The organism is Proteus sp. G3927, from assembly GCF_963894685.1.
Taxonomy (GTDB): Bacteria; Pseudomonadota; Gammaproteobacteria; order Enterobacterales; family Enterobacteriaceae; genus Proteus; species Proteus mirabilis.
Window position 1 is genome coordinate 115343 of sequence record NZ_CAWQGX010000013.1, and the last position, 115343, is coordinate 230685.

General features: G+C 38.6%; 97 protein-coding genes, 1 tRNA gene and 1 pseudogene (2 of these 99 running past the window's edge). 55 read left to right on the plus strand and 44 right to left on the minus strand.

The window, feature by feature from the left end; translation table 11 throughout:
* On the minus strand, positions 1-1166 hold the beginning of the coding sequence (locus AACV00_RS04960; RefSeq protein WP_161679924.1) for a molybdopterin-containing oxidoreductase family protein. The gene continues 1171 nt to the left of window position 1, outside the view; only the first 1166 of its 2337 coding nucleotides appear in the window; its start codon is at positions 1164-1166; its stop codon lies off the left edge, out of view.
* 230 nt (positions 1167-1396) lie between these two features.
* Here AACV00_RS04960 and AACV00_RS04965 point away from each other — a divergent pair, with 230 nt between their 5' ends.
* Positions 1397-2086: a helix-turn-helix domain-containing protein gene (locus AACV00_RS04965; protein ID WP_004245028.1), complete on the plus strand. Its 690-nt coding sequence runs from the start codon at positions 1397-1399 to the stop codon at positions 2084-2086.
* Positions 2087-2150: 64 nt separating this feature from the next.
* On the opposite strand, the gene efeB is transcribed toward AACV00_RS04965, so the two are convergent.
* From efeB to AACV00_RS04995, 6 genes are all read right to left on the minus strand, one after another.
* Positions 2151-3419 carry an iron uptake transporter deferrochelatase/peroxidase subunit gene (gene efeB, locus AACV00_RS04970; protein ID WP_036932362.1) on the minus strand — a complete coding sequence of 423 codons (1269 nt, stop codon included), beginning with the start codon at positions 3417-3419 and terminating at the stop codon, positions 2151-2153.
* Positions 3406-4329 (minus strand): EfeM/EfeO family lipoprotein, encoded by a 924-nt coding sequence (locus tag AACV00_RS04975; protein WP_004245026.1) that lies wholly within the window; start codon positions 4327-4329, stop codon positions 3406-3408. The genes efeB and AACV00_RS04975 overlap by 14 nt, the downstream gene beginning before the upstream one ends.
* On the minus strand, positions 4319-5155 hold the full coding sequence (locus tag AACV00_RS04980; RefSeq protein WP_036908341.1) for an FTR1 family iron permease: 837 nt from the start codon (positions 5153-5155) through the stop codon (positions 4319-4321). Before AACV00_RS04980 ends, AACV00_RS04975 begins: the two co-directional genes overlap by 11 nt.
* Positions 5156-5157: 2 nt before the next feature.
* The gene (locus AACV00_RS04985) at positions 5158-5505 is read right to left on the minus strand and encodes a cupredoxin domain-containing protein (RefSeq protein WP_004245024.1); all 348 of its coding nucleotides are present in this window, start codon (positions 5503-5505) and stop codon (positions 5158-5160) included.
* A gap of 65 nt (positions 5506-5570) precedes the next feature.
* Positions 5571-6128, minus strand: coding sequence for an iron transporter (locus tag AACV00_RS04990; protein WP_004245023.1), 558 nt, complete (start codon positions 6126-6128; stop codon positions 5571-5573).
* A gap of 305 nt (positions 6129-6433) precedes the next feature.
* Positions 6434-6730, minus strand: coding sequence for a helix-turn-helix domain-containing protein (locus AACV00_RS04995; RefSeq protein ID WP_004245017.1), 297 nt, complete (start codon positions 6728-6730; stop codon positions 6434-6436).
* A gap of 590 nt (positions 6731-7320) precedes the next feature.
* Here AACV00_RS04995 and gss point away from each other — a divergent pair.
* Positions 7321-9198 carry a bifunctional glutathionylspermidine amidase/synthase gene (gss, locus tag AACV00_RS05000; RefSeq protein ID WP_012367498.1) on the plus strand — a complete coding sequence of 626 codons (1878 nt, stop codon included), beginning with the start codon at positions 7321-7323 and terminating at the stop codon, positions 9196-9198.
* 71 nt (positions 9199-9269) lie between these two features.
* Here the strand turns inward: gss and dsdC are convergent, their stop codons facing one another.
* Positions 9270-10214: a DNA-binding transcriptional regulator DsdC gene (dsdC, locus tag AACV00_RS05005; RefSeq protein WP_004247275.1), complete on the minus strand. Its 945-nt coding sequence runs from the start codon at positions 10212-10214 to the stop codon at positions 9270-9272.
* Positions 10215-10435: 221 nt separating this feature from the next.
* Between dsdC and dsdX the strand changes: the two genes are divergently transcribed.
* Together dsdX and AACV00_RS05015 are read left to right on the plus strand one after the other, a co-directional pair.
* Positions 10436-11773 carry a D-serine transporter DsdX gene (gene dsdX, locus AACV00_RS05010; RefSeq protein WP_004245014.1) on the plus strand — a complete coding sequence of 446 codons (1338 nt, stop codon included), beginning with the start codon at positions 10436-10438 and terminating at the stop codon, positions 11771-11773.
* 12 nt (positions 11774-11785) lie between these two features.
* Positions 11786-13114, plus strand: a complete 1329-nt coding sequence (locus AACV00_RS05015) for a D-serine ammonia-lyase (protein WP_202608906.1) — start codon at positions 11786-11788, stop codon at positions 13112-13114.
* Positions 13115-13293: 179 nt separating this feature from the next.
* On the opposite strand, the gene fbpC is transcribed toward AACV00_RS05015, so the two are convergent.
* The 14 genes from fbpC to sfsA form a co-directional block, all read right to left on the minus strand.
* Positions 13294-14334, minus strand: coding sequence for a ferric ABC transporter ATP-binding protein (gene fbpC, locus AACV00_RS05020; protein ID WP_004245012.1), 1041 nt, complete (start codon positions 14332-14334; stop codon positions 13294-13296).
* Between the two features lie 15 nt (positions 14335-14349).
* A complete protein-coding gene (locus tag AACV00_RS05025; RefSeq protein ID WP_161679922.1) occupies positions 14350-16428 on the minus strand; it encodes an ABC transporter permease in 2079 nt (692 codons plus the stop codon).
* Between the two features lie 74 nt (positions 16429-16502).
* Positions 16503-17534 (minus strand): ABC transporter substrate-binding protein, encoded by a 1032-nt coding sequence (locus tag AACV00_RS05030; RefSeq protein ID WP_161679920.1) that lies wholly within the window; start codon positions 17532-17534, stop codon positions 16503-16505.
* 2 nt (positions 17535-17536) lie between these two features.
* Positions 17537-18874, minus strand: a complete 1338-nt coding sequence (gene uhpC / locus AACV00_RS05035) for an MFS transporter family glucose-6-phosphate receptor UhpC (RefSeq protein ID WP_004247280.1) — start codon at positions 18872-18874, stop codon at positions 17537-17539.
* 82 nt (positions 18875-18956) lie between these two features.
* On the minus strand, positions 18957-20504 hold the full coding sequence (locus tag AACV00_RS05040; protein ID WP_004245007.1) for an MASE1 domain-containing sensor histidine kinase: 1548 nt from the start codon (positions 20502-20504) through the stop codon (positions 18957-18959).
* A 1-nt stretch (position 20505) separates the two neighbouring features.
* Positions 20506-21138 carry a response regulator transcription factor gene (locus AACV00_RS05045; protein WP_004245006.1) on the minus strand — a complete coding sequence of 211 codons (633 nt, stop codon included), beginning with the start codon at positions 21136-21138 and terminating at the stop codon, positions 20506-20508.
* A gap of 201 nt (positions 21139-21339) precedes the next feature.
* A complete protein-coding gene (gene panD, locus AACV00_RS05050) occupies positions 21340-21720 on the minus strand; it encodes an aspartate 1-decarboxylase (RefSeq protein WP_004247282.1) in 381 nt (126 codons plus the stop codon).
* Positions 21721-21748: 28 nt separating this feature from the next.
* Positions 21749-22600, minus strand: a complete 852-nt coding sequence (gene panC, locus AACV00_RS05055; protein ID WP_004245004.1) for a pantoate--beta-alanine ligase — start codon at positions 22598-22600, stop codon at positions 21749-21751.
* A 43-nt stretch (positions 22601-22643) separates the two neighbouring features.
* On the minus strand, positions 22644-23435 hold the full coding sequence (panB, locus tag AACV00_RS05060) for a 3-methyl-2-oxobutanoate hydroxymethyltransferase (RefSeq protein WP_004252505.1): 792 nt from the start codon (positions 23433-23435) through the stop codon (positions 22644-22646).
* Between the two features lie 357 nt (positions 23436-23792).
* A complete protein-coding gene (gene folK / locus AACV00_RS05065) occupies positions 23793-24290 on the minus strand; it encodes a 2-amino-4-hydroxy-6-hydroxymethyldihydropteridine diphosphokinase (RefSeq protein WP_161679918.1) in 498 nt (165 codons plus the stop codon).
* A complete protein-coding gene (gene pcnB, locus AACV00_RS05070; RefSeq protein ID WP_370685673.1) occupies positions 24283-25839 on the minus strand; it encodes a polynucleotide adenylyltransferase PcnB in 1557 nt (518 codons plus the stop codon). The genes folK and pcnB overlap by 8 nt, the downstream gene beginning before the upstream one ends.
* Before the next feature lie 114 nt (positions 25840-25953).
* On the minus strand, positions 25954-26259 hold the full coding sequence (locus tag AACV00_RS05075) for a hypothetical protein (protein ID WP_223302910.1): 306 nt from the start codon (positions 26257-26259) through the stop codon (positions 25954-25956).
* 85 nt (positions 26260-26344) lie between these two features.
* A complete protein-coding gene (gene dksA, locus AACV00_RS05080; protein ID WP_004244998.1) occupies positions 26345-26800 on the minus strand; it encodes an RNA polymerase-binding protein DksA in 456 nt (151 codons plus the stop codon).
* Positions 26801-26996: 196 nt separating this feature from the next.
* Complete coding sequence (gene sfsA / locus AACV00_RS05085) at positions 26997-27707, minus strand: DNA/RNA nuclease SfsA (protein ID WP_004244997.1); 711 nt, start codon at positions 27705-27707, stop codon at positions 26997-26999.
* Positions 27708-27792: 85 nt separating this feature from the next.
* Here sfsA and hrpB point away from each other — a divergent pair, with 85 nt between their 5' ends.
* A complete protein-coding gene (gene hrpB, locus AACV00_RS05090; protein WP_110706744.1) occupies positions 27793-30222 on the plus strand; it encodes an ATP-dependent helicase HrpB in 2430 nt (809 codons plus the stop codon).
* Positions 30223-30338: 116 nt separating this feature from the next.
* Positions 30339-32663, plus strand: a pseudogene (mrcB, locus tag AACV00_RS05095) (bifunctional glycosyl transferase/transpeptidase); the annotation flags it as partial.
* A gap of 102 nt (positions 32664-32765) precedes the next feature.
* Here mrcB and hemL read toward each other — a convergent pair.
* Entirely contained in the window at positions 32766-34052 is a 1287-nt protein-coding gene (gene hemL, locus AACV00_RS05100; RefSeq protein WP_012367503.1) for a glutamate-1-semialdehyde 2,1-aminomutase, read from the minus strand.
* Between the two features lie 277 nt (positions 34053-34329).
* Here hemL and erpA point away from each other — a divergent pair, with 277 nt between their 5' ends.
* Positions 34330-34674 carry an iron-sulfur cluster insertion protein ErpA gene (gene erpA, locus AACV00_RS05105; RefSeq protein WP_004244992.1) on the plus strand — a complete coding sequence of 115 codons (345 nt, stop codon included), beginning with the start codon at positions 34330-34332 and terminating at the stop codon, positions 34672-34674.
* Between the two features lie 174 nt (positions 34675-34848).
* Here erpA and btuF read toward each other — a convergent pair whose 3' ends face one another.
* Positions 34849-35679: a vitamin B12 ABC transporter substrate-binding protein BtuF gene (btuF, locus tag AACV00_RS05110; RefSeq protein ID WP_036919835.1), complete on the minus strand. Its 831-nt coding sequence runs from the start codon at positions 35677-35679 to the stop codon at positions 34849-34851.
* Positions 35680-35779: 100 nt separating this feature from the next.
* Positions 35780-36487: a 5'-methylthioadenosine/S-adenosylhomocysteine nucleosidase gene (gene mtnN / locus AACV00_RS05115; RefSeq protein ID WP_004244989.1), complete on the minus strand. Its 708-nt coding sequence runs from the start codon at positions 36485-36487 to the stop codon at positions 35780-35782.
* A gap of 119 nt (positions 36488-36606) precedes the next feature.
* Here mtnN and dgt point away from each other — a divergent pair, with 119 nt between their 5' ends.
* From dgt to AACV00_RS05155, 8 genes are all read left to right on the plus strand, one after another.
* Complete coding sequence (dgt, locus tag AACV00_RS05120; protein ID WP_004244988.1) at positions 36607-38115, plus strand: dGTPase; 1509 nt, start codon at positions 36607-36609, stop codon at positions 38113-38115.
* 387 nt (positions 38116-38502) lie between these two features.
* Positions 38503-39828 carry a 23S rRNA (uracil(1939)-C(5))-methyltransferase RlmD gene (rlmD, locus tag AACV00_RS05125; protein ID WP_036919837.1) on the plus strand — a complete coding sequence of 442 codons (1326 nt, stop codon included), beginning with the start codon at positions 38503-38505 and terminating at the stop codon, positions 39826-39828.
* A gap of 55 nt (positions 39829-39883) precedes the next feature.
* Complete coding sequence (relA, locus tag AACV00_RS05130) at positions 39884-42124, plus strand: GTP diphosphokinase (RefSeq protein WP_004244986.1); 2241 nt, start codon at positions 39884-39886, stop codon at positions 42122-42124.
* 110 nt (positions 42125-42234) lie between these two features.
* Positions 42235-43032 (plus strand): nucleoside triphosphate pyrophosphohydrolase, encoded by a 798-nt coding sequence (mazG, locus tag AACV00_RS05135; protein ID WP_004244985.1) that lies wholly within the window; start codon positions 42235-42237, stop codon positions 43030-43032.
* Between the two features lie 511 nt (positions 43033-43543).
* Positions 43544-45181, plus strand: a complete 1638-nt coding sequence (pyrG, locus tag AACV00_RS05140) for a glutamine hydrolyzing CTP synthase (protein WP_004244983.1) — start codon at positions 43544-43546, stop codon at positions 45179-45181.
* A gap of 64 nt (positions 45182-45245) precedes the next feature.
* Positions 45246-46547 (plus strand): phosphopyruvate hydratase, encoded by a 1302-nt coding sequence (gene eno / locus AACV00_RS05145; protein WP_004244982.1) that lies wholly within the window; start codon positions 45246-45248, stop codon positions 46545-46547.
* A gap of 320 nt (positions 46548-46867) precedes the next feature.
* Entirely contained in the window at positions 46868-48250 is a 1383-nt protein-coding gene (locus AACV00_RS05150) for an SLC13 family permease (RefSeq protein ID WP_004247295.1), read from the plus strand.
* Positions 48251-48434: 184 nt separating this feature from the next.
* Complete coding sequence (locus AACV00_RS05155; RefSeq protein WP_004252481.1) at positions 48435-50072, plus strand: alpha-keto acid decarboxylase family protein; 1638 nt, start codon at positions 48435-48437, stop codon at positions 50070-50072.
* 88 nt (positions 50073-50160) lie between these two features.
* On the opposite strand, the gene mltD is transcribed toward AACV00_RS05155, so the two are convergent.
* Positions 50161-51495 (minus strand): murein transglycosylase D, encoded by a 1335-nt coding sequence (gene mltD / locus AACV00_RS05160; protein ID WP_004247297.1) that lies wholly within the window; start codon positions 51493-51495, stop codon positions 50161-50163.
* Positions 51496-51568: 73 nt separating this feature from the next.
* Entirely contained in the window at positions 51569-52324 is a 756-nt protein-coding gene (gloB, locus tag AACV00_RS05165; RefSeq protein WP_004252479.1) for a hydroxyacylglutathione hydrolase, read from the minus strand.
* Positions 52325-52361: 37 nt separating this feature from the next.
* Here gloB and AACV00_RS05170 point away from each other — a divergent pair, with 37 nt between their 5' ends.
* Positions 52362-53075, plus strand: a complete 714-nt coding sequence (locus AACV00_RS05170; RefSeq protein WP_004244976.1) for a class I SAM-dependent methyltransferase — start codon at positions 52362-52364, stop codon at positions 53073-53075.
* 24 nt (positions 53076-53099) lie between these two features.
* On the opposite strand, the gene rnhA is transcribed toward AACV00_RS05170, so the two are convergent.
* The gene (gene rnhA, locus AACV00_RS05175; protein WP_004244975.1) at positions 53100-53579 is read right to left on the minus strand and encodes a ribonuclease HI; all 480 of its coding nucleotides are present in this window, start codon (positions 53577-53579) and stop codon (positions 53100-53102) included.
* A 65-nt stretch (positions 53580-53644) separates the two neighbouring features.
* On the opposite strand from rnhA, the gene dnaQ reads away from it, so the two are divergent.
* Together dnaQ and AACV00_RS05185 are read left to right on the plus strand one after the other, a co-directional pair.
* Entirely contained in the window at positions 53645-54403 is a 759-nt protein-coding gene (dnaQ, locus tag AACV00_RS05180; protein ID WP_004247299.1) for a DNA polymerase III subunit epsilon, read from the plus strand.
* A 122-nt stretch (positions 54404-54525) separates the two neighbouring features.
* Positions 54526-54602 (plus strand) — tRNA-Asp (locus AACV00_RS05185).
* A 122-nt stretch (positions 54603-54724) separates the two neighbouring features.
* On the opposite strand, the gene AACV00_RS05190 is transcribed toward AACV00_RS05185, so the two are convergent.
* The 5 genes from AACV00_RS05190 to AACV00_RS05210 all read right to left on the minus strand — a co-directional run bounded on the left by AACV00_RS05190 (position 54725) and on the right by AACV00_RS05210 (position 60337).
* Complete coding sequence (locus AACV00_RS05190) at positions 54725-55981, minus strand: hypothetical protein (protein ID WP_161679916.1); 1257 nt, start codon at positions 55979-55981, stop codon at positions 54725-54727.
* Entirely contained in the window at positions 55981-58392 is a 2412-nt protein-coding gene (locus AACV00_RS05195) for a TcfC E-set like domain-containing protein (protein WP_036919843.1), read from the minus strand. Before AACV00_RS05195 ends, AACV00_RS05190 begins: the two co-directional genes overlap by 1 nt.
* 151 nt (positions 58393-58543) lie before the next feature.
* Complete coding sequence (locus AACV00_RS05200) at positions 58544-59065, minus strand: CS1 type fimbrial major subunit (protein ID WP_004247302.1); 522 nt, start codon at positions 59063-59065, stop codon at positions 58544-58546.
* Positions 59066-59163: 98 nt separating this feature from the next.
* Positions 59164-59919, minus strand: a complete 756-nt coding sequence (locus AACV00_RS05205) for a hypothetical protein (RefSeq protein WP_161679914.1) — start codon at positions 59917-59919, stop codon at positions 59164-59166.
* Positions 59920-60034: 115 nt separating this feature from the next.
* Positions 60035-60337, minus strand: a complete 303-nt coding sequence (locus AACV00_RS05210; protein ID WP_036919846.1) for a helix-turn-helix domain-containing protein — start codon at positions 60335-60337, stop codon at positions 60035-60037.
* Positions 60338-61040: 703 nt separating this feature from the next.
* On the opposite strand from AACV00_RS05210, the gene AACV00_RS05215 reads away from it, so the two are divergent.
* Together AACV00_RS05215 and AACV00_RS05220 are read left to right on the plus strand one after the other, a co-directional pair.
* Positions 61041-62021 (plus strand): FecCD family ABC transporter permease, encoded by a 981-nt coding sequence (locus AACV00_RS05215; RefSeq protein WP_223232014.1) that lies wholly within the window; start codon positions 61041-61043, stop codon positions 62019-62021.
* Positions 62021-62815: an ABC transporter ATP-binding protein gene (locus tag AACV00_RS05220; RefSeq protein WP_036919849.1), complete on the plus strand. Its 795-nt coding sequence runs from the start codon at positions 62021-62023 to the stop codon at positions 62813-62815. The genes AACV00_RS05215 and AACV00_RS05220 overlap by 1 nt, the downstream gene beginning before the upstream one ends.
* 70 nt (positions 62816-62885) lie before the next feature.
* Here AACV00_RS05220 and AACV00_RS05225 read toward each other — a convergent pair whose 3' ends face one another.
* Positions 62886-63722, minus strand: coding sequence for an HpcH/HpaI aldolase/citrate lyase family protein (locus tag AACV00_RS05225; RefSeq protein WP_036919852.1), 837 nt, complete (start codon positions 63720-63722; stop codon positions 62886-62888).
* Between the two features lie 212 nt (positions 63723-63934).
* On the opposite strand from AACV00_RS05225, the gene AACV00_RS05230 reads away from it, so the two are divergent.
* From AACV00_RS05230 to fbaA, 12 genes are all read left to right on the plus strand, one after another.
* Positions 63935-65818, plus strand: coding sequence for an IucA/IucC family protein (locus tag AACV00_RS05230; RefSeq protein ID WP_036919854.1), 1884 nt, complete (start codon positions 63935-63937; stop codon positions 65816-65818).
* A 10-nt stretch (positions 65819-65828) separates the two neighbouring features.
* Positions 65829-67940: a TonB-dependent receptor gene (locus tag AACV00_RS05235; protein ID WP_036919855.1), complete on the plus strand. Its 2112-nt coding sequence runs from the start codon at positions 65829-65831 to the stop codon at positions 67938-67940.
* Positions 67941-67951: 11 nt separating this feature from the next.
* Positions 67952-69355 carry a Y4yA family PLP-dependent enzyme gene (locus AACV00_RS05240; RefSeq protein ID WP_036919857.1) on the plus strand — a complete coding sequence of 468 codons (1404 nt, stop codon included), beginning with the start codon at positions 67952-67954 and terminating at the stop codon, positions 69353-69355.
* 11 nt (positions 69356-69366) lie between these two features.
* On the plus strand, positions 69367-70383 hold the full coding sequence (locus tag AACV00_RS05245; RefSeq protein WP_004244961.1) for a PLP-dependent cysteine synthase family protein: 1017 nt from the start codon (positions 69367-69369) through the stop codon (positions 70381-70383).
* On the plus strand, positions 70380-71537 hold the full coding sequence (locus AACV00_RS05250) for an NAD/NADP-dependent octopine/nopaline dehydrogenase family protein (RefSeq protein ID WP_036919859.1): 1158 nt from the start codon (positions 70380-70382) through the stop codon (positions 71535-71537). Before AACV00_RS05245 ends, AACV00_RS05250 begins: the two co-directional genes overlap by 4 nt.
* Position 71538: 1 nt before the next feature.
* Positions 71539-72750: an MFS transporter gene (locus AACV00_RS05255; RefSeq protein WP_004252461.1), complete on the plus strand. Its 1212-nt coding sequence runs from the start codon at positions 71539-71541 to the stop codon at positions 72748-72750.
* 10 nt (positions 72751-72760) lie between these two features.
* Positions 72761-73888 carry an ABC transporter substrate-binding protein gene (locus tag AACV00_RS05260; RefSeq protein ID WP_070487123.1) on the plus strand — a complete coding sequence of 376 codons (1128 nt, stop codon included), beginning with the start codon at positions 72761-72763 and terminating at the stop codon, positions 73886-73888.
* Between the two features lie 2 nt (positions 73889-73890).
* A complete protein-coding gene (locus tag AACV00_RS05265) occupies positions 73891-74337 on the plus strand; it encodes a ParB N-terminal domain-containing protein (RefSeq protein ID WP_004244957.1) in 447 nt (148 codons plus the stop codon).
* A 336-nt stretch (positions 74338-74673) separates the two neighbouring features.
* Positions 74674-76668 carry a transketolase gene (gene tkt / locus AACV00_RS05270; RefSeq protein WP_004244955.1) on the plus strand — a complete coding sequence of 665 codons (1995 nt, stop codon included), beginning with the start codon at positions 74674-74676 and terminating at the stop codon, positions 76666-76668.
* Between the two features lie 258 nt (positions 76669-76926).
* A complete protein-coding gene (gene epd, locus AACV00_RS05275) occupies positions 76927-77946 on the plus strand; it encodes an erythrose-4-phosphate dehydrogenase (RefSeq protein ID WP_004244954.1) in 1020 nt (339 codons plus the stop codon).
* 102 nt (positions 77947-78048) lie between these two features.
* Positions 78049-79212: a phosphoglycerate kinase gene (gene pgk / locus AACV00_RS05280; RefSeq protein WP_004247314.1), complete on the plus strand. Its 1164-nt coding sequence runs from the start codon at positions 78049-78051 to the stop codon at positions 79210-79212.
* Positions 79213-79276: 64 nt separating this feature from the next.
* Entirely contained in the window at positions 79277-80356 is a 1080-nt protein-coding gene (gene fbaA / locus AACV00_RS05285) for a class II fructose-bisphosphate aldolase (protein ID WP_004244952.1), read from the plus strand.
* A gap of 90 nt (positions 80357-80446) precedes the next feature.
* Here the strand turns inward: fbaA and AACV00_RS05290 are convergent, their stop codons facing one another.
* The 3 genes from AACV00_RS05290 to hpaC form a co-directional block, all read right to left on the minus strand.
* Complete coding sequence (locus AACV00_RS05290; protein ID WP_004244951.1) at positions 80447-80659, minus strand: TM2 domain-containing protein; 213 nt, start codon at positions 80657-80659, stop codon at positions 80447-80449.
* Between the two features lie 262 nt (positions 80660-80921).
* Positions 80922-82400 carry a dipeptide/tripeptide permease DtpB gene (gene dtpB / locus AACV00_RS05295; RefSeq protein WP_004244950.1) on the minus strand — a complete coding sequence of 493 codons (1479 nt, stop codon included), beginning with the start codon at positions 82398-82400 and terminating at the stop codon, positions 80922-80924.
* A 623-nt stretch (positions 82401-83023) separates the two neighbouring features.
* On the minus strand, positions 83024-83542 hold the full coding sequence (hpaC, locus tag AACV00_RS05300) for a 4-hydroxyphenylacetate 3-monooxygenase, reductase component (protein ID WP_004247315.1): 519 nt from the start codon (positions 83540-83542) through the stop codon (positions 83024-83026).
* A gap of 107 nt (positions 83543-83649) precedes the next feature.
* Between hpaC and AACV00_RS05305 the strand changes: the two genes are divergently transcribed.
* Positions 83650-83841, plus strand: a complete 192-nt coding sequence (locus tag AACV00_RS05305) for a hypothetical protein (protein WP_004244948.1) — start codon at positions 83650-83652, stop codon at positions 83839-83841.
* Between the two features lie 276 nt (positions 83842-84117).
* Positions 84118-84555: a homoprotocatechuate degradation operon regulator HpaR gene (hpaR, locus tag AACV00_RS05310; protein WP_004244947.1), complete on the plus strand. Its 438-nt coding sequence runs from the start codon at positions 84118-84120 to the stop codon at positions 84553-84555.
* Positions 84556-84625: 70 nt separating this feature from the next.
* Here hpaR and betT read toward each other — a convergent pair whose 3' ends face one another.
* Both betT and AACV00_RS05320 read right to left on the minus strand, forming a co-directional pair.
* A complete protein-coding gene (betT, locus tag AACV00_RS05315) occupies positions 84626-86629 on the minus strand; it encodes a choline BCCT transporter BetT (protein WP_004244946.1) in 2004 nt (667 codons plus the stop codon).
* 368 nt (positions 86630-86997) lie between these two features.
* Positions 86998-87633, minus strand: a complete 636-nt coding sequence (locus AACV00_RS05320; RefSeq protein WP_020945264.1) for a lipoprotein — start codon at positions 87631-87633, stop codon at positions 86998-87000.
* Positions 87634-87912: 279 nt separating this feature from the next.
* On the opposite strand from AACV00_RS05320, the gene AACV00_RS05325 reads away from it, so the two are divergent.
* A complete protein-coding gene (locus tag AACV00_RS05325; protein ID WP_161679912.1) occupies positions 87913-88587 on the plus strand; it encodes a DUF421 domain-containing protein in 675 nt (224 codons plus the stop codon).
* Between the two features lie 82 nt (positions 88588-88669).
* On the opposite strand, the gene rnz is transcribed toward AACV00_RS05325, so the two are convergent.
* Positions 88670-89587: a ribonuclease Z gene (rnz, locus tag AACV00_RS05330; RefSeq protein ID WP_023843513.1), complete on the minus strand. Its 918-nt coding sequence runs from the start codon at positions 89585-89587 to the stop codon at positions 88670-88672.
* A gap of 1247 nt (positions 89588-90834) precedes the next feature.
* On the opposite strand from rnz, the gene AACV00_RS05335 reads away from it, so the two are divergent.
* From AACV00_RS05335 to AACV00_RS05370, 8 genes are all read left to right on the plus strand, one after another.
* Complete coding sequence (locus tag AACV00_RS05335) at positions 90835-91362, plus strand: fimbrial protein (RefSeq protein ID WP_004244940.1); 528 nt, start codon at positions 90835-90837, stop codon at positions 91360-91362.
* Positions 91363-91601: 239 nt separating this feature from the next.
* The gene (locus AACV00_RS05340; RefSeq protein WP_108717094.1) at positions 91602-94229 is read left to right on the plus strand and encodes an outer membrane usher protein; all 2628 of its coding nucleotides are present in this window, start codon (positions 91602-91604) and stop codon (positions 94227-94229) included.
* Positions 94230-94277: 48 nt separating this feature from the next.
* The gene (locus tag AACV00_RS05345; protein WP_080726887.1) at positions 94278-95036 is read left to right on the plus strand and encodes a fimbria/pilus periplasmic chaperone; all 759 of its coding nucleotides are present in this window, start codon (positions 94278-94280) and stop codon (positions 95034-95036) included.
* An 11-nt stretch (positions 95037-95047) separates the two neighbouring features.
* Entirely contained in the window at positions 95048-95602 is a 555-nt protein-coding gene (locus AACV00_RS05350) for a fimbrial protein (protein ID WP_087740896.1), read from the plus strand.
* Between the two features lie 13 nt (positions 95603-95615).
* The gene (locus AACV00_RS05355; protein ID WP_004244936.1) at positions 95616-96134 is read left to right on the plus strand and encodes a fimbrial protein; all 519 of its coding nucleotides are present in this window, start codon (positions 95616-95618) and stop codon (positions 96132-96134) included.
* 10 nt (positions 96135-96144) lie between these two features.
* Positions 96145-96681 (plus strand): fimbrial protein, encoded by a 537-nt coding sequence (locus AACV00_RS05360; RefSeq protein ID WP_004247321.1) that lies wholly within the window; start codon positions 96145-96147, stop codon positions 96679-96681.
* An 18-nt stretch (positions 96682-96699) separates the two neighbouring features.
* Positions 96700-97548, plus strand: a complete 849-nt coding sequence (locus AACV00_RS05365) for an MrpH family fimbial adhesin (protein WP_004247322.1) — start codon at positions 96700-96702, stop codon at positions 97546-97548.
* Positions 97549-97568: 20 nt separating this feature from the next.
* Entirely contained in the window at positions 97569-97889 is a 321-nt protein-coding gene (locus tag AACV00_RS05370) for a helix-turn-helix domain-containing protein (RefSeq protein WP_004244929.1), read from the plus strand.
* 564 nt (positions 97890-98453) lie between these two features.
* Here the strand turns inward: AACV00_RS05370 and mrpI are convergent.
* Positions 98454-99020 (minus strand): phase variation DNA invertase MrpI, encoded by a 567-nt coding sequence (mrpI, locus tag AACV00_RS05375; protein WP_004247323.1) that lies wholly within the window; start codon positions 99018-99020, stop codon positions 98454-98456.
* A gap of 678 nt (positions 99021-99698) precedes the next feature.
* Between mrpI and mrpA the strand changes: the two genes are divergently transcribed.
* The 10 genes from mrpA to AACV00_RS05425 all read left to right on the plus strand — a co-directional run bounded on the left by mrpA (position 99699) and on the right by AACV00_RS05425 (position 109345).
* Entirely contained in the window at positions 99699-100226 is a 528-nt protein-coding gene (mrpA, locus tag AACV00_RS05380) for an MR/P fimbria major subunit MrpA (RefSeq protein WP_004247325.1), read from the plus strand.
* A 96-nt stretch (positions 100227-100322) separates the two neighbouring features.
* Entirely contained in the window at positions 100323-100871 is a 549-nt protein-coding gene (gene mrpB, locus AACV00_RS05385) for an MR/P fimbria assembly terminator MrpB (protein WP_023843516.1), read from the plus strand.
* Between the two features lie 22 nt (positions 100872-100893).
* Complete coding sequence (mrpC, locus tag AACV00_RS05390; protein WP_004247328.1) at positions 100894-103509, plus strand: MR/P fimbria usher protein MrpC; 2616 nt, start codon at positions 100894-100896, stop codon at positions 103507-103509.
* 55 nt (positions 103510-103564) lie between these two features.
* A complete protein-coding gene (gene mrpD / locus AACV00_RS05395) occupies positions 103565-104323 on the plus strand; it encodes an MR/P fimbria assembly chaperone MrpD (protein ID WP_004244924.1) in 759 nt (252 codons plus the stop codon).
* Between the two features lie 13 nt (positions 104324-104336).
* Entirely contained in the window at positions 104337-104882 is a 546-nt protein-coding gene (locus AACV00_RS05400) for a fimbrial protein (protein WP_004244923.1), read from the plus strand.
* Between the two features lie 12 nt (positions 104883-104894).
* The gene (locus AACV00_RS05405) at positions 104895-105380 is read left to right on the plus strand and encodes a fimbrial protein (RefSeq protein ID WP_004244922.1); all 486 of its coding nucleotides are present in this window, start codon (positions 104895-104897) and stop codon (positions 105378-105380) included.
* 10 nt (positions 105381-105390) lie between these two features.
* A complete protein-coding gene (locus AACV00_RS05410; RefSeq protein ID WP_004244920.1) occupies positions 105391-105939 on the plus strand; it encodes a fimbrial protein in 549 nt (182 codons plus the stop codon).
* Positions 105940-105960: 21 nt separating this feature from the next.
* Complete coding sequence (mrpH, locus tag AACV00_RS05415) at positions 105961-106788, plus strand: MR/P fimbria adhesin subunit MrpH (protein WP_004244918.1); 828 nt, start codon at positions 105961-105963, stop codon at positions 106786-106788.
* 21 nt (positions 106789-106809) lie between these two features.
* Positions 106810-107133, plus strand: a complete 324-nt coding sequence (mrpJ, locus tag AACV00_RS05420) for a transcriptional regulator MrpJ (RefSeq protein ID WP_004244917.1) — start codon at positions 106810-106812, stop codon at positions 107131-107133.
* Between the two features lie 637 nt (positions 107134-107770).
* Complete coding sequence (locus AACV00_RS05425) at positions 107771-109345, plus strand: AbgT family transporter (protein ID WP_004244916.1); 1575 nt, start codon at positions 107771-107773, stop codon at positions 109343-109345.
* A gap of 39 nt (positions 109346-109384) precedes the next feature.
* On the opposite strand, the gene AACV00_RS05430 is transcribed toward AACV00_RS05425, so the two are convergent.
* Positions 109385-109768, minus strand: coding sequence for a DnaJ family domain-containing protein (locus tag AACV00_RS05430; protein ID WP_126656489.1), 384 nt, complete (start codon positions 109766-109768; stop codon positions 109385-109387).
* A gap of 130 nt (positions 109769-109898) precedes the next feature.
* Between AACV00_RS05430 and AACV00_RS05435 the strand changes: the two genes are divergently transcribed.
* Both AACV00_RS05435 and arnT read left to right on the plus strand, forming a co-directional pair.
* Complete coding sequence (locus AACV00_RS05435; RefSeq protein WP_049197755.1) at positions 109899-110237, plus strand: carboxymuconolactone decarboxylase family protein; 339 nt, start codon at positions 109899-109901, stop codon at positions 110235-110237.
* A 353-nt stretch (positions 110238-110590) separates the two neighbouring features.
* The gene (arnT, locus tag AACV00_RS05440) at positions 110591-112237 is read left to right on the plus strand and encodes a lipid IV(A) 4-amino-4-deoxy-L-arabinosyltransferase (RefSeq protein ID WP_161680019.1); all 1647 of its coding nucleotides are present in this window, start codon (positions 110591-110593) and stop codon (positions 112235-112237) included.
* Between the two features lie 488 nt (positions 112238-112725).
* Here arnT and AACV00_RS05445 read toward each other — a convergent pair whose 3' ends face one another.
* Positions 112726-114078, minus strand: a complete 1353-nt coding sequence (locus AACV00_RS05445) for a TolC family outer membrane protein (RefSeq protein ID WP_049221090.1) — start codon at positions 114076-114078, stop codon at positions 112726-112728.
* Positions 114078-115343, minus strand: partial view of an HlyD family type I secretion periplasmic adaptor subunit gene (locus tag AACV00_RS05450; RefSeq protein ID WP_161680021.1) — the 3' portion only. 60 nt of this gene lie beyond the right edge of the window; the window shows 1266 of its 1326 coding nt (coding positions 61-1326); its start codon lies beyond the right edge, outside the window; it ends in the stop codon at positions 114078-114080. Before AACV00_RS05450 ends, AACV00_RS05445 begins: the two co-directional genes overlap by 1 nt.

Below are 115343 nucleotides of genomic sequence, written 5' to 3' on the forward strand. Positions count from 1 at the left end.
ATTGTCGCGTAGTCTCGAGCTAAACGAATAATAGTCTCTTGTGGAATATCTGTTTCTTTACTGGTTTTTTCGATAGTCCAGGGTTTAGCTTGCAAATAGATTTGTTCAAAAACGGTGGTGTAATTTATTTTATTTGGCAGTTCATCATGAGTTAACGCCGGTACAATATTGGGGGTATCATGGCGAACAATTTGCTGAGTTAGGGTATCAAAGACTAAATAGCTATCTTTATCATTAGCTGAATCACGTAGTAGTTTTTGTTGTTCATCGACTAAATACACCGCTCCGGTATGGGCACGCAAAAAAGGTTTATCTGTAAGATTTTCTTCAATGATTAATTTGATCATTCCTAATGCAAGGGCGGTATCGGTACCCGGAATAATGGGGATCCACTCATCAGCTTTGGCTGCGGTTTCATTAAAACGCGGATCAATGACTACCATTCTGGCGCCATTACGGCGAGCCTGATTATAATTTTTAAAGTAGGCGTGCATAGTTACTGCTGGGTTATTGCCCCAACATAGAATATAACGGCTATCTTTTACCGTATCACGCGTATCTGCATAGCGTAGGCCAACCATAGGGATCATAGCTGCAGTAACCGCAGAGCAACATAAAGAGCCGGCTTGTTTTGTAGAACCGCCTAAATAGTCGAAAAAGGCTTTACCCATATCGTTTTTGATGGAATCCATATTTCCAGCGTGAGTAGAAATAAAAAGCCCTTCGTTGCCATATTTATCGATAGTTTCTCGAATATTTTTTTCGATAAGATCTAAAGCGTCATTCCAGCTAATAGGTTTAAACTCAGCCTTACCTTTTTCGCCAACACGTAGCAAAGGTGTAGTGAGTCTATCCTTATGATATACCCATTTAGTTCGGCTAATTCCTCGTAAACAACATTTGACATTAAAGCCTTCTGTAGCTTCAATTTTGATTAGTTTTCCCTGATGAGTAAAAGCGGTTAGGTTACAATGGAGACATTCCATTGCACAGGTGGATTGAAAAGTTTGATATTCAGATAATTTTATCCGAGTTTTCTGGTTAAATATGGGTTTATTTTCATTAGCTAGGCTAAACGCATTAGGGGAAAGAGCTGCCAAACCAATAGCTCCCATTCCTTTTAATAGCGTTCTTCTATCTAATTCCCACTGTTTATTTTTATACATAGGACATTCTCACACATAACAATGTTAACTATATATAAACTCAGTTCATTAATAATAAACTTGAGTTAGATCATTCAAGGATAAATAAAGAAGATAATCAACAGAAAATGATTTATATTCTTATTTTTCATAAAATTTTTAGTGTGAATAACTATAAAAATGAATAAAAAAAGAACAAACAATTATCGTCATAAATAAAGATAAATAACGGCTTAGGCGTGGAGAAATAAATGCAGAATTCTCAAGGGGTTAACTCTGTTGATATCGCAGTGACTATTTTAGAGTTTTTAGCATCTCAAGGAGGTGCTGCACGCTCTTCTGAGATAGCTAAGGCATGCTCACTATCAAAAAGTCGTCTACATAAATATTTAGTGTCTCTTTGCCGTAGTGACATGCTCTATCAAGAGAGTGAAGGAGGGCAGTATTGTTTAGGTAGCAAAATTATAATGCTAGCTGAGGCAACACACACAAACCTCTCTTTAGTTGATGAAATTAATCAAAGGCTTTGTGAATTTAGAGATGAGCATAATATGTCAACAGGACTTGTTATTGCTCAAGGTAAGAAGCTCTATTTAGTGAGATATAATCGTAGTTTTAAACATGTCGATATTGATTTTCTGCCAAATACACCCGTTCCACATAAATTGAGTGCGGCAGGCGCGACTTATGCAGTCTTTAGTCATTTAGAAATTGATGCTGATTTATCAATACAGCAAAAAAACAGTATACATCAACAAGGTTTTGCTATTCGCCAACAACCCGCTGAAGGTATTCCTGGGGCTCAATCTATTGCATGTCCTGTATTTAATAGGAAAGGTGAAATGGTCGCAGCCGCATTGACCATGGGATTTATTAAACCTGAAAACCAAATAGAATTAGGTAATGCATTAAAAGCAAAAATTCGCCATGTTTTATCTTAATATTGCGAATATTTTTATCAAATACGTTTACTGGAAAAGTAAACGTATTTGAAAATAGCAAAAATTAAGTAAATAGTCCTTTAGCTAATATATCGCTTGCTTGTGTGACGCCGGGTAATACGAAGTAATAACCCCCACCAAAAGGTTTTATATAGCGCTCTAACGGTTCACCATTTAAACGCTTTTGCGTATCAATAAAGCCTTTTTTAAGGTTATTCTGAAATGAGACAAAGACAAGCCCCATATCTAATTGCCCTGACGGTGTTAGCCCTAATGAGTAGCTATAACTGCGACGACGCAGTTTGGCGCTATAACGTTCGGGGGTTCTGGGTTCAGCTCGTCTCATATGGGAATCAAAGAGTATCCTGTCGCCATGAGGATCTTGTGCAAATTCAGGTGAGTCCATTTCTTGCTTCATTCCTATCGGCGCGCCTGTTGCACGATGACGACCAAAGTTATTCTCCTGATCTTCAAGAGGTGTTCTATCCCAAAATTCCAAGGCAAAACGAATAAGTCTCACTGCTTGATAGCTACCTCCTAAGCACCACTGCGGTTCATTTTGTTTATCGGTGATCCACACTAAATCATCCATTAAATGAGTGTCAGTGGCAGGGGCATTACCTGTGCCATCTTTAAAACCAAATAAATTAATTGGCGTTTGTTGATTATCAATATCACGAGCAGGTAGAAAACCATCTATTTTCCATCGTGCATGCACTTGCCCAGAAAGATATTTTAAAATATCTCTTAATGCATAAATGATACTTTCTTGACTATTGGCACAAAGCTGAAGTAACAGATCACCGCCACACCATTTAGGATCTAAGCGATCGTTGGGGAAGGGTTTCATTGCTTCAAGGCGTTTGGGTTTATGAGCTTGAAAACCAAACCGATTATCAAAAAAACTATCCCCTAACGCCACTGTGATGGTTAATTCATCAGGGTATAATTGGCTACCTAGAATACCGGATCCTGCGGGGGGAAGGTGAGGATTATGACTTTCTTTAAGTTCACGAGATTGTGTTAAAAAAGCAATCCGCTGTGTTAAGGTTCGGAAAATTTTTTCTACTTCCTCAGGGGTTGTTACTGTTAAATCAAGTGCAATAAATGAAGCATGCTTTTGTTCTGGCGTGATAACCCCAGCTTGATGTTTTCCTAAGTAGTTAATAGCACGTTGATAACGAAGTGTTGGTGAACACTTGTTTTTTTCGATGGCATTTGCGCCCATACTGGCAAGCAGTAAACTACCGCCTAACCATTTTAACGTTGTACGTTTATGGTGGTTAACGGGGATTGTGAGAAGTGATTTAAACAGAGTTTTATTTTTCACCATATGCTTCTTTATAGTAATAATAGACATCAATATTGAGCACGTTACGTAATTGTGCAACTTGCTCCGCTAATTGTGTTATTTGTGCAAAGAGCACTGCTTTCTCACTATCAGAAAGCGTATCTAAAGGCTGGAATAGTTCTTCATCTCGCTGATATTTTAAAAATAGTTTGCTAATAGTGTCATACTGTTTGCGTAGTGATTGATATTCCTGAAGTGGAATATGGTTAGATAGCGACTCAATGATTAGGCGTGAACCGTATAAATTGGCATACCCATCACCCAGATCACTTTTTGCATATTGATTTTCAATGCCGGCTAATTTGTCGGTTAAAATCAGCTCTAAACTATCACCTGCAGATTGCACTAATTTAGCAATGGGAATATCTTCAATCGCTAAGCGTTTTTTTAGATCACTAATGCCTCTTAACAGTGCTTTGGCTGACTCGGCTGACGATTGCATATCCTCTAATTTAAAGAGTTGATATTCAACCAAATGAAATCCACTAAAACGGGGCGAGTTTTCTCTTTCAAGAAAGAAATCAGCCCGATTATTTAATAGGCGTTCAGTAGCGCCAAACAATGCAATAATCGGTCGGATCACCTCATAGTGATAATGCGCTTGTTGATAGGCGAGTTGGGCATCAGTCAGTTGATTTTTTTCACTGTTAACAATGACATTTTTTAATGCAGTTTCAACGAAGGTTAACTGATCAACAGCTTTCTGCCGGTAGTTAAGAATATTGGTTGTAAATTTTTCAGGAGTGGGAATATCCCCTTTAGCAACAACAATATTTTCACTATCTTGAGTAATGCCTTGAATGATTTTTTTTGCAGAAACAGAAAAAGAGCATAGCGATATCAATAGCAAGATGACAATATGATCACCTTTCAATAGGGCGCTATTTGGCATGACGATCCCCTTGTTTAAATAAAAGTGCGACCACCAACCAAAACACAATAAAAGTAACAACACTTAAACCGATGGGTTGTGAGCGATAAGCAAAGAATGAAACTAAGAAATTACCAAAAATGCTTGAATCATCCAGAATATGGCTAAGATCCCATAGTGGATAAATCAAAAAGTCAGGTAATTCAATATCCATTTCAATAAGTAGATTAGCTATCTCTTCTACTGCTTTTAATAGCAAGGAAACGGCGAGGAAAAGCAGTAAAAATCCGGTAATAACAAAGAATTTACGCCAAGAAATCATTTTTGATGTTAGCAAAAATAACCATAGAGTTAGTCCAGCTATCAATAGGCCAATGAATACTTCAATCAAGAAAGGTAACGCGGTTTGTGCTGTGAGAGCCATAATATGGCTTGATAGGAAAACAACCACTTCGCTGCCTTCTCTCGCAATGGCAATGGCGATGATCAGTAAAATCCCCCAGACACTTTGTTGTTGCGTTTTTTGTGTCAATTCGTTTTCGATATTGGCTTTTAGTGATTTACCTTGTTTGTTCATCCAATAGACCATCTGAACAATTAATAGGCAGGCAATGATTTCCATCATAACCATAAACAGAGATTGCCAGATATCTTCTAAGGAGCTAAATACCCCATAAATGCTAAGAGCTAAAAGAATAGAGAGTAGTATTCCTACTATTACTCCTCCCCAGAGATATTTCATACCTTGTTTAGGGGTAGGAGAGCGTTTTATCCATGCATAAATGATCCCTACCACCAGCAGAGCTTCAAAACTTTCTCGCCAAACAACAAATAGAACTTGTCCCATATTTATTCAGCCTTTTCAGTCGCAACGATTTCACCTTGAGGGTGAGACAGATGAAAATCATCAAAGAAGGTGTAACGTCCAGGTTTTAGAGGCGCAATCACAACGACAGAACTCGCCCCAGGCGCTAATACTTTTTCTTTACGTAATTGAGTGCTTTCAAATTCAACGGGGCTACTACCAGTATTGCGAATTTTGATCCGTATAGGAGTTTTAGCAGGAACATTTAAAACTCGAGGGATCAGTTCCCCCTCTTTCATTTCTAATTCAACGGTGTATTTTTCTGCGGCTAAAGTAGAGCTTGCTATCATTAATAGCAGTAATAGCGTGTATTGATAGAGATGTTTAATCATTGAAATTTCACTTAACAAAACAGAGGAGATAGCCCTATACACAGGGCTATCAATAATTAAGCTAATTAGTAACTGCCTTTACGACCAGTACCGCTATAGTTAAAATCCCATGACACTTCAAAAGGCTCGAACCAAGCGGCTACCCCCGTCTCTTTGTCGATATGACGACCAAAAACGACATCTTTATTGTAAGAAGGCGGGTAAATTTTATAGGTAACGTTATATTGGCCGTTGCCATCTAATTTTAGGTTTTCACCATAATGAGGACCATCACTGGCGACCATGGCCATAAAAGTTCCCTGCTGTTTTTTCTCCGGTGCATCTAATTTAGTCACGGTATATTCAACAGTGAGATAAGGGATCCAATCACCTTCAGCAAAACCATTCGGATTATCTTCAACAGCATGAATATCTGCTTCTAAATGGATATCAGCTTTATCAGCAGGTAGGTGCTTCATTGCATGATGGCCTTCCTCTGTGTCCATCGTGATAGGTTGTAGATAGACACCTTGAATTTCCATGCCATTTTTAATGATTGGTTGACCTACGGGATACTCAAGAGCGAAGACAGAAGTGGGAATTAATGATAACAACGTGAGAGCACGCACATAACGAGAGTTCATGTTTAATCCTTATGTATTGAATGATAATTGTTATTATTCTTATTAAGATTAACATGATTTATAGCAAAAATAGCAGAAACTTATGTAAGAAAAATATCGTTTAATTTGAAGTGGGAAAGGATAAAAATAAGATTAACTAACTCTTTTTTAAAAGAAAAAATTTTGTTATTAAGAAATGACAGATAAATATACTCAATAAGTTTGCTTTTTAATACTAAGTAAAATCATAGTGTTAAAGAGAATAGATGGAAATCTTATTAACTATCTGACAAAGATAAGCAATCACTGATTTCCATATTAGATCATTAAATTTGACTCTGTGCGCTCCAAAATAGCTTAGATTGGGTGACAGCGCTGGAAGAAGCGATAGGATCTTCATTAAGCGGTGAAGGAAGAAAAGCGGTTGGTGTAACATTTAATTCTTTAGCAATAAGGAAAAGCATATCAACATCAATTTTACATAGCCCATTCTCATAGCGTGAAAATTGCTGTTGGCTAACGCCGACTCTTTCAGCCACTGCTTTAGCGGATAAACGCAAGTGTTGGCGCTGTTGGCGAATTTTATGTCCAATAATTTGAGAAATAGGATAAACTTTTGACATTGGTGACCTCTTTCCTCCTATCAACTACTGATAATATTTCATTAAATATCAATGTTTTTTAAGCTGAATTTTAACGAGCTCAAGCTCTCCTACTTGAATGAGTCAAATTCATACTTTTTGTTATCGGTTAGTTGAGTAAATTATTTATAGTCACAAAATTATTATTGATAATTAATTTTTTATCCTATGTTAAAAAAAATTACTTTGGCAGAATGAAAAACGGCATTTTTTTGATAGAGAGTGCTATATATTGTATAAACGCAATTTTTCTACTTATATAGACTCGCATTTATGATTGAGAAGGAGTAAATAAGAAAGGAGAATAACAAATGATAAACACCTCTTTGACTGATTACACTCAAAAATAGGCGTTATATATTATTTATAACAGACTATTTTTGAGTTTTTTTGTCAGGTCAAATCCGCAATCAGCTTTATGTCATCGAATCAACTCGATTATTTTTACTTTATCTAAATTGATAAATTTACATTCACATCAGATAGACGATAGCGTTAAGATGGTTACTTATAATACATGGTGATTATAAGTATTACAGAGTCATTACCTAATTATCGTCAAGGTCGAGATTATGAATGTAAAAGAGATCATTCGTCATGAACCATTTGGAACATTACTCGGTTATGCACCAGGTGGTGTTGCGATTTACTCTTCAGATTACAGCAGTATAGATAAAGAAGATTATGCCGCCAATGATTCATTCCGTAGTTATATTGGTAATGAGTATATGGGGCATAAGTGGCAATGTGTTGAATTTGCACGCCGTTTTCTCTATTTACATTACGGGGTTGTTTTTACTGATGTGGGAATGGCTTATGAGATCTTCTCGTTACGTTTCTTACGGAGAACGATTGATGACGATATTTTACCCTTGCAAGCTTTTGCAAATGGCAGCAAACAGCCACCGACGGTAGGAGCGTTGCTTATTTGGCAAGAAGGGGGAGAGTTTAAAGTCACCGGTCATGTGGCGGTTATTACCGAAGTATTAGAAGATAAAATCCGTATTGCAGAACAAAATGTGATCCACACTAGGTTACCGCGAGGTCAACAATGGACACGAGAGTTACCGCTTAAAGTGAGTGATAATGGCTATTTTATCGAAGATACCTTTGATAATACCACCTTGCTAGGTTGGATGATCCAAACAGAACCTAATGCCTACAGTTTACCTCAACCTAAAGTTGCCCCTGAATTGTTAGCTATTCATGAGGCCAAATTAGCCAATAAGGGGCAATTTGCTGGAAAATGGCTAGATGAAAGCGATCCGTTAGAAAAAGCCTATGTGCTAGCACAGCACGGTCATACGATTAATCAAGACAGCTATGAATATTTCACTATTTCAGAAAGTGCTGAGCATGAACTTATACGTGCTAGTAATGAAATGCATTTGATGTATTTGCATGCAACGGAAAAAGTGCTGAAAGACGATAATTTACTGCGTTTATTTGCGATCCCTGAAGTGTTATGGCCCCGTATCCGCCTATCATGGCAAAATAGACGTCATCAAATGATCACTGGACGGTTAGATTTTTGTATGGATGAGCGTGGTATCAAGGTGTATGAATATAACGCTGATTCTGCATCTTGCCATACTGAAGCCGGATTAATTATTGAAAAATGGGCTAAACAGGGCGGCATTAAAGCAGGTTATAACCCGGGTGAACGTCTATTAGATGCGTTATCAGATGCATGGAAACACAGTGATGCGAAGCCATTTGTACATATTCTTCAAGATGATGATAATGAAGAAGATTATCATGCTCGATTTATGCAACAAGCGCTGACTAAAGCCGGTTATAGCAGCAAAATTCTGCGTGGATTAAAAGAGCTGCATTGGAATAGTCGTGGTCAGTTAATTGATGGTGATAAACGTATTGTTGAATGTGTGTGGAAAACATGGGCTTGGGAAACCGCGTTAGATCAACTAAGAGAAGAGAGTGAACAACAGTCACTTATTCCTATTCGTATTGGTGATCCGGCGGGAGAAGTTCGTTTAGTTGATGTCCTTTTACGCCCTGAAATCACGGTTTTTGAACCTCTTTGGACTCTTATTCCAAGTAATAAAGCGATATTACCTATTTTGTGGCAACTTTTCCCAGATAACCCTTATCTACTTGATACTGAGTTCACTTTAACCCCACGTTTGTCACAGAGTGGTTATGCGGTTAAGCCTATTGCTGGGCGCTGTGGTAGTAATATTGGTTTAGTTGATCACCAAGAAAATGTATTAGGTGAAACCAGTGGTCAATTTGAACATCAAGAAAATATTTATCAAGAATTATGGTGTTTGCCAAAAGTGTCTAACCGATATATTCAGGTTTGTACCTTTACGGTAGATGGACATTATGGTGGTTGTTGCTTACGCTCTGATCCGACATTAGTGATAAAAAAAGACAGTGATATTGAGCCATTAATTGTCCTTGAAGATAAACACTTTTTAGCGGATTAATTTCATCATCATCATTTTAATGAGTAAGAGATCGGTTTAGATTAAATCGATCTCTTTGTTATTTTGTCAGATCACATCCCTTGTAAGATCTGTTTTTTCAGCCATTGAATAAAAAGCTGTACTTTAGCGTTACTCTTTTCATCGCGGGTAACCAGATAATAGCGTTGTGCACAAAAAAACTCACAATTATCAAAAGGGATTATTAATTCATTATTTGCGAGTTGTTTTTGAATTAAGCGTTTACGCCCCATTGCGACACCGGAATGATTAACGGCAGCAATAACAGCTAAATCAGAGCGATCAAAACAAATATTACTTTTATTTGGAAATAATCCTAATCCCATATATTCACTCCAAGCGCGCCATTCATCAAAATCAGAGTTATTACTCCAAGCTTGTCTATCATGTAACAAAGTACAATTAGCAAGGTGATGGATATTACCTACTAATTCATGGCGAGCAGCATATTCAGGGCTACAAACAGGAATAATTGATTCTGAGATTAAATCTTCACAATAGAGATTTTTCAGGTGTTTATCATCGAAATAGATAGCGAGATCGATACCATAACCACGAAAATTAATATCGTCATTGCCAGTAAGTAAGTTTAATTCAATAGAAGGATAGCGTTGAGTAAAATCAGAAATACGAGGTACAAGCCAACATTGCGCAATAGAAGGGCGAGAATACACCGTTAATACGCCAGATATTTCTTGATTATAGATATCTAAAATCTCTTGATTAATATCTTCAAGTGTTTTTTTCAATGCCCAATAAATACGTTCACCTTCTTCGGTTAATTCAATACGCCGATGAAAGCGATTAAATAGCTTTATCCCTAATTCTTTCTCTAGTGTATTAATACGATGGCTAATCGCGCTAGGCGTCAAGGACAATTCCTCTGCGGCTAAAGCGAATGATAAATGCCGTCCTGTTGCTTCAAAAGTGTGAAGTCGTGCTAATTGATAACTGGATAAGCGCTTATTTCTCAAAATCACGTTAGAAGATCCAAACATTTTTTATTCTCATTTAATTATTATTAGTAACGTAAGGTAATAATCAAGTTAATGTTAAGGTGAAAGATAGCCAAGATGAAATCTAAATGATAAATATTTGTGCATCTGATCACCTATTTGGCTTAATTGAATTCATCTTAGTATCTATTTTCATCATTTGTAAGTGTCGAATGATTAATATTCAATATGTTTAACAATAAATAAAAATTAGGGATTGATCTATGGAACCGACACTATGGGTACTAGGTACTCTGATTATAAGTATCTTGCTCATTGTTTTTACTATAATAAAACTTAAGTTTCATCCATTTTTAGCACTACTACTTGCCAGTTTTTTTGTCGGTATGGCAATGAAAATGAACCCATTAGAAATGGTCAGTGCAATTGAAAATGGGATTGGGGGAACGCTGGGATTTTTAGCCGCCATTATTGGTTTGGGTACTATTCTCGGTAAAATGATGGAAATATCGGGGGCGGCAGAGCGCATCGGTATCACCTTACAAAAATGCCGTTGGTTATCACCGGATGTTATTATGGTATTGGTGGGACTGATTTGTGGTATTACCCTGTTTGTTGAAGTAGGGGTAGTGCTACTTATTCCATTAGCATTCTCTATTGCTAAAAAAACAAACACCTCATTATTAAAACTCGCCATCCCTTTATGTACTGCATTAATGGCCGTGCATTGTATTGTTCCTCCACACCCTGCAGCGCTTTTTGTCACTAATGAGTTAGGGGCCGATATGGGAACGGTGATCGTTGCCGGTCTTGCTGTTGGATTATTAGCCTCATTAGTGGGCGGGCCTCTTTTCTTAAAAGTATTGGGTGAGCGCTTACCTTTTAAAACCGTACCAGAAGCATTTTCTGATATGGAAATTCGTCAAGAAAAAGATTTACCTTCACTTGGGGCGACATTATTTACGGTTTTATTACCTATTGTTCTGATGCTGATTAAGACCGCCGCAGAGCTTAATATGGAAAAAGGCACTTCGGTTTATATTGCATTACAATTTATTGGTAACCCGATTACGGCAATGTTTATTGCTGCTTTTGTTGCTTACTATATTTTAGGTATTCGCCGTAATATGGGCATGAGTACCCTATTGAAAAAAACAGAAGATAGTTTTAGCTCTATTGCCAATATTTTGTTAATTATTGGTGCTGGGGGCGCATTTAACGGCATTTTAAAAGGGAGTGGTTTAAGCGATTCATTGGCGGTGATCCTCTCTAATTTGGATATGCATCCTATTTTATTAGCTTGGCTAGTAGCGATTATTCTGCATGCAGCAGTAGGATCAGCAACGGTTGCTATGATGGGTGCGACCGCTATCGTTGCACCATTAATGCCAATGTATCCAGATATTAGCCCTGAAATTATTACATTGGCAATTGGCTCTGGGGCTATTGGCTGTACGATTGTCACAGACTCCCTATTTTGGTTAGTAAAACAGTATTGTAATGCCACATTAAGCGAAACTTTCCGTTTTTATAGTATCGCGACCTTTATTGCTTCATTTGTGGCATTAGGGGGCACTTTTATGCTTTCTTTTGTCATATAAAAGAGAATGACGATGACCACGATAGATATAAATAAATTAAAAAATGATTATCCACTAGTACGTGATTTAGTGGATTTAAAAGAGGTGGTTTGGTTTAACCCCAATGTTACCTCAACTGACCAGGGACTTCCTTATGTAGGTTTAACGCAAAATGATGTGATGGATGCACAGGCAAGATTACAACGTTTTGCACCTTATTTAATGAAAGCCTTTCCAGAAACCGCATCAACTGAGGGGATCATCGAATCAGCCGTTGTGGATATCCCTCAAATGAAAGGGGCACTAGAAAAGCGCTATAACACCCTTATTGAGGGACAATTGCGTTTGAAAAAGGATAGCCACTTACCTATTTCTGGTTCAATTAAAGCGCGCGGGGGGATTTATGAAGTACTCACTCACGCTGAAAAATTAGCCATAGAGGCCGGGCTTCTGACCACAGAGGATAATTATGAAAAATTATTTTCTGATGAATTCCGCAAATTTTTTAGCCAATACAGTATTGCCGTCGGCTCCACGGGTAACTTAGGAATGTCGATTGGCATTATGAGTGCAAAACTGGGCTTTAGCGTTAGTGTTCATATGTCTGCGGATGCTCGTCAATGGAAAAAAGACAAGCTACGCGCTCATGGTGTTAATGTTGTGGAATATGAGCAAGATTACAGTATTGCGGTAGAACAAGGACGTAAAGAGGCAGAAAAAAATCCTCGTTGTTTCTTTATTGATGATGAAAATTCAAAAACATTATTTTTGGGTTATGCCGTTGCTGGATTGCGTTTAAAACATCAATTTGAAACGCTTAATATTCCGGTCGATAGTGAACATCCTCTGTTTGTCTATCTGCCATGTGGTGTAGGTGGAGGGCCTGGTGGTGTCGCTTTTGGGTTAAAACTGGCATTTGGTGATGCAGTACATTGTCTATTTGCTGAGCCAACTCATTCTCCTTGTATGTTACTTGGGGTCTATACCCAGTTACATGATGGTATTTCTGTTCAAGAAGTGGGTATCGACAATATTACTGCTGCTGATGGTTTGGCGGTAGGTAGAGCCTCTGGCTTTGTTGGACGGGCAATGGAGCGTTTGATTGATGGCTATTACACCATTGATGATCAAGAGTTATATAACTTATTGAGCTTGTTAAACAAAGAAGAAGGGATCCAGTTAGAGCCTTCCGCTTTAGCAGGAATGACAGGGGCTATTCATGTTTCTCAAGCTAAAGATTATCTACAAGGTTTATCACTTGATAGTCAAAAAATGCACAATGCGACGCATTTAGTATGGGCGACGGGAGGCAGTATGGTGCCAACTGATGAAATGCAAAAATATCTTGCGCAAGGGGAATAGCAACCATATAACAACAAAACAAATAATAACCTTATAAAACAAAGGATAAGATTATAAGCTTATCTGTAATATCACTTCTGTATTTACACCAGGATGTCACATCAGGGGAAGATGCTGTAGTTTATAACGATAAAAAAAGAGGCACCCATTGGGTGCCTCACTCACTAAAATAAAAGCCATTATTCTAAGATAAACATCCCATAAGGATGGATTTGTAGATAATAGCTATCACCTTCATTAGGTTGAAGTTGGGTTGCATTCACTTGTAATAACAATGTTTGATTTTGCCATGCAACAGTCACCTCATATTGTGGTCCCATATAGGCGACATGGATTATTGTACATTGCTGACAAGCTTCACCTTGTTGAGATAAGGTAATAGCTTCAGGTCTGACACCCACTCTAATTTCGGTTTTGTTGCTGTTAAAGTTCTCGGGGCGAGGTAAGCGATAATTAAAAATATCAACATAATCAGCCCCTAGAGTAGCAGGGAAGAGATTGGCATCTCCCATAAAACTTGCCATAAACTCAGAGGCCGGTTGGCGATATAAAGTTTGTGGTGAACCTAATTGCATTATTTTGCCTTTATTCATCACTAACACCATATCGGAAACAGCAAAAGCTTCACTTTGGTCATGGGTAACATACAGGGAGGTGATATTAAACTGTTGTTGTAATTCACGAATTTTCTCCCTCATGCTACGGCGCAAGTTAGCATCCAGATTACTTAATGGCTCATCAAATAACAGCACTTTGGGTTTTAAGATCAAAGCACGAGCTAATGCCACTCGTTGTTGCTGACCGCCTGAAATCTGATCGACAAAACGATCTTCAAATCCTGCTAAATCTACCAACGCTAGAGCCTCTGCCACTCGCTGTTTGATCTCTGCCTTTGGGCGACCTAACATTTTTAAGCCATAACCAATGTTGTCACCTAAAGACATATGAGGGAACAGGGCGTAAGACTGAAACACCATACAAATATCACGTTGTTGGATTGAGCGATCAGTAACATCTTCACCATCAATAAAAATTTTACCTTCTGTCGGTTTTTCTAATCCAGCTACTAAGCGTAGTACTGTCGTTTTACCGCAACCTGATGGCCCCAATAACGAAACCATTTTTCCTTGAGGAATAGATAAACTGAGAGTGTCAATTACCGTGTTTGTACCAAAACGCTTAACAATATTTTTCAGTTCAACGAAATGTGATTGTGTCATGATTTATACTCCGTATTACTGTGCATTTTTGGCTTTAGAGCGTGAAACACGGGCTTCGCCAATCAAATAGTCAAATAAGAAAATAATAGCCAACATCACGATGATTAAAATCGAGCCATAGGCAATTGCGACGCCGTATTCACCATCCTCAACACGATTTAAAATATAAGCGGTAGCAACGCGAGTTTCAGGAGTCACTAAGAATACAATCGCACTGACGGTGGTTATCGCGCGGACAAAACTATAAATTAAAGCGGATAAAATAGCGGGGCGTAATAAAGGCAATAGCACATACAAAATAGTTCGCATGGAATTTGCTCTTAAACTTAATGACGCCTCATCCAACGATTTATCGATTTGTCCCAATCCTGCAATACCCGCTCGTATTCCCACGGGAACGTTACGCATGGTCATTGAGATAATCACAATGGCTGCCGTTCCTGTTAAATAAAACGGTGAATCATTAAATGCCAAGATATAAGAGACCCCCGCAACAGTACCGGGAACGGCAAAACAGAGCATGGTCGTAAATTCGATACTCTTTTTACCTTTAAAATCTTGGCGCACGACAATATAGGCGATCAAAAGCCCTAAAATAGCGGTAATAGGTGCTGCGATACCCGCATAAAGTAAGGTATCAAGTAATGATGGCCATGCGCCATCGCTCATCCCTTGACCAAATAATTTAATAAAGTTATCAAAGGTTAAGGTGTAATCCACACCCCAGTTAACCGTAAAACTGCCGTAGAAAATGCTGCCATAGAGTAAGATATTAAAGATAACCCAAATACCCAGCACACTAGTGACAAAGGTTACTAAGGAGGTGGGTAATGGTTGAACATCACCACGATAGGATTTACCTGACACCGTGACATATGAGCGTTTGCCAATCCACATATATTGAATGCAGAACACTAATAATGAGAATACCAACAGTGAAGCACCTAACGTACTTGCTGCTTGGTAATCAAGTTGAGAGCCGGTGATATAGAAATAAATTTGAGTGGCAATCACGTCAAAGTTGCCACCTAGCACCAATGGGTTACTAAAATCAGCCAGTGATTGCACTATAACGATCAAAAAGGCATTGGCTAATGCTGGTTTTAGTAACGGCATAAAAACATGAAAGAATGTTTGGTAGCGATTAGCTCTAAGGGTATAAGAAGCCTCTTCTAATGACGGATGGATTGTTTTAATTGCACCATCTAAGATCATAAAAGACATAGGGGTAAAGGCAAGTACTTGTGCAAGCCAAATTCCCGTAAAGCCATATAACCAGTTGGTATTTTCTAAACCTGCATAAGTTGCCAAAAATTCAGTGATATAACCCGAACGTCCCATCATCAAGGTCACACCTAAACCCACAACAAAAGGGGGAGTGACAATAGGTAAAATAGAAAATACTCGACCAATAATCGCTGATCTTACTGCAATACGTGATGTATAAATGGCGAGGATCAAACCAAAAAAAGTACAGCCAATACCAACTGCGATAGACAGTAAGATTGAATTGATCATCACCTGAACAATATGGGTTTGGCTGAGAATGGCAATAAATTCAAAGGGGGCAAAATTGCCAGCACTATCTTGAAACATCGGAATAAAGATAGCGATACTTGGAAAGATAATAAAAACACAGATTAAGGCGACAACTGTGATTAATGAGCCAATCACAAAGCTATCACCCCCTAACCACTCTAAGCGTGTTAAAGCATGCTTGGCTATCATTCCTAATGAAATAAATAGCACGATAACCGAATAACCCAGACCACGACCTTCCATCGTTGCGGTAACAATAGTGATAAAGGCGCAGAAAAAGGCAAAACTTGCATCAAAATAGTGACGAATACGATTTTCTCGCCCTACAGGATGTAAAGGACGAATTAATAGTATGCTGGGAAGTAAAAACCAGAGCAGACTGATATTTAAGTTACTCCAGCCATAAGAGGTAAGTAATTCATCTGCGGTAGAATCAAATAGACCATAATCAAGGCTCCATGAAGGCATTAATATAAATGCCATCCATGCAATCAGGACCCATAAAAATATGGGATCCCACCTCTTTTTTTCAGACAAAGCGAGTGTGTGAGACATAAATCCCCCGACAGTAAAGCTCATTATTATTATGTAAAAAAAAGAGCGAGAGCATCTCTCGCCCTATTGATAGGCTATTTACCCATTTTTACTTCGGTAACCCATTTATTTATCAGCTCTTTACGAACATCACTATCGCCATATTTATCCATGTCGTAGTTAATCAGTTTTAAGTCTGATAATTTCAAAGCCATCGGGGAAGACTCAGCCGTGGTATTGGTGAGAATTTGGTAAGATTTACCCTCTTTCCAACTAATTTCTTGTGCTTCTTTAGAGAGTGTCCAATCTACAAATAACTTAGCGTTATCCATATTACGGGCATTTTTGATGATACTGACACCGCCAATTTCGTAACCTGTGCCCTCACAAGGTGAGATAAGCTCTAGTGGTGCCCCGTTTTCAACTTCGAGTGAATAGTCGTGTAAGAAGCCGATACCAATCGCGGCCTCACCACGGGCGGCGTTACGCGCTGGTGCAATACCTGATTTAGTATATTGAGAAATATTGGTATTTAGTTTTTTCAGATAATCAAAGGCTTGCTCTGTTCCCCACAATTGATCGAAAGTTGCTAATGCAGTGTATGCAGTGCCCGAACTTTGTGGATCAGCGATTTGAATTTCACCTTTGTATTCAGGTTTGACTAAATCTTTCCAACAGGTCGGAATAGGTAGACCTTTCTCTTTTAAACGATCTTTATTGACACCAAAACCTAGAATACCGACATAAACCGCAGAAGAGTAGTTTCCTTTGCGTTTAGCCGGATCACGAAATTGTGGCATGATCTGATCAAGATTGGGGGATACATAAGGCTCTAGCAGATCCATTTCACCCGCTTGTGAGTGAGGATCCATTGTTCCGCCATACCAAACATCAGCTTGTGGATTGCGTTTTTCTGCTTCTATTTTCGCTAATGTACTGCCGGAGCCATTACGAACAAAAGTGGTTTTAACATCATATTTTTCAGCAAAAGCTTTAGTTTCAGCTTCACACATCGCATTTGTGGCACTGCAATAAACCACTAAGCGACCCGCGGCACTGGTGGATAAACTTACCGTAGAAAGAGCTAAGCTGGCGGCAACAAGTGTAGAGAGAGTTTTCAGTTTCATGTTCAGAACCTTTTAAATGTGTCGTCATCGGAAAATGAAAGTGGGCCAACTAAATGCTCACGTTTACTGACATCAGCGATCAGCAATGGCATTAGTAGTAGTCCCATTAAGGCCGCAGCACTGGTTAATAATACAAACATCCCAGTCCAACCATAATGCGCCATGACCTGACTTAATGGCCAACCTGCTATTGCAGCCCCTAAATAGGCATACAATCCCAAGTAGCCTGTTACCGTACCTGCTGCGTTTTTATGACAATATTCTGTGGCAGCAAGTCCGATTAACATCTGTGGTCCAAACACAAAAAAACCGATACTGAAAAAACAGGCTGCAAGCAATGCATAATGATGAATTGGCATTAGCCAAAGTGCTGTTACTGCGATAAAAAGCCCGAGTGAAAACAGCAATATCATTGGTGCTCGTTGACCACGGAATAATAAATCCGAGCCCCAGCCTGAACATAACGCGCCTAACAATCCACCCATCTCAAAAAGAGAAAGAATGGCATTAGCACTTAACAAGTTAGCGCCATGGGTTTCTGATAACCAAATATTTCCCCAATCATTTATCGCCATACGGATGAGATAAATTAAAATATAAGAAAAACCTAGTAACCAGATCATTCGGTTAAATAAGATGCTTTCTTTCAAAATGGTTAACATAGGGGTCGGAGGCGATACTTGCTCTTGACGTAATTCAAAAATATCGCGCCGCCATACACCTACTGTGGGTAACCCTTCTTCTGCTGGTGTTCCTTTTAGTTGCATACAAAGCCATAAACCCATAACAATACCTATTAGGCCGGGAATAACTAAGGCTATTTGCCAACTAAAATGGGTTGCCAACCAAGCGGTTAAAAGGGGAATACTCATCCCGCCAAGATTGATGGAGATATTCCATAATCCCCACCAGAAACCGCGTTCATTACGTGAATACCAATGGGTGAGTAACCTTGCACAAGGGGGCCAACCCCATCCTTGAAAGAAACCATTAAGTGCCCAGACTAAAAGCAAGGCAGGAAAGGATAAACAGTAGGCAAAAATAATATTCATCACCCCTGTCATTACCAGACCTGCGCCCATAAACCAACGGTAGCCGTATTGGTCATGGAAAATACCAGAGAGAAATTTTGATAGACCATAAGTGAGATAAAACAGGCTGGCTATCCAGCCAATATCACTTTTATCTAGATGCAGTTCCGTTTGCATAACGGGCATCACAAAATTGACGCTTTTACGAGTCAGGTAAAACGTGGCATAGCCAATGATCATCGACAACATTAAATTTTTACGCCAAAAATCATAGGTCTTATTTATTGATGCCGAATTTTTACCTAACATAACATCCTCTCTGATATTGCCAATGTAAGAAAAATGCAGTTAAAAAGAATGAGAGAAGGTTGTAGATGACTAAGACTAATTCCTAGTTTTCACGCTTTTCTATTGAATTTGTGGGTAAGTTAACAATTATTTTAGTACCAAGCTGACTAATTACTTCCCATTCTCCCCCCAATGCGCAGATCCGCTCTTCAATACCTCGTAGCCCAAAACCGTTATTAGGTTGTGTAGGCAAAATGCCAATACCATTATCATGAACAACCAGTCGTAATTGTGCTTGATGTTGAGTAAGCGAAATGTGGATCTCACTGGCGTTAGCGTGTTTGCTGATATTATTGAGTAGTTCTTGCACTAGTCGGTAGAGTGTAAAAATAATGGTGTCGCTTTCAGGCTCTGTTTCAAGAGCATAATGAAAATGACAGTGAATACCATTTTCATGAAATGAGAACTCATCAATTAAATGGTGTAGTGCCTTCTCTAATGACATCTCTTCTAAAATAGGCGGCCTTAGTTGGCGTAGCAGTTGTCGGGTAGATTGATGTATTTGTTGGGCTAATCGCTCAATTTGCTCGCCTGACTGACGTGTTTTATCGTTATCTGCACTTCTTTTTACTAACATTGACTGAATTTGAATAGCTGTAATATTTTGTCCAATTTCATCATGTAATTCACGAGCAATGGCTTTTTTAACATCTTCTTCGGTATGTACTAGTTGTTCCATCAACGCTCGGCGTGCTTGTAACTCTTGCTCTAAACGTAGCTGATAATGACGTAAATTATTGGCAAGTTGTTGCTGGCGACTAATAGCAATACCTAAACCAATACCAATTAAGGCTTGGGTTGTTAAAAACATCTCTAATTCATGCAAATCGGCAAAAGCACCATTTACTTGTCTAGCAAAGGTAATCATTAAACTACCTAACAACGCGGATAATACCCCCCCTTGCCAACCATAACGATAAGCCATAAAAACATTAGGAATAAAAACCAGAATAACTAATAAGCGTTCAATTTCTGGGGTAAGAAAGAATTGTGCACTTAATCCAATAAGACAAAAGAGGAATACCCACATTAATAAGGAGGTACGCAATGGTGGCTCTGGGGTGATTTCGGCGATTAATACTCGACTTTGTAATTCGCGTAAATATTCATAAAGTAGAAAAACAAAGGGAGCCAATAAAATACCACCTGTTATTGAGGTCAAAAATATTGCGCTGGTGGACGTCGTGAGAAAAAAACTGAGTAGAAAGGCTTGTAATAGGCTATTAAATCCGACCGCTGCGATAAGTAAGGTTAACCGTTGCCAATAAAGTGGGTAACGCCACCAGATCCGTTGTACTTCTAGTGCGACCAATAAGCTGATTAAAGGTGAGAGATAAAGAGTTACATGGGTAATTAATTGCTGTTGAGTTAGCCAGTAATAAAGCCCCCATTCGGCCAATAACATCGGCAACCAAAAACGTCGCCAAAGTAAAATAAATAATGCTAGCCGTAAGCCTTGAGGTAAAAAAAGAGCGGCTTGTTGACCATTATGACTAAGATAAAAACTGATCACCCAAAGTGACAACCAGAGTAAAGAGTAGGTTAACAATAAAAAGAGAGATTGAAGAAAAAAACGTGCGCCTCTTTGCATGTTAGAGTGTTCCGGTGATTAACTGGTTGTTTAATGCAAAATGGACTAAATCAATGGTTGTTTCACAGTTCAATTTACCCAGTATATTGGCTCGATGAACATGCACCGTTTTATGACTGAGATTCAGTTGTACGGCGATAGCTTTAACATTAATACCTTGTACTAGCAGATTAAAAATCTCTCTTTCGCGAGGGGTTAAACTATGTAAAGCATCTTCTTTTTCTGGTGTCTGTCGAAGTGCTTTCATGGCATCAGCACAGAGATAACAGCCCCCTTGATACACAGCACGTACTGCTTGAACGAGCTCTTGTGGACCACAGCGCTTAGTTAAATAGCCATGGGCACCGGAATCTAAAGCGCTTTGTACAAATGCGGGGGTATCATAAATACTTAAAATAATTGTCCGAAAATCAGGGCGTTTTTGTTTTAATCGACTTTGTAATTGTAGGCCACTCTCTCCAGGCATAGAGAGATCCATCACCGCCACATCAATATTATCATTTAATAAATAGGGCCAAGCTTCTTGGCCATTTGCGTATTCACCGACAATATTAATATCCGGCTCTAGCATTAGCAGTTGTGCAAACCCTGAACGCACAACAATGTGATCATCGATGAGAGCAACGTTTATCATATTTTTATTAGGCTAAGCATTGTTAGGGTAATATTTATCTGTTTTATAACAAGCTACAGGAAGTTATGCGAGAAAAAAGGGAGCAAAAACACGCTTTTGCGCTTTGTCTCTCGCTTTTAGCGTATTGAATCGAGACAATTAGCAGGGCAGAATTATCCCCTCACAAACAGGGAACCTCCATTTGTAAGGGGAATTGGCAGATTAAGCGACTTGAACGGGAACGGCTTTAGCAATGCGTTTCATTTCATTGTCACCTTCAAAATAGGCAATGTTGGGCTTATGGCTACGCGCATCGCTATCTGGAATTTGAACATAAGAGCAAATAATTAAGCGATCACCTACAGCAGCACGGCGAGCAGCTGCGCCATTGACAGAAATAATACCAGACCCTCTTTCTGCGCAAATGGCATAAGTAGAGAAACGTTCACCATTGTCAACGTTATAAATATCAATGGCTTCATTTTCAAGAATACCAGCGGCATCCATAAAATCCTGATCAATCGCGCAAGAGCCTTCATAGTGAAGATCAGCTTGGGTGACTTTTACGCGATGAAGTTTGCCTTGTAACATGGTGCGTAGCATTGTTGTGTTTCCTATTTTTAATAATTCATTAGACTAAGCTAACTTGTTGGCTATCGATTAAACGAGTGTTACCTAACCAAGCTGCCATTAAAATAACGGCACATCGGCTCTCTTCGCTAAGTGGTGCTAGTGTTTGTGCATCACAAATAAAACATTCATCAGCACGAAAGCCTTGTTGTTCAAGGGTTGCTTTGGCAGTTTGTAATAGTTGGTTAACATCAAGGTTTCCCGATTTTAATTGCTCGGCTATCTGTTGCATAGCTTGATAAAGCACAGGGGCTTGTTGTTTTTCATTATCTGATAACAAACGATTTCGAGAGCTAAATGCCAATCCTGTTTTATCACGCACAATAGGGACTGGAATAATACTGATATCAAAACATAAATCACTGACCATTTTTTTTATGATCTGCAGTTGTTGATAATCTTTTTCACCAAATAGCGCGACATCAGGCTGTACAAGGTTGAATAGTTTACTTACAACGGTTGTTACACCGCGGAAATGTCCTGGGCGACTAGCGCCTTCTAACACAGAAGAAAGTACTGGAACCTCAACAATCGTTTGGTTTTCCATCCCATTTGGGTACATCTCTTTCGCTGATGGGGCAAAGACAATATCAACATGTTTATCGCGTAGTAACTCGCAATCTTCTTGTAGGGTTCGTGGATAGTTTGCTAAATCGGCTTCTCTATCGAATTGCATTGGATTAACAAAAATAGAGGCGATAACCACATCAGCATGAATACGCGCTTCTTCTATCAGTTTTAGGTGACCTTGATGCAGGTTGCCCATGGTCGGAACCAATGCAATGCGTTTACCTTCTTGTTTTAGTCGCTTAATTTCGCGGCGTAAGATAAGCGTTGTTTCAATAATTAGCATAGCGTGACTCCTTTAAACTATTTTAATGAATTTAAATGATAAATCAGTTAAATGAGTGTTGTTCTTGAGGGAACAGTTTTTGTTCAACTTGTTGAACATACAGTCTGACAGCCTCGGGTAAGGAGCCAGCTTCTTGTAAGAAATTTTTAGAAAATTTAGGGGCATTAGGTGTTAGACCTAATAAATCATGCATCACAAGAATTTGTCCATCAGTGACATTGCCGGCACCAATGCCGATAACGGGAATATTGAGTGATCCGGTAATAGTTTTTGCCACGGAAACGGGGACGCATTCTAATACAGCCAGTTGTGCTCCTGCGGTTTCAAGCGCCATAGCATCTTGCTTAAGTTGCTCTGCAGCAGCTTCTTCTCGACCTTGTACTTTATAGCCACCAAACACATTAACAGATTGAGGGGTTAAGCCTAGGTGAATACAAACAGGCACTGCGCGTTCAGTGAGCATTTTGACTGTAGGAATAAGCCAGCTTCCTCCTTCAATTTTGACCATATTCGCTCCCGCTTGCATTAAAATAGCTGCGTTAAGACAGGCTTGCTCTGGAGTGGAATAAGACATAAAAGGCATATCAGCAATTAAGAAAGCGTTAGGGGCGCCAGCTCTTACACAACGGGTATGATAGGCAATTTGCTCAACGGTGACAGGTAATGTGCTGTCATGACCTTGTAGTGTCATACCGAGTGAATCACCAATTAACATGGCAGGAATACCTTCATTGGCAAATAGACGAGCAAAGCTAGCATCATAAGCCGTGATAGTGGCAAACTTTTTCTTTTCTTGTTTATAGCGATTGAGCGTAGATAGCGTAACCGGCTTCATGATAATAAACTCCATGGCGTGTTGCGTGTAAATTGAGTTATTTATGTCAGTTAATTATTTGTTTATTAAAGAGAATATGACATAAATAAAAAACATTAACTGCTGATTGTAGCATCTACGTACTAAAAACGAAGAAAAAGTCGTGAATTGAATAATAAAAAATAGAAATAAAAAATATTTTGATATTTATCCAAGAATTAGAAATGGTGATATAACAGGCGGGAGGGAAGGGCGTATTTTATCACTTATGGGGAGGGATAACGCGATAAAGGAACAGTACAAGAGAGTTGTGAACGGGGTTGATACTGTCAGTCAACAGCATCAACCATTAACATCAAACACGCTTATTATGTGGTATCACCACTTTTCCATACCATTTTTAGGTACGAGCGCTAATCTGTCTGCTAATCGTTCTCCGTCATCAGGGAAGCAAAGCTCAGGTGCTAGATCCGCCAATGGATAAAGCATAAATTCACGCACCTTAAGTCCATAATGAGGCACAGTTAAACGTTCGGTCTGTATAACTTGATCACCAAATAACATGATATCTAAATCAAGGGTACGAGGTCCCCAACGATTACCTGCTTTTCTTTCACGACCATGGTCAAGTTCAATTGCTTGTGTATGGTCGAGCAACTCTTCTGGGGCTAAAGTAGTATCAACGGCGACAGCCATATTGAGATAATCGGGTTGATCTTGAGGTCCCATAGGGCGTGTGCGATACCAAGGTGATTGGGCAATCAGTGTAGTATTAGGGATTTCACTAATCGCTTTTATCGCCGATTTTACTTGCTGTTCTGGTGAGTTTAAATTACTGCCCAGAATAATATACACACGCTGTTGTTGCTTACTCATGTTTGTTCTCTTGTCTTGGTGCATTATTTTTTGCATTAGGGTGACGAGGACGTTTACGAGGACGTGTTCTTTTGCGTACCGGGCCTGGACCTAATTCAGAGACCATAGAGCGTTGTTGTGTATTGTTTGAAACCTGAAAATCAGCCCACCAAGCGGCTAATGTTTCCAGATCAGGATTTCTTTGTACATTAGCGCGTAATTCCAGTAGATCAAATGCTGCACGGAATTTAGGATGCTCAAGCAGTTTATTGGCTCGGCGCCCTTGACGCTTAGGTAAACGCTGCTGTAATTGCCAAATATCACGCATCGTGGTGGTGATACGTTTAGGGATCGCAATAGTACGACATTGCTCATCTAAAATATCATTCATCGCCATTGAGAAAGCATCGTAATAAGACAGTCCACTTTCTTGAGCCAGTTTTTCGGCATGCTCCACTAAGGGATACCATAGCATTGCTGCAAATAAGAATGCCGGATTTACGCGCATTTCTTTACTAATACGATAGTCGGTATTCTTTAGCACCTGTTCGATCATTCTTTCCATTGGGGTATCTTGCTGCTCAGTGATCCTTGAGGCAACTAATGGAAAAAGAGGCTCTAAAAGTTGGAAATGGCGCATTAACCGATAGGTTTTATAACCATGTCCTGTTTGTAATAATTTCAGCGATTCTTCAAATAGGCGTGCTGAAGGAATATTACGTAATAGTGGTGCTAATTGGCTAATTGGCTCTGCAGTTTCCGGTGCGATACGCATATCCAGTTTACTGGCAAAGCGGATAGCTCTTAGCATCCGAACTGGATCTTCACGATAGCGAGTTTCAGGAGAGCCAATTAAACGAATAGTACCTGATTTAAGATCAGCCAAGCCCCCCACATAATCACGTACAGCAAAATCATCGACGCCGTAATAGAGACTATTTAAGGTAAAATCCCGACGAATGGCATCTTCTTCAATCGATCCGAAGATATTGTCGCGCAGCAACATACCGCTTTGTGCTTGTTGTGACTGATTGCGATCGGATGTTTCATGATCTTCATGAGAGCCACGGAAAGTAGCGACTTCAATCACTTCGGGGCCAAACATAATATGCGCTAGACGAAAGCGTCGACCTACTAAGCGGCTATTACGAAATAATCGACGGACTTCTTCTGGCGTTGCATTGGTAGCAATATCAAAGTCTTTTGGTTTTTTCCCTAATAATAGATCGCGTACACCACCACCCACTAAATAAGCCTGAAAGCCTGAATTATTCAGACGATAAAGAACTTTTAGTGCGTTATCACTGATGTCTTTACGCGAAATCGGGTGTTGATCTCTTGGGATCACAGTCATTGGCAAATCACTCCCGTTCGCCTTTTCGTTATTACTTTTGTTCTTACGGGGACGGTCTGCGGATAGGGCAGGACGCCGACGCACAGTCGTTTGTGTTTCTTTTTTAGGTCGGTCAGATGCAGTGACAGGCCTTTCACTCGCTACCGATTCTGTATCTGACGATGTTGTTTGTCGTCCTAGCAAATTACGGCAGAAATGCGCTACTCGGTTAAAAATATGACACCTCGAATAATTAAATCTAATAATTAAAAAATTAAGCGGCTAATCATAGCCTACTGAACATTTTTTGAGAATGCTTTGTGTGGGTTATTGTGCATCTTCATCATAATGTTAACGAATAATCTTGCCTGACAGCAACGGTTGACGAGGTAAGAAAATGTGCTCCATCAATATTGTTCCTTGCTTATGGCCATCAGCTATAGTGATAGAATTATACGCAAATAACTTCTCTTTTATGTGAATAAACATCGTCATCACAGTGCGAATAGTCTGAGTTATTGTATCAAGAAGTATTAATTGGAGGATGATATTATTGATGTGAAAGCGCCAACGCTCATAATTTTTGTCAGCTTGAAGATAACGAGCCAATGCTGTAACCAAACCACCAAAACAAAGTTGGTTTATTAATAATGGCACTAAATGCCTAATACACACTGTCATCTTGGGTATTAACGTTTAGATTAAAGCCCCAGCACCTAAGTACTGAGGCTATACTCATTAATTAGCCAGCCATCTGTTTTTCACGGATTTCAGCTAATGTTTTACAGTCGATACAGAGATCGGCTGTTGGACGAGCTTCTAAACGGCGGATGCCGATTTCAACACCGCAAGACTCACAAAAGCCGAAGTCATCATCTTCAACTTTCTTCAGTGTTTTCTCAATTTTCTTAATGAGTTTACGTTCACGATCACGGTTACGCAGCTCAAGACTGAATTCTTCTTCTTGTGCAGCACGGTCAACAGGATCTGGGAAGTTGGCCGCCTCATCTTGCATATGAGTGACGGTACGGTTGACTTCATCCCTGAGCTGATTGCGCCAAGATTCAAGTATTAGCTTAAAATGCGCTAATTGGGCTTCGTTCATGTACTCTTCGCCCGGTTTTTCCTGATATGGCTCAACGCCAGCAATAGCGAGAATGCTCATGGACGATGTTTTACGCTTTTGCCCTTCTTGCATAATGCTTCTCCTACATACGCATTTTCTGAATAATCCCCCACCTTAAATAGGAAGGGAAAAAAATAGGGCGCTATAAATAGCAGATGCCCGCGCGGATAGCAATTATTCCTTTAATAAGTTTTCTCATGATGTGAAGGCACGCAAGTAAAAAGGCCATTTTAGTTAAAAAATACTTAACCAACACCATGAAAATGTATTAACCTTTTGAAATAAAAGGTAATTGCTTTCCAATTGTTAAATCGTACTCACTAATATTGATGCGATAACATAAAATTTCAACCCCAGCATCACATGCTTGTTTTAGCAATAAGTCATACTTAGGGTCAATCTCTTTAGCAACAGACACTTGTGTAATGCCAGTATGGGGGACAGCGTAAAATAAGATAGCCCTTAAGCCCGATTTTGCGATAGCGGTCAACTCTCGAAGGTGCTTTTGACCTCGCTCTGTTTTAGCGTCAGGAAAATAGCCCATTCCAGCATCTAATAAAGTGACCGATTTCACTTCAATATAGCAGTCAACTTTATGATTTGACTTAAGTAAAATATCAATACGGCTATTCTCACTACCATACTTCACTTCGCGTCTTATCTCATCATAGTCAGATAATTCTGGAATATCGCCAGCTTCTATCGCATCGGCAATGATCGTATTAGCTCTTAAGGTATTAATACAGATCCAATCACCTGATTGAGTTTGGGTTAATTCCCAACTATGAGGATATTTTCTTTTGACATTCGATGACGTGGAATACCAAACCGTATCACCTGGAGTTGCGCATCCCGTCATCGCACCCGTATTAGCACAATGGAGCGTGAATTCTTCACCATTTGCCGTCACTACGTCTGCTAAAAAACGTTTGTATCGTTTTAATAAAGTGGCAGATTGTAGTGGTTGTTCAAATTTCATAATCACCCCGGTGAAAATACGTCCTTTAATAAAGGGCTAATGCTACAATGAGCCACAGAGAAAGTTAATCAGTTATGGAGCTTGTGTGCATCTATTGCCAATTTTTGAGGTAGCAGGATCTGTTGTTACTGCATTAAAACAATGTCCCCAAGTCTTACTTCACGCCCCCACAGGGGCGGGAAAATCAACCGCACTGCCACTGTATTTGCTTCAACAAAATATATTTGATGGCAAAATTATTTTATTAGAGCCAAGGCGTATTGCGGCAAAAAGCATCGCTTATCGTTTAGCAAGTCAACTCAATGAAGAGGTGGGTAAAACGGTGGGGTATCGCATGCGTGCTGAAAGTAAAGTGAGTCAGCAGACGCGCCTTGAAGTGATCACCGAAGGGGTGTTGACACGTATGTTACAGCAAGATCCTGAACTGACAGGTGTAAGTTTAGTGATACTTGATGAATTTCATGAGCGGAGTTTGCAAGCAGATTTAGCGTTAGCACTGCTATTAGATGTGCAATCAGGATTACGTGATGATTTACGCCTTTTAGTGATGTCTGCAACATTAGATAATCAAAAATTAACTTCACTATTGCCGAATGCGTCGATGATTAGCTCTGAAGGGCGTAGTTATCCTGTTTCACGGCATTATTATCCTATTCAATCACACCTGCCTTTTGAACAAGAAGTTGCCACGATGGCGCGACGTTTGCTTACACAAGAGACGGGCTCTTTACTTGTTTTTTTGCCCGGTAGTGCAGAAATTATTAGAGTCGCGCAATTATTAGCTGACAAAGTGGATAAACACACCTTAATTTTTCCACTTTATGGGGCACTTTCATTAGCACAACAGCAACAGGCCATAGAGCCTGTAGAAAAGGGATATCGCAAAGTTGTATTAGCAACAAATATTGCAGAAACCAGTTTAACAATCGAAGGTATTCGCTTGGTGCTCGACAGTACCATTGAAAAACGTGCCCAGTTTGACTTAAAAAGTGGTGTAACAAGCTTATTGCGCCAACGAATAAGTCAAGCTTCACAAACGCAAAGAGCGGGGCGGGCAGGACGTCTTGAAGCCGGAATTTGTTGGCACTTAATCAGTCAGGAACAAGCTGAGCGCGGGGCAACTCACCAAGTACCTGAAATTTTATCTAGTGATCTCTCTTCGTTATGGCTTTCAATATTGCAATGGGGATGTCGTGATATAAACCAACTCTCTTGGTTAGATACACCTACACCAGCAGCAATAAACGCAGCTAAAACATTATTGCAACGATTAGGTGCCATTGATAATCAAGGGGGATTAACCTCGCGGGGAGTACGTATGGCACAGTGGGGCATCGATCCCCGATTGGCGGCAATATTAGATTATGCTAGTGAAAAAAGTGAGCATCATCTTGCTACCGCAGCAAGGCTGTGTGCCATTTTAGAACAGCCACCAAGAGACAGAGAGATTAATCTTGAATGGCTGATCCAACAGAAAAATCATCAATGGTCACAGCGTGAAAAACAGCTATTACAGCAATGCAAAGGGCAATGTCGCCCAGAATTATTAGCATCACTATTGAGTGTCGGATTTGCAGATAGAATAGCCAAAAACCGTGATAATCAAGGTCGATTTCGTCTCGCTAATGGACAAGGCGCAATGATGGATAATACTCAACCAATGAGCCAATCGCCGTGGATTTTAGCACCATTGTTGTTGCAAAATGCACATTATGCGGATGTGCGAATTTTATTAGCCTTACCTATTGATATTAATGAAGTATCCTCTATCTTTCCGGAATTGATACAAGATAATACCACCGTTGAATGGGATGAAAAGCGCGGTACACTTCTTGCGTGGCAACAGCGTCAATTAGGTCAGTTAACCGTTAGCCAAATGCCATTAGATAAACCTAATAAAGCGCAAATACAAACGGCATTATTAAATTGGTTACGTAAACAAGGATTAAGTGCTCTACCCTTAAGTGAAGAGAGTAAGCAACTGTTTATTCGCCTTGCTTTAGCGCAAAAGTGGTGCCCTGAGGCCAATTTACCTGTATTGAATGAAGCCGTTTTATTAGACTCATTAGAATTGTGGTTACAACCTGAATTAGGCGATACCCAATCACTTAAGGCACTGCTACAAATGGATATTAATGGGATAATTAAAAATCAGTTAACTTGGCATGAGCAACAATTATTGCAAGAGCTGTTCCCAACACACTATATTGCTCCAACGGGCACTAAAGTGATGATTAGGTATGATTTAGATAATCCGCCGATTATTGCTATCAGGATCCAAGAGGTTTATGGTGAAAAACAAAGTCCTATTGTGGCAAAAGGGCAATTACCTGTAGTGATGGAGTTACTTTCTCCAGCTATGCGACCTATCCAAAAAACACAAGATCTCGCTACTTTTTGGGCCGGAAGCTATAAACAAGTACAAAAAGAGATGAAGGGGCGATATCCCAAACATTTGTGGCCAGATTCACCCACAACAACGGCCCCTACTCGACGTGTAAAAAAATGGAGTTAGCGCGTATATATACGTGCTGAATAACAATTTGAGAGCTTTCCTGTGGGATAGCTTGGAAAAATAGCGACAATGTTAGGCTTCTTTACCCTAAGGGTGTGGTGAAGAGGTTTTAATGAGAGAAACAGTTCATGAGTAGAAAGAAAAAACCAGTAAAGAAAACCAATAGAAGGCGTTCTTGGTTTTGGTTATTTGTTAAAATCGCCATTGTGGTTGCGGTTTTAGTCGGCATCTATGGTGTTTATTTATATTCCCAAATTAAAGAGCGCCTTGACGGTAATGTATGGGAATTGCCTGCTGCCGTTTATGGACGTACTGTCAATTTAGAACCTGGCATGAACTATAGCCAAAAAGAGATGGTAAGCTTACTGGAAGGTATGCAGTATCGCCATGTCAATAAAATCACCCGTCCTGGGGAATTTGTGGTTAAAAATGGCACTATAGAGATGTTACGTCGACCGTTTGATTTTCCAGATGGTCGCGAAGAGCAAATTTTAGCGAAATTGACCTTTGAACAAAACTCATTGGTGAGTATCACCAATATGAATAATCAGCGTCAATTTGGTTTCTTCCGCCTCGATCCTAAGCTTATCACTATGATGCAATCGGCTAATGGTGAACAGCGTCTATTCTTAGCAAGAGATAAATTTCCTCAACTATTAGTCGATACATTAATTGCTACGGAAGATCGCCGTTTTTATGAGCATGATGGCATCAGTATTTATTCTATTGGTCGTGCGGTGTTAGCGAACTTTACCGCTGGTAGAGCGGTACAAGGGGGAAGTACTTTAACGCAGCAATTAGTAAAGAATTTATTCCTAACCAATGAAAGAACGCTAAAAAGAAAGCTTAATGAAGCCTATATGGCGATTATTATGGATGCGAGCTATAGCAAAGATCGTATTCTAGAGCTGTATCTTAATGAGGTGTTCTTAGGGCAAAGTGGTGATGAGCAAATTCGTGGTTTTCCACTGGCTAGCCTTTACTATTTTGGTCGACCTGTTGATGAACTAAGTCTTGATCAACAAGCATTATTGGTTGGAATGGTGAAAGGGGCTTCTGCATACAATCCATGGCGCAATCCTAAGGCTGCATTAGAGCGCCGTAATGTGGTACTAAAATTATTACAGACCCAACAAATTATCGATCAAGAGCTTTATGATGTATTAAGCGCACGTCCTTTAGGAGTAAAACCTCGTAGCGAAGCGCTAACGCCACAACCGGCATTTATGCAGTTAGTTCGTCAAGAGCTACAAACTAAATTAGGTGATCAGGTTAAAGATTTATCGGGGACTAAAATTTTTACAACGCTTGATCCTGTTTCACAAGATGCAGCGGAAAAAGCGGTAGAAGCGGGAGTTGCTGATTTACGTAAAACACGCAAAATCAACGATCTCGAAGGCGCAATGGTTGTTGTAGATCGCCTCAGTGGTGAGGTTAGGGCGTTAGTGGGCGGTTCACAACCACAATATGCCGGTTTTAATCGTGCCATGTCCGCACGCCGTTCAATTGGCTCATTAGCAAAACCGGCAACTTATTTAACCGCATTAAGTGAGCCTGAGCGTTTTCGTTTAAATACCTGGTTGGCGGATGAACCTATTTCAGTGCCTATTCCGGGAGGAAAACCATGGCAACCACGTAACTACGATCGTGGTTATAAAGGGCGGTTAATGTTGGTGGATGCTCTTGCTACATCACGTAATGTACCAACGGTTAATCTTGGTTTAGAAGTTGGGTTAGACCAAGTGATCAAAACGTGGATCAAACTAGGTGCCCCAGCAGAAAATTTAGAAAAAGTACCAGCGATGTTACTTGGCGCACTAAACTTAACTCCAATGGAAGTGGCGCAAACTTTCCAAACAATCGGAAGTTTAGGTAATCGCGCTAAATTATCGGCATTGCGCTCTGTTATCACCCAAGATGGTACGGTGCTTTATCAAAGCTACCCGCAAGCAGAAACAACGGTTTCTCCACAAGCGGCATATATGACACTGTTTGGTATGCAACAGGTGGTTAATTCAGGTACAGCAGCACGAGCATTAAAACCTAAATTTGGTCAATATAACCTTGCAGGTAAAACCGGAACCACCAACGACTTACGTGATAGCTGGTTTGCGGGTATTGATGGTAAAGAAGTCACTATTGCATGGATGGGACGTGATAATAATGGCCCAACTAACTTAACAGGATCGACAGGGGCATTGATCCTTTATCGTCATTATTTAGAAAATCAAACACCATTAACATTAAATCCACCTGTACCAGAAGATATAGCACAGATGTCGATTAATGCTGAAGGTAACTTTGTTTGTTATGGTGGCGGCGTGCGTACATTACCTGTGTGGACAGCAGATCCTGATAGCCTCTGTACACCGTTACCACAAGAGAGCGACGGCGACGATAGTGCGGCACCTAAATGGTTACGCGATCTGTTTTCTGAGTAATTATTCGCAATACTATTGAGATAAAAAATATCCTCCTGCAATCGCGGAGGATATTTTTTTGCCAGCAATACCAGCAATAAATGCTATTTAAGTAATGAAAGATTACGCTTTCATTTTGCTAAAGGCGTATTCAGCCGCATCGATAGTACGTTGAATATCTTCTTTGCTATGAGCAATAGACATAAAGCCAGCTTCAAAAGCCGACGGAGCGAGGTAAATACGTTTTTCTAACATTAAGTGGAAGAACTGTTTGAAGCGTTCGACATCGCAGTTCATTACGTCTTGATAGCAAGTCACTTCTTTGGCATCGGTAAAGAATAAACCAAACATACCGCCTACATGGTTTACTACCATAGGGATACCTGCTTGTTGTGCTTTTTCAAGTAAGCCATCCGCTAACATAGTAGTAAGTTCATCCAGTGTTTGGTGAACTCCCGGTTGTGAAACTTCTTGCAAACAAGCTAGACCCGCCGCCATCGCAATGGGGTTACCCGATAATGTTCCCGCTTGGTAGACAGGACCGATAGGGGCTAATTGAGACATCACTTCTTTATGTCCGCCGAAGGCGCCTACAGGCATGCCACCACCTATAATTTTACCTAAACAGGTCAAGTCAGGATCAACATCGTAATAAGCTTGTGCGCCGCCTAATGCGACACGAAAACCTGTCATTACTTCATCAATAATCAGTAATGCACCAAATTCATCACATAATGCACGTAATCCCGGTAGAAAATCGGCTTTAGGTGGAACACAGTTCATATTACCGGCAACGGGTTCAACAATAATACAGGCGATTTCTTCCGGATAATTTTCAAATGCTTGACGTACTGAATTTAAATCGTTGTAAGTACAAGTTAAAGTGTGTTTAACAAAATCAGCAGGAACACCTGGAGAGTTTGGTTGTCCCATCGTCAATGCACCAGAGCCTGCTTTGACTAATAAGCAGTCTGCATGTCCATGGTAACAGCCTTCAAATTTAATGATTTTGTCACGACCCGTGTAGCCACGAGCAAGGCGAATGGCACTCATGGTGGCTTCTGTACCTGAGTTCACCATACGAACCATATCCATCGAAGGCACTAACTCAGTGACTAAATTTGCCATTTCCACTTCAGCAGCCGTAGGAGCACCAAAGCTTAGGCCTTTTTGCACCGCATCAGTTACAGCGTGGCGAATAGCGGGGTGATTGTGGCCTAATACCATCGGTCCCCATGAACCGACATAGTCAAGATAAGCACGTCCATCGGCATCATAAATATACGCACCATTAGCACGTTCAATAAAAAGCGGTGTGCCACCAACACCGTTAAATGCTCTAACCGGTGAATTGACGCCACCAGGTATCACTTGTTGTGCGAGATTATAAAGCGTTTCAGACTTGCTCATGTCAGACTCCTAATGATGGGTGAGCGTAAGATTAACGCCTATTCTAAAGCACAGTGCAGATGAAGCCAAATACACGACAACAACATTTTGATTTATCATTGTTATTGTTCGAGTTGGTACTCATTAATAAAGAAAAGTTGTGTATCAAAAAGTGCATTTTGTCCACAACAAACTTGAAGGTTAAGAGCAGGTATTAGATAATCATCACATTATATCAGCAAGAAGCATCAATTTTTGCTGGCTGTTTTTTACTGGATTATCCAGTCTGGAGTGAACAATGAGTGATGATATGGCTCTGCCGTTACAATTTACAGATGCGGCTGCAAATAAAGTAAAAGATCTAATTGCGGATGAAGAAAACCCAAATCTGCGTCTACGTGTTTATATCACCGGTGGTGGCTGTAGCGGATTCCAGTATGGTTTTACCTTTGATGATGCTATGAATGAAGGTGATATGACCATAGAAAAACAAGGCGTTGCTTTAGTTATTGATCCAATGAGCTTGCAGTATTTAGTGGGTGGTTGTGTTGATTATACTGAAGGCCTTGAGGGCTCACGTTTTATCGTCACCAATCCTAATGCGAAAAGCACTTGTGGTTGTGGTTCATCGTTTAGTATCTGATTTTTATATTATTTGACGTCGTGGCTACACTGCCGTGCCACGGCGTTAGTCATCCCCACATCTTTATATATGCCCCGCTCACTGCACGCACTGCACGTTATTGGTTGTGTTGCAGCTTGCCTACGACTATTGTCTGTTAACCTCTTCAATCTTCATTTAAATAGTTAATTGACTTTAAAATGAGTGGATTGCGATAGCCTCACAAATCTGTTGAGCCGCATAAATAATACGTGGTGCTGGTCGGCTAAAACTATCTTCATTTATAGCGATAATAGGAATATCTAGTTGAGGTTGCCAAAATTGTTGTATTGCGGCAATTTGGTTTGGTTTACCACTAAATAAAATCAAATCAGGTTTTTTACTGATCACTTGCTCGCGGCTGACTTGTGGCCAAGGAACTGCACTATTCGCAAAAATATTTTCGCCGCCACAAAGTTCGGTAATCTCATTTTGTAATGAATGATTTGATGTCGTAAATAGGGGTTGCATACCAAACTGAATAAAGACTTTTTTCTTCGCTTGATGAGGCGTCGTTGAGGCGTACTTTTGCTGTAATTCTTGATATTGCTGACGTAATTTTTGTGCACTTGCTAAAGCGACTTCAGGATGAGTGCTATAAGAAGAAAGTCGGGTAAGATCGTCAATGATTTCTTCGATACTGTGTGGATCAGAGTAAATAATAGGGATACCCAATGATTTTAACTGATCGAGCGGTCGTTGAGGATTACCGCTTGGCCATGCAATAATTAAATCAGGTTTTAATAGCAAAATGCGTTCTACATTAATGCCTTGCCAGTCGGCAACTTGTACGAGAGCTTTTGCTGCTTGTGGATAATCAGAATAAGCGCTCGCCGCAACCATATTCTCTCCCATACCTGCGGCATAAGCCATTTCCGTGGCAGATGGGGATAAAGTAATAACACGTTGTGCGGGAGTGGCTGCGATAACATAACAAGGTGTCAATATCAGGCTTAGCAGCAGTGCAAAAGTGTTTAAGAAACGCATTTTTTCTCGTCTTTATAGTCAAATATACCCGTCTATTTTTATCTTACCTGCTGAGCTAAAAGAGAGACGGGTTTGTTAAGTGGCTTATCGATTAAATAAATTAAAACTGAGTCTCTGTTTTTAATTTATCAAGCATAGTGGTGACCATTAAGCTTGATTGTTGTGCGGCAACAGATAAAAACTCATCAAAACTTAAATGCGATTCTTTATCTGCCACATCTGAAATGGCGCGAACAACAACAAAAGGTGTATCAAATTGATGGCAAACATGTCCAATAGCGGTTGATTCCATCTCAACAGCGACGACTTCTGGAAAAGTACGACGAATACGCGCTAATGGCTCGGCACCATTAATAAAAGCATCGCCGCTACAGATTAATCCACGCACGGCATTTAATTTTAGTGATCCAATACACTCTTGAGCAATATTGACCAGTTTGGGATCGGCAATAAATGCCGGCGGGCATTGTGCCATTTGACCCGGTTCATAACCGAAAGCAGTAACGTCGGCATCGTGATAACGTACTTCTGTTGATACGACAATATCGCCAACATTTAATTTTGCATCTAACCCACCTGCAGAGCCAGTGTTGATCACAACATCAGGGCGAAAATGTTCAAGTAATAGTGTGGTACCGATGGCGGCTGCCACTTTACCAATGCCTGATTTTAGTAATGCAACATCTACACCATTGATTTTGCCAGTATAAATTTCACAACCACCACGAGAGACTATTTCGCAGTTTTCAATTTGTTCACGCAGAAGTTTGACTTCTTGTTCCATTGCACCTATTACGCCAACTCTCATTGTGTCATACTCCCTTGTAGGTTAATAATATATAGCGTTAACCAAGAGTTTATCATTTATCGCAAAAACACGATATAACGCAGCGAATTCGTTTCATCGATACCAGAAAGAGGATAGAAATGATCGATTTTAAACTGAAGTTAAATTATCAACGCAAATATAACAGCAGTGATATCGATATTGATGATGAAATGCAGATCTCGCGCCAATTTGAAAGCGATCGTGGGCGTATTATTAATTCAGCGGCGATCCGTCGGTTACAACAAAAAACACAGGTATTTCCATTAGAGCAAAATTCGGCGGTACGAAGTCGATTAACCCATTCGCTGGAAGTACAACAAATAGGCCGTTATATCGCTAAGCAAATAATCGGCGAACTAAAAAAGCATAATAAATTAGAAGAATATGGCTTAAATGAACGGATTGATAGCGTTGAAAGTTTAATTGAAATGGCGTGTTTAATGCACGATATTGGCAATCCTCCTTTTGGTCATTTTGGTGAAGCTGCAATTAAACATTGGTTTCGTAAGGTGTTAGCACCTGATGCTTCCATAGAATTTGATAATTGTCCTTTTTTACCTATTCGCTATTCAGCAGACCGACACTTAAATGAATTAAAACAGACTTTGCGTCAAGACTTATGCCATTTCGAAGGCAATGCTCAGGCAATTCGCATGGCGCATCACTTGTTAAAACTCAATTTAACCTATGCGCAAATTGGCTGTGTTTTAAAATATACACGCCCAGCTTATTGGCAAGGTGCTACGCCGAAAGAATTTAGCTATTTAATGAAAAAACCAGGTTATTACTGGTCTGAAGCTGAATTTGTTAAGGAAGTACAAGAGAAACTTGCAATGAAAGATTTTTGTCGTTTCCCTCTGACTTATATTATGGAAGCGGCAGATGATATTTCTTATTGTATTGCTGATTTAGATGATGCGGTAGAAAAAGGTATTTTTGATATCAATCGTTTAGTGCAGTTATTAAAAAATGCATGGAGTGAAAGTGGTGCGGTAACAGAAGGTGATCTGTTTGATATCACTGTTAATCGAGCTTTTAAGAAAGTTGATCAAAATGAAGCTAAGCGTAGCATGCAAGATCAATTTTTTATGTATTTGCGCGTCTATATTACCGGAAAACTAGTACCTTACACCGCCTATCGCTTTATCAAGAACTTACCTCAAGTTTATGAGGGCAGCTTTAACCACGCTTTACTGGAAGGAAAGAGTGCTGAACATCGTTTATTGGCAACGTTAAAACGAGTGGCGCAAAAGTGGGTATTTAGTCACCCCGAAGTTGAAGAGCTTGAAATGAAGGGCTATCGAGTGATCAGTGGGTTATTGGATATTTATAAGCCATTGCTTTTATTATCGACCGATGATTTTCTAAGACTACATAAATATAATGAACATCCTCATTATGTTATTGAGACGCGTTTATATCATAAGCTTTCGATTAAACATAAGCTTGCTTATAATGAAGCATTAGAAAAAATTTACGATATTAATAGTGAAGAGGGAAAAACCTTAGAGTTTTATTATCGTACAAGATTGATACAAGATTATATCAGTGGTATGACCGACCATTATGCATATGAAGAATATAGAAAATTAATGGTATGTGATTAATGTGTAATCGATTGAAATATCTATCATATTGATTAATGATAATTTTTAGATTTTTCTTAGAGATAGTTACGCGTTATTAAAATAACAGAAAATATTTGTTATTAATTGTAAATATATTCAATGTAAACGTTATATATAATAGTTTTTAGTTATAGAATAATATTAAATCTATATAAAAGAGTACTTCTACTTGTTAGCATAAAAATATTTTTCGATTTCATAAAAATATTGCTTATATCAGTTAAGTAAATAACTTGTTCGATGGTATACTCTCCTCATATCTTATTCTAAATGGTCTAGTAAACACTTAATTCTGTTTGCGGAGTGAAAATGTCAAACTAGGCTGTTTTAGAGTTAATCCGCAATAGATTCATAAAATTTAATACTATGGTGCAGTTTTATTCCCCTAAAAAACGTCCTGCTAAAAAACAGGTAAAAAACTTGGCGGTAACCGCTAATGCATTGGATGCTAACGGTCAAGGTATTGCTCATGCTGAGGGCAAAACCATTTTTGTTAAAGGATTACTTCCACAAGAAACTGCACGCATTCGTTTGACCGAAGAAAAACGCCAGTTTGCCAAGGGAGAAGTGATCACACGATTAACCACAAACCCAGAAAGAGTGACACCACCCTGTCAGTACTATCAACATTGTGGTGGGTGCCAGCAACAACATGTGCCTATTGATTGGCAACGTACCACTAAAGCTGAGGTTTTATCACATCTTATTAAACGTGAAACTAATGTGGTCATTTCAGCACAGCCTGTTATTGCCGGTGCGGAGTATGGCTATCGGCGCCGAGCAAGATTAGGGTTACGTTATCACCCTAAAAAGGGTTTGGTAATGGGATTTCGCCAAGCACTTTCTAATGACTTAGTGATGGTCACCCAATGCCCAGTATTAAAACCACAACTTAATGCACTGTTATTGCCACTGTGGCAGTGTTTAAAGCAACTCTCTGTCGTGCGTGATTTAGGTCATGTGGAATTAGTGTTAGCAGATAATGGGCCATTAGTGATTTTGCGTCATTTATCACCGCTATCTGAGAGTGATAAGCAATTGTTAGATGATTTTTCTCATCACGCTCAAGTGATGATATATCTGGCGGGTGATAATGGTGAGATCGCACAATTAACAACGATTGAGAAGGAACCCTTCTATCAGATAGAGGGTCTAAAATTACACTTTGCACCAACGGATTTTATTCAAGTTAATGATGAAATAAATCATAAGATGGTTGCTCAAGCGATAGCATGGCTCGATTTATCGCCAAACGATCGCGTACTAGACTTGTTTTGTGGCATGGGTAACTTCACATTACCTATGGCAAAGCGTGTTGATAAAGTCGTTGGTGTCGAAGGTGTTCCTGCACTGGTGGCAATGGCGAAAAAAAATGCTGAACTTAATCAATTAGATAATGTTCAGTTTTGGCATGCTGATTTATCCGCCGATTTTTCTGCTATGCCTTGGGCACAGGAAGGATTTAATAAAGTTCTGCTAGATCCCGCAAGAGCGGGAGCTGCACAAGTGATGTCACATATTGTGACGTTATCCGCAGAAAAAATTGTGTATGTTTCCTGTAATCCGACCACGTTAGCCAGAGATAGTAAGATATTATTAGATTCCGGATATCAGCTAACCCAGTTAAGAATGTTGGATATGTTTCCACAAACAGGGCATCTGGAATCAATGGCATTGTTTATTCGCAAATAAACAGATAGCCACTCAATAAGTCGCAGATAAGATTTATATCGAGTAGGGAGAGAATATGGTTGCAGTTAGAAGTGCTCACTTAACACCTGCAGGGGAGTTTGCCGTTGATAAATGGGTTAATAGCTTGAATTTAACTCATGCGAATGCGGGGAGTGAAATCATGCAAACCTGGGAATACTGTCATCGTACTGTTCTGGGCCGTGAAGATGCGCAACTGTTGCTATGGCGCGGTGTTGAGATGGTTGAACTTCTTTCGACACTCAGTATGGATAAAGATAGCATGAGGGCAGCACTTCTCTTCCCACTTGCTGAAGAAGATCTTATTAACCAGGAAGTTATCACTGAACATTTTGGTGAGGCGATATGGAATTTAGTGCGTGGCGTAATGGAGATGGATGCTATTCGCCAGCTTAAAGCGACACATACCAACGAAACTAGCTCAGTACAAGTCGATAATGTACGCCGTATGTTATTGTCTATGGTAGAAGATTTTCGTTGTGTAGTTATTAAACTCGCAGAGCGGATTGCCCATTTACGTGAAGTGAAAGATGCCACTGAGGATGAACGAGTCTTAGCGGCAAAAGAGTGTTTTAATATCTATGCACCATTAGCCAATCGATTGGGGATTGGACAATTAAAATGGGAGCTTGAAGATTTCTGTTTCCGTTATCTTCATCCTGATGAATATAAGCAAATTGCAAATTTACTGCATGAACGCCGTATTGATCGCGAACAGTATATTGATAATTTCGTCAGTACGGTGCGTGGTTATATGCAGCAAGAGAATATTGAAGTCGATATCTACGGACGTCCCAAGCACATCTATAGTATTTGGCGAAAAATGAAGAAAAAAAATCTCGCCTTTGATGAGCTATTTGATGTTCGTGCGGTACGTATTGTTGTCGAACGCCTACAAGATTGTTATGCCGCTTTAGGTATTGTACATACTCATTTTCGTCATTTACCCGATGAATTTGATGATTATGTTGCCAATCCAAAACCAAATGGTTACCAATCTATTCATACGGTAGTACTTGGCCCTGAAGGTAAAACCGTTGAGATCCAAATACGTACTCGTCAGATGCATGAAGATGCTGAATTAGGTGTTGCAGCGCATTGGAAATATAAAGAAGGTGCTACTGGTGCAACAACCAAAGGCGGGACAGGAAGTTATGAAAATCGTATTGCGTGGTTACGAAAATTAATTGCATGGCAAGAAGAGATGGCTGATTCTGGTGAAATGCTAGATGAAGTACGTAGTCAAGTATTTGATGATCGCGTCTATGTCTTTACGCCAAAAGGGGATGTGATTGATTTACCTGCAGGCTCGACACCATTAGATTTTGCTTATCATATTCATAGTGATGTTGGTCATCGCTGTATTGGTGCTAAAATCGGCGGGCGCATCGTTCCATTTAGCTATCAGCTACAAATGGGCGATCAAATTGAAATTATTACTCAAAAACACCCTAATCCAAGCCGAGACTGGCTAAACCCTAATCTTGGTTATGTGACAACCAGTCGTGGAAGAGCGAAGATCCACAATTGGTTCCGTAAACAAGATCGCGATAAAAATATTATTGCAGGCCGCCAAATCTTAGATAATGAATTAGCGCCGCTTGATATCAATATGAAAGAAGCAGAAAAACTGCTGATTGCTCGTTATAACGTCCATAGTCTTGATGAAGTGCTGGCAGGTATAGGCGTTGGTGATATCCGTATCAATCAATTAGTCAATTTCTTACAAAGTAAGCTGAATAAAGCCACAGCGGAAGATGAAGACAAAGAGGCGTTACGCTCATTAGAAAATAAAACGGCTACACCAAAAACAACCACGTCAGGTGGTGGCAGTATTGTGGTCGAGGGTGTCGGGAACTTAATGCATCATATCGCACGTTGTTGCCAACCTATTCCTGGCGATAATATCGTTGGATTTATTACCAAAGGACGTGGTATTTCAATTCACCGTGCAGATTGTGATCAATTAGCTGAGTTACTTTCTCACGCACCAGAGCGTATTGTCGATGCGGTGTGGGGTGAGAATTACTCAAGTGGTTATTCATTAGTGGTGCGGGTTGTGGCTAATGATCGCAGTGGTTTATTACGCGATATCACCACTATTTTAGCTAATGAAAAAGTGAATGTGCTGGGAGTTAGTAGCCGCAGTGATGTGAAGCAACAAATAGCGACCATTGATATGAATATTGAGATTTATAATCTCCAAGTATTAGGGCGTATTTTAGCGAAACTCAATCAATTACCTGATGTCATAGAAGCCAAACGCTTTTCTCATTAAGACATTGGTCACCTTAACGGATAAAATGCCAAGCACAATGTGTCTTGGCATTTTTTTACGAAATTTTGTTAACTCGACATAACGATCACTTTTATATACAAGGCCAGATAATGTCAGAAAACCGTGAAATTTTACGTTTATTAGCCATTATGGCGCAATTACGTGATCCTCAAACAGGCTGTGAGTGGGATAGGGTACAAACCTTTGACACCATAGCCCCCTATACATTAGAAGAAACCTATGAAGTACTGGATGCTATTGCCCGCAAAGATTTTAGCGCACTTAAAGAGGAGTTAGGGGACTTACTCTATCAGGTCGTTTTTTATGCCAGAATGGCGCAAGAACAGCAATTATTTGATTTTAATGATGTCTGCGAAGCTATCAGCAATAAATTAGAACGTCGTCATCCACATATTTTTGCTACAGAAAATGAAAATAATTTAGCGACTGAAAAGCATCGTTGGGAAAAAATCAAGGCTCAAGAGCGTGAAGCGAAAGCACAATATTCATTACTTGATGATATTCCTGCTACTTTACCGGCACTGATGAAAGCAGAGAAAATACAAAAGCGCTGTGCCTCCGTTGGCTTTGATTGGCACGAGCTTTCTCCTGTATTAGATAAAGTGTATGAAGAAATAGATGAAGTGATGGCAGAAGTGAAAAAAGCCCCTAGAGATGATCAACGTATTGAGGATGAGTTGGGGGATTTGCTTTTTTCTGTGGTTAATTTATCGCGCCATTTAAAACAAAAGCCAGAGCAGGCACTTAATCGAGCTTGTCGTAAATTTGAGCAACGGTTTAGGTTTGTTGAAAAAATGCTCACAGAGCAGGGTATAAACATAGAAAATGCTTCATTAGAAGAGATGGAGATCAGTTGGCAAAAAGCGAAGGAAAAAGAAATTGAGTGAAGAATGACTCATCATTATTTGTTTTTGTGACATTAAGTGCGAAAAACAATAGATAGAATCTCATTGTTTTTGCTCACTTTTTATAAAAAATTATAAAAGGCGAAATTATAAAAGGTAATTTCGCTTTTTTTATTTTAGGTGGCTTTAAATATCGTTGTTGCATTTGATTTGCTAAAAAGTGTGATTAACCTCAAAAAAATTAAAAGCATGATCATAAGCAAAAGATATGTCACGAAACCTGCTACACTTTATATCGTGAAAAAAATAAAGCATCTATTCTCTAAAAGTGATATCTTAGCTGAAAGGATTAAGCTAAAATGCTTGAGAAATATTTTCACGGGTTTAGTTGATTGAATTTTTACTGTTTTTTCGTGTTTAAACGGATAAGTAATGTGATGAAAAAGAACTTTATACAACTAAGAATGTTTGTAGCGAAAATAAGGTTCGGGTATACTGTGTTCCCGTCCAGTTATATCCATCATCCAAATACACCTAAACTTTCAGGTTCAGCATGAAAACGAATTATATTTTTGTGACCGGCGGGGTCGTATCCTCTCTGGGTAAAGGCATTGCCGCAGCCTCTTTAGCGGCTATACTAGAAGCCCGTGGACTCAATGTCACCATGATGAAGTTAGATCCGTATATTAACGTCGATCCAGGTACAATGAGCCCAATTCAACACGGAGAAGTCTTCGTCACTGACGATGGAGCTGAAACTGATCTTGACTTAGGCCATTACGAGCGCTTTATTCGCACGAAAATGACGCGTCGTAATAACTTTACGACCGGCCGTGTATACTCAGAAGTGCTACGCAAAGAGCGTCGTGGTGACTATCTTGGTGCTACTATCCAAGTTATTCCTCATATCACTAATGAAATCAAAGAACGCATCATCCGTGGCGGTGAAGGTCATGATGTCGTGTTAGTTGAAGTTGGTGGTACTGTCGGTGATATCGAATCACTTCCTTTCTTAGAAGCTATCCGTCAAATGGCGGCAGAAGTAGGGCGTGAGCATACTTTCTATCTGCACTTAACATTAGTGCCTTATTTAGCGGCTTCGGGTGAAGTAAAAACCAAACCAACGCAACACTCTGTAAAAGAGTTACTCTCGATTGGTATTCAACCAGATGCATTAATTTGTCGCTCAGATCGCGTTATTCCAGCTAATGAACGCGCCAAAATTGCACTGTTTTGTAATGTTCCCGAGAAAGCGGTTATCTCATTAAAAGATGTCGATTCCATTTATAAAATCCCTGCACTCTTGAAATCGCAAGGATTAGATGATTATATCTGTAAACGATTCAGCTTAGATTGCCCAGTGGCAAATCTGTCTGAATGGGAACAGGTTATCTACGAAGAAGCCAACCCTGAAGGCGAAGTTACCATTGGTATGGTTGGTAAATATGTTGAATTACCAGATGCCTATAAATCAGTTATTGAAGCATTAAAACATGGTGGTTTCAAAAGCCGTGTTGCGGTAAATATCAAATTAATTGATTCTCAAGATGTGGAAACTCGTGGTGTAGAAATCCTAAAAGGGTTAGACGCAATCTTAGTTCCAGGTGGTTTTGGTGAACGTGGTGTTGAGGGCAAAATTATGGCAGCTCGATATGCACGTGAAAATAAAATCCCTTATTTAGGCATCTGTTTAGGTATGCAGGTGGCTATGATTGAATTTGCACGCAATGTTGCCAATATGGAAGATGCTAACTCCACAGAGTTTGCACCTGATTGTAAATACCCAGTTATTGCGCTTATTACTGAATGGCGTGATGAGAATGGCAATCTTGAAGTGCGTACAGAAAATAGTGACTTAGGTGGAACAATGCGCCTTGGTGCACAACCTTGTCATTTAAGTGGCGATAGTTTAGTGCGTACTCTGTATGGTAAAAATACCATTACAGAGCGTCATCGTCATCGTTATGAAGTGAATAATCTACTGTTAAAACGTATCGAAGATGCGGGTTTACGTATTGCAGGTCGTTCAGTTGATAACAAGCTGGTGGAAATTATTGAAAATCCAAATCATCCTTGGTTTGTTGCTTGTCAATTCCACCCTGAGTTTACCTCAACGCCACGTGACGGCCATCCGTTATTTGCTGGCTTTGTGAAAGCAGCCTTTGACTACCAAAAAGGCTTGCTAAAATAGGATATGTGAGAAGAGAGCGCGTATCTCTCTTCTCGGAAATTTAACTTGTACAGAGGAAAACCGTATGTCCAAAATCGTTAAAGTACTTGGTCGTGAAATTATCGATTCTCGTGGCAACCCAACAGTTGAAGCTGAAGTTCACTTAGAAGGTGGTTTTGTTGGTATGGCGGCGGCTCCATCAGGCGCATCAACAGGTTCTCGTGAAGCTTTAGAATTACGTGATGGCGATAAGTCACGTTTCTTAGGTAAAGGTGTTCTGAAAGCGGTTGAAGCTGTTAATGGACCAATCGCTAAAGCTCTTTTGGGTCAAGATGCTAAAGACCAAGCTAATATCGATAAAATCATGATCGATTTAGATGGTACTGAAAACAAATCAAACTTTGGTGCAAACGCAATCCTAGCTGTTTCTTTAGCAAACGCAAAAGCAGCTGCTGCAGCGAAAGGTATGCCTTTGTATGAGCATATTTCTGATCTGAACGGTACTCACGGTCAATACTCAATGCCTTTACCAATGATGAATATCATCAATGGTGGTGAGCATGCTGATAACAACGTTGATATCCAAGAGTTTATGATCCAACCTGTTGGCGCGCCTACTCTGAAAGAAGCGGTTCGTATGGGTTCTGAAATCTTCCATCACTTAGCAAAAGTGCTGAAAGCAAAAGGCATGAACACTGCGGTGGGTGATGAAGGTGGTTATGCGCCAAACTTAGAATCTAATGCGGCTGCATTAGCGGCTATCAAAGAAGCAGTAGAAGCTGCGGGTTATGTTTTAGGTAAAGATGTAACTCTGGCTATGGACTGTGCTGCATCTGAATTCTATAACAATGAGACTGGTAACTACGAACTGAAAGGCGAAGGTAAAACTTTCACTTCACAAGAATTCACTCATTACTTAGAAGAGCTGACTAAACAGTATCCAATCGTTTCTATCGAAGATGGCTTAAACGAATCTGACTGGGATGGTTTCGCATACCAAACTAAAGTACTTGGTGACAAAATCCAACTGGTTGGTGACGACCTGTTTGTAACTAATACTAAGATCCTAAAAGAAGGTATCGATAAAGGTATTGCTAACTCTATCCTGATCAAATTCAACCAAATCGGTTCACTGACAGAAACGTTAGCTGCTATCAAAATGGCGAAAGACGCAGGTTATACTGCTATCATCTCTCACCGCTCTGGTGAAACAGAAGATGCAACTATCGCTGATTTAGCAGTAGGTACAGCAGCAGGCCAAATCAAAACAGGTTCTATGAGCCGTTCTGACCGTGTTGCTAAATATAACCAGCTGATCCGTATCGAAGAAGCATTAGGTAGCAAAGCACCTTTCAATGGTCTGAAAGAAGTTAAAGGCCAAGCATAATCGTAATTTCGATTAGAAAGATTTATTAATTTTAAATGGGTGAATGTATTGTTCACCCATTTTTTTTGGCGCTAGATAGGGAAAGTAGGATATTTATACTAGAACAATGGAATAAAAAGTGTGATGCGTAAGAGAAAATAGTGTTCAATTTTTACTCTTTTATTAATAAATCGGTTAATTCTCGTGGATCAGATCCCAATTATAACTTTTGCACATTTTCAATGGAGTGAAATGTTTTTATATTTCACATATAACCTATTTCGTTAACAATTATGGCTTAGTGAACTTAATGTTCACGTCAGCTAATGTGGAGTATTATCATGGATGCGTCCAATTTAGCCCCATCGGCGAAATCAAGCCCGATAAACAAACGAGGGTTAATTATTTTAGCAATCGACGTTGTACTACTGCTGTTATTGCTAGAATTTTTACCCTACGATCCAAAAGCTAATGCAGGTTTAGCGTTAATGGTGTTTGTGGGTGTGTTATGGCTGACAGAAGCTATTCACGTAACTATTACAGCGTTGTTTATTCCAATCCTTGCGGTAGTGCTCGGGTTAATGAACACCAATGAATCGCTAAAATCTTTTGCTAATCCGATTATTTTCTTATTCTTCGGAGGATTTGCATTAGCAACAGCGCTTCATATTCAAGGATTAGATCGCTTAATCGCTAACCGCTTATTGATGATTGCTAAAGGCAAGCTCTCCATTGCTGTCTTGTTACTTTTTGGGGTAACGGCATTACTCTCAATGTGGATCAGTAACACGGCAACTGCGGCAATGATGTTACCGTTAGTGTTAGGGATTTTATCTAACTTAGATATTCGTTCAGAACGTAATACTTTCGTCTTCGTACTATTAGGTGTTGCTTATAGTGCCAGTATCGGTGGTTTAGGTACGTTGGTGGGTAGCCCGCCAAATGCAATTGCTGCTGCTCAACTAAATTTAGATTTTATTACTTGGATGAAGTACGGTGTTCCAATCATGTTAGTGCTATTGCCTATCATGTTTATTGTGATGTATCTGATGCTACGTCCTAACCTAAAACATAAGTTTGATCTGAAATTAGAAGTGTTAGAGTGGAATAACAAACGTGTTATTACCATGATTATCTTCTTAGTAACGGTATTTTGCTGGATCTTTAGCTCCTTTATCAGTAGCGCTTTCGGTGGTGTGAAAGATTTAGATACCGTCATTGCAGTCAGTGCCGCTATTGTCATCGGAGTGACGGGTGTCGCAAGTTGGAGCCAAATTCAGGAAAATACAGAGTGGGGCGTATTAATGCTGTTTGGTGGTGGTTTAACACTGAGCGCAATTTTACAATCTTCTGGTGCAAGTTTGGTTATGGCTGATTTTATGAAAGATACTTTTGGTAACAGCCATTGGTTTGTCATTATTCTTGCCGTAACAACCTTTATTATTGTTTTAACTGAATTCACCAGTAATACCGCCAGCGCTGCGTTACTTGTTCCTATCTTTGCAACGGTGGCACAAGCTTTAGGTATGCCTGTTATGGCGTTAACGATGATTATTGGTATCGGTGCATCATGTGCCTTTATGTTACCAGTGGCAACGCCACCCAATGCTATTGTATTTGGCTCCGGATATATTAAACAGACAGAGATGGTACGTGTAGGTGGGGTACTTAACCTTGTGTGTATCTTAGTTATCTCTCTCTTTGCTTGGTTCTTCTGGTTATAATTACAATTACTAATTAATAAATAAAAGGTATCTATAAAAATAGGTACCTTTTTTATTTTAATTAAATTAGTTTTTTTATTTTAATTATTATAATTTTTTTAATTTTATCAAATTAGAAAAAAAACAAATTGTACCTATACTTTAATTTCATTCTTTATTCTAATAAAAATAGTAGGTACAGGTTATGATTACAGTTTTAGATTATTTATTAGTAAGATTAAAAGAGTTAGAAATTAAAACTATTTTTGGTGTTCCCGGCGATTATAATTTACCTTTTATTGGTGTTGTTGATAATGATAAAGATATTCAATGGGTAGGCGCATGTAATGAATTAAATGCATCATATGCTTGTGAAGGATACGCACGGATCAAAGGTTTTTCTGCTCTGTGTACAACCTATGGAGTGGGGGAGTTAAGTGCGATAAATGGTGTTGCTGGCGCATTTGCAGAGCAGGTTCCCATTATTCATATTGTTGGTGCGCCTTCTCAGTCAAAGCAAGAGAAAGGAAAAACATTACATCATTGTTTAGCGACGGGTAGGTTTGATGCCTTTGAAAAAATGTATCGTCATATTTCAAAAACAACGGCTGTATTAACATATCACAATGCGACGGAAGAAATTGATAGAGTATTAGAAACATTGTGGCGTTATCGATATCCGGTTTATTTATTAATACCAGAGGATGTCGGCGTGATGAAAGTTAATAAACCAAAGTTACCATTACAATTAACATTACCTCAAAGTAATCCCGACGATTTAAATAAAGTTATTACTCTTCTTGAAAATAAAATTAAGCAATCAAAATCACCATGTATTATTATTGGCGAACAAGTATCACGTTACCAATTAAGAAAACAAGTTGAGAATTTATTAGAAAAAACTAATCTGCCGTTTTTTACTGTATGGGGAAGTAAAGGGGTTGTTGATGAAGGGCGTCAACAGTATGGTGGAATATTATTTGGTGAATTATCTAATCCACAAGGTTTAGATTATATTATAAATTCTGATTTAATTATTAGTCTTGGGGTGAGTTGGGATGAAGTTAATACAGCGGGATTTACCTTCGACGTTCCCACACAAAATTGCTATCAATTTTATGATACTTATAGCTTAATAGAGGAAGAGAAGATTTATGGCGTTTCTTTACTCGATATGCCTAACGCCTTATTAGCCCTTGACTATCTTTATCCCCATAACATAGCGTTACTACCGCAAAAAATAGTACCGCCTGATTGGCAAGGACTGATAAAAATAGATTCTATTCCTCTTCTGTTAGATAAAGTCCTTGATGATAATTCGGTTATTCTTGCTGAAGCAGGCAATGCTTTTTTATGTGCTGTTAATCATATATTTTCTGGTAACAGTCAATTAGTGGTCAGTAATATTTGGGCATCCATTGGTTATACTTTACCCGCCGCATTAGGTGTTACTCTTGCATTAGAAAACCAAGGACGTGCCTTTGTTGTTATTGGTGATGGTGCATTTCAGATGACTGCACAAGAGCTTTCTACTTTATTACGCTTAAAACTCAATCCCGTTATTTTTATTGTTAATAATCAAGGTTACGCATTTGAAAAGATCTTTTACGGGCCTAAAGATACCTTTAATGATATCCAAAACTGGAATTACTCACAGTTACCTGAGCTATTTAATTGTGATGCTTATAGCGTGAAAGTGGATAGTCTAGAAGCGTTAGAAACCGTATTACCTTTATTAAAAGTGCATCAAGATAAACTGTGCCTTGTTGAACTTGATATGGATAAACATGACTATTCGGAGCCAATCAGTGAATTTATTGCGTTGCTTAATCAGTATAAATGATGGGTATTAAAATGTTATAAAGTAAACAGCCATCTAACTATCCGCTCGATAGTTAGATGGCGTTAATTGTTTATCAAGGCGCTAAAAACTATTTTTTTAAGTAAAGCGTTAATTGCGTTCCCGGTTTTAACATCTTGATATCAGCATTCCAGCTCATTAATTGCTTAAGATTAATATTGTGACGACGAGCAATACTGTAATAAGAGTCACCTTGACGAACTTTATAGTAACTTGGTGAAGCGCCGGTTGGTTTGCCTGTCGGACGATTGTTCACACTACCTGCATTATGAATTTTTAATGTTTGCCCAACTAATAGGGTGCTCTTTGCACTTAATCCATTGAGTCGTTGTAGCTCTTTTACGCTCATATTATAACGTCGAGCAATAGCATAAAAAGAATCACCGGAGCGGACTTTATAAATACCTTCTTGTTTAATCGACTGATTGGCTTTAGCGACCGCTAAACGGATGGTCTTTAAAATCGCTTCGTCAGCAAACGCATTTTGGAACTGCGCAAGTTTATTACGAGGAAGCAAAATAACATGAGGGCCATTTGGTGCGGTGATCCCGCGCTTATAGCCTGGGTTATAGTCTTTTACGGTTGTAATAGGTAATTGGCTAAGTTCAGCGACTTTGCTTAATGTTATCTGTTCGCCAATATCAATTGCGGCTAATGATTTATCGCGATAGTTACTTTTCGGGAAAGTGATATCGGCTTCATTGTCACGGATAACTTTACTTAAGGCGAGAATTTTAGGCACATAATTCATGGTCTCTTTGGGTAATGAAAGTGACCAGTAATCGGTAGGTAGGTTTTTGCTCTCATTAGCTTTTATCGCTTGCATAACACGACCTTCGCCCGCATTGTAAGCGGCTAATGCTAAAGGCCAGTCGCTATCAAACATAATGTAAAGGCGCTCAAGCAAATCTAAGGCTGCATTAGTAGAAGCGACAACATCACGGCGACCGTCATACCATTGATTTTGTGCTAGACCATAATAATTAGCTGTGACAGGGACAAATTGCCATAAGCCCGCCGCTTTAGCTGAAGAGGTGACATGAGGATTAAACGCGCTTTCCACCACCGGAACCAGTGCAAGCTCCATCGGTAGATTACGTTTTTCTATTTCCTCAATAATCCAATACATATAAGGCTCTGCACGTAATGCAACGGTTTGTATATGTTTTGGATTATTTAAAAAATAAGTTTCTTGCTGCGAAATCCTTTCATTGTCAGGGATATCCATTTTTAATTCACTTACTACATAACCCCACAAATTGGTTTTTATATCATATTGTGGTTGGTAAGAAGTTGAAGTCCCTAAAGATGTGGGTGTTATCGCAGACAAATCGGGTTTTATGCTCTTAGATTGCTGGCAACCCGCCAATAGCAATATAGAGAACAAAATCACTTTTGTCTTCATGTTCGAAAATTAGTCCTGTGTGTTTTTTGCCCTAAATAATACTAGTGTTCCCAAATAAAACAACCGATAGGAACTAAAAGTTGTCTTTTAATTCTCTTAATTTTGTAAATGTCTTTATTGGAGCATAAGTATTAGAAGTTATACCTAAAATTCTTTGTAAATCAATATCGTCAGATTTTAGAAAAAGATTAATATTCTTTTCATTTTTCAGTGTTATCGGCACTGTTGGTTGCAAATGATGGCGCATTTCAGTAACTTTGTTTAAATAATCGGTAATATCAGGATTTTTTGGCATAATATGGTGCGCAAAGGTCAAGTTAGCTAATGTATACTCATGGGCACAACAAATTAAGGTGTTATCAGGTAATGCCATTAACTTTTGTAATGAGCTAAACATTTGTTGTGCACTACCTTCAAATAAACGTCCGCAACCGCCGGAAAATAGCGTGTCACCGCAAAATAAATAAGGTTCGCTATAGTAGGCGACATGACCTAATGTATGGCCTGGTGTTCCGATGACTAAAAAAGAAAAAGAATCAACAATAATGTGTTCTTGATCATGAATAATTTTATTAGCGCCTTTAGTTTGTGTTTCTTGTGGACCAAAAACCTCAATGTTAGGATATTTACTAACCAACCCAGCAACACCACCGACATGATCTTCGTGGTGATGAGTTAACAAAATAGCGACAGGTGTTAATGAACGTTGTGAGATGATGTCTATAACCGGTTTGGCTTGGGAAGGATCGACAATCACACATTCACTATTTTCATTACTTAATAGCCAAATGTAGTTATCGGATAAAGCGGGAATTCTGATAAGCTCCATAAAGTTACCTTACTTATAAATATAAAAGGGTTAAACGATGAAAGCAGCGCGTTCGGGAAAACCAATTTGTATGCCAAGCTCTTGGCGTAATATTCCTTGGGGAGAATATTACCGTATGGCAATTGAATTGCGATTACAAAATTGGTGGCCGAAAATATACGGTTTTCATATGCTTAAATTAGGTCAACTTAGTGCTGAACTCGATACTAAATCCAGTATGGTCTCACATCAAGTTAACGTGACTACAACGACGACAAACACAGATGTTATGGCGTCTCTCAATTATCTGCCATTTGAAAATAAATCGGTTGATGTCTGTCTTATGGCTCATGTTTTAGATTACAGTGCAGATCCTCATTGGTTATTAAGAGAAGCCGATCGTGTATTAGTGGATGACGGTTGGATCATCCTATCAAGTTTTAATCCTATCAGCCTATTAGGTATAGGAAAATGTACGCCTATTTTACGGCATAAACAGCCCTATTATTGTCGGATGTTTTCACTTCGTCGCCAAGTTGATTGGCTAAGTGTGCTTAATTATGAAGTGATAACACAACAGAACTTCCAGATTATGCCATTTTCCCGTCCCGTAAAACGTGATGGTAAGCGCTATCATGTCGGGGGATGTTTAAATTTAATATTAGCGCGTAAAAGAACGCTTCCTTTAACACCCACCGCGATGAAGTTTGCATTACCGCGTATGAGTGTAAAAGGCAGAGTTTTAGGCGCTACACGTAATCGACCTGATTAATATCACTATCTGCCGTTATTACTCTCAGGTTTTATCTTGTTGACTTTCTAGATAGCCAGTATCTTCTTTTGTGGGAGATTGCGCGGCCGCTTTGGCCAGTTCATCACAACGTTCATTTTCGTCATGGCCTGCATGACCTTTAACCCAATGCCATTCAATTTCATGACGCTCAATGGCTTTATCAAGACGCTTCCATAAATCAACATTCAGCACAGGGCTTTTATCTGCTTTACGCCATTGGCGTTTTTTCCAACTATGTATCCACTTGGTAATTCCCTGTCTGACATACTGGCTATCCGTAGTCAGTGTAATTTTACAAGGGAATTTTAACGCTTCTAATGCTACGATAGCAGCAAGGAGTTCCATGCGGTTATTGGTGGTCATAAAAAAACCTTCACTAAGGGTTTTTTCATGCTGTTGGTAGCGTAAAATTGCACCATAACCACCAGGACCTGGGTTGCCTAAACATGAACCATCGGTGAATATTTCTACCTGCTTGTGCATAAAGGCGACTTATCCTTTTTAAGTAATACGAAAAATTAACCCTAAGTCTGACATAAAAACGGATTATGAGCACTCCAATCACACGACAAATTGTACTAGATACCGAAACAACCGGTATGAACAAACTGGGCGTTCACTATGAAGGCCATAATATCATTGAAATTGGTGCCGTTGAGGTTATCAATCGTCGCTTAACTGGGCGAAATTTCCATGTTTATATAAAACCAGAAAGATTGGTTGATCCTGAAGCTTTTGAAGTTCACGGGATCAGTGACGAATTTTTAGAGGATTGTCCTTCATTTGCAGAAATAGCAGATGAGTTTTTAGCGTATATTCGTGGTGCAGAATTAATTATCCATAACGCCTCGTTTGATATCGGCTTTATGGATTATGAGTTTCAGAAGCTTAACCGTGATATTCCTCTCACAGAAACTTTTTGCCAAATAACCGATAGCCTTGCTATGGCAAGGGAGTTATTTCCTGGCAAACGCAATAATCTAGATGCGTTATGTGACAGATATTTAATTGATAACTCCAAACGAACACTGCACGGCGCATTATTAGATGCCGAGATCCTCGCTGATGTTTACTTAGCTATGACCGGTGGGCAAACCGCATTAGCTTTTTCAATGGAAGGTGAACCGAGCGAAGAGCAAAAAGGGGATGATATACAACGTATTGTACGACCAGTGCGTGGATTAAGAGTAATAAAAGCCTCTGCAGAAGAGTTAGTTGCGCACGAAGCTCGGTTAGATTTAGTGGTGAAAAAAGGAGGCCACTGTTTATGGCGTCCAGCTCCTGCTTCGAATGATGAAACTGCATAAAGGTAAAGTGATATAAATAGAGTGTTGAGATTAAAAACTATCCAAACGCATCTTTTTGTTAGAAAAATAGTTGACGACAAGGTAAGAGATTCGTAATATTCATCTCGTCCGAAAGGATACGCGGAGCGGTAGTTCAGTTGGTTAGAATACCTGCCTGTCACGCAGGGGGTCGCGGGTTCGAGTCCCGTCCGTTCCGCCAGAATATGACGCCATGCTATTGATTAGCATGGCGTTTTTTTTTAGGTTATGATGGAATACCATTATTGACTTACTTAGATTTGGATATTTCGTATTGATAATCTCACCATTTTTATGGTCATCCTAATATATTTGGGGGTCAAAAATAATAGTAACCGTTCCACGGTAAGTATCAGGTCTTGTTAAAAGCATTTTATCGACATCATGTTGCGCTACCAGAAAATCAATATTCCCCTTACGATTACTTCCAATATCTTTTGTTAAAAACGTATTATTTACTATATCCTTATGGATTGGCATTAGCGCACGTGTAACCGTGCTATTGGTTTTCTGATTAATAATATTATTTGGTAAGCTCAAATACGCTTTTACTGGAACCAGTTGACCATTATTGTCACTTTTTATGGCACAATTTTCACCGTGAACATATTGGCATTGTATATAAGTCGTAAATGCACCTGTTGAAGACAGTAAAAAATCACTTCGAGCAGTAAGCTGAGGTGTAATTTTCGTTATCATCCAACGTTCCCAGTTTTGCTTTCCTTGCTCTTCGGTACAAATTTTACCTGCGCTACAAGGTTGCAATGATAACGCACGACTTTCAGGCGTTGTAGTGACGATTAAATCATGATTAACAGAAAGAATAAGATTGATATCAACAACGCTGTCACTGGCTTGGTAATTATCGCCAAAATCAAAGTCGCCTCCTGGTCCTACAGTAAATGATAATTTCCCTTTATAGGTCCCTGATCCTACGGTTAATAAGTTATCTTTAGCCACTAATGAATAACCCATGCTCATGTCATAAAATCGGTGAGGTTCGGTTCTGTTTATGGTACTTATTTTATAACAGGGGGAAGTGTTGTTTGATGTTTTCCAAATAAATTGGATCCAGCTTCCTGAGCCTGACCCTCCTCCCCATGAAGGAGTATAAAAAGTACAGCCCCCTCCCCGAGGTGCGCTAAAATCTTTGCCTTCATCCCAACTAGATGAACTGCTATTTGTTGTAAGTTGTGAAGAATAACTAGTAACCCTAAATATAACGTCAAATGTTTCACCAGTATTCTGATTTCTTACTGTAAGTATTCTAGGGGTTTTAGGAAAATTAAAGTAAGCACCTTCACGAGGTTTATTTTTAGCAACAATAGGATATGAAATTGTTGTTGTTAACGGCAAATAAACACTGACATCATTAGCATCGCAATATTTTGGCCATCGAGAACAATATCCGCTTCTGGGGGTTGTATTTGTAAAAATACCATCACTATTACTGTTATTTATTGTGGGGGTGAATTTTGCGGTTAAATTAATCGTTGCACTATTAACAACCGCACTCATTGCGAGCATAACAGTGCCAAGAATGTAATGATAATAGCGCATTACATATCTCCTATTGGTGAACAATGAATAACTGGGAAAAACTGTACGTCTTTTCCTGGTGATAGGACATCAGGTAATTGACACGATAACGCCGGTGATTGACTATTGCCTAAGACCGTTAATTTTTGGTTATTAATACCTGAATCTAATGTCAAAACGCCTTCTGCATTAATAATCCCACTGCTGATATCACTAGTAACCTGACGATGCTTTAATATTTGACCAAAGTTATCTTGTAGCATTGCCACCAGCACTGTTGTTTTGACGGCTTTTAATTTTAAATATTTCACACTACCCCGGTTCATATTTATCGATTCATACTCAGGAAAAACTTTGCCGTTATTTGTACCCATGCTGTAAAAATGAATAGGCTCATTTTTCCAGATATCAGTAGGAATGATATTTCGTCCCTGAAATAATTTTGTTTCTTTGATACTGTCTGAGGCGACAATTTGCATATCGGGATCATCTGACTCTAAGTCAACGATAAATGCCGATTCCATCCCTAAACTGCGTTCGCCACTACTCACCGCAAAATTTCCTTCACCCAACACCAGTGTTTGACTTATGTTGATCCCCGCTGTTGTGCTTTTGTCTTGCACGTAATGCTGGACATATGCATCACCACTAAGTGTTCGACTTTCCAAGGCGCCGTTACCGCTAATGAGTGTATTTTCACTACTTTGTGATATTCCTGCACCTAACCAACGAACAGCCCCTTCATCTTGGGGTTGCCATTGGTAATTTAGGCTAGAATAACTATTGCTATCGTTAATACCTGCATCTACTGATAAAGTATGTTTTGCACTCGGCATTACTGACAGGCTGACGCCTAGTGCCACACCCTGTTCCCGATTTTTTTGATTAAACCCGGGGCGGTCATACGCACTTAACCGAAAATTAACATCTCGATTAGCCAAAATCGCTTTTGTTGTCAATGCGGTATCAATCTCAACTCCTTCTCTTGATGGGGTTTTCATATATTGTCCATTCAATGTCAGTGAGCTAGACCAAGGTAATTGGGTGAATAGTGAAGCTCCCCAAGTATTTCCTACTTGTTGAGACGACTCTGTTAAACGATAATTTTGATTGGAAGTTCGACGCCAAAATACATTCATTGAATTCCCCGGTGAAAGTGTTCGGTAATAGCGTAAATCCACGCCTGAATTTTTTCGGGTATCTTCATTAGTCAGGGTGTATTGAGCAAAAAAACTATCATCAGAAGATAATGTTATATTTGATCTTGCACTGAGTTGATAGTTATCAGCCGATATCAAGAGGCTACTTCCTAAAATGACACGGGGGGTGAATAAGTAATCTATGGCTCCGCCACCAATAAATGCGCTATCATTTTCAGTTGTATTCTTACTACTAAGAACTAAATCCTTTTTTTGTCCTCCCCATAAATTCAAACGCCATTTTTGATTAGGGTTTTGCCACCCTAGCGGTTTGTATACTTGAGCCGTTTGAGTATCCACAACTTTACCATTTTCAAGGGTATTAATTGTTATGTTATAAATACCACTAGGTAAACGCCGTGTGTCAATGGCTTGCATGCCAGGTTGCAGTTGTTGTGAATAGATGAGCCGATTATCTAGCCATACTTCTGCGATCCCTTGATTGGCGGCCGTGATATAAATAGGGGAGGCACTGACACTTTCGTTATTTATCAATAATGCATTTGATGTTCCCCACATCACTCCGGCGACAGAGCCTGTATTAAATCCGTTGGTTTCGACATTTCCTTTATCCGTATCTGGAGAAAAAATGCCCAAGCGGATAAAGCTACCGGCTAATTCTTTTTGGGTGTATAGCGCATAAATATTGGTTTCTTGTGATTGGTTGGCCTGATTAGAGCCATAGGACTGTAGTGATATATTTTGCGTCCAGCCGAAAAGAGATGAAATTACGGATGAACTAAAATTCCAGGTCTTTGCTGAATGCACTGAAACGGCTGACAAATTATTGTGCATAATGACACCATTTGGCAAAGCGCTAGGCAAATAGATATAATCACTTTTCACTTGTTCAGTTTCATAGTGCGAAGTAAATAATTTTAATGAAGAATTATCTAGTCGATATTCAGCAGAGACGAGTCCTGCGGGGCAGGAAGTATCACAAGCACCTAATGAGATGCCTTTTTGTAAAATCTCAGCCCATTCATTTTTAACTTGCGGTTTAATATCAGGTTCTTCATCTAAAATTCTCAAGAGATTAATTTGTCCATTTTCATGAAGTGAAAAGACAGCTTCAAAAAGGGGAGAATCATTAAGATACACTTGAGAAACAATTTCTGAGTTATAAAAATATTGCTTAAATTCACTCGGTATTTTTATTGTATTATTTGCCAGGAATACACTTGATCCTAAGGCGATTTCTGGTATTAACATTAATGCAAATAATACTTTCATATCACATATACTCACTAAATCACTGTATACTTATGTAACAAAAGCGTTCCGATGCTTAATAAGCACAAAAATATTCTTATCAGAACGAAATGTGGTTAGCCTAGGTAACAAGAAGGAAGGCTCTAAAGAGCCCCCTTAGTTGAATAATTTATTAGCTTTCAGGCTCAACTGGAGTCTCAACTACAGGCTCAAAAACCATGGCTACTTGGCCTGTAAAAGAGCCTGTTACTGTTAGAGGGGTATCAGTTTGTTGTGTAATACGAAGGTTGGTACGACCGCCTGTTTTGGCATCATCAGCATTAACTACAGTGCTAGGCGTTTTACTGAGTGTTACGCCGTTAAAAATGACTGCTAATGGAATGGTATCATTACCATTTGATAAGATTGCGGTACCCTTTGAGTCAGTATTTGTTAAAGTTGCTTGAATCCCCCCAGAGGTGTTTTTATATTGAAATTGCTTGGTGAAATCTTGTAATTTACGGGTGCCTAAATCGAAAGCCATTTCTTGTGTTTGGTTTATCCAACCACTCTCAACAGGGATAACCTGAAAAGATTCTGTAGGAATAGTTGCCGTTAAATCGATAGCATAGCGTTGTTCATCTGCTGCGTGAGCTACCATTGAACCTAAGGCGCCACAAGATAGAAATATAATGGATAATGATCTTTTTAACATTTAGAAATACCTCATATATTATGATTGATAAAAAATAAAACAAATAAACTCTATTTATTTGCGATTACTGAAGTTTAAATTAGTTGTTTAGATTAATATTAATAATTAAACGTGTTAGATTTATCACCTTCGATTAATACAAAGTCAATTTTATTATTTATTTTTTTTTGTAGAACAAATTCTCTTCCTGGTAAGATAATTTCTCGCGCTTTATTCTCACAGTGTGACTTTATATTTTCAAAATAACGGATATTATCCAATATAATGGTGGCGTTTCCTTTATTTTTTATTGAAATTTGTTTATTTGTGTCATCAATAACGGTATTAAATAAGGGATTTTTAGCTTGCATCACAACCACACTGCCGTAGCCAGTTAACACATTAACTCCCACATCCAATGCGTTTTTTTTGTATTGTGTTATTTCATCTTTGCTCATTCCAAAACCATCATTTTCTTCAGGAAGAACGGGAGTAAAACGAATTCTAAAATAACGTTCTTTTTCTCTATCCCCTGGCCATAGTATGCGGACTGACTGAAAACTTGATGGTGGAATAATTAATCTCAATGGGGAGACAATCAGCCGTTCTTGCGTTAATGAACCTTCTTTAATTTCTTTTTGTGCTGATTCACGCTGATTCATTTTTGGATCAGCATCAATTTCCAATATCTCAACACGAACAAACGCAGTAGATGTTCCTGTGTTATATACGCGCTTGGTGAGGCTTTGGGTTTCTGGTGTAAAAACATCATACATACTACCAATGCCAATAGAAGGTGAAGCATAGACTGATGTTGTTATACTTATTAATGATAATACAGAATAAATTAAAATAAAGTTAAGACGTTTAAGCATATATAATCCAATCTTTATGTAATTAAATAATAATTCAAAATAATATAAATAGTAAATTTAAATCATATTAAGACTTAAATTAATTCCAGTAAAATAGATTGATGTTAAATGCAGTCTAGTTTATTAGTGTTAATTCAGTATTGAATTGTTGTTGACGCTGGTATTCAGTTAAAATTTCACCGGGATCTTCATAAAATACCTCAGTAACTAAATCAAATATTGTCTTATCCAATTCATTTAATAAATATAAAATAATTTCGATTGTAAAATTTGTTTGTCCTCGTTCTAATCGAGAAATATGTTGTTGGGAAAGATTTAATTTTTTTCCTAGGCTTTTCCCTGAGATACCTAGTAGTGTCCTATGTCTTCGAATAAATGAACCAACACGAACATTTATGTTTACTGTATTATATTTCATTAACACCTTTCACCTGTTTTTTTTGAAATAAAATAAAGGGTATACCTAAATTATTAGGGTAAGCATCTGGGTTGTTGGAAGGAAAGGGTAGGGTAAATTAGCCAGCAGTGGAAATAGTTTAAAACGATCTGTTTTGTCTTTTTTGATAGCTTTTAACTATCATTGTGTGTTTTATCGATCGTTTATATCAATATTTTTTTGCCTTTTAATATTTTACTTTATGATTTTAAAATAGTTTTTTATAGCATATAAAGATACGCAAAGAAATTATAACTCTAGTTATTATATTATAATTGAAATATTAATTCATATGATGCAATGGTATGTGACACATTACTCATTTTAGTTGTTTTTTGGGCTAGTCATTAGCTATAGGATCATCATGGGTAATTGAGCTTTAGTGATGAATAAAGTATCTGTTGAAATGTTTAAGTTTTATTTGCTATTAAATAAGAGCAATTCATATCAACTGGTAGCTTTATTTTACCTATTACATCTTGCTATTGATAATAGTAACTATTATCGTTATAGTTTTAATTAGCATTAGCTTGCTATAATATCGCTTATACCTAGCGTGGGGTAACTAACAGGCTAACATTCAATGAGCGAAAATAGAGCGTCTAAACAACACTCAAGTAAAACAACAAAAGCAAGGGTAGTGAAGGAATATCAGCGACAGATACTTCGTCGTTTCTTTTACTTAATGATATTAGGGGGCGTGTTATGTAGCGTTTTGATCCTTGATTTTACTTTAGGGCCTTCAGGATTATCGCTGACTGAACTGTGGAATACACTAATATCGCCAGAAACTGCCGATGCTGGCACTCGGGTTATTGTGTGGGATATCAGGCTACCTTACTCCCTTATGGCGGTTGTCGTTGGAATGTCACTCGGGTTAGCGGGTGCTGAAATGCAAACTATACTCAATAACCCGCTGGCAAGTCCCTTTACGCTTGGCGTCTCTTCTGCCGCTGCTTTTGGTGCTGCTTTAGCGATTGTTTTAGGAATTGGTATTCCGGGGGTTCCTGCTCAGTGGTTTATTTCAGTTAATGCGTTTATTTTCGCATTACTGGCAACGTTGTTACTGGACTTTATCTCACGTTGGATGCGAGTTTCTACCTCTGGAATTATTCTCTTTGGCATAGCGTTAGTGTTTACTTTTAATGCTGCCGTTTCCATTATGCAATTTATCGCTAACGAAGATACGCTTCAGGGATTAGTGTTCTGGACAATGGGTAGCCTTAATCGGGCATCGTGGGATAAGTTATACATTTTATTGGTTGTATTAGTGATAATCTTCCCCTTGTCATTGATGAATGCTTGGAAACTGACGGCACTTCGTCTAGGGGAAGATCGTGCGATGAGCTTTGGGATCAACGTCAGACGCTTACGCCTAACAACATTACTTCGTATTAGCATCATTTCTGCCTTGGCGGTGGCATTTGTTGGCCCAATAGGTTTTATTGGATTAGTCGCACCCCATATTGCTCGGATGACTTTTGGCGAAGATCATCGTTTTTATTTGCCCGCAAGTGCTCTTATTGGCGCATTGGTATTATCGATAGCTTCTTTAGTCTCCAAAAACCTTTTGTCTGGTGTGATTATTCCGGTGGGAATTGTGACTTCTCTTGTGGGTATCCCTTTCTTTGTTAGTATCATTTTGCGTCATCGCGGGAGAATATAATGAACACGGGATTGAATGTTGGGTTGCGTATTGAAAAGCTTTCTACGGGATATTCGAAGCGAGAAATCATTAAAGAATTAACGGTCTCACTGCTTCCACGAGGGAAAATTACTGTTCTTTTAGGGCCTAATGGCAGTGGTAAATCGACGTTGTTAAGGGCGCTTGCTGGGCTTAATAGCGCACAAGGAAAGCTTTTTCTTGGTGATGATGAATTACTCTCCCTCTCTTTTTCTAAACGAGCAGAGCAGGTGGTTTATTTGCCACAAACTCTACCTGCGGGTGTTCATTTGAGTGTCTTGGAGTCAATTCTGGTTGCAAGACGAGCTTTAGGTGAACATCGTTCTCATTCAGCGAATGATGAAGTTATAGATCTATTAGAACAACTGGGAATTTCACATTTAGCTATGCGATATCTTGATGAGTTATCCGGTGGGCAAAAACAATTGGTGGGGCTTGCTCAATCACTAATTCGACGACCAAGTTTATTATTGCTAGATGAACCACTCAGCGCACTCGATCTTAATTATCAGTTTCATGTGATGGAATTAATCGCGAGAGAAACCAAGAAACGTAATATGATTACTGTGGTTGTTGTTCACGATATTAATATTGCATTACGCCATGGAGAGTATGTATTAATGCTTAAAAATGGGGAGCTAGTTGCCAATGGTTTACCAACTGAGGTGATCACACCAGAAATACTCGCTGATGTTTATCGCGTTAGCGCCCGTATTGAACGATGCTCTAGAGGCCATCCACAGGTATTAATTGATGGGAGGATAAATGATATATAGCATTTTTAAACCACTCAAATAATTGTATTTGATATGATGACTATACTTATTTGGGTGGTCTTTGATAGATTCAATTAGGTTTATATTTACCATTGATAATACGCGTGGCTTGTTTTATTAAAGGTAAATCAATCATCTCCCCATTAATCTGAAAAGCATAACTGGCTGTTGATTGCTTAACCACTTCTTGCGCCCATTTAATTTTTTCCTCAGTAAGTTTAAATGCCTTATTAACAGTATCTATTTGATCCGGATGAATACAGAGTTTAGCGCCAAATCCAAGAGCGCGAGCATGGTTGGCATCCATTAATAATGTATTAGGTGTGCAAAATTCAGGGGTGACACAGTCAATAGGGGAGATAAGGTTGGCAATGCGTGAAGCGATAACGATTCGGCTTCTTGCGTATAGCAACGCTTCTGCTGTTTGTTGGCAATCAATATCTAGTGAGTAATCTAATGAGCCGAATGCTAATCTCGTTACACCACTATTGGCAATCTCTTCACAATGGTGCACTCCACGCGCTGTTTCTATAATGCCTATAAATGGTCGCTTTGATATAGCCAGATGAAGTTTTGATTTTATATAGGAAAGTATTTCCGCATCTTCCAGTTTTGGGATCATTACTCCTGTCATTAGCGTTTCATTTAATGAATTTAATAGATCAACATCGTTTTTAAATTCTTTCTCTTTAGGATGATTTATTCTGATATATATACTGGTGTTAATGATGGTGTTATTTATTGTCGTTAGCCAATTTTGAATGTTGTCACGTCCGAGCGGTTTTTCATCAGGATGAACCGCATCTTCAAGATCAAGAATGATCGCATTTGCACCATAAGTTAACGCTTTGGAAATCATAACTTCTTTATTAGCAGGGACAAACAGATAGCTAATCTCTTCGTTCATATTTACCTACCTTAGTAATAAATATAATGTATCTTCCATAAAAACGAATAATTATGAGAATGAGATTGATTATTATTACATCATCATTTTCTGATGGTAGCTTACTCATCAACCTTTTTCAAGACGCTCGAAAAAGTAAAAAAAGGTTAAGTAACCCCCCAAGATAGATAAATTTAAATTAATTGTTTAAGCCTTATTTCTTTGGGAGAAAAATGATGGAGACGGTAGAGAAAAAGAGTATTGCAGGGCAACAAACTGCTATACAAACAGATTTTTCAACACGTAATGCCCTTGCTCGTATCATTCGCTGTCTTTTTGCAGAAAAATTATTGGATGATAATAAACTGCAAGTTTTCAATGATGAAAATAACGTTAAGTACCCGCTTTCTGATGGGATACATATCCTTCAATTTAATCAAACGACCGTTTTTCCTGCAAATACCGTTATTAATCGCGGTGATATTATCCTTAAATCAATGGATGGTCACCACCGAATGGTGCAATCCCATGAAGAACTTATGGGGATACTGAAAAACGAGCTTAGTTTCACCCCTACAACGGAGGGAATAACAAAATTCAATAAAGATGTAGCAAACAGTATCCATAATGATCGATTAGCTAGAGCACATCGGTCAAAGTGGCGGGATATGATTTCTAATGAGATGGCACAAGAGGGAACATCTTGTTTTATTGAATGGATAACTCGTCATTACAGTCGGCGTGATGGTGCAACTTTTCTCGATCAGTGGGGCGCTCTTGAAGGTCATTCTTATTACCCAACTTGGAAGTCTAGACCCGGTTTAAGCGATGATGATATTGTCGCACTATCAGCTGAATTTGGTGCACGAGTTAATCTGCGTATCGCAGCCATACAAACCGATATGGTTTATTGTGAGAAGATGCCCCATATTCAGGATATCCATCAATGGTTTTCATCGGCTTTTCCAACCGTTTGGAATAAATGGTGTGAGTGGCTTACAAGTCAACACCAAAACCCACAAAAATGGTTACCTATTCCTCTGCATCCTTGGCATCTTGAACACTGGATCATTGCGCATTTCTCAAAAGAAATAGATGAAGGCATTCTTCTACCATTAGGCCCTCAACTTGAGACCGCGGTATCCATGTCGTTTAGAACCATGCTTCCTACCGCATCTAGATCACCCTTTATCAAATTACCTGTTGCTATCTGGATGACTAGCGAAATGCGCAGCCTTCAAGCCAAATCTATTCATATGGGGCCACGTATTAGTACGATTATTGAGGATATTTTGCGGGTGGATAAGGATTTTGATGGCAAGCTGGACTTTTTCCGAGAAGAAGTGGCGTGGCATTTCCGTCATAACGTGCGTATGGATGACGCTGAAGGTAAGTTTCTCTCAGTCGTATTTCGTGATACGCAAGCATGGGAAAGAAACGATAATTTAATCGCTATCACAGTTGCATCATTATTTACTGAACTCCCACATAAACCCCAACCCCTTATCAGCGAGCTGATCGCATTATCAGGCGACTTACCTGAAACATGGTTTCGTAATTATACCAAAGTCATACTAAAACCCGTTTTAGCGATGTATTTAATTTATGGCATTGCCCTTGAGGCACACCAACAAAATACGCAAGTTTTGTTTGATGATTCCGGTCGTGCGGTCACCATGCTTATTCGTGATTTTGGTGATGGACGCAGTTGGGCTCCAGCACTGCGCCAGCAAGGTTATGAGCTTCAACCTTATATCTGGCCCGGCATTTTACCCACGGTGTTTGAAGATGATATTGAACCTGTCAGAACCTTCGTTGTAGATGCTTGTCTTGTCAGCCATTTACATGAAATTGCGCTTTGTTTAACTCAACTTTATGACATCCCTGATACCCGCATATGGACTGTGATCGGCGAAGAGCTTGAACTTGTGTTTAAAGCACTTCAACCCAGAGTAGAGGCGGATTTTTGGCACAAAGAGCGTGAACATTTTCTCCACCACCCTTGGTATACCCGCTCATTAATGAGCATGCATTTACAGCAATATACTGATTACCGTCTTCAGCATGGGCTTAACAATCCGTTAGCTGGTGAACAAGTAAATAACTCTAAGATCTGAGAGAATAATAATGATCACAAACAAACATTTTTTAGCATTGACTATTGCAGCAAGTTTAATTCCTGATTTCGTCAGCGCGGAAGAGAGAATTATTGTTAACGCAGAGCGCGTTAACCCCCAAACTAAAGGTAGGTTATCACAACAAGCCAACATAGGTTTATTGGGAAATAAAGATATCCAAGATATTCCATTTAGTATTAAAGGATATACCTCGAAATATATTGAGCAACGACAGGCTAAAACTCTTGGCGATGTAATAAAAGATGATCCATCCGTTCAAGTGACATCTCCGTCAGGTGGTATTCTTGATTCCTTTATGATCCGAGGATTCCCTATTGGGGAAGGTAATATTGGTGAAGTTGCCCTCAATGGTGTTTATGGTGTAGCGCCAAATTATCAGTTATTACCTCAATATTTAGAGCGAATAGAATTACTAAAAGGGCCTGGTGCGGGGCTTTATGGTATCTCCCCCAATGGCGGTGTTGGCGGTGTTGTTAACGCTGTGACGAAAAGACCTACTCGTCAGGGAACTAAACAGATTACCACCACTTGGGGATCTGATAATCAACTTGGTGCCTATATAGATGTAGGTAAATTGTGGGTAACCCCAGACGGTGAAATGTGGGGCGTCCGATTTAATGGTGGTGGTAGTGGTGGAGATCTGGCGCTTGATAATACTCATAAAAAAACGGCATTAGGTGCACTCGCTCTTGACTATGGAAAAGATGGATTCACCGTTTCAGTTGATTTATTCGATCAATATCAATATGTCAAATCACCTAATCGTCCTTTTATTGTCTTAGCGGGTATCGATGTTCCTAAGGCCCCTAATGGTCGACGGAATATTGCCCAAAAAGGGATGTGGTGGAACACCCGCGATCAGGGCGTATTACTGCACAGTTCATACGAGCTTAACGATAATCTAACACTCTTCATGAATGCCGGTGGTGGTCGTTCAATCGTTTCACGTATCTCTGAGCAAACCCCAAAGATTATTAACGACAATGGAGATGTTGAATCGGCAATCACTAATTATCGCTTTAATGTACATCGTTATATTTTTGAAACCGGTGTCAGAAGTTACTTTTCAACGAGCGCTATTGATCATCAGATGACATTACAGGCCAGCTATTATCATGACCGTCTTGCTGTTGCGGGTAATGTAGGAAAACAAAAGGTGATTTCTAATATTTATTCACCATCAGAAGTCGATGTTACCCTACCATCGTCTCCAGCAAGCGTTCCCAAAGTATCTTCTAGTCAATTAACTAGCTTTGCCGTTTCGGACATCATGACCATATTGAATGGCAGTGTGGATATTATCCCCGGGATACGTTTGCAAAGAGTGCAAGCCGATAACTTTATGGCTAATGGACAGCGTTCGGCCACTTATGATGAATCAGCGGTGACGCCAATGTTGGGGCTGGTTTACCATCCTTTAGAGTCTGTTTCGCTCTATGCCAACTATATTGAAGGGTTAAGCAAAGGCGATATAGCGCCGAGTTTTGCAAAAAATGCCGGCCAAGTGATGCGTCCTTACCGCTCGCGACAGTACGAAGTTGGGGTTAAGTATGATAACGCGGGAATACAAAGCAGTTTGGCTCTTTTCCAGATAACCAAGCCTAGTGGTGCTATCGATAGCACTGATAATATATTTAATGCTAATAGTGAGCAGCGAAATCGTGGCGTTGAAGTTAACCTTTCTGCGCAGGTTCTGGATAATTTACAAATCTCAGGCAATCTTTCTCTTATTGATGCCGAACTTATCAAATCGCCTACATCTGATATCCGTGGTAACAAACCCGTTGGTGTTTCTCCTCTACAAGCAAATGTAGGGGTGGAATATGATCTTCCTATTTTGCATGGATTGTCATTAAACAGTTATGTCAATTATAGCGCAAAGCAATATGTCAATCAGGAAAATACACAGTCTATCAATTCTTGGACAACGGTAGATATGGGAGCCTCCTATAAAACACGTGTGTATGGTGCGCCTACCACTTTCCGTTTTGATGTACAGAATCTATTTAATCACCATTACTGGTCTGGTGTCGCGTCATATACCACTATTGCACAGGGAGCACCACGTACTTTCCTTGCCTCGGTAAGTGTTGACTTCTAAGAGGGTTCCATATGTCTTCGTTGTTAAATACTTATTACCGAGCAAATGAATCTTGGCAGATCGCTATAACCCAAATATTACCCCCTTATATCGATCCGGTTATTATCCGTTGGTTGGAGACATCCCCTGATACCCTTGTTCATTTAACACAGATATATGGTTCACCCCTTAATATTGTCTGGCCTCATACTGTGGAGCAGAACGTGAATGCCATGGTCGAAGTCGCCAAAACATTTGGTATACAAACCAATTTGTATTATGGGGTTAAAGTCAATAAATCACAGTCATTATTACAAGCCGCTGTTGCTGCGGGAACTGGGGCGGATGTATCTAGCCTATATGAACTCAACGATGCTATTCGTGCGGGATGTAAAGGTACAGAGTTGTGTGCTACAGGCCCTGCCAAAACAACGGCATTTTTACAGGCGTTAATAGTGCAAGGGGCACGGATTGTTATTGATTCACTTGAGGAGATGGACGAGCTTATTCACCTTGCTACAAGGTGGATAAGTCCATCAGGACGTATAAGTATACTGTTGCGTTTTCGTCCTGAGTCTAATCATATCAGTCGTTTTGGTATGTCATCCGCTGAGATCATGACAGCGTTTGAGAAACTTAATTATAGTGACCAAGTAAAGGTTGATGGATTCCATTTCCATCTTAGTGGTTACTCTTCGGTATCTAGGATCAAGGCTTTTTTTGATACCTTACCCTTGATTAGCTACGCACGTGCTTTGGGTTACTCCCCTTATATTATCGATATTGGGGGAGGGTTACCTGTTCAGTATGTAGACAGTCATTGTTATAAGAAATGGCTCTCTACGCAAACACATAAAGACTATCGTACTCGACGAATTCCTGATTCTTTCTATCCATATGGTGGAGAGATAAATGCCCAAGGCTGGCTCACTGAGTTTCTAACCGGAGTCGATCCCACAGGTAAAAGAGTTTGTGATGCATTAATTGAGGAAGGATTAACACTTTGCCTTGAACCCGGAAGGAGCTTGGTTAATCAAAGTGCGATCAGTGTATTTCGTGTCTGTCGAGTTCGTCCATATGATCATGTCGGACATGTTATTTTTGTCGAAGGAACTAGTTTTAGCGCATGTGAAACGTGGTTTAATTCTGAATTCTTAAGTGATCCTCTCCATATTTATCAAAATAACCATCAGCCACTTTCTTCTGCTGGAAATGCTTGGATTGCAGGCCATAGCTGTTTGGACGACGATGTTATCACCAATCGTTTGATCGCTTTTGCACACCTACCAAAGCCAGGTGATTTACTGATATTTGCTAATACCGCAGGTTACCAAATGGATTTACTGGAAAATCAATTTCATCGGCATCCGTTGCCCACAAGATTAACTGCGGTCATAAACTCACATCAAAAACCTATATTTACCATTGATAATTAAGGACTTTTAATATGGTTTTTAGCAAAGTAACTGATTTAATTGGTAATACTCCTATCATTCAATTACCGCTGCTGCAATCGGATACGCGTCTTTATATCAAAGTGGAGAAAAATAATCCCGGAGGCAGTATGAAAGATCGCATGGCGAGAAATATGGTTGTTGCGGCACTGAAATCTGGAAAGATCAAGCCTGGTAGTACAATTGTGGAGTCGTCATCAGGAAATACTGGCATTGGGTTGGCAATCGCTGCTATCGAATTTGGGCTTCGATTTATCGCGGTGGTCGATCACCATGCTGCCCAAGATAAAATTGCTATCATGCGCGCTTTGGGTGCTGAGATCCGCTACGTTAAAGGCGACTATGGTGAAAATGAAGTTGCTGTTGTGGAACGCCAACGTATGGCGGCTGAAATCGCCAATGAAATTCCCGGCGCTATCTTTATGAATCAATCAGATAATGCAGCCAATGCGGGAGGATATGCAGATCTGGTACGTGAACTTATTAGTCAGATAGGCAAAATTGATGCGTGGGTTGGATGTGTAGGTACGGGGGGCTCTATGACAGGGATAGCCCATGGATTAAGGGTTCATAATCCAGAACTTGTAACCATTGCCGTAGAGCCGGAAGGCTCCATCGTATTCGGAAAACCCGGTAAACCATACTATCAATCAGGTACAGGCACCCCACAAGGCGATACAGTGGGGTTAGTGTTGGATTACAGTTGTATTGATTATGGCGAACAAGTCTCTGATGTGTGTGCTTTTGAAACGGCTCGTTACCTTGCTCGTCGTTTTGGTTTACTGGTTGGTGGCTCTACAGGAGGAGTGGTATATAAAGCGCTGGAGTTGATTAATAACAGTACAATTTGCGGAAATGTTGCACTTGCTATGGCCGATGGTGGTGAAAAATATCTGCAGACGATTTTTAATGACACATGGCTTAAAGAGCGAAATCTAATATCGGAGTCAGTCTGGGAACAACTTGATAATTGGTTTTCTTTGCCAACTTGTTTGGGGGATAGCAGATGATCCCAAATGAGAAATTGAGAGTAACACTATGTGGAGCCGGTCGTACAGGGCATCTTGCGGCAATTTTATTTAGCTTAAATCCTGCGATTGACGTCACTCTTTACAGCAGTCGCTCAGAAACTGTGACAGCATATAAAGAAAATGATCATCAACTTCAGGCGGTGATGCCTGATGGTCAAGTTATTAAAACCCGTTCGGTTAGGATGACAGAAGCCATTGATGAGGCGTGCTCTAAGGCAGATATCATCATTATTACGACACCAAGTCATGTACGTGAAAGTTTACTTCAACGTATGGCGCCAATACTGCCGAAACATAAAAACATCTTTGTGGGCGCCATTCCCGGTTTTGCTGGCTTTGACTGGCTGGCTGAAAAAACGTTAGGCGATGCACCCAATATTGTTATATGGGGAATGAAAGATGTTCCCCATATTGCATTTGATCTGCAACCGGGAAAAAGTGTCAGAATGGGGGGCGGAAAATCACAACTCTATGTAGCTGTGCATGGAAGAGAAAAACCGCAATATGCCAATCTTCTTCTCAATTACCTCAAACAACTTTATGACTCACCTATTACGCTACTGACCGATTATCTAGAAATTACCCTAACGCCAGGAAATCCTATTATGCACAGCTCTGTTATCTATGGCCTTATCGGTCCATGGGGACAGTGGCACAATAGGCCTTTTGAGAGCATTCCATGTTGGTGGAACGATTGCCCTGAGTTGGGTGCCTATTTTCTTGCCCGCTGTGATAGGGAGAATCAAGCGTTATGTAATAAAGCAGAAATTGTATTGGGGATTAATCTCAGTTCCGTGCAACCATTACAGCAGGAAATAGTAGCCGCATATGCGGACTCAATTGCTGATCCGCGAACATTACTCAGTGTGTTACGAACGAATAAGGCCTATCAGGGTATTCCTTTACCTCTTATTTCTACAGCACGATCCCATGGTTATATTTTTGACAAACAACATCGGGTTTTTCAGGAAGACATTGCCTATGGACTAGCGCTTCTTGTTGCTCTTGGAGAACGTCTTCGAGTGCCAACACCCTATATAAGAGAAATATATGATTGGTGTTGTGGTTATATGGGAGGAAGTTTGCCTCACCCTCAGCTCCCAATGGATTGGCCAATAATAAGGGTGAAATAGTATGCGTGTTACCGGCAGTGTCATTTTTATTGTCCAGTTTTTATTTATCGTACAGCTACTCTCAATGGGAGCCATGGAAATGAGTGGCCCTTTTTGGCCGCTTCATCTCGAAAGTATGGCGTCGACAGAGCTACTGAGTATCGTGGGAACCGGCGTGTATATCGCACCTATGTTGGGCGTTATGCTAACCAGTACCTTTTGGGGACGAATAGGCGATAAAACTGGCAATAAAGTGATGATGATCCGTGCACTGATGGGGCTTGCATTAACGCAATTGGGGCTCGCTTTTGCCAATGATGTCTGGGTAATACTGCTACTACGCTTTTTACAGGGAACTTGTGCGGGGTATATTGCACCTGCTCAAGCTTATGGTATTGCCATGATCCCCATAGCACAACGTACTCGGCTTTTGGCATGGTTACAAGTATCTACCAATGCAGGATCGTTAGCTGGAGCCATTGCTGGTGGGGCCATCCTCGATTTACTGAGTTTCTTTTGGATAAACTTCGGGGCATTTATCATTTGTACGTTATGTGCACTACTGGTTTTTTTCATATTACCGAATGATTTACCGCGCCACGCTTCATCCAATTGCGTCACTTCCTCAACAAATAAAGCAAAAGCGATATCATCAATTAACCACAGCGTCATTGTTGGCTTACTTACCGTACTGGGTTTGTTATTAATGAGCCGCATGATCACACAAACCCCTTTTTCTCTTTATGTCAGTAGCGTATTTAATGCCCCTAACTGGTTAACAGGGGTCGCTTACGGATTGCAGGCTACAGGTGTGATTGTCTCAGCCTCCCTCTGGGCAAGATGGTTTGAAGCACACAACATATCTCACGCACTCTATCGAATGGTGGGGATCATTGCGGGATGTTTTATTGTGACCTTACTGCTAGCAGCAGTAAGAGAAATAAGCTGGTTTATCGGACTTTATTTTTTGTGGGGCATTCTTCTTGGGGCAACAACGCCAGTATTAACCGCATTAATATCTCGCTCAACCGCTGAAAGTAAACAGGGTTATATTTTGGGACTGGTGCAAAGTATTAGCCAGTTTGCCTCTATGGTTGGTATTGCGCTGGGGGGCGGAATACTTGTTTGGCCTGGGTTGACCACGTTGTTTTTGTGTGTGGCGGTGATGTATTGCATTACTTTAATTATTACGCTGAAAATGAGTTACTCTTCAAAAAACACTAACCAAAAATAGGTTATTAATCATGATATTACGATTTATATTTTCTATTGTATTGTTGTATTCATCAATGGCTTACTCACAGCAAGTTGTAACACCTGTTACTGATCTACTTGGCAGAACCGTGAATGTCAAATTACCGGTACAGCGCGTCATTTTGGGGGAAGGACGACAGCTTTATTTAGTGGCTATGTTTGATAAAGAAAATCCAGCACAAAGGATAGTCGCTTGGCGAAAAGATTTAATACAGTCCGATCCGGCCACATGGCAGCAGTACCGACAACAATTTCCACAGTTGGCAAAAATCCCTACCTTTGGTGGCAGCGAACAAGGAACGTTTGATATAGAGCAGGCGATTAATCTGCAACCTGATGTCATCATCATGAATATGGACGCACGCAATACTATTGTTGATGCTGGACACGAAGCTACACTAGCCCGAGCGGGTATTCCCATTGTTTATGTCGACTTTCGCTATGATCCTATTGCACACATTCCTCCAACAGTGACGTTATTTGGTAAATTATTTGGCCAACCAGATCGCGCAGAAGCTTATTTAACATTCCGTGATAAAGAGTTACAACGAGTGACATCTCGAGTTGAACAATTACAGGGGGCATTGCCAAAAGTATTTTTAGAGCGTCTTGGGGGTTATTCAGAAGAGTGCTGTATGACCTTTGGTAAAGGGAGTTTTGGCCGTTTTGTTAAAATAGCGGGGGGGGATAATATTGCCGACAATCTTGCTCCGGGAACCTTTTTTACGCTAAATCCAGAAAAAGTGGTTGTTGCAAATCCCGATATTGTGATTATTACCAGCGGCAATTTTCAGGCATTTGTGCCGGGTGGAAAGTGGATCCCACTTGGGCCGGGGATTAATATTCAACAATCAAAACACCGACTCGCATGGTTTACGACTCGCCCTGCTTATGTTGATAGTAATGCTCGCCGTCGTGGCGCATTTTTTGCTATTTGGCATCAGTTCTATAATAGTCCCTATGATGTTATTGCTATCCAGCAGCTAGCTAAGTGGATACATCCCCAATTATTTGCTGATCTTGATCCTGATGACACATTCCGTCGTTTACATCAAGAATTTCTACCCATCTCATATCAGCCGGGATATATGATTGATTTGGAAAAAGAGGGGAGGTAAATATGGAGTATGATGTCGTGTTATATCCCATTGCCTTGCTCCGTCCTTCAGAAGAAGTCAACATGGCTCATGTTGAAGCTTTAACTAAGGAAATAGTCCGTTGCCAAAGATGGACAACACCTATACCCATTGAAAAAGAGACCGGAATTATTATGGACGGTAATCATAGGTATCAAGTCGCTCATCATCTTGCTCTCACTTATATTCCTTGTGTGTTGCTTGATTACACTGATACACGCATAACTGTGTATGATTGGCAGAATGGACGAGCGTTTAGCCCATTAAGAATAAGGGAGCAGATATTAAAGCAAGGTAATATTTTCCCTTATAAAACTACTCGACATCTATTTTCTCCAAGCCTTCCGGCCGTTAATTTTCCGCTTGAACAGTTAGTTGAAAAAATAGCTAGTAATCATCTGAATGTTTTCAAGTTAGGTGTTGGTAGGTGACCATTAACAGTGGGAAAATTAAATAGCTTAGTATTTATTTGATTTGATGGATAAAACAGCAACGTAATTTTAGCTTGATTAGTCGTATCAAGCTAAGGTTTAATAAGATACTTCTTAATTGCGCAAATAAAAGTCATTTTTCATTTTTGTTGCGCAACAATGTGGTGGTGTAATGTTATTTTCCGCGTTTATCGTAATAAATGCTGTTTAAATCAAAGAATTATTGATTTTCACTGATTACGATAGCCACCTTTGTGGATTTTTTATATTGCGGTTTTTTGCCCGCATTGAGAGAATCAGCTATCTAGATGCTTTTTATCCGACTTGGAGTAGAAAATGACCACTCGTAAAACCCTTGCAAATGCGATCCGTTTTTTAAGCATGGATGCAGTGCAAAAAGCCAAATCAGGGCACCCTGGTGCACCTATGGGCATGGCTGATATTGCAGAAGTATTATGGCGTGATTTTTTAAATCATAATCCAACTAATCCTCACTGGGCAGATCGTGACCGTTTTGTTTTATCTAACGGCCATGCTTCAATGCTGATTTATAGCTTATTACATCTGTCTGGTTATCAAGTTTCTTTAGATGATCTAAAAAATTTCCGTCAGCTGCATTCTAAAACACCGGGTCACCCAGAATATGGTTATACCCCAGGTGTTGAAACTACCACGGGTCCTTTAGGTCAAGGGATTGCTAACGCAGTAGGTTTTGCGATCGCAGAACGCACATTAGCGGCTCAATTTAACCGTCCTGGTCACGATATCGTAGATCACTACACCTACGCCTTTATGGGTGATGGTTGTATGATGGAAGGTATCTCTCACGAAGTATGCTCTTTAGCAGGTACTTTACAGTTAGGTAAACTGATTGCATTTTACGATGACAATGGCATTTCTATTGATGGTAAAGTACATGGTTGGTTTACTGATAATACTGCTGAACGTTTCGAAGCGTATGGCTGGCATGTGATTAGTGGTATTGATGGTCATGATGCAGCGAGTATTAAAGCTGCGATTGAAACCGCACAACAAATTACTGATAAGCCTTCACTGTTAATTTGCAAAACCACTATTGGTTTTGGTTCTCCTCATAAAGCAGGCACTGCCGATTCTCACGGTTCACCATTAGGTGATGCAGAAATTGCAGAAACTCGTAAAGCTCTGGGCTGGGAGTATGGTCCTTTTGAAATTCCACAAGAGATCTACAAAGAGTGGGATGCTAAAGAAGCTGGTAAAGCAAAAGAAGCTGCGTGGGACGCTAAATTTGCTGAGTATGCAGCACAATTCCCTGAATTAGCAGCTGAATTTAAACGTCGTATGTCTGGCGAATTACCTGCAAATTGGGAAAAAGAGTCAACAGCCTTTATTGAGCAGTTGCAACATAACCCAGCGAGTATTGCTAGCCGTAAAGCATCACAAAATACATTAGAAGCGTTTGGTAAAGTTTTACCTGAGTTTATGGGTGGCTCTGCTGACCTTGCACCAAGTAACTTAACTATGTGGTCTGGCTCTAAAGCATTAAATGAAGATAAAGCCGGTAACTACATCCATTATGGTGTTCGCGAATTCGGTATGTCTGCCATTATGAATGGTATTGCATTACACGGTGGTTTTGTTCCTTACGGCGCTACCTTCCTGATGTTTATGGAATATGCACGTAATGCGGTACGTATGGCTGCACTGATGAAAATCCGCAGTATCTTTGTTTATACCCATGACTCTATCGGTTTAGGTGAAGATGGTCCTACTCACCAACCTGTTGAGCAAATGGCAAGTCTGCGTGTAACACCAAATATGAGTACATGGCGCCCATGTGACCAAGTTGAGTCAGCAGTAGCATGGAAATACGCTGTTGAGCGTAAAGATGGTCCAACTGCGCTCATCTTCTCTCGTCAAAACCTTGCTCAACAGCCACGTACTCCAGAGCAACTGGCTAATATCGAGAAGGGTGGTTATATCCTGAAAGATTGTGACGGTACACCTGAACTTATCTTTATTGCTACGGGTTCTGAAGTTGAATTAGCTGTTAATGCTTACGATCAATTAACAGCAGAAGGCCGTAAAGTCCGTGTGGTTTCAATGCCAGCAACAGATGCATTTGATAAACAAGATGCTGATTATCGTGAAGCAGTATTACCTGCAGCGGTTAAAGCTCGTGTTGCTATTGAAGCGGGTATCGCGGATTACTGGTTTAAATATGTTGGTCTTGATGGTGTGATTGTCGGTATGCATAGCTTCGGTGAATCTGCTCCTGCAAACGAACTGTTTGCTGAGTTTGGTTTTACTGTTGAAAATGTGGTTACACAGGCAAAAACTCTACTTAAATAATCAATAAATGTTAACAAGAGCACATTTTTGGGAATAATTTCTCAGATGTGCTCTTTTTTTATGCTTCCCCCTTTTTTTGCTATTGCGATTTTCTCTCATTTCTCGTAATCTGAATACCAATAAGCTGAACCGTTTCAGTTGTGCTAAAAATGTCGGTGACCGCACATTTTTTAGTTTTACTTGATTTATCGTTGTTGATTAGTCAATTGCTCGATTATTCTAGGCGGTTGCGTAATTACGAGTTATCAAGGAAGTTACATGACAATTAGAGTTGCTATTAACGGTTTTGGTCGAATAGGGCGTAATGTGTTAAGAGCGCTTTATGAATCTGGAAAGCGGGCTGAAATAAGCGTTGTTGCAATAAATGAATTGGCTGATGCAACAGGTATTGCTCATTTGCTTAAATATGACTCAAGCCATGGTCGCTTTGCTTGGGATATTCGTGTTAATAATGACTTATTGCAAGTGGGTGATGATGCAATCCGTCTTTTCCATCATGCCGATATTGCAGACTTACCTTGGGGTGAGTTAGGTATTGATGTGGTACTTGATTGTAGTGGCGTTTATGGATCTCGTGCCGATGGTGAGGCGCATATTGCTCAAGGGGCAAAGAAAGTGCTCTTTTCTCATCCGGGAACGATAGATCTTGATGCTACGGTGGTATTCGGTGTTAATCAACATGAACTGAAAAAACAGCACCGCATCGTCTCTAATGCCTCTTGTACCACAAATTGTATTATCCCGATTATTAAAATGATGGATGATGCTTTTGGTATAGAGTCAGGTACAGTGACGACAATCCATGCTGCGATGAATGATCAACCTGTTATTGATGCATATCATAAAGATTTACGTCGTACACGAGCCGCAGGACAATCGATTATTCCGGTTGATACCAAATTAGCTGCCGGTATTACACGGATTTTCCCGAAATTTAAAGATCATTTCGAGGCAATTTCTGTACGAGTTCCTACAATTAATGTGACAGCAATTGATTTAAGTGTCACGGTAAAAAATGCTGTAAATGTGTTAGATGTCAATAAGTTAATTCAAAAATCAGCAACTGGCGCATTTCGTGGTATAGTGGATTACACAGAATTGCCATTAGTCTCAACAGATTTTAACCACGACCCTCATAGTGCCATTGTTGATGGTACACAAACAAGAGTCAGTGGGCAGCATCTGATTAAAACGTTAGTCTGGTGTGATAATGAATGGGGCTTTGCTAACCGAATGCTTGATACAACGTTAGCTATGGCTGCAACTGGTTTTAAATAATCATGTATTAATGACGGTACTCAGCAATAGCACATTATGTGATAATGCGCGGTACTGAACAGAAGATTACTAAATTTTAGAGAATCAATGAGAGGATTCATCATGTCTGTAATTAAGATGACCGATTTAGACCTGGCCGGTAAACGAGTACTAATTCGTGCTGACCTGAACGTTCCAGTGAAAGATGGAAAAGTAACTTCAGATGCACGTATTCGTGCTTCATTACCGACTATTGAAGCGGCTTTAAAACAAGGCGCTAAAGTTATGGTAACTTCACACTTAGGCCGTCCTACTGAAGGTGAGTACAACGAAGAGTTCTCTTTAAAACCAGTTGTTGACTATCTGAAAGAGAAATTATCTGCACCCGTTAGCCTAGCAAAAGACTATTTAAACGGTGTTGATGTTAATGCAGGTGAATTAGTTGTACTTGAAAACGTTCGTTTTAATAAAGGCGAAAAGAAAGACGACGAAACGCTGTCTAAGCAATATGCTGCATTATGTGATGTCTTTGTCATGGATGCATTCGGTACGGCTCACCGTGCTCAAGCGTCAACACACGGTGTTGCTAAGTTTGCGGATATCGCTTGCGCGGGTCCTCTGTTATCAGCAGAGCTTGAAGCATTAGGCAAAGCATTAGATAAACCAGAGCGTCCAATGGTGGCTATCGTTGGTGGCTCTAAAGTATCTACTAAATTAACAGTTTTAGATTCATTATCAAAAATTGCTGACCAATTAATCGTTGGTGGTGGTATTGCTAACACCTTTATCGCAGCAGAAGGTCATTCTGTAGGTCGTTCATTATATGAAGCAGACCTTGTTGACGATGCGAAAAAATTAATGGAAAAATGCGATATTCCAGTACCAACTGATGTCCGTGTTGCGACAGAATTCTCAGAAACAGCGCCAGCTGTACTGAAATCAGCAAATGACATCAAAGATGATGAACAAGTATTAGATATCGGTGATGTGACGGCTGAACGTTTAGCTGAAATCCTGAAAAACGCCAAAACCATTCTGTGGAATGGCCCTGTGGGTGTCTTTGAATTCCCTAACTTCCGTAAAGGTACTGAAGTGATTGCTAAAGCGATTGCTGATAGTGATGCTTTCTCTATCGCTGGCGGTGGTGATACATTAGCGGCTATCGATTTATTTGATATCGCAGATAAAATCTCTTACATTTCAACCGGTGGTGGTGCTTTCTTAGAATTCGTAGAAGGTAAAAAGCTTCCTGCGGTTGCTATGCTGGAAGAACGCGCTAAACAGTAATTAAGTCACGCTCATACAGGTAGAGTGTAAAACTCTGCCTGTTCCAAATATAGGATCTTATTACATGTCTAAAGTTTTTGATTTCGTAAAACCGGGTGTCATCACTGGTGATGATGTACAAAAAGTATTTGCAGTAGCAAAAGAAAATAATTTTGCTCTGCCTGCAGTTAACTGCGTAGGTACAGACTCAATTAATGCTGTATTAGAAGCAGCTGCGAAAGTGCGTTCTCCTGTTATTGTTCAATTCTCTAATGGTGGTGCTGCATTTATCGCAGGTAAAGGTCTTAAAGCTGAAGCGCCACAACAAGCGGCTATCCTAGGTGCTATTTCTGGTGCTCACCATGTACACCAAATGGCAGAATACTATGGTGTTCCTGTTATTTTACACACTGACCACTGTGCGAAAAAACTGTTACCTTGGATTGATGGTCTGTTAGATGCAGGTGAAAAACACTATGCGAAAACAGGTAAACCACTATTCTCTTCTCATATGATTGACTTATCAGAAGAGTCATTAGAAGAAAATATTGAAATCTGTTCTAAATATTTAGCGCGTATGGCTAAAATCGATATGACTTTAGAAATCGAATTAGGCTGTACTGGTGGTGAAGAAGATGGCGTTGATAACACAGGTATGGATAGTTCTGCGCTATATACCCAACCTGAAGACGTTGCTTACGCTTATGAAAAACTAAATGCTATCAGCCCACGTTTCACTATCGCTGCATCATTTGGTAATGTTCACGGCGTTTATAAACCAGGTAACGTTCAATTAACACCAAAAATTCTTCGTAACTCACAAGACTATGTGTCAGAGAAATACAATCTGCCACACAATAGCTTAAACTTTGTTTTCCACGGTGGTTCTGGTTCATCTGCAGAAGAAATCAAAGAAGCTGTAAGCTACGGTGTTGTGAAAATGAATATCGATACCGATACTCAATGGGCAACTTGGGACGGTATCTTACAGTTCTACAAAAAGAACGAAGGCTATTTACAAAGCCAATTAGGTAATCCAGAAGGCGCTGATAAACCTAACAAGAAATACTATGATCCACGTAACTGGTTACGTCATGGTCAAACATCAATGGTTGTTCGTTTAGAGCAAGCATTTAAAGAGCTAAATGCGATTGATGTTCTGTAATACAATTTTATTGTAATACACCTAAAAAACCCGCTTAGTATGCGGGTTTTTTGTTGGTTGTTAGCACTAGGTACGATGGTATTGGGCTATTTAGTTTCGGTTATATTTGTCATTAAAGGTTTGGTCTGAAATACACAGATAATAAATTCCTTCAATAAAACCGATAATAGCGGGTATCCCCGTCCAGCAAAAAATGAGATATAAAATCCCCATTCCTACTTTACGAAGATAGAATTTATGTATTCCTAGCCCACCAAGAAAAATAGCTAATAATGCGGCTGCTAGTTTATTTTTATCATTCATTAATATCTGCTCCTATTACCAATCATTGGTTTTTAATCATGAATATTGATTATTAGACAATGCTAAATATTGCCAGTTTCAATTAAAGGTACTATTTATAAGATAGATTAAAACCAGAAAAAAGAAAAAAAGAGAAGAACACTAATCATAAATAATAAAAGATTAAGGTTGTAGAAGATTTAATCGCTAAGCGTTTTTATAAGAGATAAAAAAAGCGCCTTTCTAGGCGCTTTGTCTGTGATAAGCAAAGGTGTTTGCTTATTTACTTAATCATTTTACTCTCTTCTTTCATCATGCGGTTTAGTAAAGGTACTGTTGCCCACATAATCAAGCCAACCACTAAGGTAACGATACCGATTTTGCCAAACACATCAGTATAAATAGGCAGTGTTTGTAGTGGATCGGTAATACCTTCAGGTGGGGCGGTAAAGGTTGCTACATGGCCTCCTAACAGGTAAGCCGTCGCTTGTGTTAAGAACCACATACCTAAAATAAAGCCCATCATATATTGCGGTACGAAAGCGGCAATCATCGCTAAGCCTAATGCACTGATCATCAATTCCCCTAGACTTTGGAAGAGATAAATCAGTACAACAAACCAAGGTGATGTTAAACCTTGAGCATCAGCAAACCACATACCTGAAGCGGCAGCGGTTAGGAAGCCTAATGAGCATAAAAGCATACCTGTGGTAAATTTTGCCGGCATGGATAAATCTTTGCCTTTCGCGCCAAAATGGCTATAAGCCATTGCTAAGATAGGGCTGGCAATAATGATCCAAAATGGATTTAATGCTTGGAAACTCACCGGGTTAATATCAAAGCCTAACAGGGTATGGTGAACATTATGGATAGCAAAGAAGTTAAGTGAGGTTGGCATCTGAGCGTAGAGAATATAGAAAATAACAGCTTCTAACATCAGAACAAATGCAACATACATTTTATTACGTGCCACTCTGTCTTTTTGTTTAAAGGCTTCACGAAAATAAATGATAACCACAACAATAGACAAGCTGATTAAAACGATGTTAGCAATCATCACATTGTGCAACAACCATGCACAAATAAAGACCATAGCGACAGAGCCTGCAATAACTAATAGCAGTTTGTTGAAATTCATTGGCAGGTGATCTGGCTCAGAACCAATATTCACGACCATTTTACGGCAGAAAAAATAGACCAATATGGCCATTATTAAGCCGATACCACAAATATTATAAGTCAGTGCATAGCCGTAGCGATCGGCAAGAACGGGGGCAATAGATAAGGAGATTAATGAACCAACATTAATCGACATATAAAATAGTGTAAATGCACCATCAAGACGGGGATCTTTAGGTTTATAGCATTTAGCTAATAGGCTTGCTGGGTTTGCTTTAAATAAACCGTTACCTACTGCGATAGTGGCTAAAGCATAAAAGATTAAATTAGGATACATAATTGACATGCCGGTCATAAAATAACCGATAGCCAATACGATAGCCCCTAAAACAATGGTTCGTTTAGTACCTAATAGATGGTCACCAACATAACCACCAATAGAAATAAGCCCATAAACTAATGCGGAGAATGCACCAAAAGTAATAAAAGCTTGTTCTTGAGAGAATCCGAGTTTACTAACAAAATAAACGGCAAGAATACCTTGTACGCCGTAGTAACCAAAACGTTCCCATAATTCCACAAAGAAAATCATAAAGAATGGTTTAGGCTGTTGTAATAAACCGACTTTAGCGGGTTTATCCATATCTTTAATGCCCCTAATTATTATTTATTTTCAACAACGATGCTATTTACTCAAATTCACGATGAATGTTACACCCTGATAACATTATCTGTTGTATTTAGAGTGATGTTTGCAAATTTAAGATGGTGATCAGTAAGTCCGGTAGACTAATATATTGATAGAATGACTTCTCAAAGGTTGATCACACTGTTAGTAAGATTAATACCAGATTGAAAAAAATAGTCATTAATTTATTTTCAATTAAAGTGATTTAATTGATCTTTGGTATAAATAATCACCAAAAAGAGCCTGTTTTGTTTATATTTTAAGCTTAATAAAGCTGATAAAATATAAGCATAAAAATAGAGTGGAAGGGATATTTATATCGTGACTAATTGATTTTCTAAAGAAAAAGTTTTCTTATAATTTTAATAATTTCTTTTATAACAAACAGATGTTAAAAATAGTTTAATAAAACGCTGATAGCTCTATTTTAGGATAAAATGAAATAAATATGCATGAAGTGCGGGTAATTATTTAAAATTTAACAAAGGTAATAAAAACGCCTTTATTAATAATGAAGGATTTAAATTGATACCCTCTTCAAAATAATAAAGTGCGTTTTTGTTTTTAATATTAGCTAATTAAGCGGTGGTTGTGACTAATTTATGTTTAACGGGATGGAAGCGACGCTTAAAATAAATTAAGCCATCGCCATCTTCTCGAACCGCAATATTTTTTATCTCTGCCATATAAACAAAGTGAGTACCTACTTGGCGTACATCGTAAATATCACCTTCTAGGCTAGCGAGTGCATTGGTTAATATCGGTTGCTGCAATGCGCCATATTGCCATCCTGGTTGGGTAAAGCGATCAGCCATTGCCAGACCTGTCATACCGGCAAAATGGCAAGCCATCTCTTCTTGTTCATGATTTAAAATATTGATACTTAATTTGCCATTTTCTTGAAACGTACTATTCATTTGGCTTTTACTATTGATGCAAATCATCACTGTCGGTGGAGTATCGGTAACTGAACATACAGCTGTTGCTGTTAAACCACAGCATCCTGCATCACCATTAGTTGCGACAATATTAACGGCAGCACCTAAGCTTGCCATTGCATCCCGAAAAAGTGGGTTAGCCTGTTTTTCATCAGACATTTTTTACTCCTACTGCCAGACTTCTCATCTGTGGGCGTCTTCACTTAAAATAACCATTAGTTAGAAAATCAGAATTTATCTAACTAGTGCCGCTTCACAAAGTTGTAATGATCTTGCTGATTTCTTTGCTGTGTGAATTTAAAGCCGTAACGCTACCTCGCATTAGCCAAGAGATCAATCTTTCTTTGTTACAACCTGTTAACTTTATCTCAAAAAGTCGTGAGACAACCTTATCGCTGGTTGTTATTATTCCTAATAAGTCAAGAAAAGCGATAGGTAAATCAGGTGATTTAGCCTAGTTTGCTGATAAATAACACGAAATGACACATATTATCCTGTTATTTTTTGGGGATATTACGCGTTTTGTCTGAGAAAAGTACTAAGGTCATCAATTGCTAAAATAGCCTAAAATGTTAGAAATTGAGTCAAGTTTATTTATTTGTTAATATGATTAATTGTAATAAAAAGTCTATTCTTAGAATATTATTCATTTATAACTATAACGAGTTATAATTTTCACCGGCTAGATTGAGTGATTTTTCATCAATTTATCTATCAATAAAGAGCTTCTGATTATGCATGAGTCATTAACAATCGCGCTATTGCAAGCACGGGAATCTGCGATGGGATTTTTTCGCCCCGTTCTTAAAGAGCATAATCTGACAGAGCAGCAGTGGCGGATCATCCGAGTTCTTGCTGATAAGCGCTCTATCGATTTTCACGAATTAGCACAAAAAACCTGTATCCTGCGTCCAAGTTTGACAGGTATTTTGATTAGAATGGAAAGAGATGAGCTAATTTGTCGATTAAAACCAGTGAGTGATCAACGTAAATTATTCGTTTCTCTATCAACCAATGGGCAAAATTTATATGATAAAATCCAGCCTAAGATAGAAGAAGGGTACCAATTACTCGAACAAAAGTTTTCTACAGAAAAACTGCAACATTTATCTATCTTACTGAAAGAACTGATAGCGTTAAATCCAGAAAATAGTCATTCAACTGAAAAATAACATGTGTGCACCAAGAAAAAAGAGATGATGTTATACCATCATCTCTTTTGTTTTTATGTAATAGGTGAAATTACCTTTTACCTAATACGTGTAAGAAGTGAATATGTTTTTCATACTGATCGAGTATGTCATGAATAATTTGTTCTTTTGTCCAGCCCATGACATCGTAATCTTGCCCACCTTCTTTGAGATGAATTTCAGCACGATAGTATTTATGCTCTTCATCTTTTTCTTCATCTGTTAAGCCGGCTAGCGCGAAAGCGGGTTGAGTATAGAATCGTAATCGTACTTCATAAAAGAAGTTCATATCCTCACCCAAGTCCACTTCAAAGCCGATGCGATCTTCTTCTTCGTCATGGATATAGCATTGAATACCTTGTTTGCTTAATTCTGCCGACACCATTTCCATGGAAGGATTAACGACTTCTTCCATAAAACGTTTTACATGTGAACGTTTAGGAAAATAAGCAATATTTCTTAATCGACGTTGCCAAGGAATAGGATTACGGCTAGCCGGTGGGGCGATAGTCGTCATCTGTTGGCTATCTCGCTTATAAACATCCACTCGCAATGCCTTAATTAATCCATAAATTGATGCCAATAGCACGATGGCAAATGGTAACGCACTGGCAATGGTGACAGTTTGTAATGCTGATAAGCCTCCCGCCAATAATAAGGTAATGGCTGAAATACCCATTAATGCAGCCCAGAAGATACGTTGCCATACAGGGGTTTCTGAATCTCCTCCTGACGCTAGGGTATCAACCACCATTGCACCGGAGTCTGCTGAGGTGACAAAAAAGACAATGACCATCAGCATTGCGACAAAGGAAAGCACTGATGAGAATGGAAAATAGTTTAAGAATTCAAACAGTGCTAATGACACATCTTGTTGTACTATATTCGCAAGAACTTCTGCACCTTTATCTTTAATTAAATAGATAGCGGTATTACCAAAGACAGTCATCCAAAGTAAGGTAAAGCCAGCTGGAACAAAGAGTACGCCGACAACAAACTCACGAATAGTACGACCACGGGAGATCCGTGCAATAAACATACCGACAAAAGGCGACCACGATAACCACCAGCCCCAATAAAGCAGTGTCCATCCACCTAACCAATCACTTGATTTTGGCTCGTAGGCATAAAGATTAAACGTTTTACTCACTATTTCTGATAAATAGCCCCCTGTATTTTCAACAAACGATTTTAAAATCAATACAGTAGGGCCAAGAATAATGACTAATAAAAGAAGAATAACGGCTAAACCAAGGTTAAGCTCGGATAAAAAACGGATACCTTTTTCTAATCCAGAGACAACCGAAATAGTAGCAAGCCCGGTGATAACAACAATTAAAACCACTTGCACGGTTGGATTAATTGGAATATCGAATAGATGGTTTAAACCGGCATTAACTTGTAGAACACCAAAACCCAGTGAAGTTGCGACACCAAATACAGTGCCCATCACAGCAAAAATATCTACCGCATGCCCAATAGGGCCATAAATACGGTCGCCAATGATAGGATAAAGGGCGGAACGTAACGTTAATGGCAAACCATGGCGGTAGCTAAAAAACGCCAGAATTAATGCCACGATGGCGTAAATAGCCCAAGCATGTAATCCCCAGTGGAAGAAAGTCAAACGCATAGCTTCTTTGGCGGCTTCAATCGTCTGCGCATCCCCTGTGGGTGGCATTAAATAGTGCATAACGGGTTCTGCGACACCAAAGAACATCAGCCCAATACCCATACCTGCTGAAAACAGCATCGCGAACCAAGCAAAATAGCTAAAATGTGGACGAGCATGATCAGGGCCTAATTTTATTTCGCCAAAGCGCGATAGCCCTAAATAAGTCACACTCAGCAAAACCAATGCTACGGCTAAAATATAAAACCAGCTCGCGTTGGTGAAAAGGTTTTCCTGAAGGTGCCCTAGCTTGTCATTAGCGAGTTCAGGAAATAGCGCTGAAAACCCTACGACGAGCATAATAAGTATTGCGGAGGTGTAAAATACGGGAGGATTAATTTTCATCCTAATTTTTTTTGGTGTGATTTCATTTTGTTGGCTCATAGTTAACCTATTTTTGTTATTTTTCTTAGAAAAAACTTTTCGATATTGCAATCTAGCATGTTAGTGGTATCGCTAGGAAAGAAAAGTTTGTAAGAAAATTTGAATAAAACATCAGATGATCTTGAAGCTTTATAAAAGAACGGAAATAAATTATATTTTTCCGTAAGGTGAAGAAAATTACAATTAAATCAATTCATTATCATATGTTTTTAGTCAGCGTCTTGACGCTTTAATAGGTTTCTCCTGTTGAAAAAAGGATAGTATGGTTACATTTTTTGCTTAATCGATCAACTCCTGTTTGTTTTTTACACAAAAAAAGCCAGTAAAATATTACTGGCTTTTTCAACATCAAAATTTCTGAAATGAAATTATTTATTGTCAGCCTTTAGAGAATCAATTTTTTGCTTTGCTTGATCGTTTAGCTCATCGGCTTTATCAAGCGCTTTATCTTTAGTATCTTGCGCTTGCTGTTTTACATCATCACTGGTTTTAGCCGCATCTTCTTTTAGTTGCGCTGCTTTGTCGCTAGCATTTTGTTTTAAGTTATCTGCAGTGGTATTAGCGTTTTGTTTCACTTCTTCTGCTTTACCAGCCAGTTTGTCACTTTCATTATTTAAACTTTGTTTGATTTCATCTGCTTTTGCACTTGCAGAATCTTTTAGTTCATCTGTTTTTTGTGCAATGCTCTCTTTTAATGCATCGGTTTTTTGATCGGCTTGTGCTTTAAGCTCTGCAGCTTTATCTTCAGCTTGCTCTTTTAGCTTGGCCGCATCTTGTTTTAATTCGTCAGCTGTCGCTGATGCACTCTCTTTTAAATCAGCGGCTTTTTCTTTAGCTTGATCTGTTAATTCTTTTGCTTTGTCTTGAGCCGTTTCATTTACTTGGGTTGCTGTCTCTTTTGCTTTATCAATACCTTCATCCACTTTTTTCGATGAATCATCACAACCTGCTGTAATGGTAACAAGACCTGCTAGAATTAAAGATGCCAGTAATTTTTTGTTCATGTTTCTCTCCAGAGAATGTATCCAAAACATATCGATGATATCTCGCATAACTAGTATTAAAAGCGAGAGGTTATTGAGTTGATATTTTATATATTATCTTAACCCCCAATAAAATAAGTATAGTGAGAGTCTGAAAATCAACAAGGTTAAGTATATTAAGTGATTACCACTAGTCAAATATATTAGATTTGTAAGGTTAATATCTGTCAGATTTCTCTCAATGGTATGTTTTATGCTTTATAATTACAGTGTGAATCGTTTTGCAAAGGTGCTTAAGAAATGGAATATTATCTGCTTGTGGTTATCAAGTTTATTATTGGTTTTACAATAATTTTGGCTCATATGAATATTTCAGGGAAGACACAACTCTCTCAACTAACTCCCATTGATTTTATTGGTAATTTTGTTTTAGGGGGAATTATGGGAGGGGTTATTTACACAGATGCAATCCCGCTTTACCAATATGTTATTGTCTTTTTGATAGGCGTATTTTTTATTTCTTTTCTCAATTATATCAGTAAAAAATTTAATTTTTTCCGAGCAGTAGCGATAGGTAATCCGATCCCGATTATTAAAAAGGGAAGATTTATTATGGAAAACATTACTGAGAAGAAAAATAAGATTGATATTCTTAATATCACCTCTAGGTTACATGCCCAAGGAATTCATTCTTTTCAAGAAGTTAATTATGCTCAAATTGAACCTGATGGACAAATAACGGTGGTGTGTGATGGTGCTAAAATGCCCTCTATCATTATTATGAAAGATGGTGTTATCCGAACTTCTGAACTTGAGCAGATAGAACGAGATGAAGATTGGTTAAACGAAGAGATGAAAAAACAACATATAGAGAACCCAGAAGATGTTTTTTTAGCCGAATTTTGGGATGGTAAAGTCAATTTCATTTTGCAAGACGGTAAGATCAAACACGATTTCATTCCGACTGCTGAGTAGCAATATTCGGTGAAAGATTAAAAGCAACGATTAATACTATCTCAAGAGTCGTTATCGTTGCTTTATTTTGATTTGGCATTAGTTAAAGTTTGAATGTCTCAAAATCACTGGCGATTTGTGTATTGTCAAATACAGTATGACATTCCGCTAATAGCTCGGGGGTTTCTTTAGGTGAATAGCGACTACTGATATGAGTAATGATTAATCGCTTAGCATTCGCTTTTTTGGCTAACTCAGCTGCCTGTATGGTACTTGAATGTCCACGACTATTGGCTTTATCAGCCATGTCATGTTTAAAGGTTGCTTCATGGACAATAACATCGGCATTCTCAGCGAGTTTAACTGCATTAGGCGTTGGTTGTGTATCGCCAAAAATCACAATACAACGGCCTTTGATCTCTGTGCTTAGATAATCTTTTCCATCTATGATCCGTCCATCAGGTAGTGTAACGGTTTTCCCTTGTTTTAATAATTTATACCAAGGGCCTCTAGGGATATTCTCTGCCTCTAGCTTGTCAGCATTGAGTTTACCTGGTTTATTGTCTTCTTCTAGACGATAACCAAAGCAGGGGACAGGATGTGATAATGCGCCACAACTTACACGTATACCTTCTTCTTCAAAAAGAAAACCATCTTGTTCTATTTCAATAATATCTAAAGGGTAAGTGAGATAAGATTGGCTTAATGTAAGGGCTGTTTCTATAAATGCCTTAATGCCTGTAGGCCCATAAATGGTTAACGGGTTTTCTGTGCCCCCCATTGAACGGCTACAGAGTAGTCCGGGTAAACCAAAAATATGATCACCATGTAAATGGGTAATAAAAATCTTATTAATGCGTGATAGCTTTACATGGCTATGTAAGATCTGATGCTGGGTCGCCTCTCCACAATCGAACATCCACAGACTTTTTTGTTTATTTTGTAAATCAAGCACCATACTGGTGACGTTGCGATCTTTAGAAGGTACGCCTGCATTAGTGCCTAAAAAGGTAAGTTCCATAATGAAATCCTGATCTCCATGGTGAATTTTTAACATTCATCTTAATCGTAATGGTATCTAAACTAAATAAAATTCTGCAACTGTGATTAAGATAATCTTCTCATTAAAGTTGATATGAATAATAGTGTGAATAAAAGATAATATACTTTATTTACTAAAATTAAATTTCTCTGATTAACGATTTAAATGTATCTGTTTTTATACAAACAGAATGAATGGGGCATATTCTTAATTTGTTTATTTTTTTTAATAAAGTTTAAAGTTCTTATTGAAAAAATAAAAAAAGTAAAATTTAAATTATGATTTTTTGAGTAAATAAAAAATAAACATATCTTACAAATTGAAATACTTTTTGTGTTTTTTTTACAATTTTAGTTTTTAATTTTTATCTTAAAAAGTTGTTTTGTTAATACAATGTAATGATATTAATTCTGTCTAATCAGAAAATATTCCATTATGAAGGTTTAATTTCTATATAGTTCTTTTTTATTATTTGGTTACAGCATTATTTAATTTTATTATGTCTATTTCTTAGTAAGTTAATGCTTTCAATTTTCTAATTAATTTCTTGTTTTTCATACTGTTAAATTTAACCGCAATATTTCAAAATAACCTTTTAGTTTTAAAATCCATTAAAAATAATTTATTGGTTTTTTATTCTGAAAAATCATCGTTATTGAATAATAAAAGTTATAATATTGTATCTTTTTTGTACTTATATGTAAATTTATGGTTATTTGTTTTTTTGTTATAATATTAAAATAATAAAATTTATTTCTATTTATAAAAATATGTTTCCTTCAATTTTTTACACTTTATATCTAAGTATTTTGTATTTAAAAGTCTATAAATATTCTTTTTATGATGCTATTTTTGGTTTTTTTATCTAATTACTTATTTTGGGGGTAATTATAATTTGCGTAAGATGAAAAAAAATCCAATTAATATCAGTGTATTAATAAATATATATTTAATTAAATTTATCAGGTTTGACTTAAATAAAGTGGCAGAGAATAATAAACCCAACTTGATATGAGCGTTATCTAATTTCGGTTGTTAATTATTATTTATTTTATGTATTGATGATTAATTATAGAGATTAATTTTTACAATATATCAAGATATACCAAATTCATTGCGTATCTTATTCATAAAAGAGAAGTGTATCGCCTGTATGGGATTATTTTTCTTAATTGAATGTTGTTGCTTTTATACTTTATTTAACTTTTATATTTTAGGAAAACAAAATGAAATTAAAAAAACTGCATTTAGTTTTAGGGTTAGGCTTATCTATCATTGCGGGCTCTGCATTAGCGGCAGATCAAGGGCATGGTACTGTTGAATTCTATGGTTCAATTATTGATGCTCCTTGTTCTATCGATCCTGATTCAGGTGCTCAACGTATTCCATTAGGTCAAGTGTCATCTAGCGCACTGAAAGACGGTGGCCGTAGTGCATCAAAAATGTTTAAAATCAAATTATTACAGTGTTCTACTGAGACATATAAAACAGTCAAAACAACCTTTACCGGTGCTGAAGCTCCTGATGTTTTAGAGGGGGCTTTAGGTATTGAAGGGATCGCCAAAAATGCAGCTGTTGTTATCACCAATGCAGGTGGTGAACAAATCAAATTAGGTCAAGCAAGTGCCGCCCAAACATTGAATGACGGTAACAATGACTTAAATTTTGCCGCTTATTTACAAGGATCTTCCTCAAAAGCTGCTATTCCTGGTGATTTTACAGCAATAGCCACTTTTGCTTTATCTTATCAATAATAGTCGTCAAATAAAGCTTTGTATAAGGATATACAAGGCTTTGTTAACTGATGAGCTTTCTTATCGTTAGGACACTTTTGTCATCGCGCTAGATATCGATGGTGAGTAATAGTAAAACGCGCTCTTTTTATAAATACAAAAGGATTATCAAACATAGTGATATTTCATCCGTAGGGGCATTACCGATAATTGACTGTTTTGGGCTCGAATATCACTAAATGGATTAGTTAGGTTTACTTATGGCTAAATTATTCAAGACGATTGATTTAAATGTTAAACATAAAAGTAAGCAGTGCAGAGGTCGTTCTGCTACCACACTGATCTATTTCGTGATTATAGGGATGGCAAGTATTGCCAGCGAGTCATTTGCTGTTAGCAAAGATATTGAATTTAACTCAGATATTCTTGACTTAAAAGATCGAGGAAATATTGATTTATCAAGCTTTTCCCGAGCGGGATATATTACTCCTGGCAAGTATGAGTTAATTATTAATATTAATAACAATGAATTAAGTGGAACTTATCGTGTTGACTATATTGTGCCCAAAGATGATCCCAAGGCAAGCGAACCTTGTATCTCACCCATATTAGTTAAGCAGTTTGCACTCAGACCAGAATGGTTAAAAAAGTTAACTTGGAAAGATAAGGGTAATTGCCTTAATGAGGCATCGTTACCAGGTATGAGCCTGAGGACAGATTTAGGTAGTGGGGTTTTTTTTATTACTCTTCCTCAAGCTTATCTAGAGTATTCATCACCGAATTGGGAATCGCCTTCTTTTTGGGACGAAGGTATTGCTGGATTATTGTTTGATTATAACGTTAATGCCAATGTCAGAGCGCCTAGTGATGGCAAGCAGAAACAGCAGATCACCGCAAATGGTACGGCGGGGGCAAATTTAGGTGTTTGGCGTTTTCGGGCAGATTGGCAAGCAAGTTATGAGCACACTACAGGTGTATTGCATAGCACAGAAAATCACTGGAATTGGGATCAATTCTATCTTTATCGAGCGATAACGAAATGGGGCGCCCGTTTAGTCATGGGGGAGACTTACTTACGTTCAAACCTATTAGATAATTTCCGTTTTACGGGAATAAGTTTACTTACGGATGAGCAAATGTTGCCCCCTAATTTACGAGGTTATGCTCCAGAGATCACGGGAGTTGCAAAAACGAATGCAAAAGTCACTGTGAGTCAACAAGGACGGATTATCTATGAGACACAAATCGCGCCTGGGCCATTTCGTATTCAAGATCTGCATGATGCGGTAAGTGGACGCTTGGATGTTCGTATTGAAGAGCAGGACGGAACAATACAAGAATACCAAATTGATACAGCCAATATTCCTTATCTTACAAGACCGGGACGCCTTCAATATAAAGTATCTGCGGGTAAGCCTTCTCTATTAGATCATAAAACTGAAGGGCCTATTTTTGCAATGGGAGAGTTTTCTTGGGGAGTGAATAATGGTTGGTCTCTTTTTGGTGGCACTTTAGTTTCTAAGGATTATAACTCGGCCTCGCTAGGTTTTGGACGAGATCTAATGATGTTAGGTGCTATCTCTTTTGATACGACTCATTCATGGGCAACCTTCGCTAATGAGAATAAACACTATCATGGCAGTTCATATCGAATTAGCTATTCAAAGCGTTTTGAATCTATTGATGGGCAAATCACTTTTGCAGGCTATCGATTCTCTGATCGTCATTTTATGAGTATGGATCAATATTTAGATAGGCATTATCGCTATGGCGCACAAGAAAATAATAAAGAGCTTTATACCCTTACACTGAGTAAACAATTTCCTCAATGGGGACTTAGTACCTATATAAATTATAACCATCAAAGGTATTGGGATAGACCGAATAACGACTATTACAACTTCTCTTTATCAAAGTATCTCGCTATCGGGAAGTTTAAAAACATTAACATTAGCTTATCCGCTTATCGTAATCGTTTTAATGGCAATCATGACAACGGCGTGTATTTCAACATTAATTTGCCTTGGCGTGATAGAGCAACGATAAGTTATAACTCGGTCATAAATAAAGAAGGTAACTCACATAATGTCAGCTATTTCGATCGCATTGATGATAACAATAATTATCGTCTAAGTGCAGGAGTTAGTAGTCGAGGTAAACCATCGGCGGATGGTTTCTTTACACATTATGGTGATGTTGCTTTAGTAACGGCTTCAGCCAGTCATATTAACGGCGACTATACTTCGGCATCTTTATCTTTCCAAGGTGGGGCAACATTAACCACTAAAGGCGGGGATTTTCACCGTAGCAATATGCCGGGGGCAACCCGTTTGTTAATTGATACTCAAGGTGTTTCCGATGTCCCGGTAAAAAGTCTTAGTGCCATATCTCATACCAATATTTTTGGCAAGGCGGTGATCCCCGATATTAATCACTATTATCGAGGCAGTGCTTCTATCGATCTTAAACAGCTACCAGACAATGTTGAAGCACTACGTTCTATTCATCAATTAACTTTGACTGAAGGCGCTATTGGCTATCGTCAATTTGATGTGATTGCCGGACACAAAGCGATGGCAACAGTACAGTTGGCTGAAGGAGGCGTTCCGCCATTTGCAGCGACAGTAACAACGCTTAATGGTCGAGAATTAGGTGTTTTTAACGACGGTGGAAAGGTTTATTTAAGCGGTATTAATTCAGGCGATGTCTTGTATGTACATTGGGATGGTAAAAACCAATGCCAATTATCCATTCCTAAATTGGCGGATACACAACTGATCACATCACTGCTTTTAACTTGCTTTCAAAGACAGCCGACTATTTCAACATCATTCTTGGAAACAGATAAAACGCAAGCATTACCCCAACAGCCATTTCTTAGTAAATAACGCTAAGTAATAACAATAATTGATTAATAGAGAGAAGAGTAATTAAAGATGATGGCATCTAAACATTTATTTATGGTAACTACCACCTTATTAACTGGAATGGTGTTTACGTCGCAAGTTGGTGCGACAATCGCTTTAGATCGTACACGTATTATTTTTAATGGTGCTGATAAATCAGTAAGTCTGAGTATAAGTAATCAAAACAAAGAATTACCTTATTTAGCTCAAGGTTGGCTAGAGAACGAGCAAGGAGAAAAAATAGAAACACCTCTTATTGTATTACCTCCTATTCAGCGTATTGAACCTGGGAATAAGAGCCAAGTGAAAGTGCAATCATTACCTGATATTGCACAACTACCTCAAGATAGAGAGAGTGTTTTTTATTTTAATTTACGTGAGATCCCTCCACGTAGTGATAAACCCAACGTATTACAAATTGCACTACAAACGCGGATAAAATTGTTCTATCGACCAAAATCTATTTATGCCACCCAAACTGATTTAAGTAATCCATGGCAGGAAAAAATTACCTTAACAAAGCAGGGGGAGAGTTATGTTGTGCATAATCCCACACCCTATTATATCACTATTGTTGATGGTCTAACGGATCTGAAAGGGAAAAGCTTAGAAGGATTTACCCCTATCATGGTAGCGCCTCAAGGGCAGGAAAAACTCAATTTAACGGTTTCTACGCTGGGGGCTTCTCCGGTATTAAGTTACATCAATGATTACGGTGGTCGTCCAAGATTGAAATTTAGCTGCGATAGTCGTGAATGTAAGGTGATAGAAACAGACCAAGGAAATTAATAGGTATATTTATGAAACAGCAGATTAATAAAAATAGTCTTGTATCAATATTGGTACTATTGAGCTTTTTTATCACAACAAATGTAACTGCTGTGACACCGGTTTTGTCAAGTACGGGACTATCACAAAATTCGCCTATTACACCTATTTATCCGATCCCTATCAATATAAAAGGGTACGTTATCGCTCACCCTCCTTGCATGATCAATGAGGGCAAAACGGTAGAAGTGAATTTCGGTGATGTGCTAAGTACACGAGTTGATGGCTTAAATTACAAACGTCTGGTTGATTATCATCCAAGTTGTGAACAAATGCCCATTAATACACTAAAACTTTCTGTCGAGGGGAATGGTACTTTTTTTGATGCCAATGCATTAATGACCAATATTACCGGATTAGGTATACGTATTTTGTATCAAAATAAACCAATTAAGTTAGGGCAGGCAATTAATTTTACTTATCCCGATTTTCCTGTATTGGAAGCGGTGCCTGTGCGTGATTTTTCTACTCTTCTTGTGGGAGGAGACTTTTCTACCACAGCGACATTGCGCATGGAATATCAGTGAGGAGATAACGGGAATGTTTAATAAACAGAGGATATTCTTTTTCATAACGTTACTTTCATCATTTTCATTAATGGCTGATGAGACGGCAAATAAGGCGACAATCACTAACAGCGAAAATAATTTGAGATTATTTGGCACACTATTTATTCCCCCTCCTTGTGTGATCCAAAACAATGACATGATTGATGTTAATTTTGGTCACCAACTGGGAACGAGTCGCATCGATGGCATTAATTATACAAAGACCGTCAATTACACGTTGCAGTGTGAAGAAAATGCAAAAGGTTGGGCATTAGGTTTATCCATTATCGGCTCTGCAAGCCAATTTGATGCGGCTGCTTTACAAACCAATATAACGGATTTAGCCGTACATCTCACGATAGATAGTGAGCCATTTATTTTAAATAAACGGTTTGTTATTACCTCTGATAAACCGCCGATTATTTTAGCTGTGCCTGTAAAAAAATCAGGAAGTACCTTAACAAAAGGTGCATTTGAGGCAACAGCAACGCTACTTGCTGAATATCAATAGGAGTATCGGGATGATATTACAAAGATTATCTCTGAGTACTGCAATCTTTGCCGCTGTGATAGCTATGGCTAATGCTGATCCTAATATGCGTTTTCATGGTGAGTTAATTGATGAGCCATGTGTAATAAAACCCGGTGATGAAATTATTGTCATCACGCTGGATAAAGTGACTGATAGTGCTTTTTACAATGGAGTAGAAAGAACTAAAAGCCAGCAATTTGAGATCCATCTATCGGAGTGCGATCTCTCTATGAATAACAAAGTTTCCATCACATTTAAAGGTGATGAAAATAAGGCGATGGCAGGGAAAGGTTTTCTAGCATTAAGTCCAATAAGTCGAGCCTCTGGTATTGCTATTGGTCTAGAAGATAGCGATGGAGTCCTCTTACCCATTAATCAGCCATCGAAAAATATGGCTTTACTTTCAACTAATAACACATTGAGGTTTAGTGCTTTTATACAAGCAGAACCTACCGCAATTGCTAATCAATCAATAAAACGGGGGCCCTTTAGCGCCATTGCTACATTCCATTTAAATTATGACTAATGTTGACTTGAGGTTTATATGCTTATACCTAAGCGCCAATTAATCTTTTACTTATTTACTAGCATGTTGATATATCCAGCTTCCTCTATAGCCGCTATTTTTTCTTATATTACAGAATCAAAACCAGTAGGTAATGAGGGGACAGGGGCTGATTACACTTTTATTATCCAGCGTTGGGATCCCGAGCCACCAACGGCTTTAAATCCTTGTTATAAAAAAAAACCTTGTTATATAACCATAAATCATCGTCATCAGCCTAACCAGTCTGGAGGTTCAGCGACCAGAACTATTTTAAGTGATGGGCATAAATATCGAAGAATGGAAGATCTACGTATTGCTGTTATGAAAGAATTAGGAGGATTCCCTTATGGCCCAGGAGTTGCCATTCATCGATATGTTGATACATCAACCATACAAGAGTGCGTTGGTATATTTTATCAGCCAAATGCTTATGGTTTTGCTGAAGATGGCTATTTATTACCGGGTTCTATTTGTGCAATTGCTCCCCCTCCTGTTGGACATTGTGATGTGTTAGCCCATTCTGTTGAGTTGGATTACGGCAATGTGGGGGAAAATGAATTAGACAATGCGGTTCGTTCTCAAACTGTGAATGTGACGTGTAATCGTGATGTCTCTTTACAGGTTGTTGCAACAGGAATGAATAATCGTCAAGTCCCACTACGTAATGACAATAGCTTATATGCTGATTTATATATTAATGATAAATCTGGCGAAGAGGGAGAGGCTATCTTTGTCGCTAAAGGCAAAATGGTTTCTATACAAGTGAGTTCTAAATTGAGAACCAATGGACATGTTGCTCCAGGGTATTTTTCTGGCTCTGGCGCGTTGATTCTAACGTTACCATAATAATAAAAGGTTGAAATATCATGGTGAAATATCGTCGTGCAAATATTGATGTCAATGCACTGGTAGGTAAGCGCATACAAAAAAGACGTAAAGAGTTAGGTTACACAGGTAGCCAATTGGCGGCAAAACTAGGGGTTAGCCAACAACAATTCTCACGCTATGAGCGAGGGTTAAACAAAATAGATCTTACTTATCTAGTGCTATTAGCTAAGTTCTTAAACACACCCATTTACTGGTTTTTTGAGGACTGTATTACTTCAACGTCGGTCAAAAGTGGCAAACCGCTAAGTCGACGAAGCAATCTTTTAGCCAAAAAAGCACTAGACGCATTTCTGTATTAACCTTTACCTCTTACAAGAAAAAGTCCTTAAATAAGCAACCTATTTAGGTCAGGCTAAGGGGATGTTTTCCCTTAATGATCGCTATAGCGATATTGACTGTCGAGTTATGTTGCACTCATTAGGCTTGCAATCACTATCCCTAAGCGAGCTTAGATGGGTAGTGATTGCTTTATGAGCATTATAAATGTGTAGAAAGAGACGAAAAAATCAGAATTAATTGTATTTTGAATATATCTCTTATACTAAGTTAAATTATTAATGATAAATCTTTTTAATGTTTTTCTGTGGGTAAATGGATACCTTCTAAGATAGAGTCTATTGGAATAAAAATGATTATATTTCAAAAAAAATTAGTACACCAAATATGACCGGGTTTATTAAAATCAAGTATCATTAATTAATTCTTTATTAAGATTACTATCGTGATTATTTATATTAAATGATATAATTTTTAATATAAATCCTAATTTGAATTAAAAAGAAAAAAATATCTATATTCTTATTGTAAAATAAAACGTACTCAATTATTGATATTAACTTTTTAAGTAATCTATTAATAAAGAACTATTGTGAGTTTCGCGTTTCCCACATATTGATAAATCGTTTTGAGTTACTTGCTGTATAAATAACCGTATGGGAAATATTGCGATGGCCTAAATAGTCTTGAATTAAACGTGTATCTCTGCCTAAATCCGCCAGTGCGTAGCCACAGGCGTGGCGTAACATATGAGGGTGTGGACTAATAGAAACATTGGCTTTTTTACCTAAACGGCGTAATAACCCATAAACTTGTTGACGGGAAATTGGTCCCGTTTTTTGTGATAAAAATACCCATTCAGAATCTGATTCTCTCCAGTTTTCTCTACTTTTCAACCAGTTGCATAAGGCTTCATATTCCTCATCAATAATAGGTTGTGTTGTTGAAAGCCCACCTTTTAAACGCCTGACATAGAGTATTCTACTTTCTAGATCAATATCGCTTAATGTTAAATTACATAGTTCGCTAACACGAAAACCATGTAAAAAACACATTAAAAACATACAGTAATCTCTTTCGGGATACCTACCTTCCTTAGCTTGCTTTAAAATAGCATTCACTTCAAAACGTGTAAGAAATTTACGTTGCTTCATTTTCGTAACCTTTTCAATTAGATAATAAACAACAAAAGTCAGTTGCAGCATCACTATAGCAAGTAATATGCATCAATAAAGGGTTGTGTTTTTTTTATACTTTCTTTTTTACTCGTTAATTTTAAACAAGTTTATTGAAAGTTTGCCAATTTTTAGAAAACGAAAACCATTGATAGGTAAGAGAAAGGAGAATAGCAGGTGATATTTACACCTATTTAGAGAAACAATCAAAATACACCAAATTGTTTACTATTATTCTCCGGCTTCTAACTTAAGTCAAATATATTATTGGGTATATATTCTTAATTATTTAACATATTGATATTAAACATTTTTTTAAAAAATCAAAATAATTTATTACTTTGTGCAAAACACTGAAATAAATTTTTTTACTTTTTTAACAAACTATAGTATTTGCACTTAGAATTATATCATCTTTTTCCTAAATTTTAAGATGAAAAAATCTAAATAGTCATACTTGCAAGATGAAAATCTTTAACTAAACAATTTGGTGTATTTTGTTTCGTTTCTAACGATATTTCGTGGCGTTTGAAGTGGACTTAAATATACCAAAATTCCCGAGCTCAATAAATGAGCCATTCAATTAGGAATAATCCAATCCTAAATGAATTAATTATTTTAGATGTCTTCATCCTTTATATTTCAGGAAACAAAAAGATGAAATTAAATAAATTAGCTTTAGTTCTTGGTTTAGGTTTATCTGTTGTTGCGGGTTCTGCTTTAGCTGCAGATCAAGGTCATGGTACTGTTAAATTTGTTGGTTCAATCATTGATGCTCCTTGCTCAATTACTCCTGATACTGAAAATCAAACAGTTCCACTAGGTCAAATTTCTACTGCTGCATTAAAAGATGGTGGCCGTAGTAATTCTCGTGACTTTAAAATCTCTTTAGAAAATTGTACTACAGAGACTTACAAAACTGTTCAAACAACTTTCACTGGCTCTGAAGCAACTGAAGTTTTAGAAGGTTCTTTAGGCATTGAAGGTATCGCTAAAAATGCAGCTGTTGTTATCACCGATGCGGGTGGTAAACAAATCAAATTAGGCACCCCAAGTGCTGCTCAAAACCTGCGTGATGGTAACAATGATCTGAACTTTGCTGCTTATTTACAAGGTTCTGCATCTGAAGCTGCTGTTCCAGGTGACTTTACTGCAATCGCAACTTTCGCACTGACTTATCAGTAAGAAAAAATAAGTTCTGTACAAGGAAGTACAGAGCTTTATTCCTGTCTTTACTTTTAATGATTTTTCTTACTAACGGAGAAAAATATGAATCGCAAGATGGCACCACTATTGCTATGCCTTGTTGCCAGTTTAGTGACTGCGCCAACGATAGCCAGTGATGTAAAACAAGATAAAAACATGCATCAGCGATTTGGGTGGCTCAATCTACAAGGAACCATATTAGAGCCGTCATGTGCAATATCAGCGGGAAGTAGTGATCAAGTGATCCCGCTAACGACGGTATCTATCCCAACGTTAGTCACTGAAGGTCAAGGACCGATTGAATATTTTTCTATCAGATTAACGGACTGTACGCTAATTAGCCAGAAAGGGCAAGAAGCGGATAATCCACGTTTTATCGCAACGTTCGATGGTCCTTCTAATGGAAATGGCAACTTTGAGTTATCCGGTGAGGCCAAAGGTGCTTCATTAGCGATAGCGGATCGTTATGGTCGACAAGCTATTCCAGGACAACCCCTACCGCCCGTTGGCATTGATTCGCAGTCAATGGCATTGCTGTACCAAGCTCGAATAGTCAAAAACAACGATACGCCAAAAGCGGGGAATTACCGTACGACGCTGCGCTTTAAGCTGGAATACTATTAAATGGATCAGGGTTGGATAATTTATGGTTAGATCATTCAAAACCGTTTGTTTAGAGAAGCGAGAAAAGAGAAAAAAGCATGCTATTCGGCCTGTTGCTATATTGATCTATTTAATTGTTACTGGGGCATCCAGTCTTTCAAATTCAGCTTTAGCGAATAGCGATATTGAGTTTAATGCTGATATTTTAGATCTTAAAGATAAACAAAATATCGATTTATCTGATTTCTCTCGAGCTGGCTACATTATGCCAGGGCGCTACGAATTTGTTGTTCGTATAAATAATAATGAACTTCCCGATATCTACAACATTAATTACGTTGTACCTGCAGATGATCCCAAAGGAAGTGAACCTTGCTTACCTCCTGAATTAGTTCGTCAATTAGGGCTAAAACCGGAGTGGCTTGATAAAATTCGTTTTAACGATAATCAAACTTGCCTTGATACATCATCTATTCCCGGAATGACAATAAATGCCAGTTTAGGTAGTGGTAATTTATTATTAACGATACCTCAAGCTTATTTGGAGTATTCAGCACCAAACTGGGATCCGCCTTCTCGTTGGGATGACGGTATTTCAGGGATACTTTTTGATTATAACGTTAATGCAAATGTGACTGATCCTGCTAAAGGAAAACAACGTCAGCAAGTGACGGGGTTAGGTACGTTAGGGGCGAACTTAGGTGCTTGGCGTTTTCGCGCTGATTGGCAAGCGAGCTACCAACATACGACAGGGATCCCTCAAAGTACAGAAAACAGCTGGAAATGGAATCAATACTATCTCTATAGAGCTATCCCTCAATGGGAAGCGCGCTTTGTCATGGGAGAGACTTACTCGCGCTCCGATATTTTTGATAGTTTCCGTTTTACCGGGGTTCATCTCGCAACTGACGACAATATGTTGCCACCTAATTTACGTGGATATGCGCCAGAAGTCACAGGTGTAGCAAAAACCAATGCCAAAGTGACAATTAGCCAACAGGGTCGAGTGATCTACGAAACGCAAGTTGCTCCAGGACCATTTCGTATTCAAGATATTAATGATGCGGTTAGTGGCAAATTAGATGTACGTGTCGAAGAGCAAGATGGCTCTGTACAAGAGTTTCAAATGGATACGGCAAGTATTCCTTATTTAACTCGACCAGGACGAGTGCAATATAAATTCTCGGCAGGTAAACCTTCTAATATTGACCATAATACCGAAGGCCCCGTTTTTGGTATGGGGGAATTTTCATGGGGGGTGAGTAACGGTTGGTCACTTTATGGGGGATCAATTGTTGCGGGTGATTATAACGCCTTGTCTGCGGGTATCGGCCGTGACTTAATGGCTTTTGGTGCTCTCTCTTTTGATGCTACTCACTCTTGGGCAAAAATTCCTCGTGATGATAAGCGTTATAACGGTGGCTCTTATCGATTAAGTTATTCAAAACGTTTTGAAGCTATTAATAGCCAAGTCACCTTTGCTGGTTATCGCTTCTCAGAACGCGACTTTATGACCATGGATCAGTATTTAGAGCGTCGCTATCGCGATGGTAATGCTGATAATAACAAAGAACTTTATACCATTATGTTTAGTAAGCAATTTCCTGACTGGGGATTGAGTACTTACTTAAACTATAGTCACCAAACATATTGGAATAAGCCAACTAATGATAATTACAACTTATCGTTAGCGAAAAGCGCGGATATTGGTCGTTTTAAAAATATCAATTTTAGTCTCTCCGCTTTCCGTAATAAATTTAATGGCACCAATGATAATGGCGTTTATATGAATGTCAGTATGCCTTGGGGTGATCGTGCGACCATCAGTTACAACACTGTCATTAATAAGAGCGGTAACTCTCATAATGTCAGCTATTACGATCGAATTGATGACAATAGCAGTTATCGTGTTGGCGCTGGGGTAAGTAGCAATGGTAAACCTTCAGCCGATGCTTATTTTATGCATTATGCTGATGCGGCCTTAGTCACCGCCAGTGCAAGTCATATCAATGGTGAATATACCTCTGCCACTTTATCGCTACAAGGTGGTGCCACACTTACGCCGAAAGGTGGAGCATTACACCGCGTTAGTCGTACAGGTAGTACTCGCTTACTTATTGATACAGACGGTATCGCTAATATTCCCGTGAAGAATTTTGGTGCGATTTCCCATACCAATATGTTTGGTAAAGCGGTATTGCCAGATATTAATGATTACTACCGTAGTAGCGCGAGTATCGATCTTAATCGATTACCTGAAAATGTCGAAGCATTACGCTCAATTCAGCAATTAACCCTAACCGAAGGGGCGATTGGTTACCGTCGATTTGATGTTATCGAAGGGCAAAAAGCCATGGCGGTTATTCGGTTAAAAGATGGAACCTTCCCACCATTTGGCGCCAGTGTCACAACAGAAAAAGGGCGTGAGTTAGGCATCATTAATGATGGTGGAAATGTTTATCTAACCGGTATTAATACCGGGGATGTATTGAGTGTTCGTTGGAGTGGTAAAGAGCAGTGCAAAGTACTTATTCCAACATTGGTGGAGAATGTGCAAATTTCATCACTGTTATTGACCTGTAGTGATGATGGCACAGCAACCTCTACTTTCAATCAAAGAGAAGTCTCCTTACCTAAAACGAAGTTTCTATCTCGTTAAGGTTAAGGAACAGGAAATAAAGATAAAAACAACTTCAGACAAAGAGTAATTAAAGATGATGTTATTAAAACGCTCATGCATTGTTGCAACCACTTTGTTAATGGGAATGGCATTTACTCATCAAGCTGTTGCTGCCATTGCGCTAGATCGAACTCGTGTCATTTTTAATGGTGCCGAAAAATCGATTAGTTTAAATGTCAGCAATCAAAATAAGGACTTGCCTTATCTTGCTCAAGGCTGGATGGAAAATGAAAACGGCGAACGTATTGAAAGCCCACTGATTGTTTTACCCCCGATCCAACGTATTGAACCGGGTGATAAAAGTCAGATTAAGGTGCAATCATTACCTGATATAGCCAAATTACCACAAGATAGAGAAAGTGTTTTCTATTTTAACCTACGTGAAATTCCACCACGTAGTAATAAGCCTAATGTACTGCAAATTGCATTACAAACGCGGATCAAATTATTTTATCGTCCTGCATCAATCTATGCCTCGCAAACGGATTTAACCAATCCTTGGCAAGAGCAGATCACTTTAACTAAAAAAGGTGATCGCTTCGAAGTGAATAATCCAACGCCTTACTATGTGACATTAGTCGATGGATTAACCAGTTTGAAAGGAAAAAGCTTGGATGGCTTTGAACCATTAATGATCGCACCTAAAAGTAGCGGCACGATAAATCTGAGTGCTTCCATGTTTGGTGCTTCACCGGTATTGAGCTACATCAATGATTATGGCGGTCGCCCTCAGATGAAATTCACCTGTAGTGGCAATCAATGCAAAGTAACAGAAACGGCAGCTGGAAACTAAATAGGTCTGATTTATGGTTATGGAACAGTGGTTTAGCCCAAGCAAGGCAGTGTTGGTTTTTATTCTGGCAACATTTACTGGAGGCCTGAGTTCTACTGCTGTTGCTAACTTACCTGCAGGAGCAGTAATAAGAGCGACCCCCGGGATTGTTTATATCAATATTACTGGAAACGTCATCGCTCCACCTCCTTGCTTAATCAATGACGGCAAGATGATCGAGGTGAATTTTGGCGAAGTAATGAGTACGCGTATTAATGATAGCAATTATAAGCAACCTATCGAATATACCGCGACTTGCCAAAAAAGACCGACTAACGCCATGAAAGTCTATATAACAGGTAATGCAACAGGGTTCGATAGTAATGCCCTACAAACTAATATTACGGGATTAGGGGTACGCATTCTTTATCAAGGTAAATTATTAGGATTAGGCTCAGCGGTTAAATTTACCTATCCCAATTTGCCTAAACTAGAAGCGATCCCTGTGCGTGATAATAGAGAAACACTAGTTGGTGGAGATTTTGTTGCCAATGCCACACTTCATGTAGATTATCAGTAAAGGGGCAACACGATGAATAAATTGCAATCTATTTGTCTGATTATATTACTAAATTCTACAGCAGTAATGGCGGCCGACTCGCCTAATTTAAAATTATTCGGAACATTATTAGTGCCACCTCCTTGTGTTATCAGCAATGACGAACGAATTGAGGTTTTTTTTGGTAAGAACGTCGGTATTAATAAAGTTGATGGTATTAACTATACCGAATCGGTGAATTATACCTTGGTATGCGACGCTAATTTAAAAGGTTGGGATTTGGGATTATCAATTATCGGACCTAAAACCCAGTTTGATGAGGCGGCATTGCAAACCAATATTCCCGATTTAGGTATTCATTTAACTCAAGATGGTAAGCCTTTTAAGCTAAATGAGCGTATTGCGATTTCACCAGATTCGCCTCCGGTTATTCAAGCTGTTCCAGTAAAAAGACCGGGAAGTACATTGCCTGAAGGGGCATTTGAAGTCTCAGCCACCTTATTAGCAGAATACCAATAGGAGCGTTTTGATGAAAATAAAAACATTATCGATCCGGTTCATATTGGGTCTATCTGTATCCATAGGGTTAACTTCAGCGGCTTTTGCAATACCGGACAACCTCTATTTTCACGGCATATTAGTTGATGAGCCTTGTACCATAAAACCGGGTGATGAAACCGTGGTACTCGATTTTGGCAATATTCCTGATAAAAACCTTTATGCCTATAAAAGAACGCCAAGCAAGTTATTTCAATTACGTCTGTCAGAATGCGATCTCTCAATCGGTAAAAGCGTCAAAATAACCTTTAAAGGAGAGGAAAATCAAGCAATGGCAGGAGAAGGATTTTTGGCAATAAGTCCGGGCAGCCAAGCTTCTGGTATTGCGGTGGGATTAGAGTCTGAAAATGGTAATGCTCTACCTATAAATAAAGAAACAGACAAGATGTCATTAACTGCGGGTGACACTATTTTGAATTTTTATGCCTTTATTCAAGGTGAGCCGGATGCGATTGCGAATAAGTCGATTAAACGTGGTCCTTTTAGTGCAATAGCCACCTTCTATTTGAATTATGACTGATAATGAAGATTGAGGTTTTACATGTTTATATTTAAACGATTTCCGGCGATATTTATCTTAATAGCGGGGCTTTTCTCAGCACCTGCGATGGCCTCTATTTTTTCTTATATAACAGAATCAACAGGGACACCTTCTAACGCCACTTACACTTATGTTATTGAGCGTTGGGATCCAGAAACCTCAGGAATATTAAATCCTTGTTATGGTTGGCCTGTGTGTTATGTCACAGTGAACCATAAACATACAGTAAATGGTACTGGGGGAAATCCTGCATTTCAGATTGCTCGAATTGAAAAACTACGTACTTTAGCTGAAGTTCGTGATGTAGTACTTAAAAATAGATCATTCCCTATTGAAGGGCAAACCACCCACAGAGGGCCTTCATTAAACTCTAATCAAGAGTGTGTGGGATTATTTTATCAACCGAATTCAAGTGGTATATCACCTCGAGGAAAACTCTTACCAGGTTCACTATGCGGTATCGCACCACCACCAGTGGGTGCTTGTAAAATATCTGAAGGTGCGGTGAACCTTAACTATGGTGATATTGATGAAGCTAGTTTAAGTGGTGCTAAGCGCTCTGAAACAATCAATGTAACCTGTAATTTAGCAATGAAAGTGTTGGTTATCGCATCTGGCTCTGATAGTGGGCGGGTACCTCTGCGTGCAGATAAGAGTTTATATGCTGATTTATATCTAAACAATTATCCTGGTGAAAAAGGCGTTACGGTAAATGTTCCAGCAGGCGGTTCAGCGCCAGTCTCTGTGAGTTCAACGCTACGCACGAATGGACGGGTAGCTCCAGGTCGTTTCTCCGGTTCCGGTTCAATTATTTTAACCATGCCTTAATCATGATAATGGGTGAATATTATGATGATGAATTTTGATTTTGCGAATATAGATGTAAATGCTTCTGTAGGTAAAAAGATCCAAAAAAAACGTAAAGAGCTGGGTTATACCGGTATGCAACTGGCTAAAAAAATTGGTGTCAGCCAGCAACAATTTTCTCGCTATGAACGAGGTATGAACAAAATAGATCTCAGACATTTAGTGCTGTTAGCTCTCTATTTAAATACACCCATTTATTGGTTTTTTGAGGATTGCTACGTAAAAAAGCCTTCATTAAATAATAAAGGAATAGATAAGCGCAATTATGTTATTGCTCAAGCAACACCTGATGCTTTTCATTATTGATATTAAGTCGATATGACATATTGATGTTTTGCTAGATATTACATTTCTTTGATTGATTACCTTATTGGTAGGGCAAGGGCAACCTTGCCGTTTTTTTATGTTTCATGCAGACTGATTTTATCCCCTTTTCTAAAACGTCTAGTAATATGCTCGATTTTATTTTTCTATTATTTACTGCGTTATTATTAGGCTTTTCTCCTATTTTATTATCATACCGCTTAGTCACAAATAGACTTCTTTTTTAACATCTCTTAGTTAATTCTTGTAATGATGTGACTATAAATAGTAATTTCAGCCGTTATTATCAGGTTTATTAGAGTATTCGAAGCTTTTTATGTACTTTTTAAGGAGTTTTTAGTTCTGTAAAGGTTAATAAATAGACTTTAAAATGTTAAAAAGTGTTAACTTGCGCGCATTTTTTAATTTTAGATATTATAAATTGATTTTAATGTTTGTTATCTATAATTGATGGTATGTTTTTTAACTTATTGTTTTATATTAATTAAATTATATTTTTTTTCATTGTTTGAGTGTTAATTTTAGATAATATCATTTATATGATAGGTATTTACGGATAGTAAAAACAAATTTGGTTGTGTACTGTGCATTTTCTGTTTTTTTATAAAAAGGATAAATCATGCAAACAAAAAAACAGGGAGGAAGTCGTTTTCTACGCACAGTGGAATGGCTTGGAAATGCACTCCCCCATCCCGTTATTTTATTTATTATTTTAATTGCTATTTTACTTGTATCTTCAGCGGTTGGTGAATACTTCGGCGTTACAGTACAAGATCCACGACCAGAAGGCGCTAAAGGGCGCGCTGAAGATGGTTATATTCATATTATCAGTTTACTTGATGCTGATGGTATACGACGTATTCTTGCTAATATTGTTACCAATTTTACAGGGTTTGCTCCTTTAGGAACCGTACTGGTGGCTTTACTCGGTGTCGGAATAGCTGAACGAGCGGGATTATTATCAGCCGTTATGCGTTTAGTGGTTATGAAAGCTCCACGCAAAATGACCACATTAGCCATTGTATTTGCAGGTATTATGTCAAATACTGCAGCTGAATTAGGATATGTTGTCTTGATCCCGCTATCGGCAATTATTTTCCATTCGCTAGGTCGTCATCCATTAGCGGGGATTGCTGCTGCGTTTGCGGGAGTATCTGGTGGATATTCAGCTAACTTACTGTTAGGGACTATCGATCCATTATTATCAGGTATTACACAACAAGCAGCACGCATTATTGACCCAAGCTATATTGTTGGTGCGGAAGCAAACTGGTACTTTATGTTTGTCAGTACCTTTTTAATTACATTTTTAGGCTACATCATCACAGAAAAAATCGTTGAGCCTCAGTTAGGGCCTTATAATGGTAATGAATTAGATGATGAAGAAACTGATCTAAAAAATGCTGCACAAGTTACTCCCCTTGAGAAAAAAGCACTATGGGCAGCAACAGGAACATTTATTGTGATGGCCATCATTCTGGCATTCACTGTCGTACCTGAAAATGGCATATTAAGAAACCAAGAAACAGGTTTAATTGGCAACTCACCATTCTTAAAATCCATTGTTGTATTCATTTTCTTATTTTTTGCTATCCCCGGTATTGTTTATGGTTGGATAGCCAAGACTATGCGTTCAGATAAAGATATTGTCGATGCCATGGCAAACTCTATGAGCACATTAGGTCTTTATTTAGTAATTATTTTCTTTGCTGCTCAATTTGTGGCTTTTTTTGGCTGGACAAATATAGGGCAAGTGATCGCTGTTAAAGGTGCAGCTTTACTTAATAGTATTGATATGCCAAGTGGGTTGCTATTTTTGGGCTTTATTTTAATTTGCGCCTTTATCAATTTAATGATTGGTTCAGCTTCCGCACAATGGGCAGTAACGGCGCCTATTTTTGTTCCTATGTTAATGCTGGCAGGTTATGCACCAGAAACTATTCAAGCAGCTTATCGTATAGGTGATTCGGTGACGAATATTATTACGCCAATGATGAGTTACTTTGGTTTAATCTTAGCGGTTGCCACAAAATATAAGAAAGATACGGGTATTGGAACTATGATCTCGATGATGTTGCCATATTCTATTATCTTCTTAATTGGTTGGTCACTGTTATTCTACCTTTGGGTGTTTGTTTTCCACTTACCTGTAGGGCCTGGATCGCCAATTTATTATTCACCGCATGCGGGATAATATTATTCTTTAGATAAGCTTATACAAGGATGTATAGGCTTAGCTGTGCTTATCTTTATGTGTTGCTAACTTTTCTGTTAATTGGGTTGCATAGTCCGTATGTAGAAACTGTGTATCCATTCCTGCCTGTTGTAATTTTAATTCGAGTAAAGTGAGTTTTTTTTGTAACTGTTCATCTTTGATGCCAGTTTCTGAAAGTGAACTTAATATTTCAGCTAAAGATAATGCATCTTTTCTATCTTGCATTTCTGGAGGTAAAAAGCCGGCATTCTTAAGCAAATGATAACTAGCCCGCAAAGACTCAGGAACATGACTGTTATCATCTAATACTAAGGGTTTACCTTCTCCTGGCAAAGAAGAGAGTTCACCATTTTTCAACGCCTTTTCAATGTGGCGCTCCGCCCATTCATCAAGAATTGACATTATTCAGCCTCAACATAATGACTAATGTAATCAATAAAATAACAAACTTAATTTCACTTGATCAAATCACATAAAATGATATTATATTTTTATATTATATAAAAATATATATTGTCATAGGGAGAGTAAAATGAGCAAGTACCAAGAAATAGTAACAGACATCTCGGGGAATATGGGGGCATTATCTAAAAATATTCCTGAAGTTATGAAGTCATTTATGAGTACCACCAAAGCAAGCTCTAAAGATGGTGTGCTCGATGCTAAAACCAAAGAGCTGATTGCTATTGCCATTGCTGTTGCTAATCGTTGTGATGGTTGTATAGGTTTTCATACTAAAGCTCTAGTTGAATTAGGGACGACAGAGCAGGAGCTTGCAGAAGCATTGGGCGTCGCGATTTATATGGGAGGGGGCCCTTCTGTGATGTATGCGTCCAATACCATGGGTGCTTTTAAAGAATTTAGTCAATAGTATTTAATAAAATTTAGTTATCATTATAGCCAGCATATTGCTGGCTTTTTGGGTTTTAAAGCTTATAGTGGCTCACTTATATTTTAGTTTTTCTTAATGATTACTAATGGTATTAGTTATATTCGTGAAATGCCAAAAGGAAATTATTATTGATAACCTTTTTTTATAAAAATATAAAGGAATTGTGAGTATTTTTACGTAAAAAAATAAAAGATAACAATTTGATTTTTAATAATATTTTTTTATTTCTCTATTTTTATTAATAAAGCTTTAATAAATATATTTGAATTTTTTATAAAATATTATGACTAATTGATGTTGATAAATAATGTAGTGCGTTTATTTGAGGAATTATGAATATAGCGATGACAGAAAGATATAAATGGTTATTGTTTTTCCTATTTATCTTATTAACTTATTTTATTCCTTTAGAAACGCGACTGTTATGGCAACCAGATGAAATTCGTTATGCTGAAATTAGCCGTGAAATGTTAGTTTCTGGCAATTGGTCAGTGCCTTATCTTCTTGATATTCGTTATTTTGAAAAACCCGTTTTAGGATATTGGATCAATTGTATTGCTCAGTGGTTATTTGGTGAAAGCCATTTTGCGGTGCGTATTGTTGTAGTAACATCAACCTTATTAACAGGATGGCTTATTTATAAAGCGGCAATGGTAGTTTGGCGCAATAGCGCTCTTGCTTTTAATGCTATGACCGTTTTTTTATCTTCTTTTCTGGTATTAGCAATAGGTACTTATAATATATTAGATCCTATTGTGACGCTGTTTGTGACCGCTGCAATGTACTCATTTTTAGTTGCGTTATCGACCCCGAATAAAAAGGGCAAAATAATTGCTTATATAGGTATTGGCTTTTTTTGTGCACTTGGTTTTTTAACAAAAGGCTTTATAGCGGTTGTTTTACCTGCGTTAGTTTTTTTAGTCATGGCAATTAGTCAAGCTCGCTTTAAAGAAGTGGTTTGCTATTCCTCTATTGCACTGTTAGCTCTTGCTATTACAGCTGGACCTTGGGTGATTACTGTTGCATTACAAGCACCGGATTATTGGAATTATTTTTTCTGGGTTGAACATGTACAGCGTTTTATTGCTAAAGAGTCTGCTCGCTCACAACCAACATGGTTCTATATCCCGATAGTTATATTGGGTGTATTGCCTTGGCTAGGTTTTTTATTTGGTGCATTAAAATCAGCTTTCTCTTTAAAAAAAGGTACACTCTATTTTCTGCTGTGGTTTGCTCTCTTTTTTGCTTTTTTCTCAGCCTCAAAAGGAAAACTATTAACCTATATGCTGCCGTGCTTTGTGCCATTATCTATTTTAATTGCACACTATATCGAAGAGTTAAAAGATAGACCTGATGAGAAAATCAGTAAACTGAATGCATCTATCAATATTGCTTTTGGGCTAATGGGTATATCAGCCGTTATCTATTCTTTATACAGTGCCAAATTTGAGCTTTATGATACGAATGAAACGTTGAAAATAGTGTTAGCAATAAGTGGGTTTTTATTTTGGAGTGTGATTGGTGCGGGGGCGCTGTTTAGACAAACACAGTTTTTAACGATGTTTTGCTCTATCGGACTAAGTTTAGTTATTGGATATGCAATCCCAGAAAAGATAGAAAGTAGAAGTACACCAGAAAATATTATCCAACGTTATTATGAGCCTTTAAGTAATAAATCGTATATTTTAACGGACGAAGTTGGTATTGGTACATCACTTGCTTGGGGACTAAAACGGACTGATATTCGTTTAACAGAGACGAAAGGTGAGTTGGCTTATGGTTTAAATTATCCAGATGTAAAAAATAAATACTATAGCCTTGAACAGCTATTAGCATTAATCGAAGCAAACCAATATAAAGGGGTAGCGATTGTTTTAGTCAGACCTGATAGAAAGCAGATTTTGACTAAATTGACTACATTAAAAGAAAAACCGATAGTAGAAAAAGAGGGCGATTTAACGCTGGTGTTCTTTAATTAGCTGAATTGCTTTAATATTTATTTTGCTGTGATGTTTTTTCTCAGTGAGTACTGATCATGTATTACGATTTTGCTTTTCGTGTGATTTATATGTGATCTAGATTAAAAAACAGAATTTGTCGGTAAATATATTTTGCGCTTTGTCGTTTTAATGGTAGGTTTAAAATGTGTCCATTAGAACGGAGTTAGCTAAGCACTATATGACAAGTCACTTAACTTTATCAGAACCCCCACCCAGACAAAATGTACTCATGAATAGGGGGGATTTATGCTGATTTTTTTAACTGAATGTATTATCGGTCTGGCATCAATTGCTCTTACTCACCGTGTATTAATGTTGTACGGTAATAAAAAGAAGTGATGAAAATACGATATGCTAATAAGCTAAGTAATCTATTAGACTAACTATCATAGACGCAAAGCCCTATAACCTGATTAATTATAGGGCTTTTATTATAGTATTGAGTTAAATCAAATATATATTTTCAGCTACTGAAAATAGTTTTCAATAATTTTTATTTTTTCAATATCTAGTGTATTGGTATATTGATGTAATAATGCCCAAGCTTGAATATAATCATATTTGGCTTTGATTAAATCTTGCTGCGCTCTATATAAAAGCTCTTCCGCATTAAGCACATCAACCATCGTTCGCTGACCACCAATATAGCTTTTTCTTGTTGCATTTAATTGTAACTTAGCGGAACTTACTGCTTGTTCAAAAGCCATTAATTTAATATGACTCGTTGAGCAAATTTGATATTGATATCTTAATTCCTGCATAATATTTTGAATAATAGCATCCCTTTCAAATGCACTCATCTGATATTTTGCTGTCGACTGACGCATTGATGCCGTTGTTTTACCCCCATTAAATAAAGGCATACTGACATAAAAACCCACGTTAGCAGATTGGTATTTCTGGTTAATGGTATTATTACTATCAGAATTACTACTAGAGTAAGCAGCATAAAATTGTACTGTTGGGAAAAATTCTCCTCTATTTTTCTCAATCTCTTGTTTAGCTATCGCCATTTCATGACGAGCAGATTGTATCTTTAAGTTATTTTGTATGGCATTTTTTTCCCATGTGGAATAGTCATTGGGAGCCAGTGATTGAAGAACAAACTTTGTATCAGTTAGCTTTGCGATGTGCTCATGAGTAGGCAATTGTGAACCGATCATAGCACTGAGTTTGTTTTTAGCCTTTTCAATTTCTAATTGAAGATCGGTATATTGTGACTGGGTTAAATATAAACGAGTCTCTATTTCAGCAATATCTGTTTTGGTTCCTTCTCCTAACTCAAATAGGCGTTGACTTGAAGCTAGTTGTTTTTGATAGATTTCTTGCTGTGCTTGATTTAGTAATAATTTATCTTGTGTATAAGCAACTTGAATATAATTATCGATAAGTCGAATAATTAATTCTGAAAATTTATTTTGATAATGACTGTCTGCTAATAATGTTTTAATAATAGAAGCTTTGTATTCACTAAATGCGGTGTAGTCAAATAGTGGTTGACTAATAATAGCGTTGACAGAATAGCTTTGATAGTTTTGATACTCAACTGTTGTTATTTTATCCTGAAATATATTTATTGGATAAGCCTTACGTTGCCAGTTGCGAGGATTATTTTTGTAATTGACAGAAATATTGGGTAGCAATTGTGATAACCCGATATTTTCATACTCTTTACCTGCTACTTGTTCTTTTACCGCTGCATTAAATGTGGGGTCATGTTTAATCGCTAAAAAATAGAGATCAGACAATGTAACCGCTGAAGCTGGCAAGCTTAGGAGTCCTACGGAAAAAAGTGTAAAAAGTTTTTTTATTAGCATCATTATTCTTCCGTTAATGAAGTATGGAGCCTATCCAATACTGGTTTGAAAAGATAATTTAATAATGAGCGATCGCCAGTTTTAATAAATACATCAACGGGCATGCCTGCTTTCAATTTATTTTTATTATCTGCTAATAATGTATAATCTTTTATGTTAATAAGAACTTGATAATATGGCTCAGTTGTTCTTTCATCAATTAATCTATCGGCAGAAATAATCGTTACTTCACCAGGAATTTTTGGCGTGGTATTTTGATTAAAGGCACTAAAGATCAAATCAACGGGAAGGCCAGGAGTTACCTTATCAATAAGATGCGGAGCAAGACGCGCTTCAATAACCAGTTGATGATCTTCAGGCACTATATCCATCAATGTCTGACCTGTTTTTACAAAGCCACCTTTGGTAAAAACAGAAAGATCCATCACAGTACCCGATATCGGTGCGATAATTGCCATTTTAGCTAATTTATCTGTTTCTATAATAAGTTGTTTTTCTGTTTCACTGATTTGTAATTGTATTTTATTTAGCTCTGTTCGAGCTAGTTGGTGGAAATTGGCATTACGTTGCAATATTCTTTGCTCATATTCTAATTTTTGTTTTTCTAATGCACTTATTTGCCCAAAAGTCTCGTTGAGTTGATTATTATTTTCTGCTAATTCTCGCACCATTTCTTGATATCGATGACGAGGAATATATCCTTCATTAGCTAATATTTGTAAATCATTAAGCTGATTTTGTAGATTACTAATTTGACTCTTTTTATTCTGAATTGAGCGCTTTAGATGGGTTAGGCGACCAGTAATGCCATCGATAGCTGCTTTATAACCATTTATTTCACTTATTAATTCTGCACTTTTTTCATTTAATAAACGATTTTGTTGTAGTAATAACTTCTCTCTATTTTCAGTAGATGAATAGTATTTATCGCTATTATTTAATTTAAATGAAGTTTGTTGATTAAGTTCAGCGTATAATCTTTGTTGAGTGATCAGTAAATTATCATATTGCTCTGATAACGATTTTACTAACGCTTGAGATTGAATAGGGCTTAGCTGTATCAGAGTTTGTCCGGCAGATACCGGATCACCATTTTTTACAAAAATATGAGTAATAATACCTTCAACAGAAGACTGTACACTTTTTTTATTCCCCGATATTACTACGTTTCCTATTGCAGGAACGCCTTTATCAAGGGGCGCGAAAGCAGCCCAAAAAATAAAAATTGCTAAGCCTAATAAAACCACAGTCCATCCAATAACGAGAAA

Bases quoted from the DNA above. Each gene is read 5' to 3' on its own strand.
- AACV00_RS04965 (WP_004245028.1), top strand. From the start codon at position 1,397: ATGCAGAATTCTCAAGGGGTTAACTCTGTTGATATCGCAGTGACTATT.
- efeB (WP_036932362.1), bottom strand. From the start codon at position 3,419: ATGGTGAAAAATAAAACTCTGTTTAAATCACTTCTCACAATCCCCGTT.
- AACV00_RS04975 (WP_004245026.1), bottom strand. From the start codon at position 4,329: ATGCCAAATAGCGCCCTATTGAAAGGTGATCATATTGTCATCTTGCTA.
- AACV00_RS04980 (WP_036908341.1), bottom strand. From the start codon at position 5,155: ATGGGACAAGTTCTATTTGTTGTTTGGCGAGAAAGTTTTGAAGCTCTG.
- AACV00_RS04985 (WP_004245024.1), bottom strand. From the start codon at position 5,505: ATGATTAAACATCTCTATCAATACACGCTATTACTGCTATTAATGATA.
- AACV00_RS04990 (WP_004245023.1), bottom strand. From the start codon at position 6,128: ATGAACTCTCGTTATGTGCGTGCTCTCACGTTGTTATCATTAATTCCC.
- AACV00_RS04995 (WP_004245017.1), bottom strand. From the start codon at position 6,730: ATGTCAAAAGTTTATCCTATTTCTCAAATTATTGGACATAAAATTCGC.
- gss (WP_012367498.1), top strand. From the start codon at position 7,321: ATGAATGTAAAAGAGATCATTCGTCATGAACCATTTGGAACATTACTC.
- dsdC (WP_004247275.1), bottom strand. From the start codon at position 10,214: ATGTTTGGATCTTCTAACGTGATTTTGAGAAATAAGCGCTTATCCAGT.
- dsdX (WP_004245014.1), top strand. From the start codon at position 10,436: ATGGAACCGACACTATGGGTACTAGGTACTCTGATTATAAGTATCTTG.
- AACV00_RS05015 (WP_202608906.1), top strand. From the start codon at position 11,786: ATGACCACGATAGATATAAATAAATTAAAAAATGATTATCCACTAGTA.
- fbpC (WP_004245012.1), bottom strand. From the start codon at position 14,334: ATGACACAATCACATTTCGTTGAACTGAAAAATATTGTTAAGCGTTTT.
- AACV00_RS05025 (WP_161679922.1), bottom strand. From the start codon at position 16,428: ATGTCTCACACACTCGCTTTGTCTGAAAAAAAGAGGTGGGATCCCATA.
- AACV00_RS05030 (WP_161679920.1), bottom strand. From the start codon at position 17,534: ATGAAACTGAAAACTCTCTCTACACTTGTTGCCGCCAGCTTAGCTCTT.
- uhpC (WP_004247280.1), bottom strand. From the start codon at position 18,874: ATGTTAGGTAAAAATTCGGCATCAATAAATAAGACCTATGATTTTTGG.
- AACV00_RS05040 (WP_004245007.1), bottom strand. From the start codon at position 20,504: ATGCAAAGAGGCGCACGTTTTTTTCTTCAATCTCTCTTTTTATTGTTA.
- AACV00_RS05045 (WP_004245006.1), bottom strand. From the start codon at position 21,138: ATGATAAACGTTGCTCTCATCGATGATCACATTGTTGTGCGTTCAGGG.
- panD (WP_004247282.1), bottom strand. From the start codon at position 21,720: ATGCTACGCACCATGTTACAAGGCAAACTTCATCGCGTAAAAGTCACC.
- panC (WP_004245004.1), bottom strand. From the start codon at position 22,600: ATGCTAATTATTGAAACAACGCTTATCTTACGCCGCGAAATTAAGCGA.
- panB (WP_004252505.1), bottom strand. From the start codon at position 23,435: ATGAAGCCGGTTACGCTATCTACGCTCAATCGCTATAAACAAGAAAAG.
- folK (WP_161679918.1), bottom strand. From the start codon at position 24,290: ATGAGTAAGCAACAACAGCGTGTGTATATTATTCTGGGCAGTAATTTA.
- dksA (WP_004244998.1), bottom strand. From the start codon at position 26,800: ATGCAAGAAGGGCAAAAGCGTAAAACATCGTCCATGAGCATTCTCGCT.
- sfsA (WP_004244997.1), bottom strand. From the start codon at position 27,707: ATGAAATTTGAACAACCACTACAATCTGCCACTTTATTAAAACGATAC.
- hemL (WP_012367503.1), bottom strand. From the start codon at position 34,052: ATGAGCAAGTCTGAAACGCTTTATAATCTCGCACAACAAGTGATACCT.
- erpA (WP_004244992.1), top strand. From the start codon at position 34,330: ATGAGTGATGATATGGCTCTGCCGTTACAATTTACAGATGCGGCTGCA.
- btuF (WP_036919835.1), bottom strand. From the start codon at position 35,679: ATGCGTTTCTTAAACACTTTTGCACTGCTGCTAAGCCTGATATTGACA.
- mtnN (WP_004244989.1), bottom strand. From the start codon at position 36,487: ATGAGAGTTGGCGTAATAGGTGCAATGGAACAAGAAGTCAAACTTCTG.
- dgt (WP_004244988.1), top strand. From the start codon at position 36,607: ATGATCGATTTTAAACTGAAGTTAAATTATCAACGCAAATATAACAGC.
- rlmD (WP_036919837.1), top strand. From the start codon at position 38,503: ATGGTGCAGTTTTATTCCCCTAAAAAACGTCCTGCTAAAAAACAGGTA.
- relA (WP_004244986.1), top strand. From the start codon at position 39,884: ATGGTTGCAGTTAGAAGTGCTCACTTAACACCTGCAGGGGAGTTTGCC.
- mazG (WP_004244985.1), top strand. From the start codon at position 42,235: ATGTCAGAAAACCGTGAAATTTTACGTTTATTAGCCATTATGGCGCAA.
- pyrG (WP_004244983.1), top strand. From the start codon at position 43,544: ATGAAAACGAATTATATTTTTGTGACCGGCGGGGTCGTATCCTCTCTG.
- eno (WP_004244982.1), top strand. From the start codon at position 45,246: ATGTCCAAAATCGTTAAAGTACTTGGTCGTGAAATTATCGATTCTCGT.
- AACV00_RS05150 (WP_004247295.1), top strand. From the start codon at position 46,868: ATGGATGCGTCCAATTTAGCCCCATCGGCGAAATCAAGCCCGATAAAC.
- AACV00_RS05155 (WP_004252481.1), top strand. From the start codon at position 48,435: ATGATTACAGTTTTAGATTATTTATTAGTAAGATTAAAAGAGTTAGAA.
- mltD (WP_004247297.1), bottom strand. From the start codon at position 51,495: ATGAAGACAAAAGTGATTTTGTTCTCTATATTGCTATTGGCGGGTTGC.
- gloB (WP_004252479.1), bottom strand. From the start codon at position 52,324: ATGGAGCTTATCAGAATTCCCGCTTTATCCGATAACTACATTTGGCTA.
- AACV00_RS05170 (WP_004244976.1), top strand. From the start codon at position 52,362: ATGAAAGCAGCGCGTTCGGGAAAACCAATTTGTATGCCAAGCTCTTGG.
- rnhA (WP_004244975.1), bottom strand. From the start codon at position 53,579: ATGCACAAGCAGGTAGAAATATTCACCGATGGTTCATGTTTAGGCAAC.
- dnaQ (WP_004247299.1), top strand. From the start codon at position 53,645: ATGAGCACTCCAATCACACGACAAATTGTACTAGATACCGAAACAACC.
- AACV00_RS05190 (WP_161679916.1), bottom strand. From the start codon at position 55,981: ATGCGCTATTATCATTACATTCTTGGCACTGTTATGCTCGCAATGAGT.
- AACV00_RS05195 (WP_036919843.1), bottom strand. From the start codon at position 58,392: ATGAAAGTATTATTTGCATTAATGTTAATACCAGAAATCGCCTTAGGA.
- AACV00_RS05200 (WP_004247302.1), bottom strand. From the start codon at position 59,065: ATGTTAAAAAGATCATTATCCATTATATTTCTATCTTGTGGCGCCTTA.
- AACV00_RS05205 (WP_161679914.1), bottom strand. From the start codon at position 59,919: ATGCTTAAACGTCTTAACTTTATTTTAATTTATTCTGTATTATCATTA.
- AACV00_RS05210 (WP_036919846.1), bottom strand. From the start codon at position 60,337: ATGAAATATAATACAGTAAACATAAATGTTCGTGTTGGTTCATTTATT.
- AACV00_RS05215 (WP_223232014.1), top strand. From the start codon at position 61,041: ATGATATTAGGGGGCGTGTTATGTAGCGTTTTGATCCTTGATTTTACT.
- AACV00_RS05220 (WP_036919849.1), top strand. From the start codon at position 62,021: ATGAACACGGGATTGAATGTTGGGTTGCGTATTGAAAAGCTTTCTACG.
- AACV00_RS05225 (WP_036919852.1), bottom strand. From the start codon at position 63,722: ATGAACGAAGAGATTAGCTATCTGTTTGTCCCTGCTAATAAAGAAGTT.
- AACV00_RS05230 (WP_036919854.1), top strand. From the start codon at position 63,935: ATGATGGAGACGGTAGAGAAAAAGAGTATTGCAGGGCAACAAACTGCT.
- AACV00_RS05235 (WP_036919855.1), top strand. From the start codon at position 65,829: ATGATCACAAACAAACATTTTTTAGCATTGACTATTGCAGCAAGTTTA.
- AACV00_RS05240 (WP_036919857.1), top strand. From the start codon at position 67,952: ATGTCTTCGTTGTTAAATACTTATTACCGAGCAAATGAATCTTGGCAG.
- AACV00_RS05245 (WP_004244961.1), top strand. From the start codon at position 69,367: ATGGTTTTTAGCAAAGTAACTGATTTAATTGGTAATACTCCTATCATT.
- AACV00_RS05250 (WP_036919859.1), top strand. From the start codon at position 70,380: ATGATCCCAAATGAGAAATTGAGAGTAACACTATGTGGAGCCGGTCGT.
- AACV00_RS05255 (WP_004252461.1), top strand. From the start codon at position 71,539: ATGCGTGTTACCGGCAGTGTCATTTTTATTGTCCAGTTTTTATTTATC.
- AACV00_RS05260 (WP_070487123.1), top strand. From the start codon at position 72,761: ATGATATTACGATTTATATTTTCTATTGTATTGTTGTATTCATCAATG.
- AACV00_RS05265 (WP_004244957.1), top strand. From the start codon at position 73,891: ATGGAGTATGATGTCGTGTTATATCCCATTGCCTTGCTCCGTCCTTCA.
- tkt (WP_004244955.1), top strand. From the start codon at position 74,674: ATGACCACTCGTAAAACCCTTGCAAATGCGATCCGTTTTTTAAGCATG.
- epd (WP_004244954.1), top strand. From the start codon at position 76,927: ATGACAATTAGAGTTGCTATTAACGGTTTTGGTCGAATAGGGCGTAAT.
- pgk (WP_004247314.1), top strand. From the start codon at position 78,049: ATGTCTGTAATTAAGATGACCGATTTAGACCTGGCCGGTAAACGAGTA.
- fbaA (WP_004244952.1), top strand. From the start codon at position 79,277: ATGTCTAAAGTTTTTGATTTCGTAAAACCGGGTGTCATCACTGGTGAT.
- AACV00_RS05290 (WP_004244951.1), bottom strand. From the start codon at position 80,659: ATGAATGATAAAAATAAACTAGCAGCCGCATTATTAGCTATTTTTCTT.
- dtpB (WP_004244950.1), bottom strand. From the start codon at position 82,400: ATGGATAAACCCGCTAAAGTCGGTTTATTACAACAGCCTAAACCATTC.
- hpaC (WP_004247315.1), bottom strand. From the start codon at position 83,542: ATGTCTGATGAAAAACAGGCTAACCCACTTTTTCGGGATGCAATGGCA.
- AACV00_RS05305 (WP_004244948.1), top strand. From the start codon at position 83,650: ATGATCTTGCTGATTTCTTTGCTGTGTGAATTTAAAGCCGTAACGCTA.
- hpaR (WP_004244947.1), top strand. From the start codon at position 84,118: ATGCATGAGTCATTAACAATCGCGCTATTGCAAGCACGGGAATCTGCG.
- betT (WP_004244946.1), bottom strand. From the start codon at position 86,629: ATGAGCCAACAAAATGAAATCACACCAAAAAAAATTAGGATGAAAATT.
- AACV00_RS05320 (WP_020945264.1), bottom strand. From the start codon at position 87,633: ATGAACAAAAAATTACTGGCATCTTTAATTCTAGCAGGTCTTGTTACC.
- AACV00_RS05325 (WP_161679912.1), top strand. From the start codon at position 87,913: ATGGAATATTATCTGCTTGTGGTTATCAAGTTTATTATTGGTTTTACA.
- rnz (WP_023843513.1), bottom strand. From the start codon at position 89,587: ATGGAACTTACCTTTTTAGGCACTAATGCAGGCGTACCTTCTAAAGAT.
- AACV00_RS05335 (WP_004244940.1), top strand. From the start codon at position 90,835: ATGAAATTAAAAAAACTGCATTTAGTTTTAGGGTTAGGCTTATCTATC.
- AACV00_RS05340 (WP_108717094.1), top strand. From the start codon at position 91,602: ATGGCTAAATTATTCAAGACGATTGATTTAAATGTTAAACATAAAAGT.
- AACV00_RS05345 (WP_080726887.1), top strand. From the start codon at position 94,278: ATGATGGCATCTAAACATTTATTTATGGTAACTACCACCTTATTAACT.
- AACV00_RS05350 (WP_087740896.1), top strand. From the start codon at position 95,048: ATGAAACAGCAGATTAATAAAAATAGTCTTGTATCAATATTGGTACTA.
- AACV00_RS05355 (WP_004244936.1), top strand. From the start codon at position 95,616: ATGTTTAATAAACAGAGGATATTCTTTTTCATAACGTTACTTTCATCA.
- AACV00_RS05360 (WP_004247321.1), top strand. From the start codon at position 96,145: ATGATATTACAAAGATTATCTCTGAGTACTGCAATCTTTGCCGCTGTG.
- AACV00_RS05365 (WP_004247322.1), top strand. From the start codon at position 96,700: ATGCTTATACCTAAGCGCCAATTAATCTTTTACTTATTTACTAGCATG.
- AACV00_RS05370 (WP_004244929.1), top strand. From the start codon at position 97,569: ATGGTGAAATATCGTCGTGCAAATATTGATGTCAATGCACTGGTAGGT.
- mrpI (WP_004247323.1), bottom strand. From the start codon at position 99,020: ATGAAGCAACGTAAATTTCTTACACGTTTTGAAGTGAATGCTATTTTA.
- mrpA (WP_004247325.1), top strand. From the start codon at position 99,699: ATGAAATTAAATAAATTAGCTTTAGTTCTTGGTTTAGGTTTATCTGTT.
- mrpB (WP_023843516.1), top strand. From the start codon at position 100,323: ATGGCACCACTATTGCTATGCCTTGTTGCCAGTTTAGTGACTGCGCCA.
- mrpC (WP_004247328.1), top strand. From the start codon at position 100,894: ATGGTTAGATCATTCAAAACCGTTTGTTTAGAGAAGCGAGAAAAGAGA.
- mrpD (WP_004244924.1), top strand. From the start codon at position 103,565: ATGATGTTATTAAAACGCTCATGCATTGTTGCAACCACTTTGTTAATG.
- AACV00_RS05400 (WP_004244923.1), top strand. From the start codon at position 104,337: ATGGTTATGGAACAGTGGTTTAGCCCAAGCAAGGCAGTGTTGGTTTTT.
- AACV00_RS05405 (WP_004244922.1), top strand. From the start codon at position 104,895: ATGAATAAATTGCAATCTATTTGTCTGATTATATTACTAAATTCTACA.
- AACV00_RS05410 (WP_004244920.1), top strand. From the start codon at position 105,391: ATGAAAATAAAAACATTATCGATCCGGTTCATATTGGGTCTATCTGTA.
- mrpH (WP_004244918.1), top strand. From the start codon at position 105,961: ATGTTTATATTTAAACGATTTCCGGCGATATTTATCTTAATAGCGGGG.
- mrpJ (WP_004244917.1), top strand. From the start codon at position 106,810: ATGATGATGAATTTTGATTTTGCGAATATAGATGTAAATGCTTCTGTA.
- AACV00_RS05425 (WP_004244916.1), top strand. From the start codon at position 107,771: ATGCAAACAAAAAAACAGGGAGGAAGTCGTTTTCTACGCACAGTGGAA.
- AACV00_RS05430 (WP_126656489.1), bottom strand. From the start codon at position 109,768: ATGTCAATTCTTGATGAATGGGCGGAGCGCCACATTGAAAAGGCGTTG.
- AACV00_RS05435 (WP_049197755.1), top strand. From the start codon at position 109,899: ATGAGCAAGTACCAAGAAATAGTAACAGACATCTCGGGGAATATGGGG.
- arnT (WP_161680019.1), top strand. From the start codon at position 110,591: ATGAATATAGCGATGACAGAAAGATATAAATGGTTATTGTTTTTCCTA.
- AACV00_RS05445 (WP_049221090.1), bottom strand. From the start codon at position 114,078: ATGATGCTAATAAAAAAACTTTTTACACTTTTTTCCGTAGGACTCCTA.